The organism is Paenibacillus sp. DP01, assembly GCF_044784315.1.
Classification (GTDB): domain Bacteria; phylum Bacillota; class Bacilli; order Paenibacillales; family Paenibacillaceae; genus Paenibacillus; species Paenibacillus polymyxa.
The window spans coordinates 3,417,059-3,532,401 of sequence record NZ_CP173059.1 but is presented as its reverse complement, the minus strand read 5'-3'; the positions used below and the strand labels follow the sequence as shown (position 1 = coordinate 3,532,401).

General features: G+C 45.2%; 107 protein-coding genes, 1 pseudogene and 1 other annotated feature (2 of these 109 running past the window's edge). Of the genes and pseudogenes, 92 read left to right on the top strand and 16 right to left on the bottom strand.

Going from position 1 to position 115,343, the window contains the following annotated elements:
* The 19 genes from ACH59B_RS15605 to spoVM all read left to right on the top strand — a co-directional run.
* On the top strand, window positions 1–1,899 hold the 3' portion of the coding sequence (locus ACH59B_RS15605) for a calcium-translocating P-type ATPase, SERCA-type (RefSeq protein ID WP_404303976.1). Its footprint begins 900 nt before the window's first position; the window shows 1,899 of its 2,799 coding nt (coding positions 901–2,799); the start codon falls outside the window, past its left edge; it ends in the stop codon at window positions 1,897–1,899.
* A 109-nt stretch (window positions 1,900–2,008) separates the two neighbouring features.
* On the top strand, window positions 2,009–2,842 hold the full coding sequence (gene dapF, locus ACH59B_RS15600) for a diaminopimelate epimerase (protein ID WP_016822359.1): 834 nt from the start codon (window positions 2,009–2,011) through the stop codon (window positions 2,840–2,842).
* 207 nt (window positions 2,843–3,049) lie between these two features.
* Window positions 3,050–4,069: a hypothetical protein gene (locus tag ACH59B_RS15595; RefSeq protein ID WP_404302026.1), complete on the top strand. Its 1,020-nt coding sequence runs from the start codon at window positions 3,050–3,052 to the stop codon at window positions 4,067–4,069.
* A 156-nt stretch (window positions 4,070–4,225) separates the two neighbouring features.
* A complete protein-coding gene (locus tag ACH59B_RS15590) occupies window positions 4,226–6,112 on the top strand; it encodes a bifunctional homocysteine S-methyltransferase/methylenetetrahydrofolate reductase (protein ID WP_044785266.1) in 1,887 nt (628 codons plus the stop codon).
* 35 nt (window positions 6,113–6,147) lie between these two features.
* Window positions 6,148–7,035, top strand: a complete 888-nt coding sequence (locus ACH59B_RS15585; protein ID WP_404302023.1) for a YicC/YloC family endoribonuclease — start codon at window positions 6,148–6,150, stop codon at window positions 7,033–7,035.
* A 56-nt stretch (window positions 7,036–7,091) separates the two neighbouring features.
* Window positions 7,092–7,352 (top strand): extracellular matrix/biofilm regulator RemA, encoded by a 261-nt coding sequence (remA, locus tag ACH59B_RS15580; protein ID WP_005548256.1) that lies wholly within the window; start codon window positions 7,092–7,094, stop codon window positions 7,350–7,352.
* A gap of 14 nt (window positions 7,353–7,366) precedes the next feature.
* A complete protein-coding gene (gmk, locus tag ACH59B_RS15575; protein ID WP_019687949.1) occupies window positions 7,367–7,939 on the top strand; it encodes a guanylate kinase in 573 nt (190 codons plus the stop codon).
* Window positions 7,940–8,059: 120 nt separating this feature from the next.
* Window positions 8,060–8,263, top strand: a complete 204-nt coding sequence (gene rpoZ / locus ACH59B_RS15570; RefSeq protein WP_013371850.1) for a DNA-directed RNA polymerase subunit omega — start codon at window positions 8,060–8,062, stop codon at window positions 8,261–8,263.
* A 90-nt stretch (window positions 8,264–8,353) separates the two neighbouring features.
* Entirely contained in the window at window positions 8,354–9,658 is a 1,305-nt protein-coding gene (gene coaBC, locus ACH59B_RS15565; RefSeq protein ID WP_404302018.1) for a bifunctional phosphopantothenoylcysteine decarboxylase/phosphopantothenate--cysteine ligase CoaBC, read from the top strand.
* Entirely contained in the window at window positions 9,658–12,234 is a 2,577-nt protein-coding gene (gene priA, locus ACH59B_RS15560; protein WP_404302016.1) for a primosomal protein N', read from the top strand. Before coaBC ends, priA begins: the two co-directional genes overlap by 1 nt.
* 132 nt (window positions 12,235–12,366) lie before the next feature.
* On the top strand, window positions 12,367–12,864 hold the full coding sequence (gene def, locus ACH59B_RS15555; protein ID WP_404302014.1) for a peptide deformylase: 498 nt from the start codon (window positions 12,367–12,369) through the stop codon (window positions 12,862–12,864).
* A 6-nt stretch (window positions 12,865–12,870) separates the two neighbouring features.
* Window positions 12,871–13,830, top strand: coding sequence for a methionyl-tRNA formyltransferase (gene fmt, locus ACH59B_RS15550; protein WP_038978037.1), 960 nt, complete (start codon window positions 12,871–12,873; stop codon window positions 13,828–13,830).
* The gene (gene rsmB, locus ACH59B_RS15545) at window positions 13,827–15,242 is read left to right on the top strand and encodes a 16S rRNA (cytosine(967)-C(5))-methyltransferase RsmB (RefSeq protein ID WP_102999152.1); all 1,416 of its coding nucleotides are present in this window, start codon (window positions 13,827–13,829) and stop codon (window positions 15,240–15,242) included. The genes fmt and rsmB overlap by 4 nt, the downstream gene beginning before the upstream one ends.
* Window positions 15,243–15,428: 186 nt before the next feature.
* Window positions 15,429–16,469, top strand: a complete 1,041-nt coding sequence (rlmN, locus tag ACH59B_RS15540; protein ID WP_025365198.1) for a 23S rRNA (adenine(2503)-C(2))-methyltransferase RlmN — start codon at window positions 15,429–15,431, stop codon at window positions 16,467–16,469.
* Between the two features lie 6 nt (window positions 16,470–16,475).
* The gene (locus tag ACH59B_RS15535; RefSeq protein ID WP_016822348.1) at window positions 16,476–17,252 is read left to right on the top strand and encodes a Stp1/IreP family PP2C-type Ser/Thr phosphatase; all 777 of its coding nucleotides are present in this window, start codon (window positions 16,476–16,478) and stop codon (window positions 17,250–17,252) included.
* Window positions 17,249–19,504, top strand: coding sequence for a Stk1 family PASTA domain-containing Ser/Thr kinase (pknB, locus tag ACH59B_RS15530; RefSeq protein WP_102999151.1), 2,256 nt, complete (start codon window positions 17,249–17,251; stop codon window positions 19,502–19,504). The genes ACH59B_RS15535 and pknB overlap by 4 nt, the downstream gene beginning before the upstream one ends.
* Window positions 19,505–19,600: 96 nt before the next feature.
* A complete protein-coding gene (gene rsgA, locus ACH59B_RS15525; RefSeq protein ID WP_102999150.1) occupies window positions 19,601–20,518 on the top strand; it encodes a ribosome small subunit-dependent GTPase A in 918 nt (305 codons plus the stop codon).
* A gap of 4 nt (window positions 20,519–20,522) precedes the next feature.
* Window positions 20,523–21,191: a ribulose-phosphate 3-epimerase gene (gene rpe / locus ACH59B_RS15520; RefSeq protein ID WP_016822345.1), complete on the top strand. Its 669-nt coding sequence runs from the start codon at window positions 20,523–20,525 to the stop codon at window positions 21,189–21,191.
* Window positions 21,192–21,581: 390 nt separating this feature from the next.
* Window positions 21,582–21,662, top strand: a complete 81-nt coding sequence (gene spoVM, locus ACH59B_RS15515; protein WP_010345573.1) for a stage V sporulation protein SpoVM — start codon at window positions 21,582–21,584, stop codon at window positions 21,660–21,662.
* Between the two features lie 223 nt (window positions 21,663–21,885).
* Here the strand turns inward: spoVM and rpmB are convergent, their stop codons facing one another.
* Window positions 21,886–22,074 (bottom strand): 50S ribosomal protein L28, encoded by a 189-nt coding sequence (gene rpmB, locus ACH59B_RS15510; RefSeq protein WP_013310881.1) that lies wholly within the window; start codon window positions 22,072–22,074, stop codon window positions 21,886–21,888.
* A 498-nt stretch (window positions 22,075–22,572) separates the two neighbouring features.
* Here rpmB and ACH59B_RS15505 point away from each other — a divergent pair, with 498 nt between their 5' ends.
* The 4 genes from ACH59B_RS15505 to ACH59B_RS15490 all read left to right on the top strand — a co-directional run bounded on the left by ACH59B_RS15505 (window position 22,573) and on the right by ACH59B_RS15490 (window position 27,721).
* Entirely contained in the window at window positions 22,573–24,357 is a 1,785-nt protein-coding gene (locus ACH59B_RS15505) for a DAK2 domain-containing protein (protein ID WP_102999149.1), read from the top strand.
* 48 nt (window positions 24,358–24,405) lie between these two features.
* Window positions 24,406–25,272, top strand: a complete 867-nt coding sequence (locus ACH59B_RS15500; RefSeq protein WP_016822343.1) for a DegV family protein — start codon at window positions 24,406–24,408, stop codon at window positions 25,270–25,272.
* Window position 25,273: 1 nt separating this feature from the next.
* The gene (recG, locus tag ACH59B_RS15495; RefSeq protein ID WP_025365192.1) at window positions 25,274–27,322 is read left to right on the top strand and encodes an ATP-dependent DNA helicase RecG; all 2,049 of its coding nucleotides are present in this window, start codon (window positions 25,274–25,276) and stop codon (window positions 27,320–27,322) included.
* Window positions 27,323–27,433: 111 nt separating this feature from the next.
* Window positions 27,434–27,721: a stage VI sporulation protein F gene (locus tag ACH59B_RS15490; protein ID WP_016822341.1), complete on the top strand. Its 288-nt coding sequence runs from the start codon at window positions 27,434–27,436 to the stop codon at window positions 27,719–27,721.
* 315 nt (window positions 27,722–28,036) lie between these two features.
* Here the strand turns inward: ACH59B_RS15490 and ACH59B_RS15485 are convergent, their stop codons facing one another.
* Window positions 28,037–29,401, bottom strand: coding sequence for a glycoside-pentoside-hexuronide (GPH):cation symporter (locus tag ACH59B_RS15485; RefSeq protein WP_102999148.1), 1,365 nt, complete (start codon window positions 29,399–29,401; stop codon window positions 28,037–28,039).
* A 274-nt stretch (window positions 29,402–29,675) separates the two neighbouring features.
* On the opposite strand from ACH59B_RS15485, the gene ACH59B_RS15480 reads away from it, so the two are divergent.
* A complete protein-coding gene (locus ACH59B_RS15480; protein WP_016822338.1) occupies window positions 29,676–30,515 on the top strand; it encodes an AraC family transcriptional regulator in 840 nt (279 codons plus the stop codon).
* Between the two features lie 136 nt (window positions 30,516–30,651).
* On the top strand, window positions 30,652–31,509 hold the full coding sequence (locus ACH59B_RS15475; protein ID WP_404302007.1) for a GRP family sugar transporter: 858 nt from the start codon (window positions 30,652–30,654) through the stop codon (window positions 31,507–31,509).
* Window positions 31,510–32,161: 652 nt separating this feature from the next.
* Here the strand turns inward: ACH59B_RS15475 and ACH59B_RS15470 are convergent.
* A complete protein-coding gene (locus ACH59B_RS15470; protein WP_404302005.1) occupies window positions 32,162–32,824 on the bottom strand; it encodes a helix-turn-helix domain-containing protein in 663 nt (220 codons plus the stop codon).
* 572 nt (window positions 32,825–33,396) lie between these two features.
* Between ACH59B_RS15470 and ACH59B_RS15465 the strand changes: the two genes are divergently transcribed.
* From ACH59B_RS15465 to ACH59B_RS15455, 3 genes are all read left to right on the top strand, one after another.
* Window positions 33,397–33,714, top strand: coding sequence for a hypothetical protein (locus ACH59B_RS15465; RefSeq protein ID WP_404302003.1), 318 nt, complete (start codon window positions 33,397–33,399; stop codon window positions 33,712–33,714).
* A 319-nt stretch (window positions 33,715–34,033) separates the two neighbouring features.
* Entirely contained in the window at window positions 34,034–35,074 is a 1,041-nt protein-coding gene (locus tag ACH59B_RS15460) for an NAD(P)-dependent alcohol dehydrogenase (RefSeq protein WP_404302001.1), read from the top strand.
* A gap of 800 nt (window positions 35,075–35,874) precedes the next feature.
* Window positions 35,875–37,143: a DNA polymerase IV gene (locus tag ACH59B_RS15455; protein WP_016822332.1), complete on the top strand. Its 1,269-nt coding sequence runs from the start codon at window positions 35,875–35,877 to the stop codon at window positions 37,141–37,143.
* A 202-nt stretch (window positions 37,144–37,345) separates the two neighbouring features.
* On the opposite strand, the pseudogene polYB reads toward ACH59B_RS15455, so the two are convergent.
* Window positions 37,346–37,803, bottom strand: a pseudogene (gene polYB, locus ACH59B_RS15450) (DNA polymerase IV); the annotation flags it as partial.
* A 192-nt stretch (window positions 37,804–37,995) separates the two neighbouring features.
* Here polYB and ACH59B_RS15445 point away from each other — a divergent pair.
* Window positions 37,996–40,521: a transglycosylase domain-containing protein gene (locus ACH59B_RS15445; RefSeq protein ID WP_117288942.1), complete on the top strand. Its 2,526-nt coding sequence runs from the start codon at window positions 37,996–37,998 to the stop codon at window positions 40,519–40,521.
* A 480-nt stretch (window positions 40,522–41,001) separates the two neighbouring features.
* Here the strand turns inward: ACH59B_RS15445 and ACH59B_RS15440 are convergent, their stop codons facing one another.
* Window positions 41,002–41,415: a hypothetical protein gene (locus ACH59B_RS15440; RefSeq protein ID WP_117288940.1), complete on the bottom strand. Its 414-nt coding sequence runs from the start codon at window positions 41,413–41,415 to the stop codon at window positions 41,002–41,004.
* Between the two features lie 302 nt (window positions 41,416–41,717).
* Here ACH59B_RS15440 and ACH59B_RS15435 point away from each other — a divergent pair, with 302 nt between their 5' ends.
* Window positions 41,718–42,644 carry a DMT family transporter gene (locus ACH59B_RS15435; RefSeq protein ID WP_031461708.1) on the top strand — a complete coding sequence of 309 codons (927 nt, stop codon included), beginning with the start codon at window positions 41,718–41,720 and terminating at the stop codon, window positions 42,642–42,644.
* Between the two features lie 420 nt (window positions 42,645–43,064).
* Entirely contained in the window at window positions 43,065–43,769 is a 705-nt protein-coding gene (locus ACH59B_RS15430; RefSeq protein WP_044785253.1) for a YitT family protein, read from the top strand.
* Window positions 43,770–43,884: 115 nt separating this feature from the next.
* On the opposite strand, the gene ACH59B_RS15425 is transcribed toward ACH59B_RS15430, so the two are convergent.
* Entirely contained in the window at window positions 43,885–44,073 is a 189-nt protein-coding gene (locus ACH59B_RS15425; protein WP_404301997.1) for a hypothetical protein, read from the bottom strand.
* A gap of 152 nt (window positions 44,074–44,225) precedes the next feature.
* On the opposite strand from ACH59B_RS15425, the gene ACH59B_RS15420 reads away from it, so the two are divergent.
* A complete protein-coding gene (locus ACH59B_RS15420; protein WP_025365178.1) occupies window positions 44,226–45,029 on the top strand; it encodes a lipid II flippase Amj family protein in 804 nt (267 codons plus the stop codon).
* 93 nt (window positions 45,030–45,122) lie between these two features.
* Here the strand turns inward: ACH59B_RS15420 and msrA are convergent, their stop codons facing one another.
* Complete coding sequence (gene msrA / locus ACH59B_RS15415) at window positions 45,123–46,094, bottom strand: peptide-methionine (S)-S-oxide reductase MsrA (protein ID WP_016822326.1); 972 nt, start codon at window positions 46,092–46,094, stop codon at window positions 45,123–45,125.
* 181 nt (window positions 46,095–46,275) lie between these two features.
* A complete protein-coding gene (locus tag ACH59B_RS15410; RefSeq protein ID WP_017427475.1) occupies window positions 46,276–46,893 on the bottom strand; it encodes a TVP38/TMEM64 family protein in 618 nt (205 codons plus the stop codon).
* Window positions 46,894–47,248: 355 nt separating this feature from the next.
* Here ACH59B_RS15410 and ACH59B_RS15405 point away from each other — a divergent pair, with 355 nt between their 5' ends.
* The 5 genes from ACH59B_RS15405 (at window position 47,249) to ACH59B_RS15385 (ending at window position 51,605) form a co-directional block, all read left to right on the top strand.
* Window positions 47,249–47,938 carry a TerC family protein gene (locus ACH59B_RS15405; RefSeq protein WP_017427476.1) on the top strand — a complete coding sequence of 230 codons (690 nt, stop codon included), beginning with the start codon at window positions 47,249–47,251 and terminating at the stop codon, window positions 47,936–47,938.
* Between the two features lie 162 nt (window positions 47,939–48,100).
* The gene (locus tag ACH59B_RS15400) at window positions 48,101–49,045 is read left to right on the top strand and encodes a Gfo/Idh/MocA family protein (protein WP_404301994.1); all 945 of its coding nucleotides are present in this window, start codon (window positions 48,101–48,103) and stop codon (window positions 49,043–49,045) included.
* Window positions 49,046–49,100: 55 nt separating this feature from the next.
* Complete coding sequence (locus tag ACH59B_RS15395) at window positions 49,101–49,421, top strand: hypothetical protein (protein WP_044785250.1); 321 nt, start codon at window positions 49,101–49,103, stop codon at window positions 49,419–49,421.
* Between the two features lie 97 nt (window positions 49,422–49,518).
* Window positions 49,519–49,797, top strand: a complete 279-nt coding sequence (locus ACH59B_RS15390) for a hypothetical protein (RefSeq protein ID WP_016822321.1) — start codon at window positions 49,519–49,521, stop codon at window positions 49,795–49,797.
* Between the two features lie 323 nt (window positions 49,798–50,120).
* The gene (locus ACH59B_RS15385; protein WP_102999143.1) at window positions 50,121–51,605 is read left to right on the top strand and encodes an alpha-N-arabinofuranosidase; all 1,485 of its coding nucleotides are present in this window, start codon (window positions 50,121–50,123) and stop codon (window positions 51,603–51,605) included.
* 81 nt (window positions 51,606–51,686) lie between these two features.
* Here ACH59B_RS15385 and ACH59B_RS15380 read toward each other — a convergent pair whose 3' ends face one another.
* On the bottom strand, window positions 51,687–52,505 hold the full coding sequence (locus ACH59B_RS15380) for an AraC family transcriptional regulator (RefSeq protein ID WP_016822319.1): 819 nt from the start codon (window positions 52,503–52,505) through the stop codon (window positions 51,687–51,689).
* 139 nt (window positions 52,506–52,644) lie between these two features.
* Between ACH59B_RS15380 and ACH59B_RS15375 the strand changes: the two genes are divergently transcribed.
* From ACH59B_RS15375 to ACH59B_RS15345, 7 genes are all read left to right on the top strand, one after another.
* Window positions 52,645–52,944: a hypothetical protein gene (locus tag ACH59B_RS15375; protein WP_019687922.1), complete on the top strand. Its 300-nt coding sequence runs from the start codon at window positions 52,645–52,647 to the stop codon at window positions 52,942–52,944.
* A 47-nt stretch (window positions 52,945–52,991) separates the two neighbouring features.
* Window positions 52,992–53,759, top strand: coding sequence for a sugar phosphate isomerase/epimerase (locus ACH59B_RS15370; protein ID WP_019687921.1), 768 nt, complete (start codon window positions 52,992–52,994; stop codon window positions 53,757–53,759).
* Complete coding sequence (locus ACH59B_RS15365; RefSeq protein WP_016822317.1) at window positions 53,752–54,834, top strand: Gfo/Idh/MocA family protein; 1,083 nt, start codon at window positions 53,752–53,754, stop codon at window positions 54,832–54,834. The genes ACH59B_RS15370 and ACH59B_RS15365 overlap by 8 nt, the downstream gene beginning before the upstream one ends.
* 77 nt (window positions 54,835–54,911) lie before the next feature.
* Complete coding sequence (locus tag ACH59B_RS15360; protein WP_016822316.1) at window positions 54,912–55,880, top strand: sugar phosphate isomerase/epimerase; 969 nt, start codon at window positions 54,912–54,914, stop codon at window positions 55,878–55,880.
* Between the two features lie 19 nt (window positions 55,881–55,899).
* On the top strand, window positions 55,900–56,631 hold the full coding sequence (locus ACH59B_RS15355; RefSeq protein WP_117289665.1) for a ThuA domain-containing protein: 732 nt from the start codon (window positions 55,900–55,902) through the stop codon (window positions 56,629–56,631).
* A 243-nt stretch (window positions 56,632–56,874) separates the two neighbouring features.
* Complete coding sequence (locus ACH59B_RS15350; protein ID WP_013371810.1) at window positions 56,875–57,219, top strand: helix-turn-helix domain-containing protein; 345 nt, start codon at window positions 56,875–56,877, stop codon at window positions 57,217–57,219.
* A gap of 705 nt (window positions 57,220–57,924) precedes the next feature.
* On the top strand, window positions 57,925–58,692 hold the full coding sequence (locus ACH59B_RS15345; RefSeq protein ID WP_117289663.1) for a dioxygenase: 768 nt from the start codon (window positions 57,925–57,927) through the stop codon (window positions 58,690–58,692).
* 142 nt (window positions 58,693–58,834) lie between these two features.
* Here ACH59B_RS15345 and ACH59B_RS15340 read toward each other — a convergent pair whose 3' ends face one another.
* Window positions 58,835–59,551, bottom strand: a complete 717-nt coding sequence (locus ACH59B_RS15340) for a Crp/Fnr family transcriptional regulator (RefSeq protein WP_014599995.1) — start codon at window positions 59,549–59,551, stop codon at window positions 58,835–58,837.
* Between the two features lie 259 nt (window positions 59,552–59,810).
* On the opposite strand from ACH59B_RS15340, the gene adhE reads away from it, so the two are divergent.
* From adhE to ACH59B_RS15300, 8 genes are all read left to right on the top strand, one after another.
* The gene (gene adhE, locus ACH59B_RS15335) at window positions 59,811–62,423 is read left to right on the top strand and encodes a bifunctional acetaldehyde-CoA/alcohol dehydrogenase (RefSeq protein ID WP_126666153.1); all 2,613 of its coding nucleotides are present in this window, start codon (window positions 59,811–59,813) and stop codon (window positions 62,421–62,423) included.
* 327 nt (window positions 62,424–62,750) lie between these two features.
* Window positions 62,751–65,012 carry a formate C-acetyltransferase gene (gene pflB / locus ACH59B_RS15330; protein WP_016822312.1) on the top strand — a complete coding sequence of 754 codons (2,262 nt, stop codon included), beginning with the start codon at window positions 62,751–62,753 and terminating at the stop codon, window positions 65,010–65,012.
* A gap of 65 nt (window positions 65,013–65,077) precedes the next feature.
* Window positions 65,078–65,836 carry a pyruvate formate-lyase-activating protein gene (gene pflA / locus ACH59B_RS15325; protein ID WP_117289661.1) on the top strand — a complete coding sequence of 253 codons (759 nt, stop codon included), beginning with the start codon at window positions 65,078–65,080 and terminating at the stop codon, window positions 65,834–65,836.
* A gap of 218 nt (window positions 65,837–66,054) precedes the next feature.
* Window positions 66,055–68,274, top strand: coding sequence for a copper amine oxidase N-terminal domain-containing protein (locus ACH59B_RS15320; protein ID WP_174820876.1), 2,220 nt, complete (start codon window positions 66,055–66,057; stop codon window positions 68,272–68,274).
* A 255-nt stretch (window positions 68,275–68,529) separates the two neighbouring features.
* On the top strand, window positions 68,530–69,021 hold the full coding sequence (locus ACH59B_RS15315; protein ID WP_016822309.1) for a Fur family transcriptional regulator: 492 nt from the start codon (window positions 68,530–68,532) through the stop codon (window positions 69,019–69,021).
* 1 nt (window position 69,022) lies between these two features.
* The gene (gene yidD, locus ACH59B_RS15310) at window positions 69,023–69,313 is read left to right on the top strand and encodes a membrane protein insertion efficiency factor YidD (protein ID WP_103042512.1); all 291 of its coding nucleotides are present in this window, start codon (window positions 69,023–69,025) and stop codon (window positions 69,311–69,313) included.
* A 37-nt stretch (window positions 69,314–69,350) separates the two neighbouring features.
* Window positions 69,351–69,623, top strand: a binding site (T-box leader).
* A 105-nt stretch (window positions 69,624–69,728) separates the two neighbouring features.
* Complete coding sequence (gene metG, locus ACH59B_RS15305; RefSeq protein ID WP_404301987.1) at window positions 69,729–71,747, top strand: methionine--tRNA ligase; 2,019 nt, start codon at window positions 69,729–69,731, stop codon at window positions 71,745–71,747.
* 168 nt (window positions 71,748–71,915) lie between these two features.
* The gene (locus ACH59B_RS15300) at window positions 71,916–72,632 is read left to right on the top strand and encodes a cytochrome c biogenesis CcdA family protein (protein WP_186290463.1); all 717 of its coding nucleotides are present in this window, start codon (window positions 71,916–71,918) and stop codon (window positions 72,630–72,632) included.
* Here the strand turns inward: ACH59B_RS15300 and splB are convergent.
* A complete protein-coding gene (splB, locus tag ACH59B_RS15295) occupies window positions 72,625–73,689 on the bottom strand; it encodes a spore photoproduct lyase (protein WP_017427491.1) in 1,065 nt (354 codons plus the stop codon). The two genes, ACH59B_RS15300 and splB, sit on opposite strands and share 8 nt — an antisense overlap.
* A 252-nt stretch (window positions 73,690–73,941) precedes the next feature.
* On the opposite strand from splB, the gene mntR reads away from it, so the two are divergent.
* From mntR to ACH59B_RS15280, 3 genes are all read left to right on the top strand, one after another.
* Window positions 73,942–74,367, top strand: coding sequence for a transcriptional regulator MntR (gene mntR, locus ACH59B_RS15290; protein ID WP_007430946.1), 426 nt, complete (start codon window positions 73,942–73,944; stop codon window positions 74,365–74,367).
* Between the two features lie 137 nt (window positions 74,368–74,504).
* Complete coding sequence (locus ACH59B_RS15285) at window positions 74,505–76,247, top strand: family 10 glycosylhydrolase (protein ID WP_404301984.1); 1,743 nt, start codon at window positions 74,505–74,507, stop codon at window positions 76,245–76,247.
* A 95-nt stretch (window positions 76,248–76,342) separates the two neighbouring features.
* A complete protein-coding gene (locus ACH59B_RS15280; protein ID WP_016822303.1) occupies window positions 76,343–77,332 on the top strand; it encodes a patatin-like phospholipase family protein in 990 nt (329 codons plus the stop codon).
* 118 nt (window positions 77,333–77,450) lie between these two features.
* Here the strand turns inward: ACH59B_RS15280 and ACH59B_RS15275 are convergent, their stop codons facing one another.
* The 3 genes from ACH59B_RS15275 to ACH59B_RS15265 all read right to left on the bottom strand — a co-directional run bounded on the left by ACH59B_RS15275 (window position 77,451) and on the right by ACH59B_RS15265 (window position 80,041).
* On the bottom strand, window positions 77,451–77,771 hold the full coding sequence (locus tag ACH59B_RS15275) for a hypothetical protein (protein WP_017427493.1): 321 nt from the start codon (window positions 77,769–77,771) through the stop codon (window positions 77,451–77,453).
* 7 nt (window positions 77,772–77,778) lie between these two features.
* The gene (locus ACH59B_RS15270) at window positions 77,779–78,771 is read right to left on the bottom strand and encodes a DUF1385 domain-containing protein (protein WP_044785237.1); all 993 of its coding nucleotides are present in this window, start codon (window positions 78,769–78,771) and stop codon (window positions 77,779–77,781) included.
* 268 nt (window positions 78,772–79,039) lie between these two features.
* On the bottom strand, window positions 79,040–80,041 hold the full coding sequence (locus ACH59B_RS15265) for an ABC transporter substrate-binding protein (RefSeq protein ID WP_016822300.1): 1,002 nt from the start codon (window positions 80,039–80,041) through the stop codon (window positions 79,040–79,042).
* Window positions 80,042–80,306: 265 nt separating this feature from the next.
* Between ACH59B_RS15265 and ACH59B_RS15260 the strand changes: the two genes are divergently transcribed.
* The 33 genes from ACH59B_RS15260 (at window position 80,307) to ACH59B_RS15100 (ending at window position 110,298) form a co-directional block, all read left to right on the top strand.
* Window positions 80,307–80,897, top strand: a complete 591-nt coding sequence (locus ACH59B_RS15260; protein ID WP_123797348.1) for a YqhR family membrane protein — start codon at window positions 80,307–80,309, stop codon at window positions 80,895–80,897.
* A 74-nt stretch (window positions 80,898–80,971) separates the two neighbouring features.
* Window positions 80,972–82,045: a Xaa-Pro peptidase family protein gene (locus tag ACH59B_RS15255; RefSeq protein WP_123797378.1), complete on the top strand. Its 1,074-nt coding sequence runs from the start codon at window positions 80,972–80,974 to the stop codon at window positions 82,043–82,045.
* Between the two features lie 33 nt (window positions 82,046–82,078).
* Entirely contained in the window at window positions 82,079–82,636 is a 558-nt protein-coding gene (efp, locus tag ACH59B_RS15250) for an elongation factor P (protein ID WP_013371789.1), read from the top strand.
* Window positions 82,637–82,832: 196 nt separating this feature from the next.
* Window positions 82,833–84,086, top strand: coding sequence for an aspartate kinase (locus ACH59B_RS15245; protein ID WP_013371788.1), 1,254 nt, complete (start codon window positions 82,833–82,835; stop codon window positions 84,084–84,086).
* Window positions 84,087–84,476: 390 nt separating this feature from the next.
* A complete protein-coding gene (spoIIIAA, locus tag ACH59B_RS15240) occupies window positions 84,477–85,472 on the top strand; it encodes a stage III sporulation protein AA (protein ID WP_025365164.1) in 996 nt (331 codons plus the stop codon).
* Entirely contained in the window at window positions 85,465–85,983 is a 519-nt protein-coding gene (gene spoIIIAB, locus ACH59B_RS15235) for a stage III sporulation protein SpoIIIAB (RefSeq protein WP_013371786.1), read from the top strand. The genes spoIIIAA and spoIIIAB overlap by 8 nt, the downstream gene beginning before the upstream one ends.
* A gap of 12 nt (window positions 85,984–85,995) precedes the next feature.
* The gene (gene spoIIIAC, locus ACH59B_RS15230; RefSeq protein WP_010345636.1) at window positions 85,996–86,199 is read left to right on the top strand and encodes a stage III sporulation protein AC; all 204 of its coding nucleotides are present in this window, start codon (window positions 85,996–85,998) and stop codon (window positions 86,197–86,199) included.
* An 8-nt stretch (window positions 86,200–86,207) separates the two neighbouring features.
* Window positions 86,208–86,597 carry a stage III sporulation protein AD gene (gene spoIIIAD, locus ACH59B_RS15225; RefSeq protein WP_013371785.1) on the top strand — a complete coding sequence of 130 codons (390 nt, stop codon included), beginning with the start codon at window positions 86,208–86,210 and terminating at the stop codon, window positions 86,595–86,597.
* A 12-nt stretch (window positions 86,598–86,609) separates the two neighbouring features.
* Window positions 86,610–87,800: a stage III sporulation protein AE gene (gene spoIIIAE / locus ACH59B_RS15220; protein ID WP_016822295.1), complete on the top strand. Its 1,191-nt coding sequence runs from the start codon at window positions 86,610–86,612 to the stop codon at window positions 87,798–87,800.
* A 38-nt stretch (window positions 87,801–87,838) separates the two neighbouring features.
* Entirely contained in the window at window positions 87,839–88,606 is a 768-nt protein-coding gene (locus ACH59B_RS15215) for a stage III sporulation protein AF (RefSeq protein ID WP_016822294.1), read from the top strand.
* Between the two features lie 16 nt (window positions 88,607–88,622).
* Window positions 88,623–89,264: a stage III sporulation protein AG gene (spoIIIAG, locus tag ACH59B_RS15210; protein WP_016822293.1), complete on the top strand. Its 642-nt coding sequence runs from the start codon at window positions 88,623–88,625 to the stop codon at window positions 89,262–89,264.
* Window positions 89,265–89,326: 62 nt separating this feature from the next.
* A complete protein-coding gene (locus ACH59B_RS15205; RefSeq protein WP_045244447.1) occupies window positions 89,327–90,151 on the top strand; it encodes a SpoIIIAH-like family protein in 825 nt (274 codons plus the stop codon).
* Between the two features lie 138 nt (window positions 90,152–90,289).
* Window positions 90,290–90,781, top strand: coding sequence for an acetyl-CoA carboxylase biotin carboxyl carrier protein (gene accB / locus ACH59B_RS15200; protein ID WP_016822291.1), 492 nt, complete (start codon window positions 90,290–90,292; stop codon window positions 90,779–90,781).
* 60 nt (window positions 90,782–90,841) lie between these two features.
* A complete protein-coding gene (gene accC, locus ACH59B_RS15195; RefSeq protein WP_013371779.1) occupies window positions 90,842–92,185 on the top strand; it encodes an acetyl-CoA carboxylase biotin carboxylase subunit in 1,344 nt (447 codons plus the stop codon).
* A gap of 125 nt (window positions 92,186–92,310) precedes the next feature.
* Window positions 92,311–92,724: an Asp23/Gls24 family envelope stress response protein gene (locus ACH59B_RS15190; protein ID WP_013310820.1), complete on the top strand. Its 414-nt coding sequence runs from the start codon at window positions 92,311–92,313 to the stop codon at window positions 92,722–92,724.
* 73 nt (window positions 92,725–92,797) lie between these two features.
* A complete protein-coding gene (gene amaP, locus ACH59B_RS15185) occupies window positions 92,798–93,337 on the top strand; it encodes an alkaline shock response membrane anchor protein AmaP (protein ID WP_013371778.1) in 540 nt (179 codons plus the stop codon).
* A gap of 15 nt (window positions 93,338–93,352) precedes the next feature.
* On the top strand, window positions 93,353–93,586 hold the full coding sequence (locus tag ACH59B_RS15180) for a DUF2273 domain-containing protein (RefSeq protein WP_016822290.1): 234 nt from the start codon (window positions 93,353–93,355) through the stop codon (window positions 93,584–93,586).
* A gap of 136 nt (window positions 93,587–93,722) precedes the next feature.
* Window positions 93,723–94,172 (top strand): transcription antitermination factor NusB, encoded by a 450-nt coding sequence (gene nusB, locus ACH59B_RS15175; protein ID WP_019687905.1) that lies wholly within the window; start codon window positions 93,723–93,725, stop codon window positions 94,170–94,172.
* A gap of 37 nt (window positions 94,173–94,209) precedes the next feature.
* Window positions 94,210–95,067 (top strand): bifunctional methylenetetrahydrofolate dehydrogenase/methenyltetrahydrofolate cyclohydrolase FolD, encoded by an 858-nt coding sequence (gene folD, locus ACH59B_RS15170; RefSeq protein ID WP_016822287.1) that lies wholly within the window; start codon window positions 94,210–94,212, stop codon window positions 95,065–95,067.
* Window positions 95,068–95,133: 66 nt separating this feature from the next.
* The gene (xseA, locus tag ACH59B_RS15165) at window positions 95,134–96,447 is read left to right on the top strand and encodes an exodeoxyribonuclease VII large subunit (protein ID WP_044785404.1); all 1,314 of its coding nucleotides are present in this window, start codon (window positions 95,134–95,136) and stop codon (window positions 96,445–96,447) included.
* On the top strand, window positions 96,437–96,697 hold the full coding sequence (gene xseB, locus ACH59B_RS15160; RefSeq protein WP_013371773.1) for an exodeoxyribonuclease VII small subunit: 261 nt from the start codon (window positions 96,437–96,439) through the stop codon (window positions 96,695–96,697). Before xseA ends, xseB begins: the two co-directional genes overlap by 11 nt.
* Complete coding sequence (locus ACH59B_RS15155) at window positions 96,669–97,592, top strand: polyprenyl synthetase family protein (protein WP_017427502.1); 924 nt, start codon at window positions 96,669–96,671, stop codon at window positions 97,590–97,592. The genes xseB and ACH59B_RS15155 overlap by 29 nt, the downstream gene beginning before the upstream one ends.
* 107 nt (window positions 97,593–97,699) lie before the next feature.
* Window positions 97,700–99,598, top strand: coding sequence for a 1-deoxy-D-xylulose-5-phosphate synthase (gene dxs / locus ACH59B_RS15150; protein ID WP_038978033.1), 1,899 nt, complete (start codon window positions 97,700–97,702; stop codon window positions 99,596–99,598).
* Between the two features lie 75 nt (window positions 99,599–99,673).
* On the top strand, window positions 99,674–100,525 hold the full coding sequence (locus tag ACH59B_RS15145) for a TlyA family RNA methyltransferase (protein WP_016822283.1): 852 nt from the start codon (window positions 99,674–99,676) through the stop codon (window positions 100,523–100,525).
* Between the two features lie 154 nt (window positions 100,526–100,679).
* Window positions 100,680–101,156, top strand: coding sequence for a hypothetical protein (locus ACH59B_RS15140; RefSeq protein ID WP_016822282.1), 477 nt, complete (start codon window positions 100,680–100,682; stop codon window positions 101,154–101,156).
* Between the two features lie 16 nt (window positions 101,157–101,172).
* The gene (gene ahrC, locus ACH59B_RS15135; protein ID WP_013371768.1) at window positions 101,173–101,622 is read left to right on the top strand and encodes a transcriptional regulator AhrC/ArgR; all 450 of its coding nucleotides are present in this window, start codon (window positions 101,173–101,175) and stop codon (window positions 101,620–101,622) included.
* A 58-nt stretch (window positions 101,623–101,680) separates the two neighbouring features.
* Window positions 101,681–103,399, top strand: a complete 1,719-nt coding sequence (gene recN, locus ACH59B_RS15130; RefSeq protein ID WP_017427503.1) for a DNA repair protein RecN — start codon at window positions 101,681–101,683, stop codon at window positions 103,397–103,399.
* A gap of 123 nt (window positions 103,400–103,522) precedes the next feature.
* A complete protein-coding gene (gene spoIVB / locus ACH59B_RS15125; protein WP_016822280.1) occupies window positions 103,523–104,683 on the top strand; it encodes a SpoIVB peptidase in 1,161 nt (386 codons plus the stop codon).
* A gap of 217 nt (window positions 104,684–104,900) precedes the next feature.
* Complete coding sequence (spo0A, locus tag ACH59B_RS15120; protein ID WP_013371763.1) at window positions 104,901–105,704, top strand: sporulation transcription factor Spo0A; 804 nt, start codon at window positions 104,901–104,903, stop codon at window positions 105,702–105,704.
* A 458-nt stretch (window positions 105,705–106,162) separates the two neighbouring features.
* The gene (locus tag ACH59B_RS15115) at window positions 106,163–106,912 is read left to right on the top strand and encodes a class I SAM-dependent methyltransferase (RefSeq protein WP_017427504.1); all 750 of its coding nucleotides are present in this window, start codon (window positions 106,163–106,165) and stop codon (window positions 106,910–106,912) included.
* A 246-nt stretch (window positions 106,913–107,158) separates the two neighbouring features.
* On the top strand, window positions 107,159–108,859 hold the full coding sequence (locus ACH59B_RS15110; RefSeq protein ID WP_017427505.1) for a methyl-accepting chemotaxis protein: 1,701 nt from the start codon (window positions 107,159–107,161) through the stop codon (window positions 108,857–108,859).
* Between the two features lie 169 nt (window positions 108,860–109,028).
* A complete protein-coding gene (locus ACH59B_RS15105) occupies window positions 109,029–109,532 on the top strand; it encodes a hypothetical protein (RefSeq protein ID WP_026065458.1) in 504 nt (167 codons plus the stop codon).
* Between the two features lie 358 nt (window positions 109,533–109,890).
* Window positions 109,891–110,298: a hypothetical protein gene (locus tag ACH59B_RS15100; protein ID WP_017427507.1), complete on the top strand. Its 408-nt coding sequence runs from the start codon at window positions 109,891–109,893 to the stop codon at window positions 110,296–110,298.
* A gap of 113 nt (window positions 110,299–110,411) precedes the next feature.
* On the opposite strand, the gene ACH59B_RS15095 is transcribed toward ACH59B_RS15100, so the two are convergent.
* Together ACH59B_RS15095 and ACH59B_RS15090 are read right to left on the bottom strand one after the other, a co-directional pair.
* Window positions 110,412–111,188 (bottom strand): sporulation protein, encoded by a 777-nt coding sequence (locus tag ACH59B_RS15095; protein WP_017427508.1) that lies wholly within the window; start codon window positions 111,186–111,188, stop codon window positions 110,412–110,414.
* Between the two features lie 164 nt (window positions 111,189–111,352).
* Window positions 111,353–111,949, bottom strand: coding sequence for a thymidine kinase (locus ACH59B_RS15090; RefSeq protein WP_026065459.1), 597 nt, complete (start codon window positions 111,947–111,949; stop codon window positions 111,353–111,355).
* A 207-nt stretch (window positions 111,950–112,156) separates the two neighbouring features.
* On the opposite strand from ACH59B_RS15090, the gene ACH59B_RS15085 reads away from it, so the two are divergent.
* The 4 genes from ACH59B_RS15085 to ACH59B_RS15070 form a co-directional block, all read left to right on the top strand.
* The gene (locus ACH59B_RS15085; protein WP_017427510.1) at window positions 112,157–112,390 is read left to right on the top strand and encodes a hypothetical protein; all 234 of its coding nucleotides are present in this window, start codon (window positions 112,157–112,159) and stop codon (window positions 112,388–112,390) included.
* A gap of 121 nt (window positions 112,391–112,511) precedes the next feature.
* Window positions 112,512–113,933, top strand: a complete 1,422-nt coding sequence (gene lpdA / locus ACH59B_RS15080) for a dihydrolipoyl dehydrogenase (RefSeq protein WP_016822272.1) — start codon at window positions 112,512–112,514, stop codon at window positions 113,931–113,933.
* 140 nt (window positions 113,934–114,073) lie between these two features.
* Entirely contained in the window at window positions 114,074–115,102 is a 1,029-nt protein-coding gene (locus ACH59B_RS15075; RefSeq protein ID WP_013371751.1) for a thiamine pyrophosphate-dependent dehydrogenase E1 component subunit alpha, read from the top strand.
* Between the two features lie 2 nt (window positions 115,103–115,104).
* Window positions 115,105–115,343: the start of an alpha-ketoacid dehydrogenase subunit beta gene (locus ACH59B_RS15070; protein WP_016822271.1), read on the top strand. Its footprint extends 748 nt past the window's final position; only the first 239 of its 987 coding nucleotides appear in the window; its start codon is at window positions 115,105–115,107; its stop codon lies off the right edge, out of view.

Here is a 115,343-nt window from a genome sequence, read left to right as displayed (position 1 = left end):
GTACAGCGTATGATCAAACGCAAGGCCATTGTGCGCAAACTGCCTTCCGTTGAGACGCTCGGCTGTGCGTCTGTCATTTGCTCTGACAAAACGGGCACACTGACCCAAAATAAAATGACAGTCACCAAGCTGTGGCTGGATGGTCGTTTCTGGGGAGTTACCGGGGAAGGTTATGATCCACACGGTCATATTATGGACAGGGATCTTCCGGCCGACCTAAAAAACGGACAATCCTTGCGTAGATTGCTGCAAGCTAGTGTACTTTGTAATAATGCGGAGATTGTTCAAGCTGACATAGATGAGCTGCGTTCAAAAAAGAAAACCAAAGAGCCGACGCCTTCCGCTGTTTGGGAGCTGAAAGGTGATCCGACAGAAGGAGCGCTGGTCACGTTAGCTGCCAAAGGCGGAGTCACGCGACAAGGGCTATACGAACTGTACACACGGGAGCGAGAATTTCCTTTTGACTCAGATCGGAAGCGGATGTCGGTACTCGTACGCCACCAGGGAGGACATATTGTATTTGCCAAAGGAGCGCCAGACGTGCTACTGGGCCAGTGCTCTTACATTTTATGGGAAGGGAATGTCGTTCCGTTAACGGGTACGCTGCGCCAAAAGGTATTGGCAGCCAATGAAGGTATGGCATCGGAGGCGCTGCGTGTACTTGGCGTCGCTTACCGTGATATCCGCTCGCATGAGCGTGTCTCTACGGTTGAGGAGGCTGAAACACAGCTGATTTTTATCGGCCTGACCGGCATGATTGATCCGCCACGCCGCGAGGTTCGCGAGGCCATTGGCAAGTGCCGTCGTGCCGGCATTCGCACGGTGATGATTACGGGCGATCATGGTACAACTGCGGAGGCCATTGCACAGCAGCTGGGCATTCTCCAACGCGGCTCAAATGTATTGACAGGACAGCAACTGTCTCTCATGGATGATGCGGCGTTGGATAACGTTGTTGATACCGTCTCTGTGTATGCGCGGGTGTCGCCGGAACACAAGCTGAGAATTGTCAAGTCGCTGCAAAGACGCGGACATGTCGTAGCTATGACCGGAGATGGCGTCAATGACGCACCTGCGATCAAGGCATCGGATATCGGTATTGCCATGGGCATTACAGGAACAGATGTGACCAAAGAAGCAGCTGCACTTGTACTGAGTGACGATAATTTCTCAACTATTGTAGCGGCAATTGAGGAAGGACGAAATATTTACGAGAACATCCGTAAATTCATTCGTTATCTACTCGCCTCCAATGTTGGCGAAATTTTGACGATGTTCTTTGCCATGATGGCTGGGCTGCCGCTACCTTTGTTACCCATTCAGATTTTGTGGGTGAACCTGGTAACTGACGGTTTGCCAGCGATGGCTCTGGGTGTGGATCAGCCGGAAAAGGATCTTATGGAGCATAAGCCTCGTGGCGCAAAGGAAAATATTTTTGCACGTCGACTGGGCTGGAAAATTATTAGTCGCGGTCTGTTGATTGGCCTATGTACACTTGCGGCCTTTTGGTTGACATTACGGATTGCTCCGAATGATGCAGGGCAATTGATCAAAGCGCAGTCGGTTGCATTTGCTACGTTAGTGCTGGCGCAGTTAATTCATGTATTTGATTGCCGTAGCTCCCGCTCCGTTTTCCATCGTAATCCGTTTCAAAATAGTTATCTCGTGCTTGCCGTACTGTCCTCCATTGTACTGATGCTGGTTGTAATGTATGTGCCTGTGCTGCAACCTATTTTCAAAACGGTACCCCTTGGTTTACGTGAATGGGCACTATCTATTGTCGCAGCTGGAATTCCTACGTTCCTAATGGGAGCGGGAAGTGTATGGGGCGGTCGACGTAACCGTCGTCACGGCGGAAATACACGATTTTCAGCGGGACGTACAAAGTTCTCAGCCTAGAATTCGGGTCTTGCATATCGCATCGCTTTCACGCTTTTGCCCTGTATGATATTATGGGATCAAAGCTTCAAGAGGAGCATGACATCAGCAGCAACGGCGGGGGGAAGCTATGGAATTCACTAAAATGAATGGTCTGGGTAATGATTTTATCGTTTGGTACGGGCATCAGGAATTGCCGTCTGACGCCTCGGAATTAGCTGTTCGGCTATGTGATCGACATTTTGGTATTGGCGCCGATGGATTGGTATATATATTGCCGTCTGAAAAAGCAGATTTTCGCATGCGCATCATTAACTCAGACGGCTCGGAGGCCGAGCAATGCGGTAACGCTATTCGTTGTGCTGCCAAATATGTGTATGACCGTAAGCATATCAACCGTGAACAGATCACGATTGAGACGCTGGGTGCAGGTGTGCAACAGGTTGAACTGACTGTGGAAAACGGAACTGTACGAATGGTAAAGGTAGATATGGGAGAGCCGATTCTGGAAGGATTGAAAATTCCAACTACACTCGATTTGACTAACGTAATAGATGAGCCCATTGAAGCTGGAGGAAGTGGTTTTCGCTTTACGGCTGTTTCTATGGGAAATCCGCACTGTGTCATTTATGTTGAGGATGCGCCTAGCTTTGATCTGGAGGCCTGGGGGCCAAAGCTGGAGTGTCATCCATTGTTCCCTAAAAAAACAAATGTTGAGTTCGCCACGGTACGAAGTCGGAAGCATATAGATATGAGGGTATGGGAGAGGGGAGCTGGACCTACGCTAGCCTGTGGAACCGGAGCCTGTGCTACGCTTGTTGCTTCTGTACTAAATGGATACAGCGATCGCCGCGCCATGGTAAGCCTAAAGGGCGGCGATCTGGATATTGAATGGAGCGAGGATGATAACCACATTTATATGACAGGTCCGGCTGAGATTGTATTCGAAGGTCGTCTATTCTGAATTGATGTGAATGATAAGAATAGCCCGTAAAATACCTAAGAATATATAGAAGTGAAGGGGAAGAAGACCTGAGTAGGTCTTCTTTTTTTGTCCTTTTATGCCGCTGTTTACTGGGGAAATGGTGAACCAAGCGATATTCTGTCTTTTTTTGACGTCTGAACAATGTATAATATAGAAAATGAGAAAACGATAAGGAGGCCGTTCATAGTGCGGAAATTTCGTTGGATTTCAGCAGTTGCAGTCCTCATACTTGTAGCCACCGCGCTTCCGGTTCAAGCGGCGACTATTCCTGCTGCCACGGGAACGACGGACAAGCAGGTGGGCTCGCTAACTCCGACAGTCGTAAGCCGTTTAGAAAAAGCAGTACAAGAACTTATCGGTTCAAAAGCTGCATTTCAATTTGACGATGTAACGGATATGGGGAAAACCTGGATTGTCGAGGGTGAATTGGAAGACGGAACAGCTACGTTGCAGACAGAATATAATAAAGAGAAAAACAGAGTAGATTCTACAACTATACGATATAAAATAAGTAGTTTGGGAAAGGCGATGAACGCGCCACTCAAGGCAAAAGTATTAAACAGCGCCAAAGCGTTTGATAGCAAGCGTCCCTTACAATTTGAAGCATTCTGGCGGGTCAAATCCCCCTATCAGTCCAACAAGCCTTCGAATTACTGGGTATTCTGGGGGGCAGGAGAAAAAGCTTCTTCATTGTATGTTGATGTGGATCAAGGTAATGCTATTACTGTCAATGCGGACTATGCGATGAGACAGGTGGACCCAGTATTATTGAACCGTGCAATGAACACATTTAAGCGAGTGAGTGGACAGCGAATCACAGTGCAGCATGCCTCACGCTACAAGGATGAGAAGAATGGGCTTTCTTATTGGTCGTTCGAGGATGCAAGTGAGGCGAATGAGGTCAAAATTGGAGCGGTAACCGGAAAAGTGCTGGCTGTATCCACCACTGGGATGGACTGGAATGATGACGCAGATTTCAAAAAATCTTTTGCAAGTCCAAAATATACCGCCGCCGAAGCATTGAAGCTGGTCAAGCCTAAGGTTCAACTATTGTTCAATATCAATGTGTCCGGCTATAAAGTGAATGTTCAAGGAAATCAATATATGTTCTCCCAAAAGGGGACGGATTCTATTGTGGCTAAAGTAAATAAAAAAGGGACTTTTTACGAGTTTTCTCTCCATTCTTCTGATGGGAAAATGCTATGAAAATGTAGTGGTAAATAGAAAATGATCAATCAAGCTGCCTTACTCCTGGTATCATTTTGTCGGGACGTGAGGCGGCTTTTTTTGTTTTTGGCTTATGTTTGTAGTCTCTTTATGTTACATTAGTATGAAAATAAAGAGCGGGGTGGAGCAGAGGACATGAAACCGGATTTGCGTACTGTGCTGAATCGTGAAATTATTGTCGGAGACGGCGCTATGGGGACTTTTTTGTACCAGCTAGGATTTCCAGTAAATACGTCTTACGAAGAACTGAACATTACTTCGCCTGATGTTATATCAGACGTACATGGTCAGTATTTAAATGCAGGAGCACGATTGCTGGAGACGAATACATTCTCTGCAAATGATTATAAGTTAGCCCGCTTTGGACTGGAATCTAAGGTGGAAGAGATTAATCGTGCTGGTGTGCGAATTGCCAAGGCTGCTGCCGGACCTGAACATTATGTAGTAGGTGCGGTCGGTTCCATATGCGGAGGCAAACGTCTTAACATATCCAAGCTGGAGCTGTCAAGAAACTACGAGCAGCAGATCGATGCCCTTCTTTCCGAAGGGGTTGACGGCATTTTATGCGAAACGTTTTATTCACTGGACGAAATGCGCATTGCGCTTCACAGTGTACGTAAATACAGTGACATTCCGGTAATTTGTCAATTTGCGGTCGATCAGGTTGGTCGTACCCAAGATGGTTTTCTAGTGTCAGAAGCTTTTTCAACACTGCGTAGTGAAGGAGCTGACATCCTCGGGTTTAACTGTCACTCCGGTCCGCAGGGAATTATGAGTGTAATGGAGCAGCTGGATGGTCCTTTGTCTGTACCGCTGTCTGTATATCCAAATGCGGGGCTGGCAGATTATGTGGACGGTCACTATGTATACGGTGCATCACCTGAATATTTCGGAGAATGTGCCGCGTCCTTTGTAGATCTCGGGACCAGGCTGATTGGTGGTTGTTGCGGAACTACGCCAGACCATATTGCTGCTATTTCCAAAGCTTTAAAAAATTTGCAACCGCCCCCGTTGGCTCCAAAAGAAGCTTTGTCGACAGAGTCCATTCATGTGGTGGAGCAGACAGCAAATGAAGGGGGACGAGGCAATGGCAGACATGCCAGCGAACCCAACATTGTGGATCTGGTTAAGGAACGGCATACGGTCATTGTAGAACTGGATCCTCCGCGAGATCTGGACATTACCCGGTTTATGCAAGGTGCGCATGCCTTGAAGAAAGCCGGAGCCGATGCACTTACACTTGCTGACAATTCGCTCGCAGTCACTCGTATGAGCAACATGGCGCTTGGGCATCTGGTTAGTATTGAAACAGGCTTGCGTCCATTAATTCATATCGCATGTCGTGACCGTAATCTGATTGGTACTCAATCCCACATGATGGGTTTTGACGCACTGGGTATTGACCATGTACTGGCGGTTACTGGTGATCCGGCGCGGTTTGGTGATTTACCAGGCGCCAGTTCGGTGTATGATATGACATCTTTTGAAATCATACGCATGATCAAGCAGTTAAATGATGGTGTCGCATTTTCCGGTAAACCACTCAAGCAGAAAGCTAATTTTGTGGTGGGAGCTGCTTTTAATCCGAATGTTAAGCATTTGGGTAAAGCCGTACAGCGGTTGGAAAAGAAAATTGCCTCCGGGGCCGATTATATTATGACCCAGCCTGTTTACGATCCTGAGCTGATTATAGCCATTGCAGAAGAGACACGGCATTTGGAAATACCGATTTTTATCGGTATTATGCCGCTGGCTAGTGGCCGCAATGCAGAATACTTGCACAATGAAGTGCCAGGCATTCAGTTATCCGATAAGGTGCGTGCACGTATGTCGGGACTAGAGGGCCCGGAAGGACGAGCAATGGGCGTGTCTATTGCCAAGGAGCTGCTTGATACGGCCATGGAACATTTTAATGGGATCTATTTCATGACTCCTTTTATGTTCTATGAAATGACAGCTGAGCTGACTTCATATGTATGGGAAAAATCAGGCCGAGCACAGGCCCCCTTGTTTCGACTATAATAATCAATTACAATAGTATAATGGATGTGATGCCGATGTCATTGAGTATGACCGGATACGGTCAAGCCATCCTTTATCATGAGGGGTATAAAGTGCGCTTGGAATTGAAATCGGTCAATCACCGCTATTGCGAAGTGATGATGAGAATTCCACGTGAATGGACTCGTTATGAAGATGGCTTGAGAAGAACGGTTCAACAGCAGATTAAACGCGGTCGTATCGATGTTTTCATCCACAGGGAACGTGATGAAGAACAGATACCCGCCGCACGGTTGAATGACACTGTGGTGCAGGCTTACCTGCGTGCAGCGGAGCAGCTGGCGGATCGTTATGGCGTGAAAGGAACGTTAGGTATAAGTGATATCCTTGCTTTGCCTGATGTTCTGGGTGAGCCTGGAGAGGCTTGCAATGGAGACGAAGATGACTGGGAAGAGCAGCTACAGCGAGCTTTGAACGAAGCTTTGCAAGGTTTGCTGGAGATGAGAAGGCGAGAAGGCGGGCATTTGGTACAGGATGTGGAATCCCGCATTTTACGTTTGGAATCCTTTCATCATGAAATGGCGGTGTTGGCTCCTCATGTTGTGAGCGACTACCGTAACAGGCTGAAGCACAGGCTTAAAGAGCTTCAGGACGGTTCATTTACGCTTGATGAACATAAGTTCGGAATGGAGATTGCGTTATTCGCGGATCGCAGCAATATTGATGAGGAGCTTACCCGGCTTCAAAGTCATTTTGGACAGTGCAAAAGGTTGCTGCTGTCGGACGAGCCGGCCGGTCGCAAATTAGATTTTTTAATCCAGGAAATGAACAGGGAAGTCAACACGATCGGCTCTAAGGCTAATCATCTCACATTAGTTAACTTGGTCGTTGAGATGAAAGCAGAGCTCGAAAAAATTCGTGAGCAGGCTGCAAATATTGAGTAGCTACCTGGTAGCGGCACGGCTGCAATAGTCACATGTATAGGGGGAAAGACCTGAATATGGCAATCAAATTGATCAATATTGGCTTTGGCAATATCGTGTCGGCCAACCGAATAATCTCCATCGTCAGTCCGGAGTCTGCTCCGATCAAGCGGATTATACAGGAAGCCAGGGACCGTCATATGCTAATTGATGCTACCTATGGCCGCCGGACACGGGCTGTTATTATTACAGACAGTGATCATGTAATCCTGTCTGCGGTGCAGCCGGAGACGGTCGCTCATCGCCTATCCACTAAAGATGATGACAATGACGAATAAAAATGGAGTGTACTATGGCTAAGGGATTATTATTTGTAATATCCGGACCTTCGGGGGTCGGTAAAGGAACGGTAGGCAATGCATTGCGCGAAAAGCTACCTGAGATAACGTATTCTGTTTCTGCTACAACTCGAACACCTCGTTCGGGCGAGCAAGATGGAGTGACCTATTTTTTCAAAACGCGTGAAGAATTTTTAGGGATGATCGAACGGGATGAATTGCTGGAGTACGCAGAATATGTAGGTAACTACTATGGCACTCCACGTGATTTTGTAGACCAGACGCTTGCGCAGGGTAAAGATATCTTTCTGGAAATTGAAGTTCAGGGCGCGCTAAAGGTTAAAGAAAAATTTCCAGAAGGCATATTTATATTCTTGCTTCCACCTTCGCTGGATGAGTTGAAGGATAGAATTCGGGGACGTGGCACAGAAACTCAAGCAACCATTGATCACCGTATGTCGGTAGCTGTGGACGAGATGAACCTGTTGCGTCATTATGATTATGCGGTTGTCAATGATGAGATTGATCTCGCTTGTAAACGAATAGAATCCATTATTATCGCCGAACATTGTAAGGTTCGACCTTAAGCGAGGCTTTACATATGCCAAGCGTACCGAAAGTGAAATAATACTGTATAAGCTGAGCTTGAAGGTGTACACTGGAGTTCAGCTTATACAGCTTAAAACTACATGAAGAGGTGTCTATTCGTGCTGTATCCTTCCATTGATGAAATGATGAAAAAGGTAGATAGTAAATATTCGCTGGTTGTAGCGGCATCACGCCGTGCTAGACAGTTGCGTGAGGGTGAGAAGACGAGCTTGAAGAGTCCTAAATCTCACAAACAGGTTGGAGTAGCTCTGGAAGAGATCTATGCAGATCATCTTTTGCTTGAAAGCGGCGAAGAAGAATAAGAATTATAGACAATCATTATAACCAGGCGCAATGCCAATTCCTTTGACAACCGCAAGGTTGTTATTTTTTTCGGTCAGGGGGAGTTAACGATGTTGAAGGGGAAAGTTATTATTCTTGGTATAACCGGTGGAATTGCTGCTTATAAAGGGGCTGCGCTCTGCAGTAAGTTGACGCAAAAGGGAGCCGATGTTCATGTGATTATGACGGCTTCTGCCAAGGAGTTTATTACCGAACTTACACTGCAGTCACTCTCTCGCAATCCGGTGTACAGTGATACATTTGATGAAAGAGAGCCGTCCATCGTATCTCATATTCATCTGGCGGATGCGGCTGATCTGGTGCTAGTTGCTCCTGCAACGGCGAATATCATCGGAAAAATGGCACATGGTCTTGCTGATGATATGTTATCAACAACGTTGCTGGCTACGACAGCACCTATTATGGTGGCCCCTGCGATGAACGTACATATGTACACTCATCCGGCAGTCATGCAAAATATGGAGACACTGGTATCACGTGGTGTGAAGATGATTGAGCCTGGGGAAGGATTACTGGCTTGCGGTTACGTTGGCAAAGGACGTTTGGAAGAGCCAGAAACTATTGTGCAAACGATTGAACGCTTTTTTGATCAGCAGGCTCTGGAACCTGAAGCCGCAATCAAATCTGATTCACGGTGGTTTGGAGAAGAATCTACAGAGAATCAAGTAACTGAGCCACTTGTAAATAAGAATGAATTAGCGCTTTCAGGAAAAAAAGTCATTGTCACGGCTGGGGGCACGATTGAGCGAATTGATCCAGTCCGTTATATTACGAATGATTCATCCGGTAAAATGGGCTTTGCTATTGCGAAAGTGGCTCAGGAGATGGGGGCAGAGGTGCATTTGATTGCTGCCAATACCAGCGCGGAGCCGCCTTCAGGTATTTCGCTTGAAAGAGTCCAGTCAGCTGAAGATATGTACCAGGCTGTGCTAAAACAATGGGAAACGAGTGACATGGTCGTTATGGCTGCTGCTGTGGCAGATTATCGACCACGTGAGGTGGCACAGACCAAGATCAAGAAAAAAGATAGTGTATTTACATTGGAGTTAGTGAAGAACGTCGATATTTTGGAATCACTCGGACGCAGCAAGAAACATCAATTTTTAATTGGCTTTGCAGCAGAAACGGGAAATTTGGAGACGTATGCAATAGATAAATTAGAACGTAAAAATTGTGATTTGCTTGCGGCAAACGATGTAACTGTGGATGGTGCTGGTTTTGGCGTCGATACAAATGCTGTTCAAATATATGACCGAAGCGGGATGGTAGAGCATATTCCTGTACAGTCAAAGGAAGAAGTTGCGCGTAAATTGCTTACTCTAGCCGCGGGACGTATGGGTGGGGTGCTGCATTAATGGAGACAGGCAATTTAGTTGCCAAGGTCATTGTCGATGTACCTGCCAAGGATACAGATCGTACCTTCGATTATCTGATCCCAGATTCCATGAGACCTTGGATTGAGCCAGGTAGTCGGGTAGCTGTGCCATTTGGCAAACGGACGGTGCAGGCTTTTGTTATCTCGGTGGTTCCAGCTGAAGAGCCGCCGAAATATAGGATGAGGGCGATTCAGGAGTTGCTGGATCTGGTACCGCCCTTATCTCCCGATTTGGTTGAACTGGGCAAATGGATGAGCGAGCGTTATGCTTGTAATCAAATTATGGCACTGCAAGTGATGATTCCTACCGCGCTTAAGGGCAAGGCGGAACGTTATATCTCCATTGCCGAACAGCAAGAGTCTACGAATCCACAGCGATCTATGCTGTCTAATCAGGGGGATGAGATCGAATGGGCCCTTCTGACTGACGACGGTATGAGCGACCCGGCGGAGCGTCAGATTGTCAGCTTCATTCAGAATAAGGAGCAAGTCCCGTTGCAGCAACTTAGTAGACGTTTCCCCGAGGAGGCGGAGGTTATTAAATCGCTGTTACGCCGCGGAGTGCTTCAGGAAAGCCAGGTTATTAAAGACAAGCTTGGCAAAAAGACGATGAAAGCTGTTGATCTGGCTATCAGCATAGATGAAGCATCCATGGCACTGGAGCAATTTTCTGCCAAGGCGCAGCGTCAGCGGGAGGTACTTGCTTTTTTGCTGGAACGTAGCGAGTTTCTGCCTCTGCCGCTGAAGGAAGTTATGACCTCGTTAGGTGTATCAGCTGCGACGGTTAAGGCACTGGAAGATAAGGGCTATGTGTTACAGGAAGATGTTGAAGTGTTCCGCGATCCCTACCGGGGCAGAAACTTCAAGCCTACAGACCCACTCCCTCTTACGGCAGAGCAGCAGTCGGTGTATGAACGGATTGTTCGTCAGCTGGACATGCGTGAGCAAGGAGCTTATTTGCTGCATGGAGTCACAGGAAGCGGTAAGACGGAAATCTATCTACAGACCATTCAGCGCTGTATCGAGCAGAATCGCCAGGCGATTGTGCTCGTACCCGAAATATCATTAACTCCGCAAATGGTCGAACGTTTCAAAGGACGTTTTGGCGACCAGGTCGCAGTGATGCACAGTAGATTGTCCGGGGGAGAACGGTACGATGAGTGGCGCAAAATACGCGAAGGCCGTGTAAAAGTAGCGATTGGCGCTCGTTCAGCGGTATTTGCCCCTTTTCGTGAGCTAGGGCTCATTATTATGGATGAGGAGCACGAAACGTCCTATAAGCAGGAAGAGACACCCAAATACCATGCGCGTGATGTAGCCATTCGCAGAGCACACCAGCACGGGGCTGTCGTTATACTCGGTTCAGCTACACCGTCACTAGAAAGCTATTATGCTGCTCGCTCCCAAAGCAACGACGAGTTTGCGCCGCTACTGCTTGAAATGCCGACCCGCGCATTGGGGAACACGTTACCCGAAGTCCATATCATGGACATGCGTGAGGAGCTACGGGCCGGCAACCGCTCCATGTTCAGCCGCGCGTTGCATAATGGAATCGCAGAGCGATTAGAGCGTAAGGAGCAGACGGTATTACTGTTGAACCGGCGTGGTCACTCCACGTTCGTCATGTGCCGGAGCTGCGGCTATGTGGCGGGATGTCCGGATTGTGATATTTCGCTTACCTATCATCAGCGGTCGAACAATTTACGTTGTCATTATTGCGGCTATTCCGAGCCTGTACCTCAGACTTGCCCGGAATGCGGTAGTGAGCATATTCGTTACTTCGGTACAGGTACTCAGCGAGTGGAAGAAGAGTTGGCTAAGCTATTCCCTGGTATACGTGTTGTCCGAATGGATGTCGATACAACGACTGAAAAAAACGCTCATGAAAAGCTGCTTAAGCAATTTCGTGATAAAAAAGCAGACGTACTACTGGGTACTCAAATGGTAGCCAAAGGGCTGGACTTTCCCGATGTAACGCTGGTAGGTGTCATTACTGCGGATTCTGCTCTTAATTTACCGGATTTTCGGGCTGCGGAAAAGACCTTTCAGCTGTTAACACAAGTAGCCGGGCGTGCTGGAAGGCATCAATTGCCGGGGGAAGTATTCGTACAATCCTACACTCCAGAGCATTATTCGGTGGTTCATGCAAGCCGTCATGATTATTCATCTTTTGTGAGAGAAGAGTTGAAACACCGCCGTAATTTGCACTACCCGCCATATTGCCGACTTATTTTGGTGACCTTTTCTCATGAACAGCTTCCAGTGCTAGTCCGATTGGCTGAAAATTATTCAGCGACACTACAGGGACGAGCCAGACAACGGGGCTGGTTCGGGAATATGGACCGGCTTACATCGGATGTATTGGACATTTTGGGGCCAGTAGCTTCACCCATTTCGAGAATCAAGAATAGATACCGATTTCAATGTATGATAAAATGGCGTGGAAATATCGACGCGATTGGTTTGGCTCAGCAAGTGGCTGATGAAATGGCCGAATCTGCACAGGCACAAAAGTTGCTGATTAGTCTGGATGTTGATCCGCAGATGCTAATGTAGAGTGTTAACACTAAAGTTATTCGCACAATTGATGCGGACAAGCCGTCCGTACATAGGATAATGTAGCAGTCGCTTTTGTGATGAATACAGTAAAGCCTAAATGAAGGAAAAAGAGGAAGGTGTTCTGTTGTCATGTCAATTAGAATTATAGTGTTGGAGCCGGATGTCGTATTGCACAAAGTAGCGAAGGAAGTTACTAAAGTTACGCCTAATGTGCAAAAGCTGCTGGACGATATGGCAGATACGATGTATGAAGCGGAAGGAGTAGGTCTAGCTGCTCCGCAAGTAGGTATTTTGAAGCGGCTCATCGTCGTAGATGCTGGAGATGAGCATGGCTTGATAAAAATGATCAATCCAGAAATTGTGGCCGAAGAAGGAGAGCAACTGGGACCTGAAGGCTGCCTAAGTATTCCAGGGTTGAACGGGGATGTACGTCGTGCCGAGAAGGTTACAGTCAAGGGACTGGATCGCGAGGGCAAGGCTATTACCGTTACAGCGACAGGGTTGCTTTCTCGTGCTTTTCAGCATGAAATTGATCATCTAAATGGAGTATTGTTCACGGATATTGCAGAAAAAGTATATGAGGTTGCTCTGGAACAGCCAGGACCGAACCGTCAGACAGGGGAGTGAGGTTCGATGAGCCAAGACATTCGTATTATCTTTATGGGTACACCTGAATTTGCAGTCCCATCGCTGAACATGTTGCTGGACAACGGATATAACGTGGTCGGTGTAATTACTCAGCCAGATAAACCACAGGGACGAAAAAAAATATTGACGCCAACACCAGTCAAGGAAGCGGCTGAAAAGCGCGGATTACCTGTGCTGCAACCGACCCGCCTACGGCAGCCGGAAGCAGTGGCTCAGGTGGCAGAGTTGCGTCCCGACCTGATTGTAACCGCAGCTTATGGCCAAATTTTGCCTAAGTCCGTATTAGACCTGCCTCGTTTCGGCTGTCTGAATGTGCATGGTTCGTTACTTCCCCGATATCGGGGAGGTGCACCGATCCAGCGTGCGATTATTAACGGTGAAACTGTGACAGGTGTGACGCTAATGTATATGGCGGAAGGGCTGGACACCGGCGATATGATATCGCGGGTTGAGGTGGCTATAGAGCCGGAGGATACATCGGGCACAATTTTTGAAAAGCTAAGTGTAGCCGGAGCTAGACTTTTGCAGGACGAGCTGCCCAAGTTGCTGGCAGGGCAATCAGACCGTACGCCGCAAAATGAGGACGAGGCGACCTATGCCCCGAACCTGAACCGTGATGATGAGCGCATTACATGGAGTGATAATGCACAGCAAATATACAACCGGATTCGCGGTCTGGTTCCTTTTTCTGGCGCGTTTACACTTTGGGAGAACAATGTTTTTAAAATATGGGCTGCGGAGCAGCCTTCCATAAATAATGAAGCGAGTGGCTCAAATGCTCCAGCACCCGGCACGGTTCTTCAATTAACCGCCCGTGGCATTGAGGTGCAGACAGGCGAAGGCACTCTCTGGCTGACCCAGGTTCAACCGGCAGGCAAGAAGGTTATGGAAGCCGGAACCTTTGCACGCGGCGGACAGATGAAGCCCGGCACGGTGCTCGGATGAGCGGGCGACACTCCCGTCAGGGAGACCAACGCAAGGGAGTGGGGACCAGATCCGACAAAACTCGCAAACAGACGGCGCGGGAAGTTGCACTTGACGTGCTGACCGGTGTGGAGCAAGAGGGCGCGTATAGCAATCTTGAGCTCAATCGCCGGCTTCAGCAGGCAGGTTTATCTGCAAGTGATGTTGGTTTGACGACGGAACTTGTATACGGTACAGTGGCACGCCGAAATACACTGGATTATTTTTTGAATAAATTTGTTCAAAAAGGAACGGCCAAGCTTCAGCCTTGGGTACGTTCGTTGCTGCGGATGAGCGTATATCAGCTGGTGTATCTGGATCGAGTTCCGGATCATGCAGTTGTTAGTGAAGCAGTGACCATTGCCAAGCGGCGCGGGCATCAGGGGATTTCCGGTATGGTCAATGGCGTCCTTCGCAGCATGCTGCGTGAGTCGGACAAGCTGCGTATTCCTGACGGTTTGTCAGCAGAGGAACGGATTTCGTTAGAACATTCCCATCCACAGTGGCTAGTTAAGCGCTGGATCAAGCAATACGGTACCGATACAGCTGAGGCTATCTGCAAGGCTAATAACGAGCCCCCTGCAGTCAGCGTGCGAGTGAATACGACGATGACCAGTCGTGATCAGCTGCTGGACGAGATGATTGCAAAAGGGATTGATGCCGTTCCTTCGGCCGTTAGCCCCTATGGGATTGTTGTTCGTAGCGGCGGAAATATGGCGCTTACCTCGTGGTATACGGACGGATTGTTGTCTGTACAGGATGAAAGCTCCATGCTTGTTGCTGAAGCGGTCGCTCCTGAGCCTGGCATGGCAGTGCTGGACTGCTGCGCAGCTCCAGGCGGCAAAACAGCTCATATGGCTGAGTTGATGAAGGATCGCGGCCGGATCGTTGCAAACGATCTGCATGCCCATAAGCATCAACTAATCCGTGAGCAAGCGAATCGGCTTGGCCTGGATGCTGTTGAGACGGTTACTGGTGATGCGTTGGACTTGAAAGAACGATATGCTCCGGCTTCTTTTGACCGTATTTTGCTGGATGCGCCATGCTCGGGCTTTGGGGTGATTCGCCGTAAACCTGATCTGCGTTGGAGCAAAACTGTGCAGGATGTTCGCGACATTACTCAACTGCAGCACGAGTTGCTGGATAGTGTGGCCGGACTGTTGAAGCCGGGTGGTATTCTGGTATACAGCACTTGCACGATTGAGCCTGACGAAAATGAAGGACAATTGACCCGGTTTTTAAGCGAACATCCAGAGTATGAGTTGGCAAAGGATCATTCTTTTCCAGCGGTGAGTCATGAAATGGATGGTATACAGAAAGGCTCGGTACAGCTGTTACCGCAGCATTTTCACAGTGACGGATTTTATATTGCGCGTCTGCGCCGGGTAAAGTAGATCGGAAGAGAATTCCAGGTAGCTGCCCACCAGTATTTCCACAATCCGCCGGACACTTCCGGCGGTTTTTTGCATGAAGATGAAAAATTTTTACCCCCTCAGGGATTTGTGCTAAAATAGGAAGAATGAAAAACACTGTCTGCGATTAAACAGAACTTAATGAAGAAGGAACGGGTGCAAATATTGATGAAACCTTTTATATATGATTTAACACTGGAAGAGCTTCAGGACTGGGCCAAAAACAACGGTGAGCCTGCCTTTCGGGGAGGACAAATTTTTGACTGGCTGTATGTAAAGCGGGTCAATAATTTCAGTGAGATGACGAATTTGTCCAAGGGGCTGAGAGAAAAGCTGGAGGAGCAATTCAGTTTTGTGACGCTTCACGAAATTACAAAGTTGGAATCGAAAGATGGGACTGTTAAATTTCTGTTTGGTTTACACGATGACCATGCTATTGAGACGGTTATCATGAGACATAATTACGGAAACAGTATTTGTGTAACGACTCAAGTGGGTTGCCGGATTGGCTGTACCTTTTGTGCCTCGACGCTTGGGGGTCTCAAAAGAAACCTGACGGCTGGCGAAATTACGGCACAGGTGGTGCAGGCTCAGAAAATTCTGGATAAAACGAATGAACGAGTGAGCAGTATTGTGATTATGGGCTCGGGTGAGCCTTTTGAGAACTATGAAGCGACAATGACGTTTTTGCGTACAATGATTCATGAAAAGGGCCTGAATATTGGTCAACGTCATATTACTGTGTCAACCAGTGGCATTGTGCCCAATATTTATAAATTTGCTGACGAGGATACACAGATTAATCTGGCAATATCCATCCATGCGCCCAATGATGCGTTGCGTTCGAAGCTGATGCCTGTAAATCGCCGTTATCCTTTTAAGGATGTTATGGATTCTCTTCGTTATTATCTTGCTAAGACGGGGCGGAGAATTTCGTTCGAATATGCCTTGATCGGTGGAGTAAACGACCAGGCAGAACATGCTGAAGAGCTTGCGGATGTGTTGAAGGACATGCTGTGTCACGTCAATTTGATTCCAGTCAACCATGTGCCTGAGCGCAAGTATGTGCGCACATCGCGCAGCGATATTTTTAATTTTCAACGTATTCTTGCCGAAAAAGGCGTCAATGTGACGATCCGGCGTGAACAGGGTCACGATATTGCCGCTGCCTGCGGTCAGTTGCGTGCAAAGCATATGGAGTTGGGGTGAAACCATTTGATCAAAACAGTTCATGTCAGCCATGTCGGACGTGTGCGTTCGGTAAATGAGGATTCTGCCTGGATCAGGCACTTGGAGCAAGGCTATATTCTTGGAATTGTTGCCGATGGTATGGGAGGGCATCTGGCCGGTGATACGGCCAGCCGCCTTGCGGTAGAGACACTTGCCGCTGATTTGGCGACGCTGGAGAGCGGATTATCCGCACATTCTTTGACGGCGGCGCTCAGCGACGCTATTTTGCATGCCAATGAAGTCATCTTCCAAACGGCTGCGCGCGATGACCAGTATCATAATATGGGAACGACGGTTGTTGCCGTGTTGCTCAATGATGCATCTGGAATTATCGGACATATTGGTGACAGTCGCGCCTATGTCATATCCAAAGGAACGGTACGTCAGCTTACAGAAGACCATACTTTGGTTAATGAGTTGTTCAAAAACGGTCAGATCAGTAAGGAAGAGCGGGAGAACCATCCCCGTCGCAATGTGCTGACACGGGCATTGGGCACTGATTCCGAGGTGAAGGTGGACATTGACACCATTACGCTGGAAAAAGGCGATGTACTATTATTATGCAGTGACGGATTAAGCAATTTGGTAACAGAAGAACAGATCAGTAAGGTAGTAGGTGCCGCAGAAAATCCTTTGGAGGAACGTGCGGATCGTCTGCTACATCTGGCGCTGCTTGCCGGTGGAGACGATAACATTACTGTAGCTTTGTTTGAATTGCCCGACAACACGGTTTCATTGAGTGAAAAGGGGTGTGAAGCATGATCGGGCACCTGCTTGGGGGAAGGTACGAAATTATTGAGCGCATCGGTGGCGGCGGTATGGCGCTGGTGTATAAGGCTCAAGACATTTTGCTGAATCGCAATGTCGCGGTAAAAGTGTTGCGTCAGCAATTTGTTCATGATGAGGAATTTATTCGCCGGTTTCGGCGTGAGGCACAGTCAGCGGCCTCGCTTTCTCATTCGAACGTGGTCAGTATTTATGATGTCGGCCAAGAGGATGAAATTCATTATATTGTAATGGAGTGCGTTGAAGGCAAAAATCTGAATGAGATTATTAAAGAACGTGCGCCATTACAAGTGGATGAAGCAGTGCGGATTGCTTCCCAGATTTGTGATGCGCTGGAACATGCCCACCAAAATCAGATTATTCACCGGGACATTAAGCCTCATAATATCTTAATTGGACGTAATGGACGGGTTAAGGTAACCGATTTTGGGATTGCTCGAGCTGTTACGTCAACGACAATTACTCAGACAGGTTCTGTTGTGGGTTCTGTTCATTATTTTTCACCTGAGCATGCAAAGGGTGTCATTACCGGCGAAAAATCGGACTTATATTCTTTAGGTATTGTCTTATATCAAATGCTAACGGCACAGCTTCCTTTTCTGGGAGAAAGCCCAATTAGTGTGGCACTCAAACATTTGCAAGAGGAATTTGAGGAACCGCGTAAAATTAATCCGTTGATTCCGCAAAGTGTAGAAAATGTCATTCTGAAATCGATGCGTAAAAATCCGGAGGAACGTTACCAATCAGCAGACGAAATGCTAAGGGATTTAGAGACTTGTCTGCTACCGGGGCGGCGCAATGAATCCAAGCTGGAGTTTACACATTTGGATGATGAGGACCAAACGCGGGTTATCCCAGCTATTAAGCCTCAACAATTAGGTGTATCTTCCAGTGGTGACGATGTGCCTGTCCAACCTCGGGAGTCTGAACAGCTTCCGAACAAGCAAACGTCCAAGAAAAATAGAAAAAAAACGATCTTCTGGGTAACACTAGTGTTGGTACTACTTTTGTGCATGGGCGGCGTAGTGTACTATGTGCAAAGTGTGCTTGTCGTACCTGAGGTGAAAGTACCGAGTGTACTGACACAAACAGAAGACCAAGCGAAGGTCACTCTAAGTAAAGCAGGACTAGTCATTGATGATCCAATCCAGCATGAATATAAAGAGGGGATTGCACCGGGAGTTGTTTTTTATCAAAGCTACCCTGAAGGTTCTTTAGTCAAGGAAGGAACGGAGATTAGTCTCAAAGTCGGGATTGCCAAGCCGCTCACCCCGATGCCAGATGTCAAAGGACAAAGCTACGAGAATGCTGTCAAGCTACTGACCGCCCAGCAGATTAAGGAAACGCAGATTCAGCAAAATGAGCAGTTCAGTGATCAGGCTGAAGGAACCGTCATTAGTCAAACACCTGCTGCAAATGAGCCATTTGATAAGGATTCGGTTCAGGTAGTGCTCACCGTCAGCAAAGGCGCTGCCACTGTTAAAATGCCGAATCTGGTAGGGATGACGCAGAGCCAGGCGGAAAATGAGGTCAAAAAGGCGGGGCTGAAGGTTGGCTCAATTAAAGAGGAATTTAGCTATGAGCAGGATAAAGGAAAAGTAACCAAACAATGGCCGTCAGAGGCGGGCAGTGATCTGCCCCCAAATACGGAAATTACGTTTTATGTAAGTACGGGTTACCCGCCAGAAGCGATTACGTTACCGTTTAATGTACCTGTGGCGCCGAAGGAAGAGGGCAAAAACAGTAAAATTCGTATCACTTATACAGATGCACGTGGAGAAAATCAGGAGTGGGGCAGCCGTACGATTAATACAACACAGGTGTTTACGATCAACCTGCTGATGGCCCCTAACAAAGACAGTGTCGTCTCCGTATTTAGAGATGGTGCTTTTGTTGACACGTATCCTGTTTCTTATATTGATGCAAAAAATGGAACGGTGACGATGCCTCAAATTGCTCCACCTGCAGGAACATCACCGACTGATACATCTGGTGGTACTTCCTCACCGAATGGAAGTGGAAACGGTGAGGAAGGAAACAGCGGGGAATCTTCTAACGATAGTGGTAATGGTGGAGGAGACTCTAACAACCAGGAGGGGACAGAAGGCGATGGTGATCCTTCTGCTTTTGCCCCAGGAACCGATTCCGCAGGAGTTACGCGCAGTGAGTTGGCGGTTAGCAAAAAAAACAACCCCGGTCACGGTTCCCGCAAAAAGAAGGAAAAGTGATCGAGGCTGTGCAGCATCAGTAAACTTACTAGAGAAAGAAGCTTAACCTGTTCCACACAATGAAACTTGAACATTATGAAGGAGGACATCTTACACATGCCTGAAGGTCTGATCGTCAAGGCGCTTAGCGGATATTATTATGTCTCCAGCCTGGATCAGGATGGGCGTCCGGTATCCGGCGAAGCTACGGTACAATGCAGAGCACGTGGCCTTTTCAAGAAAAAAGAGATTACGCCCCTTGTTGGTGATCGGGTCGTTTACGAACTAACTGAAAACGGGGAAGGTATGGTCAAGGAGATTAGAAAGCGTACGACGGAGCTAATTCGCCCTCCAGTAGCTAATACCACGCTGGCCGTGCTGCTATTTTCCCTGCGTGAGCCGGATTTAAACCTGCCTTTACTGGACAAATTTTTAGTCCATATTGAGCACGCCGGGCTGGATACGATTATCTGTCTGACCAAGCGCGATTTGTATGAAGGCAGTCATTCAGAGGATGATAAGGTGCTGATGGTTCAGGAAATGTATCGGAAGATCGGTTACGAGGTGCTGGTAACCAGCGCCCGTACTGGAGTGGGTACGGCTGAGCTCAAGAAGCTGTTGGCCGGCCAAATAAGCGTGTTTTCCGGTCAGTCAGGTGTAGGGAAGTCCTCCATGCTTAATGCTTTGGAGCCTGGCTTAACGCTGGAGACGAGCGCCATAAGCAATAAGCTGGGACGAGGAAGACATACGACTCGCCATGTGGAGCTAATTCCTTTAGACAACGGCGGGTTTGTAGCAGATACACCGGGGTTTAGCCAACTGGATTTTTTAGAGCTGGGTGTGGATGAGTTATCGCCTTGTTTTCGAGAATTCCAACAATATGCGGAAGGATGCAAATTTCGGGGTTGTACGCATATTCACGAACCTGGCTGTAAAGTAAGAGAGGCCTTGGAAGAGGGACATATTTCAAAGGGACGCTATGATAGCTATCTGCAGTTTTATCAGGAATTAAAAGAAAAAAAACGGAGGTATTGAGCATATGTTAAAAATAGCACCGTCGATTTTATCCGCTGATTTTGCTCGTTTGGGCAGTGAAGTCGCGGAAGTCCAAGCAGCGGGGGCAGACTGGATTCATGTGGATGTTATGGATGGTCATTTTGTATCCAATATTACACTGGGCCCCCCTATCGTTCAGGCTATTCGGCCGCATACAACTCTCCCACTGGACGTTCATCTGATGATTGAGCAGCCTGAACGTTATATTAGTGATTTTGTAAAGGCAGGAGCTAATATCATCACGGTCCATGCGGAGGCCTGTGTTCATTTGCATGGTGTCCTTCACATGATCAAGCAGCAAGGCGCTCTGGCGGGAGTGGCTCTCAATCCGGGGACTTCACCATACGCGATCAAGGAAGTGCTGCCCAATGTAGATATGATTCTTGTGATGACGGTTAACCCTGGTTTTGGGGGCCAGTCCTTCATTCCAGAGACGTTGAATAAAATCAGACAAATCCGTGCTTGGTTGAACGAATTGGGTCGTCCAGACGTACATATCGAGGTGGACGGAGGTATTGCGGAGGAGACGGCACCAGCCGTATTTGAAGCGGGTGCTAACGTGTTAGTGGCAGGCAGTGCAGTGTACGGCAGAGCAGACCGTGCAGCGGCTATTGCTGCTATTCGGGATAGTGTCGCTCATTTGTCCAAGTGAAGCTAACTGAAGCACTGTGGATGACCTTAGCGAGCATGCTGACCGGTTTGACCCTCAGTTGTTTCTCGCTAGTGAAGACGCCTTGGAATGCTATACTTTCACTTTTGGCTGTTCTTATTGTCCTGTTTTATTTTCGTAAAAATGAACGGCGTGGTTTGCGTATCGGTTTTGTGGTGAGCAGTGTGCTTTATTATATCCTGTTTATCTTTATACTCTCAGCATATCTCTATGTTCGTGGACTTGTCTGATGGTATAGCCTGGGATGGTTGTGCATAAATATGGTTACATGAGCGGGATTCTCATGTAGCCTTTTTTTGTGGGGCAACAACCCTTGACAGGTTGCATAAACTACAGAGAACGGATGCAGGAGGATGATGGGGAGGGTGAGGCATGAAGTTTTACACAATCAAGCTGCCAAAATTTCTGGGTGGATTCGTCAAAGCCATTTTGAATACATTCCAGAAGAACTGAAATCAAAGTAACGTTGACACAGGATGTAGGATGAAGGCGAAAGGTACACAGGAGGCACGCTTCCCGGGCACAGCAGATTGATAGCTCGGCAATAAAAGACAAGAATGCGCGGGAAGTTGCCTGACATTTTGTCCTCCTGAATCAGTGGGATATTATTCGAATAATCAAAAAAGCACCCGTTTAAAACGAGGTGCCTTTTGTTTATAACGATATTTTTTTACGACTACACGCGAGTCACTTTACCGGCTTTCAATGCACGAGTGCTGACATAAACGCGTTTCGGTTTACCGTTAACGAGAATGCGAACTTTTTGTACGTTGACGCCCCAAGTACGGCGATTACGGTTGTTAGCGTGAGATACGTGGTTACCGCTGCCAGGCTTTTTGCCTGTTACAGAACATTTACGAGACATGATTCCACCTCCTATTCTGAAAATAACCAAACTCCATATGGAATGGGTCGCTCTTCAGGCCGACTGGGTCAGCCGGACTTTATAAGTCACTAACCTGAACAAAACAATACTTAAATATAATATCATAGTCAAAAAAGCTCCGTCAACTGATTCAAAAACTTTATTTATTTCTCTTTCGCATTATAGTACAATATGGGATAGCTATTGTTGCGACTATTTTGTTTTTTAATGGAATGTGAATTCTTATTCCAGTCATGCCGGGCAGTTCAGAGGCGGGACCATAATCATCATTCCGGCCAATGATTTTTTGTTGGGCAGTTGACTGGTTTTTCATATTATATGAGCTGTGGAAAGAAACCAGAGGATGGTTACGGAAGCTTACGAAAGGGTGACATTCGTATTCGTCGTCTGGCTTTAGTATAATTCAATTGAACCTTGAACATGTGTTGTGAAGATGGATTGTAAAACAATTGTATTAAGCTAGGAAGGGGAATTCTCTTGAGTAATCGTTCTTTGAATGGAACAGACTTTACCGCGATGGTTTTAGCCGGGGCGGAACAATTACAGCAGCATGCGGAGCATGTCAATTCACTAAATGTATTCCCGGTGCCAGATGGTGATACGGGAACCAATATGAATCTGACGATGAGCGCGGGCGTAACGGAATTGAAGAGGGGAGATTCTTCCTCCATCGGTGTCATGTCCGGCATCTTATCCAAAGGCTTGCTGATGGGGGCCCGCGGCAATTCAGGGGTTATCCTGTCTCAGTTGTTCCGTGGCTTCAGCCGTTACGCTGCCCCATACGAGGAATTGAATACCCTTCAGTTCGCATCGGCATTGCAGAGCGGGGTGGATGCGGCCTACAAGGCGGTGGTTAAGCCGGTGGAGGGTACAATTCTTACCGTGGCGAAGGAAGCGGCCAGACATGCTGTGTTTTTCTCGCGCCGGACGAACGACATCACAGAACTGATGGAAGAAGTGCTTGCCAAAGCAAAGGAAACGCTTGCCATGACGCAGGACATGCTCCCTGTACTGAAGCAAGTAGGGGTTGTAGACTCGGGTGGACAAGGACTTGTGTATATTTATGAAGGATTTATGCAGCATCTTGGAAGCGGATTGGTGACATCTCCAACTTCAAAAGGCGATAGTGTACGCCCGGTTTTTGCTCCTTATGTATCGGAGAGACCTACAGCTGCGCCTGTTGCTCCTTCCCCAGATGCGCCGATTTCTGCGCAGGCGAAGCTCGAAACGGAGAATATTGAATTTTTGTATGATATGGAGTTTTTTATTAATCGACAATTGGGCGAAGCGCAAGGTACAAATTTTGATGAGGAAGCTTTCCGGAAAGCGTTGTCAGTAGATGGTGATTCGATTATCGTTATTTCGGATGATGATGTCATCAAGGTTCATGTGCATTCGAAGGCTCCAGGTGAAGTCTTGAATCTTGCGCTGCGTTACGGGGAAATTACACAGATTCGAATTTTGAATATGCGCGAGCAGCATCGTGATTTGCTGTCAGCAGGTATGGATGGTGCTCCTGAACCTGAATGGTTTGCAGAAATACCAACAGAGCCTGCACGTGAGGAGGAGCCATCTGAGCCTCCAGCTCATGAGCTAGCACCTTTTGGCTTTATAGCTGTGGCTTCTGGTGAAGGGATTGCTGATATTTTCAGAAGCTTGGGTGTTGATGTTGTCCTTTCGGGTGGTCAGACGATGAATCCGAGCACAGAAGACTTCGTGAATGCGGCTCGCTCGATTGCGGCTCAACATATTTTTATTCTGCCGAATAATTCCAATATAATCTTGGCTGCTGAACAAGCGCGTGAATTGCTAGAGGTGGAACGTTTGGTGTCGGTGATTCCAAGTAAAACAATTCCTCAGGGCATTGCAGCAGCATTTGCTTACCAAGAGGAAGAAGCCTTTGAGGTAAACCAAGATAATATGCGGGACGCAGTTACCCGTGTGAAGTCTGGACAAGTGACCTATGCGGTTCGGGATACGACACTTGATGATCTGCATATTACAGCGGGCCACTACATTGGTATTCAGGATTCTAAGATTGTGGCGACTGAGGAGCAATTAATGGCAACATCCCGTCTTTTGCTGGCGAAAATGCTGGTGAATGGCGATGAAATTGTTACGATTCTTACAGGTTCGGACGCAAAACAAGAAGAGACAAATCAGCTTGTTGCGTGGCTTGAAGAAAATTATTCGGATGTTGAAGTGGAAGTTCATGAAGGTGGTCAGCCGATTTATCCTTATCTGTTCTCAGTGGAAACCTGATGTGCTTTGGCACACCCATGGTAGTCCACTACAAAGGAGGTCTGACTGATGAGAACTATCATTTTGACAGATAGCACGGCTGATATTCCACAGGAAATAGCAGATCGTCTCGGCATAGTCATTGTACCATTGACGGTGATGTTCGGCAGCACAGCTTACCTGGACGGTATTGAGATGTCAGCTGCACAGTTTTACAGCGAACTGGTACGGGCTGATGAACTACCTACAACGTCACAGCCATCACCAGCCCGTTTTTTGGAGACGTACACGGAACTGTTGGAGCAATACCCCGAGAGCCAGGTTATCTCTATCCATTTATCCTCTGGTGTGAGCGGAACGTACCAGTCCGCTCTGCTGGGTAAATCCATGTTGGAGAAGCATGAAGATAGAGTGACCGTTATGGATTCCAAGTCGGCCTCGTACGGATACGGTATGCTCGTGGTTTACGCCGCAGAGCTGGCAGCTGCCGGGCAATCCCCGGCTGAAATTATTCAGGGTGTGGAACGTCTTGGAGAACGTCGTTGTTTGTATTTCCTGGTGGATACACTGGAATACTTGCAAAAAGGCGGACGAATTGGCAAGGCAGCGGCTATGGTTGGTACGTTGCTTAACATTAAGCCAATTCTTTCGATTGACAAAGAAGGTATTATTTATTCGGCTGATAAGGCGAGAGGGCATAAAAAAGCGACAGCACGAATTATTGAACTGCTGGAGCGGGATTTAAAAGGCCAAAAAATTAATATTGCTGTGGGTCATACGGCAGATCGCTCGGCGGCAGAAGCGTTTGTGGCTCAGCTGGCAGAGCATTTTGAACTGGGAGATCAAATATATACTGAACTTGGCGCTGTGATCGGAACACATGTGGGACCAGGAACGATTGGTATTTTTGCATGGCCGGCCGGAGATGAGAGGTAATATGCTGCAATTGGATCAAATACCATTAAAACAAATACACGGCGTGAGTGCTCTCAAAGAAGGGGAGCTTCACGCTTTTGGCATTTCTAACGTGCAAGATATGCTGGAATATTATCCGTTTCGGTATGAAGATTACCGACTGCGCTCGTTAAGCGAAGTGAAGGACGGAGATAAGATTACAGTACAGGCAAAAATTATGGGCATTCCGGTGCTTCAGCGTTACGGACGCAAATCAAGGTTGACTTGTAAATTGATGGCTGAGGATTGGATGTTTACTGCAACATGGTTTAATCGGCATTTCTTGAAGGATCAGCTAACCTCAGGTCGTGAAATTGTGGTGACTGGGAAATGGGATCTTAAGCGAATGCAGATGACTGTTGCAGATTCTGAGTTCCCTGACAAAGGAGTGGCCCGTTCGGGGACACTTCAACCGGTGTATTCTATAGGTGGCAAGATTACGCAGAGCTGGATGCGAAAAATAATGAATCAGACGCTCCAGCAGTTTGGTGAAATGATTCCCGAGATATTGCCAGATCTGCTGGTACGCAAGTATAGTATGATGCCGCGCAAGCAGGCCATTGCAGGTATACACCAACCTCAGGACAATCGAGAGGGACAAGAGGCTCGGCGACGGATGGTGTATGAGGAACTCTTTTTATTCCAGCTGAAAATGCAGGCATTCCGAGCGTTAAATCGTGGTCGAGCGGACGGGGTGGTGCATACGGTGGATAACGCCACGATCCGTGAATTTGTGAGGGCTTTGCCTTTTGAATTAACGGATGCACAGAAGAAGGTTGAGCTTGAAATACTGTATGATCTACGCTCACCTTATTGTATGAACCGTCTGCTCCAAGGGGATGTTGGGTCGGGGAAAACTGTGGTTGCCGCCATCGGTTTATTCGCAACAGTACGTTCCGGTTTTCAGGGAGCACTGATGGTGCCAACCGAAATATTGGCCGAGCAGCATATGCGGTCGCTTCACAAGCTGTTTGAACCCTTTGGAATCAGCGTGGGGTTACTGACAGGAAGTACAACTGGGAAGAAGCGTAAGGAGTTGCTTGCCGCTCTTCAAATGGGTCTGCTGGATATTGTGGTGGGCACGCATGCCCTTATTCAGGAGGATGTGTATTTCCGCCAGCTTGGACTAGTTGTAACGGATGAGCAGCACAGGTTCGGAGTCAACCAGCGTAGTGTACTGCGCCGCAAGGGCTACAACCCCGATGTGCTGACCATGACCGCCACACCGATCCCGCGTACGCTGGCGATTACTGCTTTTGGTGATATGGATGTTTCAACGATATCAGAGCGGCCCAAAGGACGTATTCCAATTTCTACGTATTGGGTGAAGCACGAACTGATGGATCGAGTGCTCGGTTTTATTTCTCGTGAGGTAGATCAGGGACGGCAGGCTTATCTAATCTGCCCGTTGATTGAAGAGTCAGAGAAGCTGGATGTACAGAATGCCATCGATCTGCATATCCAAATGCAGCAGGCTTTTCCACATTATCGCGTTGGGCTGTTGCACGGACGAATGACTCCTGCAGAAAAGGAAGAAGTTATGCGTTCCTTCTATGCAAATGAGGTTCAGCTACTCGTTTCAACCACGGTTGTAGAGGTGGGGGTAGATGTGCCCAATGCGACGCTAATGATTATTATGGATGCAGATCGCTTTGGATTGTCCCAGCTACATCAGTTACGTGGACGTGTTGGAAGGGGCGCACATGCCTCATACTGTGTACTGATCGCGGATCCTAAGTCGGAGGTTGGTCAAGAGCGGATGAAGGTAATGACCGATACGGACGATGGTTTTGAGGTTGCTAGACGCGATCTGGATTTGAGAGGGCCGGGGGATTTCTTTGGCACCAAGCAGAGCGGGTTGCCCGAGTTTCGGTTAGCAGATATGGTAGCGGACTTTGAGGTGCTGGAAAAGGCACGTGAGGATGCAACTGATCTAATCAAGGACTCCTCTTTTTGGACATCTCCGCAGTATGAAGCACTTCGCGGTTATTTGCAAAAAGAGCAGATTTTCCAAGGGGATCTTATCGACTGACCCACCATGAATGATGAGGATGTTCTAAACGTTTCTAACAGATAGGTACAATGGACAGGCTGACCGTCATATATTTGGGAATGACCGAATGATATGGGAGGTGTGGCAACATTGAGCTATCAGCAATATGGAATTAGTCCGCAATTGGTGGAGCGGATTAAGTTAAAAATGAAAAATCGTGCGCTCAAGGAGCGGGTCAAGCAGCAGATCGAGGGCGTGACCAAAGCAGATCTGCAAAACAAAGCTAAGGTGCGTCATCTTGTGAAGACCACTTCTGCTATTTTAAACGAGCGATTGACGGCTACACAGGAGGAGCAACTGACTGCCTTCGTATTGGCACAAAAAATTGATCCGTCTAATACGTTCCATCTGATCAAGCTATGGGGAATGTTCCGTTGATGCTGTTCGAACGGGTGCTTCAAAGCACTTTCCATGTTTTATGTGAAGCATAGATAAAAAAAGGATTGCCTGATGTTAGGCGATCCTTTTTGGATTTATTTAAGGCTTTTGTATTTCATTCCCCGGGCAATAGGCAGTAGTCTTTTAGTGTGAAATTCTATTCGTAATAACCACCAATCTTGATAGACCGTTCCATGGCCTGTACACCTGGACGTACCGTTGTTCGGTGCAGAGAACGCCACCGTCCCAGAAAATTGTATAGGCTAGCACGGTGACTGCTCCAGTAAGCGCATCACGCGAAGGACCAGAATCCGGTTACTGTGCGGATGGTTCACCTTGTTCCCGTCTTGCCCGAACCTCCTGGACAATTTTTCTGTTCATTGTTTCCGTCAGCTCATAATTCTTCATTGGAAATACGGAGAGAAATGTCAGAACCCCCGGAATAATTGTAAATAGTAGTGTGAGCCAAATAAGGGTTGTATTTGTTTGGACGATATTAGGCTGATAACCCGCCAACGCCAGTGCATAACCACCCACGGCGCTGCCGATTGCGGCCGCCAATTTGGCCCGAAAAACGTTAGCTGAGAAAACCATCCCCTCTGATCTGTTTCCTGTTTTCCACTCTCCATAATCGACGCAATCTGCTAGCATTGTGGACATGACAACATAGTTCAGCCCCACACCGAAAGAAATGATACAGCTGAGAATAAAGACAAGTACAATAGAGTTGCCGCAGAAGAAAAGAGCTATCATGGATATGGAGGTGATTAGCACCCCTGCTATGCTAGTGCCTTTTTTGCCGATCCACTTGGCAATGAACGGAACTGCGACGTTACCTGCGATTTGAAATCCCACGGTTAGTCCCATAAACAGTGGAATGAATGCTTCGGCACCTAGGTTGTATTTGAAATAATACAAAGTAAAGGCATTACGAATGTTGGCAGTCATTTCGATAATAAAAAACGAGATGATCAACAGCCGCAAAGGTCGGTTTTCAATGAAGAATAGGCGGAGTACTCCTTTTAACGTTTGTTTTTCATGGCGAGGCACTACGTGTTTTTCTTTTACGCCAAACACCGTAAACATCATGCAGACGAAGAACAGGCCACAAAGTACAGCAACCGCTCCAGCCCAGCCGTTGAAGAAATGGACGAGGGGAAGCGCTACGACATTGACCGTCCACAAGCCGGCACTTGCAACCGTACGAGGAACAGTCACGACCTTGGTTCGTTCTGCAGCATCTTTGGTTATAGCGGCGGACAGTGACCAATACGGAATATCCAATATGGAATAGCTAATGCTCCAAGCGATATAGGTAACATAGGCATAAACCAGCTTCCCGGCGGAAGAAAGGTCCGGACTGAGGAAGAGTGCGAAGGTGGTGAGTGTTACCAAGAAAGCCCCGATGAACATGTAAGGCCTAAACTTCCCCCAACGCGTATTGGTGTTGTCGACTGCAATGCCGATAAAGATATCAACTACCGCGTCAATCACCCGTGCCACCATCAGTAATGTCCCGACTGCAAGCGCATTCAATCCAAAGCTGTCAGTATAGAAGAACATAAGATAAACGGCGGTTAAATTGTAAATAACATTCATCCCATAACTACTCAGTGAGTAAGAGATCAGTGTTTTTAAACTGACTTTGTCATTATTTTTTACAGATGCAGAAGTAAGCATGTTTTAACCCCTTTCAAAAATTGACGATCATAACTGTAATGATACGTTTAACGAAAACTTGTAAGCGTTATCTTGAGATACAGAATAACAAAAGCTGCAGGAGGAGTACATGATTTTTCTAAAGCAGATGATAGCAAAAACAAAGATTGTCGCAAATATTCGCAGGTTGAGGCTTCTTTTTAGCTCTTATAACATAATTCTTAATTTATGCTATATTTGTTACGGGAACACCGCCCTTGGTTAACTTTTAAATTCTGAAACGTGGAGGTTAGGAATGAGTGAGAATATGATTCAATTTGTAGATACACGTACCAGTTCAAAACATAAAAATATTACAGATTTAATCCTATATAATTGTGGTTCCGAGCCTTGTTCTCCCAACCAGGACTTTGGGCCTATCGCCAGGGATTTCAATCTTATCCACTTTGTATTAAAGGGGAGAGGCAAACTGGTATTAGATAAGGAAACATATAACATAGAGAAAGGACAGGCTTTTTTAATCCCTGCCAATAAGGCCGCTTATTATCAAGCTGATGAGTACGAGCCATGGGAGTACAGCTGGGTGGGGTTTATGGGGATCAAATCCGAAATGTACTTGCAGAACATCTCTCTTGTTCAGGATAATCCGTATGTGGTAAGTATCGGAGACATCACTTTTTTTCATTCGACCATTCTTGAAATGCTTCGTATAGGGAATAATACGCTTTCTTCATCCTTGGCTATTCAGGGGTATTTGTGCCATATTCTCGCCAAGCTGGTGCATGAATCGGGTGAAACGATGCCTGTGAAACAAGAGCTTCCCTATTCAGTTCAAGCTATCAACTATATGGAGAAAAACTACAACGGCGGCATTCAAATCAATGAGGTGGCAGAGTATCTCGGCCTTCACCCAAATTACTTAACCTCTGTTTTTAAGCAGGAAATAGGCGAAACACCAAAGCAATATTTAATGAACATTCGGATTAAAAAGGCATGCGAGCTGTTACAGGATACCAGTTACTCTATTCAAGTAATCTCCAATTCGGTCGGTTACTCGGATCAACTGACCTTTTCACGGGCGTTTAAAAAAATGATGGGCATTTCTCCCAGCGCTTATCGTGAAAATATTCTTTGATTTTGCTATATAAATCTTCTAAAAATACTGGTGATTAAGGTGGGTGTATTTTGATATCGTAAAGCTGTTGGTTTTTCCTGCATGGTATTTTAAAGGATTGCACGGAAGAACTCACTTTACGAGAGGGGAACTGCATGTGGATACACTCATTGCCTTTATTCCAGCCATAGGCTGGGGATTCATGCCCATACTGGCGCAAATGACAAAAGCCAGTCCTCGCGAGCAACTGACGGGGACGGTCATCGGTGCCGTATTGTTCGCACTGTGCCTGTATTCGTACTCACCTGTTAACTTTCAAATCACACCATTTATTGTGAGCTTTGTCTCAGGTGTGTTTTGGTCCGTAGGACAGTTGATTCAATTTCAAGCTTTCCAGAAAGTAAGCGTTTCAATGGCCATTCCCATTATTTGTGGGCTACAACTTATGGGAACGACGCTTTTTGCAGCACTAATCTTGGGCGAATGGACGACTGGGTACCAACTTGGTATTGGATTAGCAGCGCTTATATTTATTTTGTCTGGCATCTTGCTGACGAGCTATCAGGGCAAATCAAGTGGTTTGTCCAAGCCTTTACCCCTTCAAATTCTTGTCATGTTGGTTTGTTCAGGTATAGCCTTAACCTTGTATGTTATTATTAATCAAATCTTTCATGTCTCCGGTCTGTCGGTCATCTTACCGCAATCACTTGGCATGCTGTGTTCTGCGCTTTTAATGAACTGTAAGGGAGGGCAGAAGCTTCATCTGGTTCAGGTGCTGCGCAATTTGTCTACGGGTTTGTCGTGGAGCGTGGCAAATTTGGCGCTATTCATTTCGAATGGGCTTATTGGAGTCGCTGCCAGTTTTCCGATCTCTCAGGCGAGTATCGCCATCTCCTGCGTTGGCAGTATTCTGATTTTCAGGGAAAAGAAGAGTCCCGGGGAATGGCTTCGTCTACTGGCCGGCATTACGGTAATCATGGTCGGAGTGGGATTGATTAGCCTGGTCAAGCTCTGAGATTTAGCAATTGAATATTAGCGGAATGCGCTGATTACAAACCCGTACCTTTTGAGATAGCTTGTAGCGTACCCGTTCTCGTCCAGCGCTGCAAGCTACAGATTGCGGCTGACCGAGGCGGAAATGTTGAGAAATATTAAAAATATTAGCTTTCGCAAGTAAACGGATAATGAGAAAACTCTATGTGAATGGTTTAACCATTTGCATAGAGTTTTTTTGGGATTTTGTGTTTAACAGCGGTCATAGGACGCGCAATCACTGTCAAAGGAAGTAGTTTTCAGGTGAGTAGCTTTTGAGATTGAAATAACATCTCCCGCTGTAAAAGCAGTTTTATGATAGGTCATCGGTTTACTGTACTTTACTACAGTCATAAATGTGGTGCATTAATATATGTGACAGACAGCTTTGTACATGGCAGAAATTTCGTTGCGCATACTTCCTGATTACAGGTGTTTAAGATAGGTGTGTTATTCGGACAAGCTTATTTAGTTGTATTTTATAATAATTAATAAATGCAATGATGTTTTACAGTTTTGAGAGGCTCAAAAAGTGTCAATATAATGTTTTTATTCTATTTCGATGGATAGGATGAACATTAGGAAAAAGGCTTGTCTCAAAATAAACATAGAGACAAACCCTTTTTTAATTTTATTCATACCAAATGCTGTCTTCTGAAATCCATTGGACTCAAACCTAAGTGCGTTTTTATAAATTTTGTGAAGCTAGAAGGCTGTTCAAATCCAAGCTTCTCAGCAATTTGATGAATAGGCTCTTTAGTCGTTAAAAGCAAGTTTTCTGCAAGTTCCAGCACCCTGGATTTGATAAAATCCTGAGCTGTTCTACCGGTTTCTTTTTTTAGCATGTCCGAAAGATAATTAGGTGAATACCCCATTGCTTGAGCCAGGCCTTTTACACTTGGTGTACCTGATCTTTCAATAATATCCACTGTACACAGTTCATTTAAAAGCTCTTCGAACTTGGTGACGGCGTCTTTATAAACCACTGCTCTAGTGATAAATTGCCTGCCATAAAAGCGTTTAGCGTAATTTAAGAGTAATTCTAAATTGGACACAACGAGTTCTTTCGTGTAAAGGTCTATATTTTTACTGTATTCATCCTCAATGTTCTTCACTATACGTTCAATCGTCTCTCTCTCTTGTTCAGAGAGCTGCAAGGCTTCATTTGCTTCGTATTCAAAAAACATGGTTTCCGATGGATTAGCATTTTCAAAATTCATCGCAGTAATTAATGGATGTTTAGGTTTATTGTATCCGAGTAATTCATGTAAGTCAGATATTGATTCAACCGTTAACATGATTTGCCCTCCTTATGAACAAAACAATTCCTCGCAAATAGAAAGCTCTTCTTATCATATCCTTTGAATTTCAAGTAAGACATAGTCTAATCCACGATAAACTTGTTTGAATTACAGAACTATTTATCAGTAATCTGGACAATATCATCAGTAACCTGGATATGTACCTAATCGAATGGGTTGCAGTATAAATATATTACTTAAATGAAAAGGAGAATTACGATGATTACAAAAATCATCCTTATTACTGGAGCTACTGATGGAATCGGAAAAGTTGCGGCGAAAACCATGGCAAAGTAGGGACACACTGTGATCATTCATGGACGGAATCAAAACAAAGCACAGAGACCCTTAATGTATTTTCACCATTGCTCTTAACAGAGTTATTATTAGATGTTCTTTCAAAAAGCCCCTCAGCAAGGATCATTAATACCTCTTCCGCAACACATAGGATTGCCAAAAAACCAGATTTCAGCGATTTACAGTTGGAAAAGGACTACACCTCGTCCGGTGCGTATGCATCCTCCAAATTGTATACGATTTGAATCACAAGACACTGGTCAGCTGAACTAATGAGAAGGGGACTGAAAAATATAACTGCGAACGTGTTACATCCTGGTGCTGTTGCGACTAGATTTGGACAAGACAACGATAAAGGTTTTATTAATAATATAGTGTTTAAGTTGGCACTTCCATTCATGAATACGCCAGAAAAAGGAGCTGCTACAACCGTATATTTGGCCACATCACAAGAAGTAGAAAAGGTTAATGGGAAATTCTTTGGTAACATGAAGGAGGAAAAACCACGGGATCGATATTATTCTGTAGAAAACGAAATAAAAGTTTGGGATTACTGCCAAAAGGTTATTAGCCCTTATATGAATAAATAAGTACGGAGCAATAATAAGGTTTACGATGGCCCCTCTGCTTTCCTGAAGTTGAGGGGCTTTTTGTATTCATTTTCTTTCCTAATAATCAGTAATAGGGACAACTTTGTCTGTAATCAGGCTATGTTAACCATAGATCTGGAGTTTTAAACTATAAGTATCCATTAAGACAACCTTAGATGCGTTATCACGCTGTACCTAAGTGTAGGCTGGAAATAGTGTATGAAGGGGGATGAGATAGGGATACGAATACAATTCAAATACAACAATTTAGCTAATATCTGAAATATATAATATGAAAAATGAAAGGGGTATAACAAGTATGTGTAAAGTTCATGCATTGAGTGTTCTCAGTGCGAATGCGCCATTTGAACGGACGATGATTGAACGGAGGGAACTGCGCCCAGATGATGTTCTAATCGATATTAAGTATAGTGGTGTATGCCACACCGATGTTCATATGGTCCATAATGATGGAGGTTACTCTCAATTCCCAATGGTTCCCGGTCATGAAATGACAGGAATTGTAGAAGCGGTTGGAACGGAAGTAACTAAGTTTGTAGTGGGTGACCAGGTTGGAGTAGGGCCTCTCGTGAACTCTTGTGGAGAGTGCGAGAATTGCCTACGTGGTGAGAATATGTTCTGTAAAAAGGGCATGGTCATGATGTATAATTCCGTAGACTACGATGGAAATATTACTTACGGTAGTTACAGTCAAAAAATTGTAGTGAAGCAAAATTACGTACTTCAGATCCCAGATAGTTTGGGCTTAGATGTTGCCAGTCCACTACTCTGTGCAGGAGCTACGGCTTACTATCCTTTGAAACATTGGGGAGTAGGTCCAGGCAAAAAAGTCGCTATCGTCGGTATTGGAGGTATCGGCCACCTAGCTATCAAATATGCCCATGCATTAGGAGCTGAAGTTACGGCCTTGAGTCAGACAATGGATAAGAAAAGCGATGCGCTAAGTTTTGGCGCCGATCATTACTATGCAACGAACGATCCTGACACATTCTCGACGCTAGCTAGTCAATTTGATGTGATTTTCAACACGACCTCTGCAAGTCTTAATTTAGATGCTTACGTATCCATGCTTAATATAAATGGTACGTTTGTTATCATTGGTGATTCCGGTAAGCCGAACCAATTTAATACGCTCAGTTTGCTTATGGGTCGTCGCAGAATTGCAGCAACGCCTGGAGGCGATCTTCTTGAAACCCAAGAAATGCTTGATTTCTCCGCAGAGCATGGTATTGTCCCTGAAATTGAGGTAATTCACACCAATCAAATCAACGAAGCTTTTGAGCGACTTATCCGAAATGATGTACGATATCGATTTGTTATTGATACATCTACCTTTTAAGTCGTATTTTCGAGGATAACTCAATAGACACAAACATCATCAAAAGCACTTATCTGAAAGACAGGACTTACAATAGAGCGGACGAATTGCTGCTCGTCCGCTTTTCTAATTTATAAATACGCTAGTAAATTAGCTCATAAGAATTTAAAAAGAGAAGAAGTGAATTTGCATTGATAACATTGGTCATAGTTGGAGCAGATCCCGGATTGGACTTTTCACTGGCTAAGACGTTTGGTAAACACGGATTTCGTATTGCTATGATTTCAAGAACATAAGAGAAACTAGACAGTATACTGAGCAATTAACTAAATTGAGGCTCAAGGTTTTGCTGCGGATATTACTAACAAAGCACAGCTTACTAGAGCTTTTTTAAGAAATTAAAAGTACATTGGGAACTATAAATGTCATGGAATTCAGTTCATACAGCGGAAATGTACCTACGACATCGTTGAAGAAAACCTTTTTTTAATGGAATTCAAATGTGTATACCAAGTTTCCGCTTTTTCAAGACAAGATAAAATGTTATACATTGGTTCTTTATTTTTGTTGACATTTAAAAGATGAAGCCCAGCCAACCAGAATTCCGTTCCGATCCTCATCCCCCACGAGCACATTAAGCTTTCTTGGCCTTTATGATCACAGAAATAATGTGATGATTCACGCTCGTACCAGATACCCAATCATTGATGATTAATTTACATAATCCTATAAATTACCTGAATACAGAACTAATGTTTGGCTTTATAATAAATAAGAATACATGTTCGTATGTATATGATCGTTTTTTTGGAGGGTGCAGCATGACTAAAACAACTGAGCGGACAATTCTTTTGGCGGATTGCCAGAGTTTTTATGCGAGTGTAGAAAAAGCTTCCTACCCAGAGTATAAAAATAAACCGCTTGCGGTAGCAGGCGATCCTGCACGCAGGTCTGGAATTATTTTAGCAGCATGTCCTATGGCCAAAAGTTTCGGGGTGTCTACAGCAGAACGGCTCGGTGAAGCCCTCAAGAAGTGTCCTGAGCTTGTGATCGTCCGTCCCCGTATGAAACACTATATCGATGTCTCTTTAGCAATTACGGATATATACAAGGAATACACTGACCTGGTAGAGGTGTTTAGTATCGATGAGCAGTTTCTGGACATTTCGGGTAGTTTTAAAATTTTTGGAGATTCTTTAACCGTTGCAAGAGAAATTCAAAAGAAGGTTCTTTTACAAACCGGGGTTTGGGTACGAATAGGAATCAGTTCCAATAAGGTTCTTGCCAAAAGCGCAACCGATATTTGGGCTAAAAAAATTAAAAGCGGTATATTCACGTTGCCCAAGACAGAATTAGAGCAGCTGCTCTGGCCACAGCCAGTTAATAAAATGTTTGGGGTAGGTTCGCGGATGTCGTCCCATTTTGAGCGGCTTGGTATGACAACCATTGGAGATATCGCTAGAACCTCTCTACCAGATCTTAAGTCTAAATTTCGCGCTCGTTTTGGAAAACAGTCGGATATACAGGCGGAGGTCATGTGGAAAACAGCCAATGGTCTAGATGAGAGTCCTGTAGCTCCGTATACCTTCAGTTCTCCACAAAAGTCGGTAAGCCATATGATGACCCTACCCCAAGATTATCTGGAACCAAATGAAGTAGAGACCATCCTGCTTGAACTCTCGGAAGAAGTTTGTCGAGACAGTCGTCGTAAGGGGTGCATGGGCTCTGTCGTGACCGTTAGTTGTATATGTAGCCCATATGAGGCTCCCACCGGATTTTCCAGGCAAATGAAGCTTACAGATCCGACTAACAATACGAATAAAGTGTACAACGCAGCAAAAAAAATATTTTATAATTTTTGGAACGGTATGCCGATACGACGCTTAGGTGTCACTTTAAGTGGGTTGGTTGACGACCAAACTTATCAACTTTCCTTCTTTGAGGATCATGAGCGTATCCGCTCCTTGGAAGAAGCAACAGATAAAATTAAAGAACGCTATGGTAGCGCAGCTATCGTAAGAGCGTCCTCTTTGACCCAAGCTGGTCAGGCACTGGAGAGATCCCTAAAAATCGGGGGGCATTATAAATAAATGAAGGGATATACTGATGTAATTTAGAATTACTAGAGCAAGGTCAGATCCCACTACATATTGGTCTGAAGGGTTCTTGGGAAACAGGTAAAACTAAAAAACTGTTAATCTTTGAATTAAAGTCTAGAAAATTATTGCTGGACTTTGTTAATACTACAATGCTATTTGGTATTTTAGCTGTGTTTTATACTTTTCCTTCGGTTCGAGTCCATACTCCTGTTTGTCCCAGCACTTTCCGCTGAATTTCACTTGCAATACTCAACGGATCTCCGAACAGGGAGAGACTTCCGCTCATATCCAGAAATTGTTCATCAATGCTGAAAACCTCAACCAAATCCGTATACTCATTATAGATTTCTGTTATTTTTAATGAGACATCGATATAATGCTGCATGCGCAGGCGTACAATGATAAGGTCAGGACATTTTTTACAGCTTCCCCCAGACGTTCTGCAGTGGATATACCATGTTTTTTGGCCAGCGGACACGTGGCTAAAATAACGCCTGAACGAAGTGCAGGGTCACCGGCCACAACGAGCGACTTATGTTGGTATGCGGGATTATCCGTTTTTTCGACGCTGGTGTAAAAGCTTTGGCAGTCCGCTAGAAATATGGTTCTACTTCCACGCTCCTTCACAATGTTGATCTCCTCTCCTGGCATGTGATTAATCATATTCCAGAATATTCTTGAACATATACCCTTATAGTAGTATTATATATAGAACAAGTGTTCCTAATACAAATGTATTTTTTGGAACATTACAGTTTACGGGAAACCTAGCATGGCGTATCATATTATCTTGAACAAAAACAAGTGGAAATGAATGAATATTGAGGGGAGAAAACCATTTTTATGAACCCAAAACGTCGACCATCATCTCAAAAACGCAGTAGGTGGCGCATTTTTGGCAGAGTTTTGCTGATTAATATCAAGTGGTTCTCGCTTGCGGGTGTACTTGGAGTGCTGTTTGCCGGAGGTCTTATATCCGGTTATGTGGCGGCACTGGTTCATGATGAACCTGTACGATCACGTCAATTGATATATGAAAAGGTAAATGAGAATGCTCTGACCAGTTTTGTATTTTTTAATGATCAGGTAACTCCGGTTGGAAGAATGCGCATGGAAGAGGACCGACAGCTCGTTGACCTGAAGGATGTCCCTCAGTCCATTGTGGATGCCCTCATTTCAACAGAAGATAGCCAATTTTATGAGCACCATGGTGTAGATTTAAAGGGGACGGCTCGTGCTGTCAAACAGAAACTTTTGAATGAAAACCGCCAAACTGGCGGCAGTACACTGACGCAGCAGGTAGCCCGAAGAGTTTTCCTCAGTCTGGATAAAACGGACAGCCGAAAGGTGAAGGAAATGCTGCTGGCACTACGTATGGAGCGTTTTATGGGCAAAGACAAAATATTAACGGCTTACTTAAATAAAATGCCTTTTGGTAATGGTTCCGCTGGTTACAATTTGTATGGAATCAAGTCTGCTTCGTTAGGAATTTTTAATGTAAGTGATCTACATAAGCTTCATATTGCTCAAGCGGCTTATTTGGCAGGTCTTCCACAGCTGCCATCTGTTTATTCCGCTTTTGATGGTAAAGGGAATTTTGATGAAGAAGGTTTCAACAAAGCGATGGAGCGCCAACGTGTTGTGTTGGGAAGAATGCTGGAAACAGGCAAGCTCACACTGTCCGAATATAATGATGCGCTTCAATTTGATGTGAGAGCGACTCTTGCACCCCATCGCGAAAAAAGCTATAACACATTCCCTTATTTGATGCTGGAAACAGAGCGGGAGGCCGCACAGCTGTTAGCACTCCAGCAAAATCCGAATCTCACAGCAGCCGAGATTTCTAAGCCTGAGCATGCTGAACTTCTTCAAAATACGCGAGAAGAGTTGCAACGGTCCGGCTATCGAATTTATACAACGATAAACAAAAAAATTTATAGCAATATGCGACAGATTGCAGCTAATCCACAAAATTTTTCTCCATACAGTAAGAAGAAGGGACTAGAACAGATTGCGGCAATCATGATTGATCATAAAACAGGGGCTATCCTCGGTATGATCGAGGGCCGGGATTTTAATACCGAGCAAATGAACTATGCAACTCAAATGACACGTCAGCCCGGTTCTGCCATGAAGCCTATTGCTGCTTACTTACCTGCTTTGGAGAAGGGCTACACTCAGCCCGCCGGTCTTATTGATGATTCACAAATCATATTGAAAGACGGACGAAAGGGTTATCATATTCCTAAAAATTATAACAGAAGGTATGAGGGGCTTATGACAGCCCGTGAAGCACTCAATCGGTCAATTAACATCCCTGCACTGAGGCTGTTTTTATATGAAGTTAAAATTCCAAACGCTTGGAATTTTGTGCGTTCTCTTGGAATTACGACGATTCAGCCGCAGGATGAACATGCTCAAACAGGAGTTCTAGGTGGACTTAGTAAGGGGGTATCCGTCGAGGAACTGACCGCAGCATATGGGACAATTCCCAATATGGGCGTGTATAATGCACCTCACTTGATCAGTAAAATTACAGATGCCAACGGTAAGATTGTATATGAATTTAAACCACAGACGAAACGTGTATATTCGCAGCAAACCGCATTTTTGATGACGGATATGCTCAGAACCGTTATATCAGACCCGAGAGGAACTGGCAAACGTCTGCAAAAAGCTTTTAAGAGCTACGGTACCATTGATATTGCGGGTAAAACGGGTACGACACAGAACTTTGGTGATGTGTGGTTTATGGGATACACACCTGACGTTACGCTAGGCGTATGGGCTGGTTATCGTCAACAGGTTAATACATTATCTCAAGAAGGTCACACCAGAGCACAGTCGGTGTGGGCGTTGATCATGAATGAGGCGGTCAAGGACCAGCCTGAGCTTTTTAAGAATAAGCATTTTATACAGCCGGAAGGCGTTGTGAAAGTTACGGTATCTAGTCTTACAGGTAAGCTGCCAGGGCGCTATTCCCGCCAATCAGGTCACCTCGTGACTGACTGGTTTAACCAAAAGTACGTGCCGACCGAAGTCGGAAGAGAACAGCTTCCACGTTCTGCTAGACCAGTAGTTCCGTCCAAACCAGATATCAAGAAAGAAGATGTCCCTGAGATCAAGGTACCAGCAACAGATCAAGAGGAGGTTCCACCAGAGGAAACAGTTCCTTCTGTTCCTGACACAGACGCAGAGATCGAACCGCCTGATGAGAATAACGATGTGCCATCAACAGATACTTCGCAACCTTCTATTGAAAACGTGCCGGAGACACCTTCTGAATCAGAGAACCAGAGTGGTGCTCCAAAAACTCAGCCTGATGAGGTTATCGATCCTAAACCAACGACTGATCAATCCAACAACTAAGCAACATGGACGATCTAGTTTAGAACACCGTTTCCAACAATATTGACAGTGACCTGCGGATGAAAACGGACATGGGGATACTCCTCATTCCAACGCTATTCCATTACAATGGCTACCTTGAATGGGAAGTTGGATAGTCAGGCTCCGGTACATCTGTCGGACAGAATTCTCGGTGCCTGAATAAACTTCATTGGTACTTTACCTTCATTGGTTTGAGATTCATCTACAACTTCTAGTGTTTGCTGGAGTAGGCCCTTAGGAGTAAGATCATAAATCGATGCATTTGCCAATCTGGCATCCTTTAAGCTGTCCTGATCCCAGCAGCCTGTTGTAATTATGAGTAGAGCCAGCATTTTATGCGGCTCTGCTCTTTTTTCATATTTTAGATTTCTCCTTTTTGAAAATACGAGCCAAATTATTTGCATGTAACCAATGGGCTTTAAAATTTTCTCTTTGTTCAGGCAAGTAGGCAAGGCGAGATTATAAGGGGGCATAGTCTTGGGTCAGATCAATTCCCAGGTAGTATCCGAGTTTACGCCGAACCTCACTGCGGGCAAAGGATGAAAGCATGAAAAATCGTCTTTGGTAACCTCGGCATACATACAAAACCTCTACGCCTTCATGATTTCGGATTTCGCTGTATATTTTCACTCCCTGTCTTTTCATTCGTGCTTTTGTTTCTGCTAATTGAACAGTTATGCGCTGTTGTACTCCAGTCAGGCTACGAATATACAAATCGGGCATTTTTAGAGGAGAGATATTCATAATGCGAATGTCTCGTTCCAGCACATCCAGTACAAGTGTTAGAAGTACACACATCTTGATCAGTCCTGCGTCTTCTTCAGAAGGCAAAGGAGCTTTATGCTTGTTAGCAAGTACCTTTTTGTTTGTCATAAATATCTCCTTTACGCGGAGTGAAAGTACAATATACAATAAGCATATAGAACGTATGTTCTGAATATACTTCATCATAGGAATTTTTCTGTTGCCAAAGCAATCATCAATTATTGGAAAAGTGCGGGGAGCGCTACTTCCATGTGCCATTGTGTAAAGATTCTTGCGTATAGGGCCGATGACAGTCAAACAGAGTTTATGTTAAGCTAATGGATAAAAAACTTACATAGAAGGGGATAGCGTTCTGATAGCGACGGTTTTTACTATTTAACATAAGAGAGTCAAGAAAGAAGGTTTACATATTGTCACGTTCGTTATATGCAGCTTTATTATTGTTGAGCCTTATTTGGGGCGGTTCTTTTATGTTTATTAAGGTGTTATTGCTACATCAAGTAGGACCGTGGACCATTGTATTTCTGCGATCCAGTTTTGGTCTTATTTTTATCATCTTATTAATGCTTCTTATACGCAAGCCGTTTAAAATCAAAAGCATTCCGTGGAAATCGGTTATTCTGGTAGCATGTGTCAACATGGTTTTACCATGGACATTGATTGGTTTTAGTGAGACCAGAATAGCTAGCAGCATGGCTTCTGTATTGAATGCCACCACACCAATATGGACTATGTTGGTGGGTCTTGTCTTCTTCGGAGCTATATTTCATCGCCTGCAGTGGTTAGGAATGGGGCTCGCTTTTATAGGAATTATTATTTTATTGGGTATTAATCCTGCCTCTATTATTTCTGTTGATCCGGTAGGTTTTGGATGTATGCTGCTTGCGACTCTCTGCTACGGATTTGGAACACAGCTCTCCAAACGTTTTCTCTCCAATCTTTCCATGTATCAGGCTACCTTTGCGACACTGTTTGGTGCGGCAGCAGGGGGTGGTATTATGATGGTAATTGTAGAGAGACCAGATTTGTCGATCGTTTCTGTTCCAGGAGTATTAGGTTCCCTAATAGGACTAGGAGTTTTGGGTTCAGGGGTAGCATATATCTTGTTCAACTATATGATTTTGCGGGGGAGTGCGGAATTCGCTTCTTCGGTAACGTATTTTGTACCAGTGAGTGCCATCGTATGGGGCTTTTTACTTCTGAATGAGCATATCGGCTGGAACGTGCTGACCGGTCTGGTTCTTATACTCGGGGGCGTATTTATGGCCAATCAGCGCAGAACAGCCAAACTAAGGGTAATAACTCCAAGTGAAAATAAAACACACTCAGGTCATTGAGTGTGTACTCGCCAAACCTTTGGTATAATGCGTCAACTCGCACATACAATAAAGCATGCTCACACATAAAATAAAATATGGTGCAGCAAAAAAGCAAGCTGTTTAGCAGGTGACAAGGTGTGGTATAATAAATTATAGAATTATATGCACCACAGAAATGTCGGAGTTTTATTCCACAAAAGAAAGGATCAGGATACCATGTGTCCCCGAAGGATACTTCCCCAAAGGACGATTTGGAAACGATTTGATCTGTCTTATACTTAGCTTTTCCGCGGAGTAACGTCAAGTTGCGAAAGCCAACTCTGCGGAAGAGGGGATTGTACATGCGAAGGACCAAGTCCTCCAGGCACATCTTACCAGGTTGCTTCCGTAAGAGTGGGTTCATCCACATCAAACTTACGAGAAACCGAGGGAGCCTGTATGAGGAAAACTTACGAATCTATCGTGAACAATGGAGCACTGAGACAGATTGCTGTCATGTTGCTCGGAACATGCATTTTAGCTTTTACGTACTATCACATTAATGCCCAGAATCATTTGTCAGAGGGCGGATTTGCAGGCTTAGCTCTGCTGGGGCATTATGCGTTTGGCATATCTCCAGCATGGAGTATGCTGATGCTTGATGTTCCTGTCATATTGCTGGCATGGGTACTGAAGGGCAAAAGATTTATGATGCTAGCATTAATCGGAGCCGTCGCCTTTTCACTGTTTTATGCAGGATTTGAGAAATACTCGACTCTGGTTATAGACCTGCATGGAAATCTGCTGATAGCAGCTCTACTTTGTGGGGTGCTCACAGGTTTAGGAGCCGGAATCGTACTGCGATTCGGTGGAGCAACCGGGGGCGATGATATTTTGTCTCTGCTGGTGAGCGAGTGGCGCGGATGGAAAATCGGCAACGTGTTTATTGTCAGTGACATCATCGTGCTAGGATTATCGCTGTTGTATCTGCCTGTAAAGGAAACAATGTTTACAATACTGGCTGTGTGGCTTGCCGGAAAAATAATTACATGGACGACCACGTTCCAATTGCACCGACCTGTGAAAAAGGTACTGCCAGCGGCTATTCCCGCTAAAAAGGTAGTTACCAAAACAGTGCCGGTCGTCCACAGCCTTCGTCAATAAGGAAAGGGTGTTACGTCAGGAGAGAAATCTTCTTACGTAACACCCTTTCGCTGTATGGGAAGAGGCAAGTGTTGATCATACTAGTGCTGCTTGAATGCTGCTTTTTATATTTTTTCTACTTCTTATCTTGTTCGGCTGGATGATTATCGTTCCATTCCTCAGCTTGAGCAGTGGCAATCGCAATAGCACGCCCTTCTTCATAGCCCTCGCGGAGTAGAGCGTTAGCGATATCAACGGCTTTTTCTCGCACCCGGGGTTCCAGATTTTTCATGGATGGCGGGTAATCATGTTTGTTCCAAGGCATTGTTGCACACTCCTTTTTAGCAGGTGTTGTATTATGTATTACCCGTTGTTGGCTTAGACAAACAAAAATTAAAGTAATGAATGTATTGTAAAATATATCTTGAGAAAAGGCGTATAATGGTGTGCAGAATACCAGAAAAAGGAGTGGAACATTTGCTTGCCTGGGGTTTCGTTTTTTTACTAACCATCATCATTCATACTACCGATAGCTTGTCTTATGCTCTTCGGCTTGGTGGTTTGCGAGCACGTCGGATTGGATTGGCCTTAACCGTGGCCGGAATGCTGCTGTTGGTTTCACGCACCTCCAATATGGCGCAGGGGCCTTTACTTGGAGGGATGGTCGATCAGGCTAAAGAGTCAGCCCAATTGGGCGGAACGGATACGAGACTGGAACTGTATATGCACGGGGTACTGCTGGCCGCCACCGTTGGAACTATGTTTGCTATATTACTGTATCCAACAGTGGTGCGCATGTCAGCCAGATGGATTGTGCATTTGGAGCATACTGGATCTATTCCAGCTTTAATACGTCATTTAATGAGTCGAAATCGCTGGAAGCATGCAGGCTACTACATAAAGCGCCCTAGCTGGTCCATGCTTACCTCCCTGATCAGTGGAGTGATCCCCAAGCGTCTAATTATTTTAAATGTTACCGTTACCGCAATTTATACAACTGGAGTGGTATCTGCCTTGTATGCGTCATTCTTATGGCCCGCTCAAGGTACGGCAATGTCAATGTCGTCAGGCTTAATCAATGGCGTCGCAACGGTATTGTTGACCTTGTTAATTGATCCAAGATTGGCGGTGTTGTCAGAAAAAACGCTACGAGGGGAGCTACCCCTAATTCGGATGAATAGTGTGTACGGTTGGATGATCATCTCGCGTTTGGCAGGAACTTTATTAGCTCAGCTATTGCTGGTACCGCTAGCCATTTGGCTTGGGTGGGTGATGAGCTAGATCAGTAAAGATGTGCTGTCATATTCAAAAAAGGCTGACCCGTGACCTCTAATAAAGATGATTCCGGGTCAGCCTTAATGATTTTACGGCTGCTTACTTTTCAAATAATGACTTATATGCTCCATATCCTTCACGCTCCAAGTCTTCCTGAGGCACAAAGCGGAGCGCGGCAGAATTGATACAATAACGCAAACCCTCTGGACCTGGACCATCATCGAATACGTGCCCTAAATGGGAGTCTGCTTCGCGACTTCGCACCTCGGTACGAATCATGAAATGGCTGAGATCGGTCTTTTCTTTGACATTGTAACTGCGCAACGGACGGGTAAAGCTAGGCCAGCCGCAACCCGCATCATATTTGTCCAGTGAACTAAACAAAGGCTCTCCTGATACGATATCCACGTAAATGCCTTCAGCTTCATGATCCCAAAACTCATTTTGAAATGGGCGCTCGGTCGCGTTTTTTTGTGTTACTTCGTATTGAATAGGCGTCAGCCGATCTTTGAGCCCGGACTTATCAATCTTGGCAGCCCAATTTTGCTCAATAAAATCTTCACGTCCCGACCCTTTGCGGTAGCGTTTGTAGTGAGCGGGGTTTTTCTTATGATAGTCCTGATGATATTCTTCTGCTTCATAAAAAGTTGCGGCAGGCAGAATAGATGTTGCAATGGGCTTGTCAAAACGGCCACTTTGAGCGAGAGCTTCTTTGGAAGCCTCTGCCTTGATGCGTTGTTCATCATTATGATAGAAAATAGCCGTTTGGTAGGATGAACCTCTATCGTGAAATTGTCCACCTTCATCCGTTGGATCAATCTGTTGCCAAAATAACTCCAACAGTTTTTCATACGGGAACACTTGGGGGTCGAATGTAATCTGCACGGCTTCCACATGTCCCGTTGTTTCAGAGCATACCTCTTCATAGGTAGGATTTTCGGTATGTCCCCCTGTATATCCAGATCTAACCTTCAAAATACCGGGCATTTCCTCAAAAGGGGAGACCATGCACCAGAAGCAGCCGCCCGCAAAAGTTGCCTTTTCTACCGTGTTTGGATTGTTGGTGCTCATATTTTATCACTCCAATCTGAGAATGTTTAATTAGTTGTTATTTAAATAGCTTACAATTAAATTATATACGGGATTTTTGCAAAATCCAACGAAACATCAGAAAGTACTCAGTTGCGTAGCTGTAGTGTGTCCCAAAAACTGCAATGAAACATTCTACAGAAGTGGCACAAACTCATTGGTGTTATGTTTTGTTGACGCGCCTAACTCTTTTTCTGTAAAGTACAAACCCTCCACCTACCAGTGCAGTATATAGCAGCAAAATAAGCAAACCCGTGATTGGATGTTCCGCAAAGGTACCGCCTGCATAAGCATACACTGCAATTGCGGGAAGTTTGCCGATCGCTGTACCTAGCATAAAGCTCCAAAATGGAAACCCTGCTACTCCGGCATATACATTTACAGCTGCCTGAGGAATGACTGGAATCAGGCGAGCCAGTAGCACAGCAGTAAAAGGATCTTTCTCCATGACCTGATTGAAGCGCTCCAGTGCGGGAACACGCTCCAAATATGCACGTCCTTTGTCACGGAACAGGGTACGTACAGCACTGTAAACGACCAACGCAGCGAGAGTAGTGCCAAGCCAGCAAATCAAAGCACCTTGCCAGGCTCCTGCTGCATAAGCAATGGAAGCGATAATCAGCTTGTAAGGGATAAACGGAATTAACGCAAATAAAAATGCGAGCAGTAGCAGAACCGGAAAGGAGGTTTGTTTGTCCGCCCATGCTAGCCAATCATATCTGTAGATAAACGCAATGCAGAGCAGCGAAACATAAGCCGCGGGGAGTAACCATTTTTTCATTTATATACCTCTTTCAATATCCCTGTTCGGCTTTTTGCTTATACAGAAAAAAATAGGGTTCACATTCCCAAAAATGTATGCTATACTGCCACTAACAGAATAGTTCCCAAAGGGGAGTAGCTCAGCGAGTAAAGTCGTCATTACGGGATTCTTAATCCCCGGCTTTATTGGCAACGTAATGTTGTAAGCGAGACCTTTGCCAGGATTTTAGGAATCCGGGTAAATGGTCTTTTTTTGATGCCAAAATGGGGTCAAGCGCCGTTTCCGGATTCCGCGAAATGGCGCTTTTTTTTTTAGTATAAAGCGCTGAACTATGTACAGTATAACAAATAAACAAAGAAGGTGGGAGAAACGTATGGATTTTTTGTCAATTGAGTTTTTAACCGCATTATTGTCCATTATTATCATTGATCTGGTGCTAGCTGGTGACAATGCGATCGTAATTGGCTTGGCAGCGCGGAATGTTGATAAGGCCAATCAAAAGAAGGTCATTATCTGGGGAACGGTCGGAGCAGTCGTCATTCGTGTGATTGCTACAGTGCTGGTCACATACTTACTGCAAATATATGGATTGCGGTTGGTTGGGGGGCTGGCCCTTATCTATATCGCCTATAAGTTGTTGGTCGAAGAGAAAAAACATGAAATTTCAGCTACAAATCAGATGTGGGCAGCGATTCGCACCATTATTATTGCGGATACCATGATGGGACTCGATAATGTGCTTGCTGTTGCGGGAGCCGCTCATGGAAATATGCTACTGGTTATTCTAGGTCTGGCAATCTCCGTTCCGATCATGGTGTGGGGAAGCACGATTATTCTGAAACTGACAGAACGTTACCCAGTAGTGATCACGATTGGAGCCGCAGTATTAGCGTATACCGCTGCTAAAATGGTGGTGGCCGAGCCATTAATTGCACACTGGTTCGCAAATGGAGTCGTTAAATACGGTTTTGAAGTCTTGATTGTAGTTCTGGTTGTAGCCATCGGGATGCGTGTTAAAAAAGTTAAAAGTGAGAAAACAAAAAAAGAAGCGTTGCACGCATAAGCTAACTTATATTGAAGTAATCTGGCTGAAGCTGGATACTCAAGTCTTAGAGGCTGTTCCTCAGATCCATCTGGGTCAGGAGCAGTCTCTTTTCTTTGCTTGTCAGCGGACTTCCATGTAAACTAGACAACAGATGAAATGAGTGATTAGAGGTGGAACGATATGGACAAGCCAATCAAGACAAGAATAGCTATTGCAGGATTAGGTGGAATCGCTCGTAAAGTGTATCTGCCGTTACTGGCTGCACACCAAGGCGTAGACATTGTAGGAGTGATGAACCGTTCACAGGAGCCGGTCAGTTCTACTATGGAGCAGTATAGACTACCAAGAGGAACGACGGACGTGAAGGAAATGCTGGCATGGGAGCCGGAAGCTGTATTTATACATGCGGCCACCGAAGCTCATTTTGACCTAGTTATGGCGTGTATTGAAAAAGGGATAGCGGTGTACGTGGATAAACCATTGTCCTATGATGTTCGTCAGAATCTGGAAATGACTGCTTTCGCGGAGGCACAGGCTGTACTGCTGGCGGTAGGTTTTAATCGACGTTTTGCTCCGCACTATGTGGCTGCAAAAGCTTGGCTAGAGGAAGTGGGCGGTTTCAGTCAATGTGCGGCGATTAAACACCGAACTGGATATGATCGTAGACCGGCGGCACAGACGGTTTATGATGATTTAATTCATATGCTTGATTTGCTACTGTGGCTGGGTGGCGATAATTATGAGCTACTGCATAGTAGTCTGGATACAACGAGTGAAGGATATATGGACGCTACGTTCGGGACTTTGCGCTTGGGAAATGCCACTGGTACATACAGTATGAGCAGACAGGCAGGGGCTGACATAGAGAAGCTGGAGCTTCACGGGGCAGGACGGTCTGTTGAAGTAACGAATATGGAACAGGCTGTTTTCATGCGAAAAAATAATTTATCACAAACTCAAACTTTTGGAAGTTGGGATACAATATTAGAAAGACGGGGATTTACCGGGGTGGTGAATCATTTTCTGGAGCATATTCATCGTCCGGAGGAGTGTGCGATACAAGCTGGAAAAGTGTTGGAAAGCCATATGCTGGCGGAAGAACTGATTAATCGTTTGAGTGATTAATATCGAACTATGACGGTCCAGACATCAAGAATTAGGTTGAAGGAGAAATGTATCAATGGAAGAAGACAACCGCGGTAAACAGCTAGAAGAAGCCATCATTGAAAATTATAAGCAAGAAGAGGATATGATGATCCTTGTGTTTGCTCAATGGTGCATTAATAACGGCTTGGAGCCAGAGGAACTATATCGTAAAGCCTATCCACAGCAGGATAGCAACGAGCGTCTGCTACGAATACGCAAACTGACTGTATCGCGAGAAGAAGCAGGTGATATTCCGCTGGATACGGTATTAGGCGTCCTGTCCATGTTCGGAAATGAGGACTTGGCGATGGTCGTATCTGAGGCGTCTGCCCAGCTCCCGTCGGAACGGAAATAAGTCCAGCTAAAATAAAGTATCTGGCAAAGTCAGTCGTGGCATGTGGAAATAAACTATTTTTACTGAGGATATTGTTGATCAGGAGGGTAAGCTGACGATGGAAGATATACCTGTGCCAAGCACTTGTAAAGGCTGTGAAAGAGATATCGCTTTATCGGAAGAGCAAATTACCAGAATTCTAAACAATATGAGACCCAAAATGGAATGTGTAAACGATGAAGTGTACGAAGCCAGACTGTTAGCCTGCGCACAATGCAATGAGTTAATGTCCGGGCACACATGTGGCATTAGTGGAAGTATTGTTCGTATACGTGCCCTGGCAGCAGCTCAAAATTGTCCCAGCTACCATGGTTCACGTTGGCAGGGAACAGCTTGAAAAATACAATTCCAGCCCCAGTTTAACCTAATATTTACAGGATAAAGTAGCCATACCTTGGTCTGCCTAAATGGCAGACCTTTTTAGTTTGTTTGGACTTTGTTGTTAGCAATTGACAAATTGTAGACAATAAAATATATTAAACACGTAAAATGTTTTTATTTAATTATTAATATTTATATTAATCAACAGGTTTTTAGGCATGACAACGTGTAACATTAGAGTCCAAAAAGTAACGGTAGTGAGAGTGTAATTTATACCGTTATGAAAGCGTAATCATTATGTGGTATTCCAACAATCTTAATGTTTTGGGAGGGTTTGTTGTGAAGGGTTCTGTTATTGTAAATACCGATTGGGAACAGGGCATAATTAATAAAAATATTTATGGGCAATTTGCTGAGCATCTTGGACGATGCATTTATGAAGGCTTATGGGTGGGACAGGACTCTCCAATCCCTAACACTGACGGAATTCGAAATGATGTGGTGGAAGCGCTGAAACAGCTGAACATTCCTGTGCTGCGCTGGCCTGGGGGCTGTTTTGCGGATGAATATCATTGGAAAGATGGGATTGGACCGAAAGAAAACCGCAAAAGAATGGTAAATACGCACTGGGGCGGTGTGGTTGAAAATAACCATTTTGGTACACATGAGTTTTTCCAGCTGTGTGAGCTATTGAATGCAGAGCCGTATATTTGTGGGAATGTAGGCAGTGGTACAGTGCAGGAAATGTCGGAGTGGGTAGAGTACATGACCTTTGACGGGGAGTCCCCTATGGCTGCATGGCGTCAGGAAAACGGTCGTGAAAAACCTTGGAAGCTCAAATATTTTGGAGTAGGTAACGAAAACTGGGGCTGTGGCGGTAACATGCGCCCTGAATATTATGCCGACTTGTATCGCCGCTATCAGACATATGTCCGTAACTATGGAGAGAATCGCATTTATCGAATAGCTGGTGGGGCGAATGTGGATGATTACCGTTGGACCGAAGTGCTGATGCGCGAAGCCGGGCATCTGATGGACGGTTTGAGTCTACACAACTACACAATTCCGGGGAGTTGGGAAGGGAAACGACACGCAGTTGGTTTTGATGAAGCAGAATGGTTTGAGACGATGAAAAAATCATTGCATATGGATGAACTGATTACTCGTCACTCTGCCATTATGGACCAATATGATCCTGACAAACGGGTCGGGCTGATCGTCGATGAATGGGGAACTTGGTTCCTGACCGAACCAGGTACCAATCCTGGCTTCCTGTATCAGCAAAATACGATGCGGGATGCGCTGGTAGCCGGACTACACCTGCACATATTCCATAATCATCATGATCGTGTGCAGATGACGAATATTGCTCAAATGGTCAACGTTTTGCAAGCGATGGTTCTAACTGAAGGCCCTGCTATGCTGTTGACCCCGACATACCATGTATTTGAAATGTTCAAAGTGCATCAGGATGCACAAGCACTGGCTATTCGTGCGAAGGTAGACAATTATGAGTATGATGGAGACTCCATCCCACAAGTAAGTGTGTCCGCCTCTAAGGCACAAGATGGCTTTATTCATATAAGCTTATGCAATGTCCATCCGGACGAATCGGCAAATTTGAGCCTTGAGCTAAGAGGGCTCGAAGAGGTTAAGAAGATCAATGGTGTTGTCTTAGCCAGTGACGATATGCAGGCACATAATACATTTGATCAGCCAGAGCGTGTGAAAAAGGAAACTTTTACATCTTATCAGCTGCAAGGTCAGCATTTGGATGTTACACTGCCACCGATGTCAGTTGTGATGCTGACGATTGCTCCGTAAAAACAGATTGTGTATGTAAGTAGTACCCGTTATATCATCCGTTAGGAAAAAGAGAGCGTTCCCCTGAACGCTCTCTTTTTCCTACAATTGCTCGCGGTGTATCATTCTGAACTCCTTGGGCGACATACCAAAGCGGGAACGAAATACACGGTGAAAGTATGTGTAGTTTGCAAATCCTGACGATTCGGCGGCTTGTTCCAGTGACATGGGACTGAAAATGATACGCTCCCTTGCCATGTTGAGCCTGACGTCCAGTGTGTACTGCATAATGCTCGTATCGAACGTTTCCTTAAACAGGTGTACCGCTCGGGATACGCTGATCCCGACGTGTGAAGACACGTCATCCAGCTTAAAATTAGATGATGCATTTTCTTCAATATAATTTTTTATCTGATAAGCAAGATAGTTATGATGAGTAGCAGTGGGCTGCTCAGATAGTATACGGTCAAACTCCAAACATAAAATGCGTATGTAATAGCTTGATATTTCCGGGTAAGGATTAGAAATACGTCGCTGCTCCAACACGAGCTGACGAAATAGACCAAGCAGGGCTTCTGTGAGTTGAACCTTAATTCGGTTGGGACGTTTGTGATGATTCCACCACTCATCTACCCACGGACCACCGAAAAAAATGTGATAATCCCCACTTTCAACAACCTGTTCTCCCATGGGATTCAACTCACTGTGAATATCCAGTTCATAAGGCTCGGTTGGATTGAACAGCAGCAGATCACCTGCCTCAATCCGTGTCATTTTCCCGTCAATGCGTGCTTGACAGCGTCCATCTGTTTGCAGACGGAATAAATAATTTTTGATTCCATCAGGCTGGTTCGAATAAAAGGGCTTACGGTGGAAGGAATAGCCTGCGGTAAGAACCTGGCAAGGCTCAATGATAGACATGATGATGACTCCTTTGGGCATATGGCTGTTTCAAATATTGACCAGATTGTTCATGTTTTAATCATATTATTCATTTTAAACGAAAGCAAAATAGAATACCATGTGAACTGTAAAGCTTACATGTTAGATGAGAAAGTACATGTTAGAGGCCAAGGAGTGTGAAGACGTAAAACGAATCAAGGCCGGGATTATCAGCTGTGGTAACACTAGCTCGGTATATCTTAAAATTCTCCAAACCAACCCGCCCTTTGAAGTAGTGACCTTTGGTGATCTATTGAATGGAAGGGCCAAGGAGAGGGTCGATAAATTGAGTGTTGAAAACGTATACAAAGTGGAAGGATCGATGCTTCGGCTTGAGATGGAGCTTGCATTTATCTGCCGGTACCTGGCTGCCAGGCACTGCAGATGTGCGATACCAGAGGCGGGCAAGCAGGTGTAATGGAACAGATATAACGGAAATTCATCCTGACAAAGAGGTGAAGGAGAATGACTAAAGTAGGATTGCAATTATACACAGTTAGGGAAGAGATTGAACAGGATTTTGAAGGTACATTGCGCAAGGTAGCTGAGCTGGGCTACAAAGGGGTTGAGTTTCATAACTTTTTCGGACGTAGTGCCAAGGATGTCAGAGCGCTTTTGGATGAGCTGAATCTGGAGGTTGTCGGAACCCATATACAATACAGCCGCTTGCTGCATCATTTGGATGAGGAAATTGCATATCACAAAGAATTGGGCAATAAATACCTCATTGTTCCTTATTTAACCGAAGAAGAGCGGGAGTGGGATGACCTTTTTGTTAATCTGAATCATATTGGTGAAAAAGTAAAGGAGCATGGGTTGATACTCGCCTATCACAATCATGATTTTGAACTAACAGAGAAAATCAATGATCGCCCGGTATTCGATGCTCTATATGATGCGGTTCCCGATGATTTGTTACAGGTCGAAATGGATACTTGTTGGGTATACTATGGAGGCTATGATCCAGTGGAATACATCGGACGATATCGTGGACGCCTACCTATCATTCACTTAAAGGATATGGCACGTGACGAGCAGCAGAAAGCAATTACTGTAGAGTTAGGCAAAGGAGAAGTGCAGCTTCAGGCTATTACAGACGCCGCTATTGAAGCAGGTGTGGATTGGGTTGTCGTGGAACAGGATTTCAGCTCAAATCCTCCAATCGAAAGCATTGAAACCAGTATGAAGTGGCTCCAACAATACGCAGCTCAAGGAGGAAATATTCATGTCTAAAACACTCAAGATCGGGATTATCGGTTGTGGGGGCATTGCCAACGGCAAACACTTGCCGAGTCTTGCCAAGCAAAAGAGAGCAGAAATCATTGCTTTCTGTGACATTATACCAGAACGTGCTGAAGAGGCTGCTGAAAAGTATGGTGCAGAAGGATCGCAAGTTTATAGCGATTACCGTCAGTTGCTAGAAAATAAAGACATTGAAGTTGTACATGTATGTACCCCTAACGACTCGCACTCAGAAATTACAGTAGCGGCGCTGGAGGCAGGTAAGCATGTGCTATGTGAAAAGCCGATGGCTAAAACTGCTGAGCAGGCACGGGAAATGCTTGATGCGGCCAACCGTACAGGCAAAAAGCTGTCCATTGCTTATCAAAATCGTTATCGTGATGACAGTCTGTATCTGAAGCAATTGGTCGAGCAAGGAGAGCTTGGTGAGATTTATCTGGGTAAAGCCATTGCTCTACGCCGCCGTGCGGTTCCAACCTGGGGAGTGTTCTTGGATGAAGAGAAACAGGGGGGTGGCCCGCTTATTGATATCGGCACACACGCACTCGACCTGACACTTTGGCTGATGGATAATTACAAGCCTAAAAGCGTACTAGGTTCAACCTTCCATAAGCTGGGAGACCGAAAAAATGCAGCAAACGCTTTTGGACCGTGGAATCCTGATGAATTTAAAGTAGAGGACTCAGCTTTTGGATTCATCACCATGCAAAATGGAGCTACAATTGTATTGGAATCCAGCTGGGCATTAAATGTTGTAGAGTTTGGTGAAGCCAAGACGTTGTTATGCGGTACCGAAGGCGGAGCAGATATGCAGGATGGATTGCGCATTAACGGAGAAAAAAATAGCCGTTTGTTTGATACAAAAATAGATCTGAATGCAGGAGGAGTTGCCTTTTACTCCGGTGAAACGGAAAATGAAGCAGACCGTGAAGCCCGTCTGTGGATCGAATCTATTCTGGACGACAAAGAACTTCTTGTGAAGCCGGAGCAGGCACTGGTTGTTACTGAAATTTTGGAAGCCATCTATGAATCGGCCCGCACGGGAAAAGCAGTTTACTTTGACTAAGCCTGTAATTATCCCGAATAGACAATCACTATAATGAAAGCAGCTTTTTTCACATATGATACAGGGAGGGATTTCTTTTGAAACTTGGAGTATTTATGGTGCTGTTTGGTGGACGTTCGCTAGAGGAGGCGCTGGATTATGTGGCTTCTCAGGGATTGGATGCTGTAGAAATTGGAACAGGTGGCAACCCGGGAGATAAGCATTGCAAGCCTGATGAGCTGCTGGAGAACGATACGGCGCTCAAAAATTTTAAAAAGGCAGTAGAATCTCGCGGACTAACGATTAGCGCGCTTAGCTGTCATGGCAATCCGCTTCACCCGCAAAAGCATTTGGCACAGGCTGATCATGATGCATTTTTGAAAACCGTCCGCTTGGCGGAAAAGCTGGAAGTTCCTGTTGTGAACACTTTCTCAGGCTGTCCGGGGGATCACGAGGACGCGAAGTATCCAAACTGGCCCGTGGCTCCGTGGCCTAATGATTTTCAAGAAGTATTGAAGTGGCAATGGGAAAATAAAATTATTCCTTACTGGACCGAGACAGGTAAATTTGCAGCAGATCACCATGTTAAAATAGGGCTGGAGTTACACGGGGGCTTCTCCGTGCATACACCAGCAACCTTACTTCGTTTGCGTGAAGCGGCAGGAGAGGTCATTGGTGCTAATTTGGACCCGAGCCATATGTGGTGGCAGGGAATTGATCCCGTACAGGCGGTTCAAATTTTGGGCCGAGAGGGAGCCATCCACCATTTCCATGCCAAGGATACGACGATTGATCCGATCAATGTTAATAAATACGGACTTACTGATATGCAGGAGTATACGAATATGTTAGATCGAGCATGGCAGTTCCGTACTGTGGGCTATGGTCATGATGTGAAAACCTGGGCAGATATTATCAGTGCTCTGCGTTTGGTGGGATACGATTATGTAGTAAGTATTGAGCATGAAGACGGTCTGATGTCTGTAGAAGAAGGCTTTACTAAGGCTGTCCATAATCTTCGCCAGGTCCTGATTGAAGAACCGCTGAGCGAGATGTGGTGGGTCTAACCTAATAGGGGGAACTGTGATGATTAACGTCACCATTTGGAATGAATTTCTGAACGAGAAGTTAAATGAAGAAGCCAAACGGATTTATCCTAACGGCATACACCAAGCATTGGCTGACGGCTTGGCAGATGAAGGTTTTGCCACTCGAACAGCTACTCTGCGTGATAATGCCGAGCATGGTTTGGGAGAAGAAATCCTCAATTCCACAGATGTGCTGCTGTGGTGGGGACATAAAGCCCACGACCAGGTGAGCGATGAAGTTACAGCGCGTGTCGTCAAGCGTGTGCAGGAAGGGATGGGCCTCATCGTACTGCACTCAGGCCATTTTTCTAAGCCATTTAAAGCTCTGATGGGCACCAGTTGTGATTTAAAATGGAGAGTTGCAGGCGAGCAGGAGATTATCTGGTCAGTAAATCCGTCACATCCCATTGCAGAAGGGATAGACGCCAAAATTCTCTTAGAGCAGGAAGAGATGTATGGAGAGTTCTTTGATATTCCTGCGCCGGATGAACTGGTCTTTATCAGTAACTTTGAAGGCGGCGAAGTATTTAGAACTGGATGCACCTTCCATCGAGGCAGTGGTAAAATATTTTATTTCAGACCAGGGCATGAAACCTATCCAACTTATTACCAACCTGATATTTTGAAGGTCATTGCTAACAGCATCCGTTGGGCTTCTCCGACAAGTAATAAAAAACCAATATATGGTAGGAGTGAACCAGTAAGGCCTCTTGGTGGAGTGTTGGTATAGTTACAATTATCACATTATGATAAATTCTATAAAGAACAGATTTACAGGCGGAACCTCTGGGATTCCGCCTTTTTGTATTTAACGAATTAGACATATACCTGCCGCATTGGTTTGTTGTATAATCAGTTTTGGTCATGGCAACTTTATCATCACAGGTAATTAAATTTAAGAAAGTGTTTTCTTTCGGGATAAAGTATGCTAAAATGATATATACTAACAAAAGGAAAGCTTTATCAAACCGAAATGCAAAAGAAGGTGAAAAATTTGGAGAGTCAACCGCAATTTACAAAAATGTGTCCGCGTTTTGAAACCGCCTTTTCATGTCTGGGTAAGCGCTGGAATGGATTGATTATTCAATCCATGATGAGCGGTCCCAAGCGGTTTAAGGATATTTCCAATCTGATTCCCACAATGAGTGACAAAATGTTATCAGAGCGGATGAAGGATCTGGAAAATGAAGGGATTCTTACACGCCATGTATATCCGGAAACTCCTGTCCGCATTGAATATGAGCTGACCACCAAAGGTCGTGCACTTCAGCCGGTTATGGAGCAGATTCAATTTTGGGCTGAGGAATGGATTAGATGATCACCAAACTCATTAAGTGTTTTTCATAGCAAAACAGCCTTTTCCTAGGAAAAAGGCTGTTTTTTTATTTTGTGATAGGCAGTACGGCTTAATAGCTTTTAGCACGGCCTGCTACTGAGAATACTCCGGCTGTTGTACGGCGGGGGACACGGGATTGAATATCCAGTGCGGCTGTACGAAATGTGCCTAAGCACGAGTGGCAAAGTCTTCCTGCATAAATGGGAGAACGGCAGGACTCGCAAGGATAATCAAGCTGACTGTATGTGGAGGGAAATTTGCCTGCTCTTACCCAATCTGTGAGCAAATCCATAGGTGTGCCAGTCACATCACTGAGTTGGCGGGTATGAGTAGAAGGATGCCTCCATAGATAGTTAGAACAGCGGTCAAAGAATATATTTTCTTCTTGAATACAAGTGTTACACAGGTTTCTAAGATTTTGACGGAAAATGGAACCGCATTTTGGGCAATTCGAAGTATGTATCTCCATAGAAACCAGTCCTTTGTATCGAAATATAGTAGTATTTTAAAATTTATTAGTTACATATTACTATGACTTTATACCTATATCAATCTTTATTTAAAGAAATTGCTGATCTTTGAGTATATGCTGGCATCGAGATTGACATTACTCTATTACTTATGTATTATAACTTACATAAAGTTACTATATGAATAAAATAAACTGTATACGATAAGGAGATTTTAATGATGCCATCTTTATTTTTAGCCCACGGATCACCTATGCTTGCTATTGAACAGACGGACTATACTGCATTTTTAGATCAGTTGGGGAAAAGCATTCATCCTAAGGCGATTGTTATCTTTACAGCTCACTGGGAGACACAAATGTTAACGATTAGTTCAATGGATGACATATACGATACAATTTATGATTTTGGAGGTTTCCCACCGGAACTGTACGAAGTGAAATATCCAGCACATGGTTCTGTTGAACTAGCTAATAAGTTGAAAAAGTTATATGAACAAAACGGCATCGAGGTACAAACTGATCATGTGAGAGGACTGGATCATGGTTCCTGGACATTGTTGCATCGTATGTATCCTGAGGCAGACATTCCGGTAGTTCAGATTTCCGTAAATCCGTACCTCTCGCCCAAAGCACAATTTGCCATTGGTGAAGTGCTGCGTGAGTTGGGAGAACAAGATATTCTGGTCATTGGCAGTGGCGTGACTGTCCATAATCTGCGTATTGTCAAATGGGGAGAAACGAAAACGGAACGTTGGGCAATTGATTTTGATGACTGGATTATCGAAAAAGTGCAAAGCGGAGATATAGAAGCTTTAGATCACTATGAAAGCGAAGCGCCGTATGCTCGTCAGGCTGTACCTAGAGCAGAACACTTTGTACCGTTGTTTATTGCAATGGGTAGTGGCGACCCTGCAAACAAAGCTAAGGTCATCCATAGAAGCTATGAGATGGGAAATTTAAGTTATCTATGTTTGCAGTTTTAAAGTGGGTAGGCAGAAGAAGGTCGAGTTATGTGCTTTGTTACTGTCCCGTCCGTTCTCTAAAAAATGGGGAGTGGAATAAAATTAGGGAGTGTTATAAGCTAATAATGGCTTACAGCACTCCCTTTTACATTAAAAAAATTTATTATATCCGGCAAATCTCACGTGGGCACAATTCACAATGACATACACCTTGCAGCATTTCCAAATCCTTGACAACAATCATACCATTATCGTATTCGACTGCATTTTTCTTACGCAGATCACTGAGCATCCGATTTACACTTTCCCGGGTAGCACCGATCATATTTGATAAGTCAGTATGAGTAATCTTTTTATGAATCAGAATATAGTCGCCGTGAGGCTCACCATAGGTGTTGCATAGTCGGATGAGTGTGGAACATAGAGCGCCAGGCTTGCCGTACATCATCAAATCGCGGAACTTGGTCTGAGTAATGCGGTGATGCGATCCCATCCATTTCATAAAGTCAATCGCAAAATCACAATGCTGGCAAATAAGCAACTCCAAATCTGTATGATCGATTACGCCAATATCACTGTCCTCTAGAACCTCAGCAGAAAAGGAATGCTTAGTGCCGAAGAAAGGATCAGCTTGACCAACAAGATCGCCGCTTTGATACATATATAGAATAAGTTCCTTACCCTCATCCGTTGTTTTGGTCACTTTTACGCGTCCGCGCTTAATATAAAACAGCTTATCCGCTGTATCTCCTTCCCAGAACAGATGCGAACTTTCTGGCATAACTCGATCTTTCATCATCACTTGCAGCCGGTTGAAGCTGGCCTCCGAGAAGCAACAGGTGTTGCCGCGGGCTTCCATTACATTTGTAGGGTTTCTCATCGTCCATTTCCCCTTTGTATCCTATGTTATTTTATCTGCAACTTGATCAATTCAAATTCATTATATACCTGTGCAATGCGTTTTTGGGGCAAGATGAGGGGGTAAAAGTGGCAGAATTCCAAACTTTGTGATTTAATTCACTTCATAAAATAAAATTTTAAATAGATTGTGAAAAAAATCACAAAATATCTTAGAAAGCTGTGTTACGATCAGTGCGTGAACAAGAGATAGTACACGAGATAACAGGAGGATGAGGGAAATGGCTGTTAAAAACGAGGTTATCCAAAAAGAGCAAAGCGCAGAGCAGTATATTCAAACGCTGATTGACCGGGCGAACCGGGCACAGCAAGCTTTCATGAGTATGAATCAGGAGCAGATTGACGAAATCGTACAAGCTATGGCACTCGCAGGGATGGATAAGCACATGCACCTCGCGAAGTTGGCTGTTGAAGAAACAGGACGTGGTGTGTACGAGGATAAAATCACCAAAAACATGTTTGCAACAGAATATGTCTACCATAGCATCAAAAATGAGAAAACCGTCGGTGTCATTGAAGACAATGACTTTGATAGTTTTCAAAAGATAGCTGAACCAGTCGGCATTATCATGGGGATTACTCCAGTAACAAACCCAACTTCGACTACGATGTTCAAAGCGTTAATTGCCATTAAAACACGTAACCCAATCATTTTCGGTTTCCATCCATCTGCTCAATCGTGTAGTGCGGAAGCAGCCCGCGTCTTGCTTGAAGCAGCTGTTAAACATGGTGCTCCAGCGGATTGTATTCAATGGATTGAAGCACCTTCGATGGATAAAACAAATGTACTGATGAACCACTCTGATGTAGCGTTGATTTTGGCAACTGGTGGATCAGGCATGGTTAAGGCAGCTTATAGCTGTGGTAAACCTGCACTTGGCGTAGGTCCTGGTAACGTACCTTGCTTTATTGAGAAAACAGCCGATATCAAACAGGCCGTGAACGACCTTATCCTTTCTAAATCTTTTGATAACGGTATGATTTGTGCTTCGGAACAAGCTGTAATTATTGAAGAGCCTATCTTCGAGCAAGTGAAGAAATTAATGATTGCTAATGGTTGCTACTTTGTAAATAAAGAAGAGGCAGCTAAGCTCACTCAAGGAGCTATGAATGTAGAAAAATGTGCAGTGAACCCGGCCATTGTCGGCCAGTCTGCTGTAAAAATCGCTGAAATGAGCGGTATTACAGTACCGGCAGGAACCAAAATTTTGGTCGCTGAAATTGAAGGAGTAGGAACCAAATTCCCATTATCTGCGGAAAAATTGAGTCCGGTATTGGCTTGCTACAAAGTAAAAAATGCAGAGCAAGGTATACAACGTGCTGCTGAAGTCGTAGAGTTCGGCGGTATGGGTCACTCGTCAGCAATCCATTCGCAAGATGAGGATGTTATTGCTCGCTTCGCAGATCGTTTGCAAACAGGACGTATCATTGTAAATGCACCTTCCACACATGGCGCAATCGGTGATATTTACAACACCAACCTTCCTTCGTTGACACTTGGTTGCGGTTCGTACGGTCGTAACTCGACTTCGTCGAACGTATCTGCAGTTAACTTGATTAATGTGAAAAGGGTGGCGAAACGGACGGTGAATATGCAATGGTTCAAAGTACCTTCCAAAATCTATTTTGAAAAAAATTCGACACAGTATCTTGCTAAAATGCCTGATATCACACGTGTAGCCATTATCACTGACCCTATGATGGTGAAACTCGGATATGTGGACCGTGTCATCCATTATTTGCACCAGCGTCAAACACCGGTTGCTATTGAAGTGTTCTCCGAAGTAGAGCCAGATCCATCGACAGTTACGGTAAAGCGCGGTACTGAAATGATGAGACGTTTCCAACCGGATTGCATCATCGCACTCGGCGGCGGTTCGCCAATGGATGCTGCTAAAGGCATGTGGATGTTCTATGAATATCCGGATACTGATTTCAATAACTTGAAACAAAAATTCATGGATATCCGTAAACGGATTTACAAGTACCCACGTCTGGGTCAAAAAGCACAATTTGTGGCTATCCCTACAACTTCGGGTACAGGTTCGGAAGTTACATCGTTTGCAGTTATTACGGACAAAAACCTGGGCAACACGAAGTACCCGCTGGCTGACTATGAGTTGACTCCTGATGTGGCAATTATTGACCCTGTGTTTGTATATTCGCTGCCTAAAACTGCTGTAGCAGATACAGGTATGGACGTTCTGACGCATGCTATCGAGGCTTACGTGTCTGTAATGGCCAATGATTACACAGATGGTCTGGCAATTAAAGCCATTCAACTGGTATTCCAATACCTGGAGCAATCGGCTCTGACTGGTGATAAGCTGGCTCGCGAAAAAATGCATAATGCTTCTACACTTGCAGGTATGGCGTTTGCTAATGCATTCTTGGGTATTAACCATAGTCTTGCACATAAATGGGGCGGACAATACCATACAGCGCATGGCCGCACGAATGCTATCTTGCTGCCGCACGTTATTCGCTACAATGCGAAAAAACCGACAAAATTTGCATCGTTCCCTAAATATTCGCACTTTGTTGCGGATGAGCGTTATGCAGAAATCGCACGCATACTGGGACTGCCTGCACGTACCACTGAAGAAGGGGTTAACAGCTTAATTGACGCGATCCGTAAGTTGAACAAAACACTCGGTATCGAGGAATCGTTCCAACAACTTGGTTTCGATCCAAAAGACTTTGAATCACGTGTAGATTATTTGGCTGACCGCGCTTTTGAGGATCAATGTACAACTGCAAATCCAAAGCTGCCGCTGGTTACTGAATTGGCTGATGTATACCGTAATGCCTTCTACGGACGCTTTGATCAATAATATAATAGTATGAAGAGGCTTGTAACTAAGCATTTTCCTATACAATACCAATGCAGGCTCTCTATATAGAGGGCCTCTTGGTTTGGGAAGGGAGGTGAACGGCAAGGCTAGAGGTATACGCGTGAAGCTAGGGAAAATAAAGTGACAAAAATCACTCATATTGTGATTTTTGTCACATACTACACTCTATCATTATTCTACAATAAGAGTGTAAGAAAGGTCCCGACACTGAGCGTAAGGCATCGGTGAAAAGGCCGGGCTCAAGAAATAGTTTAAACGTGAAAAAAATCACAAGTCCGGAAGACCAAACAATTTGGAGGGATTTACATGTCGGTGATTGAGAGAGAATTACAAGAGCAACAATCTGGCTGGAGAGGTTTTAAAAAAGGAAAATGGACTAAAGAAGTTAACGTCAACGATTTTATTGAAACAAATATCTCACCTTATGTTGGCAATGAAGAATTTTTGGTTGGTCCTACCGCCAATACAACTGCATTGTGGGAAATTGTATCTGATCTTACTAAAAAAGAGTTGGCAAACGGCGGCGTTCTTGATGTAGACGTAAATACGCCATCCACCATTATTTCACATAAACCAGGCTATTTGGACAAGGACAAAGAACAAGTTGTCGGCGTACAAACAGATGCTCCATTCAAACGTTCTTTGCAGCCGTTTGGTGGAATTCGAATGATGATCGATGCTTGTAAAGCCTATGGTTTTGAAGTGCCACAAAGCATTGTTGACATTTTCACTCATATTCGTAAAACACACAACCAAGGTGTATTTGATGCTTATACAGATGAAATGAGAGCAGCTCGTAAAGCTGGGATCATTACTGGTCTGCCAGATGCATACGGTCGTGGTCGTATAATCGGTGACTATCGTCGCGTAGCTCTGTATGGTGCAGACTTCTTGATCCAAGATAAAAAACTTCAATTGAAAAGCCTTGAAGTTGATTCCATGGAAGAAGACGTAATCCGTCTGCGTGAAGAAATTTCTGAACAAATTCGTGCTTTGAATGAATTGAAACAAATGGCTGCTGAGCACGGTTTTGATATTTCTAAACCAGCTAACAATGCAAAAGAAGCTTTCCAATGGGTATATTTTGGATACCTTGCAGCGATTAAAGAACAAAATGGTGCAGCAATGTCCTTGGGACGTGTATCTTCATTCCTTGACATTTATACTCAACGTGATCTTGAGGAAGGTGCGATGAACGAAGAACAAGCTCAGGAACTGGTCGATCATTTTGTTATGAAACTGCGTATTGTTAAGTTCCTGCGTACACCTGACTACAACGAACTGTTCAGTGGTGACCCAACTTGGGTAACAGAATCCATTGGTGGTATGTCTGTCACTGGAGAAACTCGTGTTACCAAAAACAGCTTCCGCTTCTTGCACACACTGTACAACTTAGGACCTGCTCCAGAACCTAACTTGACTGTACTGTGGTCAGAAAAACTGCCTGAGGGCTTTAAAAAATATTGTGCAAAAGTTTCTATTGAAACTAGCTCCATTCAATATGAAAATGACGATTTGATGCGTCCAATCTACGGCGATGATTATGGTATTGCTTGTTGTGTATCCGCTATGAGAATCGGTAAACAAATGCAATTCTTTGGCGCTCGTGCCAACTTGGCAAAAGCTCTGCTGTATGCCATTAACGGCGGTAAGGATGAAAAATCCGGCGTTCAAGTAGGACCTGAGTTCCCAGCTATTACAAGTGAAGTGCTGGATTACGAAGAAGTGTTAAGCCGTTTCAAACCTATGATGGAATGGCTGGCAAAACTGTACATGAACACTTTGAATGTTATTCACTATATGCATGATAAATATAGCTACGAACGCATTGAAATGGCGTTGCATGACCGTGATATTCTTCGTACCATGGCTTGTGGTATTGCGGGTCTGTCAGTTGCTACCGACTCCTTGAGCGCCATTAAATATGCAAAAGTTAAACCAATTCGCAACGAAAAAGGAATTGCTGTTGACTTTGAAATCGAAGGCGAATATCCTTGCTACGGTAACAATGATGACCGCGTAGATACTATCGCTGTAGAACTGGTAGAAAGCTTCATGAGCATGATCCGCAAACATAAAGCTTATCGTAATGCGGTTCCTACTCAATCTGTACTGACCATTACTTCCAACGTGGTATACGGTAAGAAAACAGGTACAACACCTGATGGACGTAAAGCAGGCGAACCGTTCGCACCAGGTGCAAACCCAATGCATGGTCGTGATAAAAAAGGCGCTCTGGCATCTCTGAGTTCCGTAGCCAAATTGCCTTATGAACACAGCTTAGATGGTATCTCGAATACCTTCTCCATCGTGCCTAAAGCACTGGGTAAAGAAGAAGAAACACGCAAAACAAACCTTGTTTCGATGATGGATGGCTACTTTGGAAGCCACGCACATCATCTGAATGTCAATGTGTTTGCTCGTGAACAACTGTTGGATGCAATGGAACACCCAGAAAACTATCCACAACTTACGATTCGTGTTTCCGGTTATGCTGTTAACTTTATCAAGCTGACTCGTGAGCAACAATTGGATGTTATTAACCGTACTTTCCACGGTACAATGTAAATAAGTTTTACGTATCATATAATACACTGACGCACGCATAGCGGATGCGGGAAGGATGATGCAACATGTTGAAAGGTCACATACACTCATTGGAAACCTTCGGGACCGTAGATGGTCCCGGCATCCGCTTCGTGCTCTTTATGCAAGGATGCTTGTTGAAATGTCAATATTGCCATAATCCGGACACTTGGGCCTTAAATGAAGGTAATCCGATGACGTTAGAAGAAGTATTGGCTGAGATTGAACCATATTTAGCCTATTACCGTTCTTCGGGAGGCGGATTAACAGTTTCCGGTGGAGAACCGACATTACAAGCTCATTTTGTAGCAGAGTTGTTCAAAGAAGTGAAACGTCGCTGGAATTTGCACACGACATTGGACAGTAACGGCTTTAATGATGCAGGTCGTATCCATGATCTACTGGACGTAACGGATTTGGTACTACTTGATATTAAGCACATCGATAACGACAAGCATATTAAGCTTACAGGCAAATCCAACGATCGTATGCTAAGTACGGCCCGCTGGTTGTCTGAGCAAGGGCGCAAAATGTGGATTAGACACGTATTTGTACCGGGTATCCATGACGACGAGCAAGATCTACTCAATTTGGGACGGTTCATTGGAACGTTGAACGGAGTCGAGAAATTCGAAATTTTACCTTACCATCAAATGGGTGTTTACAAATGGGAAATGCTCGGTAAGGCGTATCCGCTGGAGGGAGTTCCGTCTCCTACAGATGAAGAAGTTCAACGTGCTTACCGGCTCATTGAAGAGGGTCGTCTGGAGACTGCAGGAACGGATACTGCTTGTCGTCCATCATAATGTAAATGGATCAGAACTACTTTCAGGTTATAAAGCCGCCGTCACATCAGATCAGATGGACGGCGGTTTTTTTGTTGTTGAATTTTTGCAGTCACAGGAGAAAGTTACCTTTTTTTCATGATCGTCAAAATTTCCAGAAACTTTTTGACAACTGTCGCGTCTAATAGTATGACTTTTCACGGGAATGATAATAATTTGGGGATAGAAGGAGACAGACAATGAATTTCAAGAAATGGACCATGCTCACCGCCTTGGCGGTAGCTCAGGTGGCTGCAGTAGCCCCTGTAGGAGCAGAAGCAGCATCAACAAGCGTTCAATCCACCGATTCGGTTAGCGCCCAGCAGACGACCAATGTTGCTGATTCCGGCGTTCAGAATAGTATCGGAGATCAAAATGGAACAAGCACACCAGCTAATACGGTAACACCTGATAACACGGGTGTATCCAATGATCCATTGACTGGGCTGCCTACAGATACCACTAACGGATCGAACGTAACCAATGATGTATACGGTGGAGACGGAACGATCACCAATCCTGGTGGAGCTCCAACATCCATGAATGCGAATCAACTGATTTTGTATTTGAACAGTGCTAAAATGGAACAAAATGGACAGGTATATACGGCAACTCAGCCGATGACAGTCAAAGACGGAGTTTCCTATGTAGCTATCCGTTCTCTTGTCAGCCGTGTCGGATTGCAGTTTAGTTATGACACTGCCACCAAAGAAACCGTAATCACCCAAGGAACAAATGTCCTACGCTTCAAAACAGACAGCAAAGTTTATACGGTTAACGGTGAAGCTAGACAAATGAAGGGACCGGCTTTCCAACAAAAGAACGTATTTATGGTACCGTTGACCTCGATTACGCAGGCCTTAAATATTCCTTATACTGTGAATAATACAACTAAACAAGTTATCATGGATTTGAATCAGAAGCCAAAAGCTTCTTTCACGGTTCAACAAAAAGATATCTATGCGGGTGAAACTCAAGTTACGTATTTGACCAAGGAATCTTCTCCTACAGGTCTTCCGATTGTGAACCAACGTTGGGAAGGTAAGCAGGACGTATTTCAGGAGCCGGGTACATATGTAGTTACCTATTCCGTTCTTGACTCTGCTGGGAACTGGAGTGATCCTTACTCTGTAACAATTACAGTAAGACCGCCAAATCAGCCGCCGGTAGCTCTGTTTACAACGGATAAAAAAGAGTACAAGATGGGTGAAAAAATTACCATTACCGACCTGAGTACTGACGATGAGAATGCGATCACTAAGCGTGATTGGGAGAACAAGAAACTTGCCTTCTTCCAGCCAGGTGATGTAACCATTACACTGACCGTGACTGATAAGCATGGCGCAACAGGTACCAAAAGTGAAACAATTAAAATTACGAATGAACTGCTATACAACGAAGATGATTTCAATAAAATTTTCACGCCATATGGCGATAAATACAGTGTAGATGGCAGTCAGGTGCCTACAATGCCTACCATTCCTTTGACTAGTACATCTTCACCACGTCTTCTGATTCGTGCCAACAGCCCGGAACGTGTGTTCCAGGATGGTATCGTATATCAGGAAACCGGATCAGGCAGTACCCGTATTCTTGTCCATCATGTGAATGAAACGGGTAGAGATGTAAAGATGTATGTGATTGCGACCAACAACAATATCACGCCTACCAATATTAATGTCGAAAATTCAGGTTTTGCTGGACCATCTGAATTTGCTACAGCTGCGGGAAAAGTTTCAATTCAAAAATATTTTCAGTCTATGATAGATGGAAGCAAACGTTCTAGTACGGTTCTGAATCCAGGCGAAAGCCGTATTATTTTGCAGGATTTGAATGAGAAAAAAATGAAACAAAAACAAGTCATTTCTCTCTTGTCCGATCTATACACGGATCAGCCAATCCAATATACGGTCATTATGGTGGATGCAAATGCAGATCCAATGACTGTACTGCCTACACTGGCAAAACTGCCTAAGGACGGTATTCATAACCGTGGAACGTACGCGAATTCGGATATCTCGCTCAATTATACCGAAGAAGTTGGTAAAACAGCTCAACGTATCGTTCTTGGTGATAATAAGGTAGACCCGAACCTGATTGGTACCGACGGCCTGGACGGCTCTTCTGCTTCCAATGCTGGTAACTTTGGTGTTGTATATAAGGTTAAGTTGGACCATGTAGCGCCGTATTCACTGATTGCGTTCAACCCGCGTGGAGGCGAATATTCCGGCTATGCGATGGTGAACAATCAGGTTGTGGGCATACCGACAAATGGTGCTGTATGGGCTCCGAATGAAATGAGTGTGCTGTATCGCACAGGTCATATCGAAGAAAGTGTAGAGATGTATTTCACTGCAGCTGCTGGTAGTAATCTGCCGGTTTCCGTAGTAGTTATGCCTTTACCAGCTATTAAAAATTAATTTTAAATAACCGGTGCTGTTTACCGGCTTAGACCACTTGAGTCTCATCATTCACCGTTTTAAAAGTCGATGTCACTTGCAGGATATAGGCGTTCTCCCGTTGCGAACTTGGTTGCAGCACTGGAGAACGTCTTTTTCTTATGAGTAGAGCGAATATCTCTTATAATATTGACTTTAATCGTGGTATAATGAATAGATGCAAGCCTAAGCCTGCATCAGAAAACCTGAAACTATAGACAGGGGAGGGTGAAACGCATGCTGACAAAGGATGAGATTATCGCAACGATGTCCGCTCAGGGGCTGCGTATTACAGATCAACGCAAGACGTTGGCCACGTTATTTTCCGAGAATGAAGGGTATCTGTCCCCTAAAGACGTTTATGAATATATGGGTAAGAAGTACAGCGGACTTAGCTTTGATACAGTATATCGCAATCTGCGTGTAATGCAGGAATTGGGTGTACTGGAGCAGGTATCTTTTGAGGATGGGATGAAGTTCAAGGTGAGCTGTAATGAACATCATCACCACCACCATATGATTTGCTTGAGCTGTCAGAAAACATTGCCGATTTCTTTTTGTCCAATGCAAATGACAGATACAACAGATCAATTCCAAATCGTCGAGCATAAGTTTGAAATTTTTGGTTATTGCAAAGACTGTCAGCAGAAGAATGGGCATACTGAGAGTAATTCGGATGGGGGTTTCAAACAGACGAGCAGTCACACTCACAGCCACGGGGGCTACTGAAATGAAAATCACCACACGCAGAGTGGTACAGGCTCCGATTCAGTTTTATCGTGCTTACATTTCACCATTAAAGCAGGCTACCTGCAGGTTCTATCCGACGTGTTCGGCGTATGCGCTGGAAGCGGTAGAAGTGCATGGTGCGCTCAGAGGCTCATGGCTAGCTGCAAAGCGTATAGCTAAATGCCATCCATTTCATCCCGGCGGTGTAGATTTGGTCCCTCCTGCAAAAAAGGGGTTAGATCAGTCTGACAAAGATCGTTTGGCTACCCATACTGAGAAGGGTCTGACTTGACAGCGCCATGCCGATTTGGTTATATTTTGGTTAATATTGTTTTCCTGTGAAGGGATGAGTAAGGTAAGTCGTCCAGTACAGAGAGCCGGAGTTAGCTGAAAACCGGTCTGGAGTGAAGCCTGAATATGGTCCTGGAGGAACCTTTTTCGAGCGTATTTGCCACAGTGAAGAAGCTATGTTCAAGAGGCAATCGTAAGGAGGAGGCGTGATCCAGCGTTAATGGGCGGTCAGATGTGACCGGTGAAGCCTGTATTCTGCGAGGGTACAGGGAATTTGGGTGGTAACGCGTGAGGTGACTCTCGTCCCATAGGGACGGGGGTCTTTTTTGTGCCCAATTTGTGTCGAATTCATGAATTGGAGTACCTATCATGGTAGCAAATCTTTTGCTGTCGTGAACAAAACAGGAGGAACATACATGTCTAGTGAGAACACATTTTACATTACAACACCGATCTATTATCCCAGTGACAAGCTCCATATAGGCCATGCCTACACGACGGTAGCGGGTGATGCGATGGCTCGCTACAAGAGGCTACGGGGCTATGAGGTTCGTTATTTGACAGGAACGGATGAGCATGGCCAGAAGATTGAGCAAAAGGCAAGTGCAGCTGGCAAAACGCCGCAACGTTTCGTAGATGACATTGTGGCAGGTATTCAAGACCTGTGGCGGAAGCTCGACATTTCCAATGACGATTTTATCCGTACTACGGAGGAACGCCATAAGGCTGTCGTACAGGAAATCTTTGATCGTTTATTAAAACAAGGCGATATTTATAAGGGAGAATACGAAGGTTGGTACAGCATTCCTGACGAGACTTACTACACAGAAACTCAGCTCGTTGACGTCGTGAAGAACGCTGAAGGTAATGTAACTGGAGGTAAGAGCCCGGATAGTGGACACCCTGTAGAACTGGTCAAGGAAGAGAGTTACTTTTTCCGCATGAGCAAGTATGCTGATCGGTTGCTGCAATTTTATGAAGAGAACCCGCAGTTTATCCAACCGGAATCCCGGAAAAAAGAAATGATTAACAACTTCATCAAGCCGGGGTTAGAAGATCTGGCTGTTTCCCGTACAACTTTTGACTGGGGTGTTAAGGTCAAGGGGGACCCGAAGCATGTCGTATACGTGTGGATTGACGCACTTTCTAACTACATCACTGCCTTGGGGTATGGCTCTTCTAATACTGAGCTGTACGATAAATTTTGGCCAGCAAATGTGCATATCGTAGGTAAAGAGATTGTACGATTCCACACGATATATTGGCCAATCATGCTGATGGCACTGGACCTTCCGTTGCCTAAAAAAGTATTTGCACATGGTTGGTTACTCATGAAAGATGGCAAAATGTCGAAATCTAAAGGCAATGTGGTAGACCCGGTAACGTTGATTGACCGTTATGGTCTGGATCAACTTCGATACTACTTGCTGCGCGAGGTGCCATTTGGAGCGGATGGAACATTCACACCTGAAAGTTTTGTAGATCGTGTAAATTCGGATTTAGCCAATGATCTGGGCAACTTGTTGAATCGTACGGTAGCGATGGTAGACAAATATTTTGACGGCAAAGTTCCCGCTTATGAAGCCAATGTAACCTCATTCGACGCAGCTTTGGTAGATATGGCAACATCGACTTATAGTAAAGTTGAAGAAGCCATGGAAAACATGGAATTTTCCGTGGCTTTAACGGCGATTAGCCAATTTATTAGCCGTAGCAACAAGTATATTGACGAGACGCAACCTTGGAATCTGGCTAAGGATGAGGCAAAACGTCGCGAATTGGCATCTGTTATGGTGCATTTGGTAGAAAGCTTACGTATTGCTTCCATTTTACTTCAGCCTTTCTTGACGCGTGCACCTCATCAAATTTGGGAACAACTCGGTATTCGTCAAGGGGAGCTGACTACATGGGATAGCGGCAAGCAATTTGGACGTATTCCAGAAGGAACGCAGTTGGTCAAAGGTAATCCGATCTTCCCCCGTCTGGACTCTGAGCAAGAGGTTGCTTTTATCGTAGAAGCAATGACTGGAGGTAAGAAACCGGAGGAAGCTGCGACACAAGCTCAACCGCTGAATGCATCTGAGGCGAGCCAGGAAGCACCAGAGCCGAAAGAAGAGATTGGCATTGAGGATTTTGCCAAGGTAGAACTGCGCGTTGCCCAGGTTGTTGCCTGTGAGCCTGTGAAGAAGGCCGATAAACTATTGAAGCTTCAGCTCGATCTTGGTTATGAGCAGCGACAGGTGGTATCAGGAATTGCGAAGTTTTATACACCTGAGGATATCATTGGGCGTAAGGTGATCTGTGTGACCAATCTTAAGCCAGTAAAACTTCGGGGTGAGCTGTCGCAGGGTATGATTTTGGCAGCATCACATGGGGATCAGCTTACATTGGCCACTGTACCGGATGGTATGCCAAATGGTGCGATTGTAAAATAAGAGGCTATATAAAATAAAAGAACGTAAAAAGCGTATGCTTGGATATTATTCTCCCAGGCATACGCTTTTTGGCTTGCATCATATTTTTCTCTGTCTATACGTATGTTTTAGTAGGTAGGGCTTGCATTTGCTCTGCGTGTTCACTAAGACAGGTGGGAGGAAATGATGATGTCAGATGTCAACGCCGGGTTGACCATCGTTGCTGGACTGGTTTCTTTTTTTTCACCGTGCTGCTTGCCACTATATCCATCCTATTTATCGTATATAACAGGAATGTCGGCACGTGAACTGGCTGAAGGACGGCACAGGGCAGAGGTTCGCTATCGTACGATGGGACACACGCTTGCTTTTGTATTAGGCTTTTCGGTTGTTTTTTATTCACTGGGGGCAAGTGTCGGGTTGCTTGGAGAATGGTTTGCCAATTATGGGGATACGCTAAGAGTCGTAGCGGGGCTACTTATTATACTCATGGGTCTGGTATCTCTTGGTTTCGTGCGTCCATTATTTCTAATGAGAGAGCATAAGCTGCGCTGGACATGGAAGCCTGCCGGTTACGCCGGTTCCTTTGTAATCGGAATTGGGTTTGCGGCAGGCTGGTCACCCTGTATCGGTCCTATGCTAACAGCTATTATCGCTTTGGCGGCAGTAGAGCATCACATTTGGTTCAAGCTGATTACTGGCTACGCACTTGGTTTTGCGATTCCGTTTTTTGTATTGGCTTTGCTGGCAGGCTCTGTTAAGTTATCGTCCCGTTATACTTCCATCCTTATCCAAATAGGTGGCATGCTGCTTGTGATCACTGGCGGTCTGCTGGTAACGGATCATATGACAGATGTTACGCTTTTTTTACAACGGATTACCCCGGATTGGATGCTGGTTATGTGAAATATTCGATACGACTTAAAGGAAAATGTTCAAAAATGCGTTCTGTGATAAACTCCCGTAGTGCATTTTGCTGTTCATCGGGATAAACATATTTATTCTGGCCCCAGCGGCCCCATTTTTTCTTACGTTTTTCTATGTCCATTTCCAGTTTGGTTTTCGGGTAACGTTTCTCGATAACAGCTTTGGATGTTTTGGTAAAGCGATGCTGAATTAATTCGAATGTCAGATCCTTCGTAGCATGCTGGGGCAAGGTTTCTCCCAATCTACGCAGCAGCTCTCCGTATCCTTCTTCCCAGCCGTCATACCAAATGATGGGTGCGATGATGAACCCCAGCGGATAACCGGCCCGTGCGATTTTGCCCGCTGCTTCAATACGTTCCTCAAAGCGCGAAGTTGCAGGTTCAAACTGTTTAATAACATAATCGGAATTAATGCTAAAGCGGATGCGAGTATGGCCATTATGTTTAATATCCAGCAATGGATCAACATGATGATATTTTGTAACAAAACGAAGTCGGCCAAATTCCTCATCTGCCATGAAACGAATCAAGTCTCCAAGTGATCCAGTGATATGCTCCAAACCAACCGGATCAGAGGTACAAGCTGCTTCAAAACGAGTAATTTCAGGCGCCCGCTCCTCGATATAGGCTTTAGCTGCTGATATGATATCGTCAGTATTGACATAGATCCGAATATACGGCTTTGCTCCTAAGGTTGTTTGTAAATAACAGTAGTGACAGTGCCCCATGCAACCAGTCGAAATAGGGATGGCATATTCGGCAGAGGGCTTGGATTGGTCAAAAGTTAATGTTTTACGGATGCCGACAACCAGTGTCTTTTTTGCCATTCGGTATTTTTCAACTTCAGTTTCACCTGGTAAATTGGTAATTCGGTTGTGAGAGGTCGTCATACGATACGGAATATCCTTGGCTTTGACCCAATCCATAATACGCTGGCCTTTGGGATAATTTAGTGCGTCTGGTTCAAAAAACACCAGATCAGGCATGAATGGCTTGGTTCCTCTGATTTGGACAGGAGTACGCTCAAGCGTAGACATGGCTAACGCTCCTTTCGAAATAAATCCTCTGTGCTCTGGTGTCCAACTCTAAAGCATCTCCGCAGAAAGTAACGATACAGGGGCGACAACATTAGTGTACCCTGCTTAAATTGAACAAATCGTGGCAATAGATGTGAGTGGAGGGACGAGACTTGCCAATGAGCGATGATAACATGTATCATTACATAGTAGGTTTAATGCAGGAAATGAAGGCGGTAAGCGCCCGTTCAATAACAGAAAAGAGGGAAACAAGTGCCAACGCCAAGCATGGAAGATTATTTGGAGCGCATTTACCAACTGATCGATGAGAAGGGATATGCTCGTGTCTCGGATATCGCAGAGGGTTTGGAGGTGCATCCTTCGTCCGTCACCAAGATGATTCAGAAGTTGGATAAGGACGATTATCTTGTATATGAGAAGTATCGGGGACTGATTTTGACACCGAAAGGGAAAAAGGTCGGCAAACGGTTGGTTGACCGCCACCAGTTACTAGAGCAATTTCTGGATATGATTGGGGTTGACAAGGACCTAATATATAAAGATGTGGAAGGTATTGAACACCATTTGAGCTGGGATTCCATCACACGTATCGAGACATTGGTTGAATATTTCCGCCGAGATGAAGATCGCTTGCGCCAGCTTCATGACATACACAAGGAATTGAGTGGGGATTCCTAAAAGCATCTGTCCTTACGGACAATGCTTTTTTTTATTTTCCTGACCGCAACAAATATCTGGTTATTAGCGTCTATCCATTATATAGCAGGACAAGATAGGGGTTAAAATTAACAGGGGTAGCGGAGGATTATAAAGATATGAATCGGAAGAAAATAGGGCTCATGGTTGCGGGTCTACTCTTAGCAGTACAGACTGCCATCGTGCCTGGAGTTCAAGCGGCATCAACTGGTGAGATTGAGATTATATTGGACGGACAGTCCCTGCAAAGTGATGCGTCACCGTACATTGTACAGGGCGCGAATGTCACGATGGTTCCTTTGCGAGTGATTAGTGAGGGATTAGGCGCACAGGTCAACTGGTCGGCATCGTCTGGTACGGTAACGATTACAGCACAGAACAAAAATATATCTATGGATAATGGTGCACAAAGCGCTACTGTGAATGGCAAGTCGGTTCGATTGGACGCATCTGCGCGTATGTCAAGTGGGAGAGTCATGGTACCACTGCGTTTTGTTGGGGAAGAGTTGGGGTTAAAAGTAGACTGGCAAGCCTCAGAGCGGGTCATTACGTTAAGCAGTGGTAAAGAAGGTACCTCTACTGCTGGGAGTACTTCTGTGGGAAACAGCAGCTCAACATCAAATAACTCAGCATCTGGCAATCAGGAGAGTGTTAGTACCGATCAGGGAGCCAAGGAGGATGGACAGGACGCTGTTACCTCACCGTCAACCTCTACTAATGAGGAAGGTTCAGGTTCCTCACAGGGAAATGTGGCTCAGGTGAAGGCTACAACCTCTATGCGTGGAGCATGGATTTCCACCATTAATGGAGACTGGCCTTCTTCATCTGCACGAAGCAGTTCCGAGAAGCAGAAGCAGGAGTTTACAAAAATGCTCGATGATTTGCAGGGTATGGGCATTAACGCGGTATTTGTTCAGGTTCGTGCCAGCGGGGATGCGCTTTATCCGTCTGATCTTGTGCCATGGAGCAAGTATTTAACGAATACCCAGGGTAAAAATCCAGGCTATGATCCGTTGAAATTTATGATTAGTGAATCACATAAGCGGGGGATGGAATTCCATGCCTGGTTTAATCCGTTCCGTGCTAATTCTACAGGAACAACTAGCGGTTTGGCAGCAAACCATGTGGCTAATCAACATCCGGATTGGATTGTTAAGAATGGTAGCCAGTTGTACATCAATCCTGGAATTCCAGCTGCACGTCAGCATGTCATTGCTGCGATTATGGAGGTCGTAAACGGATACGATATTGACGGTGTCCATTTGGATGATTATTTTTATCCTTACAGCGGGACTTTTGATGATGATGCGACATTCAAAGCATATAACGCCAACAAAATCTCTAACAAAGGTGACTGGCGGAGAGATAATGTAAATAGTTTTGTTCGCGATTTGGGTAAAAGCATTCATGCCAGCAAGTCGAAAGTTCAATTCGGGATTAGTCCTTTTGGCGTGTGGCGCAACAAGTCTCAGGACTTAACGGGTTCAGACACCAAGGCAGGCGTTACTGCGTATGACACGACATTTGCAGATGTAAGAACCTGGATTAACAAAGAATGGATTGATTATGTAGCTCCACAAATTTACTGGAGTATCGGTTTCCCAGCAGCTGGATATGACAAGCTTGTCGCATGGTGGTCCAATGAGGTCAAAAATTCAGATGTTAAGCTGTATATTGGCCATTCCCCTTATAAAATCGGCACCCCTGAAAAAGGATGGCAATCCGCTCAAGAGTTAATTAAGCAGCTTGAACTGAACGAGAATTATAAGCAGGTCAAAGGGGATATTTATTTTAGTGCACAGCATTTGCGGAAAAATCCATACGGACTCATTCAACTTCTTCAAAATTATTATCAATTATGATATAAATTGGATCATTTAGGTTCTATATGGACCTCCGTTCTCATACATAAGCAGTAGAACTGCTTACTCCCAAGAGAACGGAGGTTTTTTGATCTATGCTGATCAATGCTGTGTTCCAGGGTGGAGGGGTTAAGGGAATATCGCTGGCGGGTGCAGTTAAGGCTGCGGAGGAGCATGATATTGTATTCAATCGTTTGGCTGGTACATCATCAGGTGCTATTGTAGCTGCTTTATTGGCTGCAGGATATACGGCGGATGAAATGAAAGCCGTAATTGAGAAAACTCCCTTGGTCAAGTTGTTAAGACGTTCTCCAGTGTTCAATATTAAGTGGGTTGGGCCAGCAGCACGTATCTTTCTTAAAAAAGGGCTCTACTCAGGGGAGGCACTAGAGCATTGGGTACGCGAGCTGTTACTAGCTAAAGGAGTGCGTACATTCGCGGATCTACCTCCTGGCAAGCTGCGCATTATTGCATCAGATATTACGAATGGACGCATTTTGGTGCTTCCTGAGGATATCAAACGTTTTGGTATAAACCCCTCTTCACTAGAGGTAGCCAAGGCCATTCGGATGAGCACGAGTATCCCTTATTTTTTTGATCCTGTTATGTTAAGACTTGATTCTGCACTTGCCAAGGGAAAAACCTTTTCCCAGCAATTTGTATTTGTTGTTGATGGAGCCTTACTCAGCAATCTGCCTCTATGGCTTTTTGATGAGCCTGTCAATGAACGTGAGGCCAAAACGATTCCAACGGTAGGATTTCAAATGGTGGGCAAAACAGGGACGGAGACCAAGGTTTCTTATATACGAGGCCCATTGACCATGCTGCAGGCTATTTTTGATACCATGCTATCGGCACATGATGAACGGTATATTGAGCAGGAGAATCGGTATCGGACCATTAAAATTCCAACTTTGGGTATCCGCACTGCCCAATTCAGCATTTCACCAGAGCAAAGTGATTTGTTGTATGCTTCCGGTGTGCAGGCAGGAGAAGCTTTTTTCCACAAATGGAGCATCACTTCTTACCAGCAGCAGTATAGTAAGTATCAATTGATGAAAGATACCATGTACGCCATGAAATAAACACACTTACTGGCAGTTGAAGTATTTTCAAAGGAAGTAAAAAAGGAGCCTCTTCCCGGTCATATTGCAAAACACGGGTGATGGCTCCTTTGTGCTACATTTTAAAGGTTGATAATGATTAATGATATTTAGGTTGTTCCTCTTCATTTTTGCCCTTGGAACCCTCAATGACATGAAAAGGATATGCTTTGCGTTTGCTTGTAGTCTGCTGTTTACGTGCACTGGCTGTTTTGGTCATGGTGCGCACAGAGGGCTTAACTTTGGGAGTTCGCTTGCGTTGTCCTGGCTGGTATTTGTACAGCAGAAATATAACTGCAAAAATAAAGATGGGGATTAGTAAACTAATGAGAAAGCCCCAGCTACCTTTCCATAGCATATCTACAATTCCATATGCGCCCAAAGCAAGGGTAAGCCAGAAAATAACGGCATGTCTGTACATCATTCACTCATCCTTTCACAGGATCAAGGACCGGACTGTTGAGAGTCTCCTTTACAGGTACATTTTCTAACTCAGCATCCAATTCAAGCATACGCTTAAATGAGGCAATCGATACCTCCACTTGATCATCGGTCGGTTCTTTGGTGGTAAGCAACTGCAGCCATAGGCCGGGGTAACCTAGATAACGAAGCACTGGAATTTCCCGAAGTGCATTGGTCAGCTTGAGAAATTCAAAAGAAAGACCCAATACGATCGGAAGCAGTAAAAGACGTTGCCCCATGCGCTCCCACAGATTATCGTAGGTAAACAGGGAGTAGACGAGTACCCCGATAATCACGGTGAGCATAATAAAGCTGCTACCGCAGCGATAATGCAGTCGGCTATATTTTTGTACGTTGGCTGGAGTCAGTTCTTCCCCAGCTTCAAATGCAGTAATCACTTTATGCTCCGCGCCGTGATATTGAAACAGTCGCTTAATTAACGGAGTTTGGGAAATACCCCATAAATAAGCGAGCAGCAAAATCAGCTTAATAGCTCCTTCAGCGAGATTATGCAAAATCTGGTTGTGAAACAAGCCGCCAAACAGGAAACTCTCCATAACAACCGGAACCAGGGTTAATACAATTTTGCCAAAGAGGAAGGACAATATACCGACCGCAGCCACGCCGATCATCATGCTCAGGCTCCAACGGGATTCCTCTTTTTTCTTTTGTTCAGCGCGTTCTTCCGGATCTACTTCATCATCAGCATACGCATCGGCTGAATAGTTCAAATGCTTGGTGCCCTTGGCACTGGAGTCGATGATGCTGACAATCCCCCGCAATAACGGAATTCTGCGGAATTTGGACACCCAGGATTGCTCCTTACGTGGTACTTCCAAATATGTGATTTCGCCAGATTTGCGGCGAACTGCCGTGACATTGACACGCTTGCCGCCGAACATGACACCTTCAATGACTGCCTGACCGCCGTAGCTCACAGGCTTGGATGCTTGTGACAACCGTCTCACCTCTCTTAATACATACTTTTTTGTATATTGTATCGAATTTGGAAGGGAATATCTAGTTAGACGAAAATGGGATGTAGTGACCTGCTAATTTTATCATTCGAAAAGGAAATTTAATCATAACGGAGAAGATGGAAATCCTTGTAGTGTGGGGAGATATCATGCCATAGGTTTAAAAAAGCATTTATGAGAGCGGTCAGACTGCCCCCATAAATGCTTATTATCGCCAGTTATAAAATCAGACGGAATCGCCAGATCAAATTCATTGCGTAATTGCCCCGACAGTCTCATCCACCAGTCCCTTTGACGAGACCGGGCCGCCAAACGTCCATGTTGTACTGGCCAACGGATAAGTACGTTTTTCTTTGACGAATTTCAAACCGTTCCAAACAGAATTGTTTTTCATAGATGAGCCGAAAACATTATCGTCTGGCTGCACAATATAGATAAAGTTGCTGTCCTGAACGGCTGACAGAGCTTCAATGCCAACCGTTGAAAAGCCATACGATTCAACCTTGCTCGGTTTCCAATCGTTAACCAAACCGATCTTCGCCAGTGTTCCTACAACGACTGAATTATCTGAAAACATACGCAGACTGGCTGCATTTTGCGAAGTAAAAGCCTGTGTCAGTATAAAATGGAAATCCGATTTGTTTGCAGCGGCGAGCTTTTGTTTGGCTTCGGCATAATGCTGATCCAGATCGGCAAGCACCTGCTTAGCTTTATCCTCTTTTCCAAGAGCGACTGCAATACTATTAAAAATCTTCACCATCTTATCATAGTCGTAGCCGTTACCATCGTTCAGATTATATTCAATCGTCGGTGCGATGGCCTTGAGTTGCTCATAGATTGCTTCATTCCCATCAAAATTGGATATGATGAGATCCGGCTTTAATGAAGCAATCGCCTCCAAATTAGGCTCGTTGCGTGTACCGACATCGACCACGTTACTGTCCAGAGCCGCCTCTGGAGTCACATACACCTTATAGTTGGCATTGTCCGCATTACCAACTGGCTGAACGCCCAATGCAATCAAATCCTCCGTAAATGTCCATTCAAGCACCACGACACGCTGCGCGGGCTTGTCAAGCGTGAGTTCACCACGATTATGCTTTACTGTCACAGGACCGGTCGCTGCTTCAGTGGGTTTGCTGCCCGACGTAGTTGTCTGACCTTTATCTGCTGCATTGTCAGTTGCTCCACAACCTGCCAGTGTGAGCATAAAAGTCAGTAACAATAAGAATCCGATAAATCCCTTTTTCATAGATTGCGTTCTCCTGTATAAACGTATTATAAAATGATAATGATTATCATTTTCATCAATATATTATGAAACAGGATTGAAATTTTGTCAATGCAAAGATTATTAAATCCACTCTTCGACTTCATTGTTAAACTGCTCCCCATTGGAGCATACTACCTCTCAAAATGGATAGGCACGAATTTGGTGGAAGTACACATGCTTTTCCTTATAACAATGAGTCCTTACCATGAGAAAATTTATTCATTTTGAAAGGAGATCCAACCACATGAGTGAAACTTACTCTATACCGAAAATAGGTCGTGATCAGGAACAGTCCCGTGAATCTCAAAATCAACGTAATCATAATGACAACAGTAACAGAGGCAGACAACAGTCAGGCAAATTACATACACCGCTCATTCCCTTTGCACTTGAGCTGGGTTTTTTTGCGGGTTTGCTCTGGGGGTTGCTGCGCTGGCTGTTTTATACGCTGCACTTTACAGTAGTGGCGCCTGGCTTTCTGGCAGAGCCGTTTTTCAAGCATTCGTTCATGAACACCATGGCAGGGCATTTGGTGGGGTTGCTGTTTTTTATTGCATTGTCCGTGGTAGTGTCATTGGTGTACACCCTGATTTTGCGTAGGTTTAATGGCCCTATACCCGGTATTATATACGGTCTGATTTGGTGGGTTATTTTATTTGTGTTAACAGGCCCTAAGTTAGGGATGATGAACCCTCCTTATCGATTAACATGGAATTCCATATATACAGAAGTTTGCGTATTTATACTGTGGGGACTATTTATCGGATATACCGTTGCTGTCGAGTATACGGATGAAAGAATGCGCGAGCCTGAGAAGGCTGGGGACAGAACGTAACAAAAACTTCTCAAGCGCCTATCCCCTGTGTTAAAATAGCATTTGGTTATTTGACAGAGGGGAGCGGAATGAAGATGAAGAATGACCGGGTGCTAAAGTTGCGGCAGGCGCTGGGCGAGCATAACCTGCGGGCTATGCTGATTACCAGCCCTGTCAATCGTCGATATTTGACAGGCTTCACAGGTTCAGCGGGCTATGTGCTGATTACAGAATCCCATAGCTATTTGCTGACTGACTTTCGTTATATGACACAAGCGACCGAACAAGCCCAAGGCTTTACGGTAGTGCAGCACGCTGCGCAGGTCATGGAAACAGTAAGAGAATTGCTGTCTTCCCATCAGATTAGCGAAACAGGCTTTGAGCAGGATGATGTAACTGTTGCGACACATAAAGCTTATAGCGAAGATCTGTCACCTATTAAGCTGGTTCCGGTATCGGGCATTGTGGAAAAGCTGCGGGTGCACAAGGATGCGGGAGAGCTCGAAGTGATGCAACGGGCAGCGGATTTGGCAGATGCTACATTTGCACACATTTTACCTTACATCAAACCAGGAGTCAGCGAGCGTGAGCTGGATCTGGAAATGGAATTCTTCATGCGCAAGCAGGGAGCTACTTCTTCTTCATTTGACACGATTGTGGCATCCGGAGTTCGTTCGGCATTGCCTCATGGAGTAGCTAGTGCAAAGTTAGTACAAGCAGGTGAGCTGATTACGTTTGATTTTGGTGCGTTGCTGGATGGCTACTGCTCCGATTTGACCCGTACAGTGGCTACACAAGGGGATTTGGCGCCTCAGTTGCGCGAGATCTACGATATTGTACTTAAGGCGCAGCTTCACGCACTCGAACATATTAAGCCGGGCATGACAGGCCGTGAAGCGGATGCGCTGACCCGGGATATTATTGCTAGCCATGGGTATGGAGACAATTTCGGACACAGTACAGGTCATGGTCTGGGTCTTGAAGTGCATGAATCTACACGTCTGTCGAAGGCAAGTGATGATATTCTGGAGCCGGGCATGGTTGTAACGGTCGAACCAGGTATCTATGTGCCTGGATTGGGCGGTGTACGGATCGAGGATGATATCGTTATTACAGATAACGGCATCAAAGTATTAACGCATTCGAGCAAAGAATTTACAGTCGTTTAATAACGATAACAGTCCTGTAGGAGGGGTATTTTAGTGATTAACGTTAATGATTTTAAAACAGGTTTGACCGTCGAGGTAGACGGAGATATTTTTACAGTTCTGGATTTTCAACACGTAAAACCAGGTAAAGGTGCAGCATTCGTACGCTCCAAGTTGAAAAACCTGCGTAATGGTAATACGGTTGAACGTACATTCCGTGCGGGTGAAACAATCGGCCGGGCGCAAATCGAAAATCGTGGTGTATCTTATCTGTATGCTAGTGCAGACGATCATACATTCATGGACAACGAAACATATGATCAATTTACATTGTCCAGCGATCAGCTGAAATGGGAGCTTAACTTCCTGAAAGAAAACATGAATGTAAATATCATAAGCTACAACGGAGAAATCCTGGGTATCAACCTGCCTACCAGCGTGGAACTCAAAGTAATTGAAACAGAACCAGGTATTAAAGGGAATACAGCTACAGGTGCAACCAAAAATGCTAAACTGGAAACAGGCTTGAATGTTCAAGTTCCTCTGTTTATTAACCAAGATGACGTATTGTTAATTGATACTCGTGACGGCAAATACATGTCTCGCGCATAGAATTTACATTTTCAGGTATCCTCTGTCCTTATTAAGGGCAGAGGATATTTTTATATGTACGAATATTAAAAAACATTGGCTCCACACAGCACTTTCGTATTATACTGTACTAAAGTTATGCCGCAGGATGTCACGTTCAAATCGTTTGGTGCCATCTCAAGGTTACATACTGTTGAGTCTGAGGGAGTGAATATCGTTGTCTTTGTATGTCATGAAATTCGGAGGCAGTTCCGTCGGTGACACGGAGCGCATGAAACGCGTGGCAAAACGCGTCGTTGAGAAACAGAGTGAAGGGCATCAATGTGTAGTGGTCGTTTCCGCAATGGGAGACACAACAGACGAATTGATTGACCAGGCCAAATTATTAAATGAGCAGTTGCCTGCACGTGAGTTGGATATGTTGATGACGACAGGCGAGCAAATTTCAATCGCATTGTTGTCGATGGCTATTCAGCAACTGGGTCATGAAGCGGTATCGTTTACGGGATGGCAGGCAGGCTTCCGTACTGAATCTGACTTTGGTCGGGCACGGATTACGGATATTCAACCTCAGCGTGTGCTGGATGCACTGAGTAGCAACAAGATTGTTGTTGTAGCAGGTTTCCAGGGGATGTCTGCAGATGGAGATATTACGACGCTGGGACGTGGTGGTTCTGATACGACGGCCGTTGCGCTGGCGGCGGCAATTCAAGCGGATGCCTGTGAAATTTACACGGATGTGGACGGCATATATTCAACAGATCCACGGATCGTGAAGGTGGCACGTAAGCTAAAAGAAATTTCTTATGATGAAATGTTGGAATTAGCCAATTTAGGTGCGGCTGTTTTACATCCCCGTGCGGTAGAGTATGCCAAACATAACCGGGTACCGTTGATTGTACGGTCTAGTTTTAACCATAATGAAGGAACAGTCGTAAAGGAGGATGCAGTAATGGAGCAAGGCGTTGTAGTCAGTGGAATTGCATATGATAAAAATGTAGCAAGAATCAGTATTTTGGGCGTTGCAGATATCCCTGGTGTACTGGCAAAAGTTTTCGGAACACTGGCAGCAGCCAAAATTGATGTAGACATTATTGTACAGAGCGGGGTTGAGGCAGGAAAAGCAGATTTCTCCTTTACAGTAGCTCTAACGGATCGTGAAGCTGCACTTAAGACGCTGGAAGGTATTCGCGGGGAGCTTCCATACCGTGAAGTAACGTCTGAGGAAAATTTGGTGAAGGTCTCCATTGTAGGTGCAGGAATGGTTAGCCACCCGGGTGTTGCAGCACAAATGTTTGCCGTGCTGGCCGAGCAAGGCGTTAGCATTAAAATGGTAAGCACATCCGAAATCAAGGTATCGTGTGTAATTGAAGCTGGAAAGCTTCATGAGGTTATCCAAGCGTTGCATACAGCTTATAATCTGGATACCGAGGAGCAAGCGTTTGTAGGCGGCCCTAAAGACCGTCGTTAATAACATCAATTGATATAGAGAAATGCTATGACGGGGAAAGGTCGATAAATTATACGTTCCCTATTTATAGATTGATAAATCATAGAATACAGCAGTAGGTTAAGAGGTTGTTCCATCAGTAAGAGACAGACTGTGGAACAGCCTCTTTTTGCTGTAAATCTAGCTTTTTTATTTAAGGGTATCCCTTAGCCACCAAGGCATCGAGGGAGCCTTTTTTTATTATACAAAGCAGGGAAAGGTGCTTGAATGAGCGGGGAAAGGTCTGCTGAGCATGGATAGGAGTGATCAAAAGTTCGACTGGATTTTCAATATATTTTCGGCATAAAAAGCGAGAGTCAGCCATAGACTTGTCTTAAAGAAAAAGGACAACTGTGAGGAGGCGGCATTGGTATGGAATGGCTGGAGTTATTTCCGGAACCGTTGCACGGTATACTCGGAAGGCTTCCAGAAACGGTATTTAAGCAACTGGAAGAAATTCGGGTCCGGGAAGGAAGGCCGCTGGAAGTTAATGCGAATGGTGATCATCATTTTGTAACGACTGCTGGTCGGCTGACTTTGAATCCTGTTGAAGCCTATAAGCCTAACCGCGAGGATGCCCACCGATTGCTGGATTTTATCAGTAATCATTCCCTCTACACCATGGAAGAGGAGCTTCGCAAAGGGTTTATTACCATCCCTGGCGGTCATCGTGTTGGCTTGGCAGGGAGAACTGTGCTTAACCGAGGGCGAGTAGAGCATTTGAGGGATATAAGCAGCTTTAATGTACGAATTGCTCGGGCCATTCCTGGCATAGCTGATCGGATATTACCTTATGTAGCGGATCAAAAATCCGGGACGATACGGCATACGCTCATCTTGTCACCGCCTCAGCATGGCAAGACGACGTTGCTTAGGGACTTGGCTCGACAACTGAGTTACGGAGGGATGCAAAGCAACGGAGGGCGACGAAATGGACTTAAGGTGGGCATTATAGATGAACGTTCTGAGATCGCCGGTAGTCACAAGGGCATCCCCGGCTTTGATGTCGGACCTCGCACCGATGTATTGGACGGATGTCCGAAAGCGGAGGGCATGATGATGATGATTCGCTCGATGTCACCAGATGTCCTGATTGTGGATGAAATCGGGCGGCCAGAAGATGCGGAAGCGGTACGTGAAGCGCTTCATGCAGGCATCGCAGTCATTGCTTCCGCACATGGTCGTGATGTGGCTGAAATGGCAAGCCGATCTGCCTTTGCCGGATTAGCTACAGGACAGGAGCTGTTCCAGCTCTATGTCATGCTGGAGCGGACGAGCCGGGGCGTCTCTTTTCGGCTGGCAGATGCCAAGCAGCGCAGGCTGACACTGCCTGGGGAAGGGCAGAACGGGGGCATCTCCTATGCTTAAGCTGCTGGGAGCTGTCTTGGTTATACTAGCCACCACACTGGCAGGCTGGCAGCGGGCAAGACAATTTGCCATGAGGCCGCGGCAAATCAGAGAGTTAATTCTCGCACTGCAAAGACTGACCACCGAGGTTTCTTACGGGGTGTCTCCGTTACCAGATGCATTCGCCAAGACTGGAGAGCCCTTGCGAGAGCCGCTGCGCTCTCTGTTTCAGCAAGCCTCACGCTGGATGCACCCCTCTTTTGGCCTGACCGCCAGAGAAAGCTTGCATAAAGCGATTGAAGTCTCGTGGAGCCGTTCCTCTATGAAGCAGGCCGAGAAGGAAGCGATGCGTCAGCTTGCTTACAGCCTTGGAACCAGCGACCGTGAAGACCAGATCAAGCACATTGCGCTGACCATCCAGCAGTTATCCCATGAAGAAGCGCAGGCGCAGGCAGATCAGGTGAGATACGAGCGTATGAGCAGAAGCCTGGGACTGCTGATCGGAGCATTGATCGTCATTTTGATCTATTAGCGGGGTGCTCGAATGAATTTAGAAGTGAACGCAATTTTCCAGATTGCCGGAATTGGCATTATTATCGCTATGATTCATACCGTACTAAAGCAAATGGGCAAGGAAGACATGGCACACTGGGTGACGGTCATCGGTTTCGTTGTCGTGCTGTTCATGGTGGTACGAATGCTGGATAACCTTCTGCAAGAGATCAAATCTATTTTTCTTTTTCAGTAGGTGAACACATGGAAATCATACAAGTGGTGGGCTTCGCCCTCGTTGCCACAGTCCTCATCTTAGTTATCAAGGAACAGAAGCCGATGTTTGCCTTTTTGATTGCAACAGCTGCGGGAATCGTCATTTTTTTGCTGCTGATTGGCAAGATCGGATCTGTGGTTGCCGTGCTGGAGCGACTGGCCAGGTCTTCAGGGATGGACATGATTTATTTTAAAACCGTATTAAAAATAATCGGTATCGCTTATATTGCTGAATTTGGAGCACAGATCGTACGGGATGCGGGACAAGACGGCATAGCTTCCAAAATAGAGCTTACTGGAAAGGTACTCATCATGGTACTCGCAATCCCGATTATCAGCATTATTATTGATACCATTCTGAAGCTGATGCCCGCCTGAGGGGGTGATGCCATGAAAAGGCTGGGGGGCATGCCGAATCTCAAAGTTATTGTGATTTTGCTGCTATGTCTCTGGTGCGCCTCGGCTGCGGTCCTCTTCGCAGATACACCTACAAACGAATGGATCAGACAACAGGCGGAGCAAATGCCCAAAGATGATGTTGAACATTATTGGGACGGACTCATGAAGCAATACGGCAGATTTTTCCCTGACCAGAAAACGCCTTCTTTCATGGACATGCTGCTTCCGGGTGGTGAAGGATTCAGTATAAAAGGTGTGTTGATGGCCATAGCTGATTTTTTCATCCATGAAATCCGGGTGAATGCCAAGCTGCTCGTCACCATCGTCATGCTCAGCATTATGAGTATGGTGCTGGAAACGCTGCAAAGCGCTTTTGAAAGCAAGCAGGTCAGCAAAGTTGCCTACGCTATCGTGTACATGGTCATTATCATTTTGGCGATTAATAGCTTTAGTGTAGCGATTGGTTATGCCAAAGAAGCAATTGACAGCATGATTCATTTCATGATGGCGATGTTGCCCTTGCTGTTTACCATGTTGGCCTCGATGGGTAACGTTGTCACCGTTTCGGTGACCCACCCGCTGATTGTATTTATGATCAACACGGTCGGAACAGTTATTCATACGCTTGTTTTCCCGCTGCTGTTCTTCTCGGCTGTGCTGTACTTGGTCAACTCGCTCACGGGCAAATACAAGCTGACCCAGTTAGCTGATCTACTGCGGAACGCGGGTGTTGCCGTGCTGGGAGTGCTTCTGACTATTTTTCTAGGAGTCATTTCGGTACAGGGATTAACCTCTTCGGTTACTGACGGATTAACAATCCGTACAGCTAAATATATTACAGGTAGCTTTGTTCCGGTGGTAGGCAAGGCGCTGGCAGATGCGACGGATACGGTCATTTCGGCATCACTGCTCGTTAAAAATGCCATCGGCCTTGTGGGAGTCATCATTATTTTGTTCCTGTGTGCTTTTCCTGCTCTCAAAATTCTGACACTAGCCCTCATTTATAAAGTGACCGCAGCAATCATGCAGCCTTTGGGAGATACGCCTATTGTGGAATGTTTGGATGCCATCGGCAAGAGTATGATTTATGTTTTTGCGGCACTGGCGGCAGTGGGATTAATGTCCTTCCTTGCGATTACCGTCATGCTCGCAGCAGGCAACATGACAGTCATGATGAGGTGAATACATGCACATAATCCAACGAGAGGGAGGCGAGTGACGTGACCTGGCTGGGAGGCTGGCTCAAGGAACTAGTGCTAATCGTGCTGCTGGCTTCTTTTGTCGATATGATCTTACCGAGCCGATCTATGGAAAGGTATGTCAAACTCGTACTCAGCCTGCTTGTTTTGCTGACATTGCTGTCTCCGATTGTGCGCTTGCTGAGCAGTAGTCCCTCAGAGGTTCTGGGGCGAGCATTGGATCTGCAACGCCAGGCAGAGACAGGTAATAGGGAACCGACATTGGAAGAGATCTTAGCCAAAGGCAACAAGCTAAAGCAACAGCAGGAACAAAGCTCCATGCAATGGGCAGGCAAAGAGGTAGCTAAGGAAATGAAAGGGCAATTGGAGCAGTACACTGGGTTAGCAATTCAGTCGGTCCAGGTGACCCTTGCGCAGATTCAGCAGAAAGAATCGGGGCTAGAGGCAGGAACGGGTGTTCAGTCAGTAGTGGTTAAATTGGCGGAGCAGAAGGCAGAAAAAGAAGAAAACACAAACATCCCGCTGGGTACAGATGTCAAGCCGATTATGGTGGAGCCTGTAGCTGAAAAGACAGTGAATATTCGTGTGGAGCCGACACAGTCAAAACCCTCTAATCATAATGAAGGAACGCGAGAAGATGATCGTAGTCCTGACGAAACCACAGAGAATGGCAAATCTGCGGATCAGAAAGCTTTTGGTTTAATCACAGGAATTCTACGTGAAAAATGGGGGATCGACAGCACACATGTTCAGGTGATTAATTCGCAGGATGGAACACATGAATGGTAACAGGAGGTGAACCGAAATGGGCAAATGGAGGAAAAAGCTGGAGCAATGGATGGGTGGAGGGGGGGACGGAGCGAAAAGGTTCAATTCATTTCGTTGGCTACTTATTCTTGGCCTTATCGGTGTAGCGATTATGCTCTTTAATTCATTCGTTAATGTGAAAAAAGTCGACCCGGAAAACGTAGGGAGAGAACCGCCTGGCGTAATGAAAAATGAGCCTGCGTTAGAAACAACGGTAGGTGAGGACAGTTCCTTTGCCGGAATCGAGAAGGCTTTTGAGGACAATATGAAACAGATGCTGGAGCAGATTGTTGGCGTAGGAACCGTCGATGTCATGGTTACGGTAGATTCTACCGAAGAAGTGATCGTTCAACGGAATGTGAAAGACATGCAGGAAGAAAATAACGAGTCGGACGCCAATGGTGGACAAAGGCACACTACTCAATATACACGCGATGGTGAGATTGTCACCTATGAATCATCGGGCGGTCAGCACACCCCGATTGTTACCAAAAAAGTAAAACCACAGGTAAGGGGAGTGCTTGTTGTGGCTATGGGGGCAGAAAACCCTACGGTGAAGCAGCTCATTGTGGATGCTGTGCAGAAGGGACTAAACGTACCTTCATACAAAATATCAGTCGTTCCGCGTAAGCAGGGATAATATGGAATTGGGGAACAAAGAAGTTAATATTGCAAACCACTTATGAATATGGAGGACAGAACATGAATAATAAAAGACAAACCGTTTGGCTGGTGTCCATGCTGAGTTTAATGGTGGTACTGTCTGCATATTATTTGTTTACGGAGGACTCAAGTCCGGCGAATCCGCCAGTAGCGGACAGCGAGCAGGTGAGCAAGGTTAAACAGGATGCTGCACAGGAAGCAACGACAAAGGCAGAAGAACAAATGAACGAACTGAAAGTAAATGAAGTAGTAACCAATGGAGAAGTAACTGACGGAACGGCAGAGACTTCCACAAAGGACACAGCTTCTACAACTGATCCAGCAACAGAACCATCAAAAGGTGATAAAGACACAGCCGCCGCCCCCCCTGCTACTGAATCGACTGCATCCAATCAAAACACAACTACAGCTAAGACAGGCACGACAGCTAAAAGTGATGACAAAGCAGCTTCTAGCGCCAAAACCGACAAGCAGGTACTTGATCAAGTAGCAAACGAACAAGCAGCCCAACCAACAGCGGCAGCTGTGATTGACAACTATTTACTGGAGCGGGATGTGGAAAATCAAAAGAAAAATGACGAGCTGACTACGGCAATGAATGATAGTACACCGCAGAAAGCTGCAGAGGCACAAAAGGAATTGCATGTACTTGAAGATAAACAGGCCAAAATTACCGGTATCGAAGAAGAACTGCAGCAGCAATTCGCCAATGCAGTCGTCCGCGAGGAAGATGCTGATAAATACAAAGTAGTGGTTCTGAGTGAAAAGTTGGATGCTAAGCAAGCGGTAACGATTGTCGATAAAGTCATGAAGGAATTAAACGTAACGCAGGACAAGATCAGTGTCCAGTATGTTACACAATAAGACAAAAAACGCGAAAAAGCCCGGATTTCTGCACAATCCCGGGCTCTTTCTATTTTTAATGATTGTGATATAATACATAAAGCTGTTTCAAAAATGTTATCAGCAACCGGCAAAATGCTGAAGGAGTGATTAATAGAGATGTTTAAATTAAGCGAGATTAAGGAATTGATCAAGCTGGTGGATGAAACGTCTGTGCATGAGCTTGAAATTGAAAATGAAGGAACTCGCCTCATGATCCGTAAACCGGGTAAAAGCGAGATCGTTACGGTACAGGCTCCTGTAACAGCACCTGCTTATACAGTGGCGCCACAAGCTGCAATTCCGAATCCACAAGTACAGTCCGATGTTGGACATGCAACTGCTGGGGAACCGAAGGAATATGCAAGCAATCTACATAAAATCGTATCTCCGATGGTAGGCACTTTCTATAGTTCTTCATCCCCGGATACGGCTCCGTATGTGAGTATCGGCAGTAAAGTAGGCGATAAAACAACGGTATGTATCATTGAAGCGATGAAGTTGATGAACGAGTTGGAAGCTGAAGTGAAGGGCGAAATTGTGGAAATTTTGGCCGAAAACGGACAGTTGGTTGAGTATGGCCAGCCATTGTTCCTTGTGAAACCGGAGTAAAAAGCTTGTTTGACCCCTTTTTGAGGGTTCGGCAAGACTGCTCCCAGGGAGGATAAAGTCATGACATTTCAAAAAGTATTAATCGCGAACCGTGGAGAAATTGCAGTTCGTATCATTCGCGCTTGCCGCGAAATGAATATTTCGACAGTTGCCGTCTATTCGGAAGCTGACAAGGATTCGTTACATGTGCGTCTCGCAGATGAGGCTTACTGTATCGGACCGACGTTGTCTAAGGACAGCTATCTTAATTTTACGAACCTGATGAGTGTTGCTACATTGACTGAATGTGATGCCATTCATCCAGGTTACGGATTTTTGGCGGAAAATGCAGACTTCGCTGAAATTTGCGAATCATGCAATATTACGTTTATTGGACCTTCTCCTGAAGCAATTAACAAAATGGGAGATAAGGCTGTAGCCAAGCAGACCATGAAGGATGCCGGGGTTCCGGTTATTCCAGGTTCAGACGGACTGGTTGAGGATGTACAGGATGCAATCAGTATCGCACGTGATATCGGATATCCGGTCATTATCAAGGCCACAGCAGGTGGTGGTGGTAAAGGTATTCGTATCGCTGAAGATGAGGATAATCTTATCCAGCAAATCACGACTGCTCAGCAGGAAGCGCAGAAGGCCTTTGGTAATGCGGGCGTGTATCTGGAAAAATATCTGACTGGTATGAAACACGTGGAAATACAGATCATAGCGGACAAGCATGGTAATGTTGCCTACTTGGGTGAACGGGACTGCTCTGTTCAGCGTCGTCGTCAGAAGTTGTTGGAGGAAGCACCATGTCCAGTACTTTCGCAGGATGTTCGTGAAGAAATGGGACAGGCAGCTGTTCGTGCAGCTTTGGCCGTTCAATACTCTGGCGCAGGTACGCTTGAATTTTTGCTTGGTCCGGACAATAAATTCTATTTCATGGAAATGAACACACGTATTCAGGTGGAACATCCAGTAACAGAAATGATTACCGGTGTAGACCTGATTAAAGAAATGATTTCGGTCGCTGAAGGGCATCCGCTTTCCTTTACGCAGGAAGAAGTCACGATTAATGGCTGGGCAATCGAATGCCGCATTAACGCTGAGGACCCGGATCGTAATTTTATGCCTGCACCGGGTAAAATCGGATTTTATCTGCCTCCAGGCGGTCCTGGAGTGCGGGTAGACAGCGCTGCTTATCCAGGTTATAGCATTCCTCCTTATTATGACTCTATGATTGCCAAGCTGATTGTATGGGCGCCTACACGGCAGGAGGCGATTGCCAAAATGAAGCGGGCTTTAGCTGAGTTTGCTATTGAGGGCATACCCACAACGATTTCTTTTCACCAGCGCTTGCTAGAGCATCCGACCTTTATTGAAGGCGATTTTGATATTAAATTTTTGGAGGAAAACGAAGTTTAATCGGTATATTTCCTCAGTTTGTCATAATGAACGCCAAATGATATAGTATGGATAATAAGTGAGCATGTCTGCTTTGATATCCAAAGCTGGAATGAAACTTATTTTGACCGAAAGGTGTTGAAGGTATGAGCACAGTGCCAACCGAATTCGAACGTACAGAAATTGGGGAGATTCAAATTGCCCCAGAAGTTATTGAAGTCATTGCCGGACTGGCTACCGTTGAGGTACCGGGCGTTGCGGGAATGAGTGGCGGATTTGCTGGCGGATTTGCCGAACTGCTAGGCCGCAAAAATTTATCTAAAGGTGTAAAAGTGGAAGTCGGACAGCGTGAAGCTGCTGTAGACGTCTCCGTCATTATTGAGTATGGTAACCGTCTGCCTGAGGTGGCTGCTGCTATTCAGCATAATGTTAAGCGTTCCATTGAAAACATGACAGGTCTTAACGTGGTTGAAGTGAACGTGCAAATTCACGATGTTCAATTCAAAAATGCTGAAAAAGTAGAAGAGCCGGAAGTGCTGGGCGCCGGACGGGTTAAATAGAGCGATACTTTGTACAAACCCCCGACCCTTATGGGTCGAGGGTTTACTCTAATTTAAGGAGGCTGTGCGTTTCGTGGCTAAAGTTATGGACAGACTTCTGCTGTTTTTGTACAGCTTAAGTATCGGAATTATCTCCATTCTCGCCATCCTCCTCCTGAGCGGGGCCATTCCGTATGTTTTAAGTATTGAGGATGAGCGAGTGGTGTGGTTTACCAGCTTGATTATTGCAGGAGTTCTGTTGTTATTGAGTCTTCGGGTTTTTTATATCTCTATTCGACGGAACCAAACCGTACAGCATTCTATTGATCAGCGAACCGAATACGGTGATATTCAGATTTCGGTGGATACCATCGAAAACCTGTGCCTCAAAGCGGCTTCCCGATTTCGCGGGATGCAGGATCTGAAAGCACGCGTTCGTGTGTTGGAATCGGGACTTGATATTACGATTCGGGCGATTGTTGACGGGGAAAGCTCCATTCCGGTGTTAACCTCAGAGGTACAAAAGGGGGTACACGACCATGTGGAAGAGATTACAGGAATTCCAGTATCCAATGTGTCGGTGTACATCGCTAATGTTTCTCAGTCACCAAGCTTTAAGAGTCGTGTGGAATAGAGGTGATTTTCCCTGATGCCCTGGAAAGAAATATGGGGAAGTTACAAGGGCCGGATCATGGGGATCACGGCTGGTATTTTTTTCGGTTTTATTTACTTGTGGGCAGGCTTTTGGAATATGTTGTTCTTTGCATTGATGGTGTTCATCGGATATACGCTAGGAAGACGTAGCGATTCAGCGCTTGGTCCATTCTTCCCTTGGAAAGAATGGAGCGAATGGTTGTCGCAGCGTTGGCGTCCTTTTAAATGAACCCTGTGATACGTGTTCTCCAAAATACAGCTGTAGCTTATTTGCGCCCAACGGTTTTGGAGGATGCGTTCACAGGTTTTTTTGTGGAAATTGGTTAAAATGAAAAATAGATATAGGCAAGCGTAGGAGGCAGGGCATGAAAAGACGTCTGGCGAGGGAATTAGCGGTACAGAGTATGTACCATATGGAAATGAATGAAGTGGAAGCGGCGGCAGCTGTGGACATGCTGCTTCAGGAAGCGGCCGAGGAAAACGAAGCCGAAGTCGTAATTAAAAACGCGGCAGTGTTAAGAGCGTATGTTTTGGAGCATGTGCGTGGCACATGGGAGCACAAGGAAGCGATTGACGGGCTGTTGGCGGATTACCTGAAAGGCTGGCAGATCAGCCGACTTTCGCGTGTAGATCGTCAAATTTTGAGGCTTGCGGTATATGAAATGATTTTCCGCGAGGATGTTCCAGCCAAGGTAGCAGTCAATGAAGCAATTGAGTTGTCGAAGCACTTTGGTACCGAGGAATCGGGTAAATTTGTTAATGGTGTGCTGGGACGAGTGATACAAGAGCTGGAGCAATTGAAAGCACGTTTTTAATTAGAGACTACTGAATCAGGTTGGGGAGTGGTTAAACATGTCAGCACCGATCATTGATGGTAAACAAATCTCTCAGGATATTCGGGCAAGCATTCAGCAAGAGGTCATTCGTTTGAAAGAACACAGCTTTCAACCCGGACTGGCTGTTGTACTGGTAGGCGAAGATCCTGCTTCTCAGGTGTATGTTAAAAATAAGGAAAAGGCGTGTCATGATCTCGGCTATTACTCTGAGGTTCATCGATTGGCGGCAGATACTTCGCAAGAAGCATTACTGAAACTGGTGGATAAGCTGAATCATCAAAGTAATATCCATGGGATTTTGGTGCAACTGCCATTACCAAAGCATATTCAGGAAAAAGCTGTCATTGACGCGATTGCAGTGGAGAAAGATGTTGACGGATTTCATCCGGTAAACGTAGGGAATCTGGTCATCGGCGATGATAGCCTATTGCCTTGCACTCCCGCTGGAGTCATTGAGTTAATCAAACGCGCTGGAGTAGAAATAGCTGGTAAACATGCAGTTGTTATTGGTCGCAGTAATATCGTGGGCAAGCCGGTATCATTATTGCTGCAGCGTGAAAATGCTACGGTTACGATGTGTCACTCTCGTACAGCGAATATTGCCGAGCTCAGTAAACAAGCGGATATTTTGGTCGTTGCCATCGGCAAAGCCAATTTCATCGATGCTTCGTATGTAAAGCCGGGTGCAGTAGTTATCGATGTGGGAATGAATCGTCTGGAGAACGGAAAGCTGGCGGGTGACGTTGATTTTGAGAGCGTAAAGCAAGTGTCCGGTCCGATTACGCCTGTTCCCGGCGGAGTAGGCCCAATGACGATTACAATGCTGATGCAAAATACGCTCGTAGCGGCCAAGCGGTCGCACGGTTTGGCATAAAGGCAGCTGCCTGTGGCTGAACAACAACGTATTTATTCTATACAGGACCTGAATCGCTATATCCGGATGAAACTGGAATCCGATCAGGTGCTGTCTGATGTATGGATACGCGGGGAAATTTCTAACTTTACGCATCATTCGAGTGGTCACATGTATTTTACGCTCAAGGATGAGGGGAGCCGCATACGTTCGATTATGTTTGCAACTCATAATAGACGGCTCCCTTTCGTACCGAAAGAAGGTACGCGTGTTATCGCCCGGGGAAACGTATCCGTGTATGAACGGGATGGTCAATATCAATTTTATGCGACTCAAATGCAGCCTGACGGTATAGGCAGCCTTTATCTGGCATATGAACAACTCAAACAAAAGCTTGATGCAGAAGGGCTGTTTGATACCACTCGCAAACGGAATCTCCCTGCTCACCCTGCAACCATTGGCGTAATTACGTCACCGACCGGAGCGGCTGTGCGTGATATTATCACTACACTTCAACGGCGATACCCGCAGGCTGGAATCGTGTTGTATCCAGTTCTTGTGCAAGGAAAAGGTGCTGCCCCCTCGATCGTTAAGGCAATTGAAGCCATGAATCGTATGCAGGAGGTTCAGGTGATGATCGTCGGACGGGGTGGTGGCTCCTTAGAAGAACTGTGGGCGTTTAATGAGGAAGCGGTTGCGCGTGCCATTTACGCATCGGTCATTCCTGTGATTTCGGCCGTTGGACACGAAACGGATTTTACCATTGCCGATTTTGTGGCTGACTTACGCGCAGCGACGCCGACCGCAGCAGCTGAGCTGGCTGTGCCTCATCAGGGAGAGCTTCGGGATCAGCTGCTTCAGCGGGAGCAGCGGTTGCGTAATGCCCTTAGGCAGCGGTTGGAAGCCAGTCGTGAACGCTTGATTAGGCTTCGGCGTTCGCCAGTGCTGCTGCATCCGCGCCGCTACATGCTCCAGCATGCAGAGCGGATGGACATGCTGCATCAGCGTCTGATCCGCGCAGCGGCTAACCGTTCACGCTTAAACGCAGAGAAAAACGCGCGTATGCGTCAGGTACTAGAGCGGTTTAATCCGCGTGAACAAATTCGTTCGGCGCGCAAGCAGACGGATATGGCACAACGTCAGCTGGAGTCTGCGATGCGTGCGATTACAAAAACGGGGCGGCAGCAGCTGCATACCGGAATTCGTCAGCTGGACGCGCTGAGTCCGCTCAAAGTCATGGCCCGAGGCTACAGCTTGGTATACGATGAACAGGAGAAACGGCTAATCAAGTCGCTCAAAGATGTACAACCGGGAGATTCTATCAAGATAAAAGTGAGTGACGGACAGTTAGACTGTCAAGTATGGGGAATGAAGGAGGACGCGAAGCACGGTGGCGAATGAAGCGGAATTGAATTTTGAAGCGGCCATGGCCGCTCTTGAAGAAATTGTCGGACAACTGGAGCATGGAGACGTTCCTCTGGAGCAAGCCATTGATTTGTTCCAGCGGGGGATGAAGCTGTCTCAGCTTTGCAGTCAGAAGCTGGAACAGGTCGAACGTAAAATTGAAATGATCGTGGAAGAGGATGGAGATTTGCGCAAGAAGCCTTTCGGCGGTGGATTGGATGAAAACGGCGGTGAAGGGCTTGAATAGACTGTCGTTCAAGGAATATTTGACTGTGACGGCGGATGCAGTTTCGTCTGCATTGACCGAGCAGTTTCCGGCGCATTGGGACATTCCAGATGTTCTTCGAGAATCTATGAACTATTCACTGACCGCAGGCGGTAAACGGCTGCGGCCTCTGCTTGTGATCGCCGCTGCGGAAGCATTTGGTGGAAGCAGGGAAACGGCGTTGCCAGTAGCATGTGCGGTAGAAATGGTACATACGTATTCCCTCATTCACGATGACTTGCCGGCGATGGATGATGATGATTATCGGCGAGGAAAGCTGACGAATCATAAGGTATACGGCGAGGCGGTTGCTGTTCTTGCGGGCGATGCTTTGCTGACCCATGCATTTTATAGCATCGTGCAGGCGGGTCGTCGTCACGGGGTTTCTTCCGACGCGCTATTGTCCATAGTTGAGGATTTATCCGAAATGAGCGGTGCCAGAGGCATGGTAGGTGGACAGGTCGCAGATATGTCGGGCGAGCAGGGAATGACGGGGATCGAGGAACTAGAATATATCCACCTTCACAAAACGGCTGATTTGATCATTTTCTCACTCTTGGCAGGTGGACGGATTGGTGGGGCAGACAAGAGTCAACTAGAGGCACTTCGCCGCTTTGGACGAGATCTGGGCTTGGCCTTTCAAATTCAGGACGATATATTGGATCTCATAGGCGATGAAAGCAAAATGGGGAAAAAAACGCAGAGTGATGTTGAACAGGAGAAGGTTACCTATCCGTATTTCATTGGTATGGACGCATCTCTACGACAAGTGGAGGAACTCACAGCATCTGCCAAAAAAGTGATTGCAGAAGGTGGTATTCCCGATTATTCACGCTTGCTGGAGATAGCGGATTACCTGATGAAGCGTGATCATTAGTAGCGTTAGAACTGGTTTGACTTGTCTGCGTTTAAGCACAGTCCAAAAGTGTGATATAATACTTGTTAACTTTACACACAAACTTGAAGGAAAGCGGGGAGATATGCGTGCTGCTTCCACACATAAAGCAACCAGGCGATCTGAAATCACTGTCGGTTGAGGAGTTGGCTTCTCTAGCCGAGGAAATCAGGAGCTTTTTGATTGAGAAGCTGTCCGTGACTGGGGGGCATCTGGCATCGAATCTGGGAGTGGTTGAGCTCACGATCGCCCTGCATTATTGCTATAACAGTCCAAAGGACAAGATGATTTATGACGTTGGGCACCAAGCCTACGTGCACAAAATATTGACAGGGCGAATGGATCGTTTTGATACACTTCGTCAGCGTGATGGACTTTGTGGTTTTGTAAAAAGAAGCGAGAGCGAGCATGATGTTTGGGAAGCTGGACATAGCAGCACTTCCCTTTCGGCTGCAATGGGGATGGCCTTGGCACGTGATTTGAAGGGCGAGGACAATAAAGTTATTGCAATGATCGGAGACGGCGCGTTGACTGGGGGCATGGCCTTCGAAGCATTAAACCATATTGGTCATGAACGTAAAAATTTAATGGTCATTCTGAATGATAATGAAATGTCCATCGCCCCGAATGTAGGAGCCATGCATAATTATTTGAGCAAAATTCGCTCGGACCGTCACTATTTGCGGGCAAAGGATGAGCTGGAAGTTTTGCTAAAAAAAATACCCGCTATAGGCGGTAAACTTGCCAAATCGGCTGGCCGCGTCAAGGACAGTCTTAAATATATGATGGTTCCAGGTGTGCTGTTTGAAGAGCTGGGATTTACGTATCTTGGTCCGGTGGACGGACATGATTTGTCCAAGCTAATTGAGACTTTTCAGCAGGCTGATAACGTGACCGGCCCTGTATTAGTGCATGTCGTAACCACCAAGGGTAAAGGCTATAAGCCTGCGGAGGCCGATTCACACAAGTGGCACGGCATCAGTCCATACAAAATTGAATCAGGTCAGGTACTCAAAGCTGTAGGCAATCCGATGTATACGGAAATTTTCGGTAGAACGCTGATTGAGCTGGCTGAACAGGATGAGCGCATCATTGCGGTCACCCCTGCAATGCCTGGTGGATCAGGACTAGTACCTTTTAGTAAAGAGTTTCCTACACGTATGATCGACGTCGGCATTGCTGAGCAGCATGCTGCAACCATGTGTGCAGCGTTAGCAATGGAAGGGATGAAGCCGATATTTGCGGTGTATTCCACTTTTATGCAGCGTGCATATGACCAAATTGTGCACGATATTTGTCGTCATAATGCCAACGTGATGTTCGCGATTGATCGTGCTGGTTTTGTTGGTGCTGACGGTGAAACTCATCATGGCGTGTTTGATGTAGCATTTTTGCGTCATATCCCGAATCTTGTGCTTATGATGCCAAAGGATGAAAATGAGCTCCGCCATATGATGAAAACAGCACTTGACTACGAAGACGGTCCAATTGCTTATCGTTACCCACGTGTTAATGTGGTTGGCGTGCCGTTGGATAAAGAATTGCGGGTTATTCCTATCGGCAGTTGGGAGCTTCTGCGTAAAGGTGAGGGCTTCGCTGTAATCGCTTCAGGACCGATGCTCCAAGTGGCGACAGAGGCTGCGGAGGCGATGAAACGTGAGGGTATGCAAGTGGGCGTTGTAAATGCTCGCTTCCTCAAGCCTTTGGATGAGGAGATGTTGCGTGAGCTGGCCCGCCAGCATACGAAGCTGATCGTATTGGAAGAAGCTTCTGAAGCAGGAAGTTTGGGTAGTGCTGTACTGGAATTTTACGCCAAAGAAGAAATACAAGATGCACAGGTGCGGTTAATGGGGATTCCCGATCTGTTTGTGGAGCACGGCTCCATCAAAGAGCAACGCGCTGAAGTGGGACTTACCGTTGAAGCTGTGTGCTTAAAGCTGCGTAAGTGGTCCGCTGAGCCAGCATATGGCATGGGGCAATCTGTATAGGATAACTTAAAGTAAACAACATGATTTTATAAAAAGTATGACAAGAGCAGCCTGGCTGCCTAAAGGGAGATTAACATGTCTGTTCCGAAGGAACGCATTGATGTATTGCTTGTAGAACAAGGTTTTTTTGAAAGCCGCGAAAAAGCTAAAGCCGCGATCATGGCAGGTTTAGTGTTGGCGGACAGTGAACGGATCGAGAAAGCGGGAATGAAGGTACCACGTTCCAGTGAGCTTAAAGTTAAAGGTTCGGTGCATCCGTATGTAAGCCGTGGAGGGTTGAAGCTCGAAAAGGCCATCCGTCAATTCGAGCTGGATATGAAGGGCAGGACGATGCTAGATATCGGTTCATCAACCGGAGGTTTTACGGATTGTGCGCTTCAACATGGAGCTCAGTACGTGTATGCCATTGACGTGGGGTATAATCAGCTGGATTGGTCACTTCGTAATGATGAGCGTGTATGCGTTATGGAGAAAACGAATTTCAGATATATGACACCTGCGGATTTGAGTGGTCCTGTGCCTAATTTCGCAAGTATTGATGTTTCTTTTATTTCGTTACGAATTATTTTGCCGCCATTGCTTGCATTGCTGCATCAACCTGCTGATATTGTAGCTCTAATCAAGCCTCAATTCGAAGCTGGTCGCGAAAAGGTTGGGAAATCTGGCGTGGTTCGAGAACCTGCTACGCATAAAGAAGTGTTGCAGACCATCTTGATGTTTGCACATGAGCTTGGACTTACGTTGCAAGGCTTGGCCTTTTCCCCGATTACAGGCGGCGAAGGAAATATTGAATTTTTAGCGCATTGGCGTTTGGATGGGCTCCCGGCCGCAGAATCGCAGCTGGAGAAGATGGATTACAGTCCACTGATTGAACGAACTGTTCAGGAAGCAGGTCAGACTTTTAATAATGGCCCATCGCGTAAGTGACATTCAGGGGTTCTCCATGAGTTCTGTGAACTTAAGAGAACCTCTTTTTGGTGTGAGGGATTGCTTGTAGAACTCACGTTCGCCTATAATGGATGTACAGATGAAAAGGAATTTTGCGTCATGTCCTAGAATATGTCCATGAGGTGATCGGTTCATGGACACGCGATACGATACGGTTATCATCACTGTGATCGGGGTGATATTAGGGATATGGGCTTTTTATAGCCTGCGTGCCTGGTTAAAGGAGCCGGGACCGCTTGTGCTAAAAACGATACCGATTAATGAGGATTTGAACGAAGGACCTGCTGTGGACCAACTGGAGGAAGCAGGATATGAGGTGGTGGGCGGGAAAATGAAAATACCGCTTGCTTTTAAAGTGAATGGACATACCGTGTATAGCCGTTTGTTTATTGACTACGTAGCTGTACGTAACGGTTCGACATATATGGTCAAAACGTCACGCCGCAAGAAACCTATGGAGTGGAACGGTCCTGATTTACGGGACAGGCTTATGCCTTATTTGCTGCTCTATCCGGGTTGTGCGGGGGTATTGTACGTTGATACGGACGAGAAAAGTATTCGCCTTATTACATTAGTGGAAGACCTCGAAGAAGAGGAATATGAAGGTTAATCCATAGGAGGATTATATGAAGGGTCAACGACATATTAAAATCAGGGAAATTATTTCACAACATGAGATTGAAACGCAGGATGATCTAGTTGAAGCATTGCGTGAGGCTGGTTTTCAGGTCACCCAGGCCACTGTATCCCGGGATATCAAAGAACTGCTGCTCATAAAGGTCCCAATGGACGACGGCAGATATAAATATTCGATGCCTTCAGATCAGCGTTACAATCCGACGCAGAAACTGAAACGTACATTGGTTGACAACTTTTTGCATATTGACTACACAACCAATCTGATTGTGATGAAGTGCCTGCCAGGAACAGCTAACTCGATTGCTGCTTTATTAGATAATATTGAATGGTCTGAAGTCATGGGTACGATTAGCGGGGATGACACCATTTTGATTATTTGCCGATCGGAAGAAAACAGTGAAACTATCGTGAATCGTCTTATGGGCTACATTTCCTAATTATAAAGGCTACGCATATTAGGCGTTTTAATTTGTACATCATAGAGGTGAAAGAACGATGCTGGTCACTTTGTCTATACGGAATTTGGCAGTCGTAGAGGCTGTCGATGTTCATTTTTATAAAGGATTTCATGTATTGAGCGGGGAAACTGGTGCTGGTAAATCCATTATTATTGACGCACTTGGGCTGATTGCGGGCGGCAGGGGCTCTGCTGATCTTGTGCGTTACGGTTGTGATAAAGCAGAAATGGAGGCCTTGTTTGAACTGCCGGTCAAACATCCCGTTTGGAGTACGTTGGAGGAACAAGGGATTAAGGCTAACCCAGAAGAGCATTTACTGATTCGTCGAGAACTTACGGTTCAAGGGAAAAGTTCATCTCGAATTAACGGTCAGATGGTTAATTTAACGATGTTGCGTGAGGTAGGTGAGCAACTCGTTAATATTCATGGGCAGCATGAGCATCAAAGCTTGCTGCGTGCAGATCGACATCTGGCGCTGCTGGATACGTTCGGTGATTCAGTCATCGGTCCAGTCAAAGCGCTTTACAGGGAGCGCTACAATGCTTTTGTCAAAGCGGAAAAAGAAGTAAGGGAATTGCAAAGCTCCAGTCAAAAGGCTTATCAGCTATTGGACATGTATCGTTTCCAATTGGAAGAGATCGCTGCGGCAGAATTAAAATTGGGTGAAGATGAATTATTGGCAGAGGAACGGGTCAAGCTATCCCATAGTGAGAAAATGATGGATGGAATATCAGGAGCATATGAGCTGTTAAGTGGCAGAGGCGGGCTGGATACGGTCAATAACGTGTTGTCCAGATTAAATGATGTTCAGAGCTATGATAGTAAAAGTCTTCAGCCCATTGCGGAGCAGATTCAGTCTGCTTTCTATCAGTTGGAGGATGCAGCGTTTCAATTACGTTCTTATCGTGAGGATATTGAATTTAATCCGGGCAAGCTGCATGAGGTGGAGCAACGTTTGAATCAAATTACCGGACTACAGCGAAAATATGGTGATAGTATAGAACAGATTTTGGAATACTATAGCCGTATTGAGCAGGAAACCGATCTGTTGGAAAATAAAGATGAGCGGCTGGAGCAGCTCATTGCAAAGCGGGATGAGTTGCTTTCGGATTTGCTGGAGATTGCTGAAGAGCTTACAGAAGCGCGTGAAATTTGTGCCGAAGAGCTTGCAGAGCAAGTAGAGCAGGAATTAAAAGATCTTCAAATGGAAAGAACGTCACTCAAGGTACGCATTGATCCAATTGAAGATCCACGGGGATATGAATATAAGGGTCTAAAGGTACGACCTACCAAGCAAGGGATAGATAATGCGGAATTTCTGATTTCGCCCAATCCAGGTGAGCCACTTCGCCCACTCGGTAAAATCGCTTCTGGTGGTGAGTTATCACGTATTATGTTGGCAATGAAAAGTATTTTTGCGCGTCATGATCAAATACCGGTGCTCATTTTTGACGAGGTGGATACCGGGGTAAGTGGTCGTGCAGCTCAGTCTATAGCCGAGAAGCTGTATCGTTTGTCTTCCGTTTGTCAGGTGTTTTCCATTACTCATTTGCCGCAGGTGGCGTGTATGGCAGATCATCAGTACCTGATTGAAAAAAATGTGCATGACGGACGAACCATGACTCAAATTGAGGGACTAACGGAGGAAGGTCGGGTCAAGGAATTGGCACGGATGCTGGGCGGCGTAGAAATTACCGAAAAAACATTGCATCACGCACAGGAAATGCTGAATTTGGCGGAAGGAAAGAAAGCCTGAAAAGAGCGGCTGGCGTAATGATTAACAGTTATAAAAGCCTGGGGGCAAGGTTACCTTATAGGTACGCAATTGGCGACCACCTTTACTCGTCAAGCGAAAGAAGCAAAGGGAGCGTGACAGCCATTGAATTTTTTCTCCAGGATCAAATTGCTCGGTCTTTTGCTTGTTTTTCTTATGTGTTCTCTCGGTAACGCTCAGCATGTGCAAGCAGCGCTGCCTCTACAAGCTTCTTTGGATTTGTTCGGCTCTAAAAGCATGAAAACAACCCAGGAAAGCGTGGTTCCCGATTTGAAAGTATACCCAGGGGGCCAGACGATCGGGGTCAAAGTAAAATCTTCAGGAGTGCTTGTCGTTGGTCACCATATCATTCAGGAAAGCAATGATCGTAAGGTGTCACCTGGTGAGACAGCTGGTATTCGTCTAGGGGACCGTATTACACACATGAACGGCAAACCCCTCAATAGTCTCGCCAGGGTAGCGGAAGCCGTGGACGAGGCAGGTAAAAACAAAAAGCCGCTTGACATCACGCTTTGTCGAGGCGAACAGACGATCTCCACTAAGTTAACCCCAGCATATGATCAAGAGGATAAAGCGTGGCGGCTCGGGTTATATATTAGAGACTCGGCTGCAGGCGTAGGTACATTAACGTTTTATGCACCGGATCAGGGGGTTTACGGGGCCTTGGGTCATGTAATTACTGATATGAATACTCAAACTCCCATTGTCGTGGGCAGCGGAGAGATTGTGCAATCCAATGTGACGTCAATTGCGAAAAGCCAGAGTGGGGAACCCGGAGAGAAACGTGCTCATTTTCTCAAGGATCATCGGATCTTAGGAAATATTGAACGAAATACGAGCTTTGGAATATTTGGGAAAATGTCAGATGAGCCGCAAAATGGATTGTATTCGACGCCCATTCCGGTGGGACTTGCGAATGAAGTAAAAGAAGGACCAGCAGAAATTTTGACTGTACTGGAAGGTCAACAAATTCAGCGTTTTCAGGCAGAAATTGTACACATTTCTCAGCAGGATAAACCAGCAACCAAAGGGCTTGTGATTCGGGTTGTAGATCCAAAGCTATTAGATAAGACCGGCGGAATCGTGCAAGGAATGAGTGGTAGTCCGATTATCCAAAATGGTAAGCTGATCGGAGCTGTAACGCATGTATTTGTTAATGATCCTAAATCAGGTTACGGATGTTTTATCGAATGGATGTTGCGTGACGCAGGAATCATGCATAATAAATTGAGCTTGAAGTCATCCTCTAATCTTAAGGCGAGCTAGTGGCCTTAAGATTTTTTTTGTCGAAAAGGAGAGGAATAACTCAGATTTGCAAGATAAAAATTCAATTATAATTGAATTTATAAAAAAAATAAATAAAAATAATTTTCGACAGAAGGAATTCATAATTCGATGTCGAAATCATATACTCCGACAAGAAATATTTATTTAATGCAAACAGATGTCCCAATGGAATAACACTCACTAAGGAGGAAGTACATTGCAAAAAATTGAGGTATTGTTGGCTGACGACAACCGGGAATTTACGAATTTGCTTGCTGAATATATTTCCGATCAGGAGGATATGGAAGTTACAGGAATCGCCTTCAATGGTGAAGAAGTACTCCAACGCATCGCAGAATCCCGCAACATACCTGATGTACTTATTTTAGATATTATTATGCCTCATCTGGATGGTCTCGGTGTATTGGAGCGTTTGAGAGAAATGAACCTGACTCCACAACCGAAAATCATTATGCTGACTGCATTCGGTCAAGAAAATATTACACAAAGGGCCGTTCAACTCGGGGCATCTTATTATATTTTGAAGCCGTTTGATATGGAAGTGCTTGCTAACCGTATACGCCAATTGGTAGGACCGCAATTAGTCAGCAACAGCCCGGTAACCGTTTCATCTATGCGGTCCAACGTTGTGCCTATGGGTAAGACGAAAAACCTGGATGCCAGCATCACGGCTATCATCCATGAGATTGGTGTACCAGCTCACATCAAGGGCTATCAATATCTACGCGAAGCCATTACGATGGTGTACAATAATATCGAAATTTTGGGAGCCATCACCAAAACCCTATATCCGGCAATTGCCGAAAAGTTCAAAACGACGGCATCCCGCGTAGAACGCGCCATTCGTCATGCTATTGAGGTAGCATGGACCCGTGGAAATATCGACAGCATCTCTCACCTGTTCGGCTACACTATTAATATCAGCAAGTCCAAACCAACGAACTCAGAATTTATAGCGATGGTCGCAGACAAATTGCGGATTGAGAATAAGGTGTCCTGAAAGGATCAGGATGATTAATGGATACCGCTTATTTATTGGTTCATCCATGACCGATAAATAAGCGGTATTTTTTACGAACAATTTTAAATTTTAACCTAACAATCTTTTGCCTCTACATGTGCTGCTGTCTGCTACCCTTAAACTAAGTCTCTAACACTAAGGAGGGCTTTAATTCTAGTGGATATACGCTACTCCATATAGGAGAAGGGGGCAAAGAAGTTTAGCGACGAATCATTCTTGATTGGTATGCCTGATTAGAAATATAATTAAAGCAAACTTTCAAATGAGGTGAATCGGATGTCTTTCCATATTGTTCGAAGTATTTAGTTTCCGGGCTGGAAAAAAACGCGTGCCAGCTGTTAAGGGGGAAGTCTACCCTGTTGACTACAAAACTAAAATTTTGAATAAATTCGGTTTGCCATTCTGTAGTTTATTATCTTATTTGAAGGTGGATAAAAATGAAATCAATTGAATATAAAGAGTTTTATGATAAGGTTGGAAAAACCAACGGATGGGATTTCAGTAATGTGAAATATATCTCTGAAGGAGTAAAATGGGACTTCTACAATGAAGTATCAAAGACGTGTGAGAAGTCGGACATATTGCTTGATATCGGCACGGGTGGTGGGGAAGCTATTTTAGCAATGGCGAATTCTGCATTACTTTTAGTCGGGATTGACCAATCTACTGGAATGATTGAAACGGCAACAAAGAACTCTATCAAATCTGATATAGCGAATGTTCGTTTTCTACAGATGGATGCTGAAAATCTGAATTTTCCCAGGGAATTCTTTAATGTAGTCTCTTCTCGACATTCGTGCTTCTGTGCAAAAGAAATAGTTAAGGTGTTAGTTAAGGGTGGTATATTTTTAACACAGCAAGTAAGCGAAAATGACAAATTAAACATTAAAGAAGCGTTTGGAAGAGGGCAGGCATTGGGTAATAAGAAAGATTCGTTGAAAACTCAATGTATTACAGAACTAAATGAAGCGGGCTTTAACGACATTCAGTCATTCGAATTTAATGCAACCGAATATTATCAGACTCCTGCAGACTTAGTTTTCCTTTTAAAACACACTCCCATTATTCCTGACTTTGGACAAAAACAAATGGATTTTGAAATACTCCAACAATTCATTCTGGACAACCAAACTCCAAAAGGAATTAGGACAAATGCAGAACGATTTATGATTATAGCTAGGAAGTAAAACATAAAGGGATACCCGCTTTGGGATATCTCTTTTTTGCTTGCAATGCTTTAACGGATGAATTGGATGGACGAAAAATAATACTCTCACGCGGTTTATAAAATAAGCGTCAATCATTATATAACGATCACGAAGAGAAATTTTCCTTTTGTAAACAGTTCTGAAATTCTCTTTAATTTTGATATAAACAATGTGTCGATTCTTGTCGATATAATATCTATTATAAAGAGAACAAGGAGCGAATATATGAAATTTAACATTCGAACAAAATTGTTATTGGGTTTCCTTGCGGTAATAATCCTGTTGGTTGTGATTAGTACAGTATCGATCTCGCGAATGAAAAAGTTAGGCGATACTTCAATGGAAATTGATAGCCATTGGATGCCAAGTGTGACCATCCTCGGAACACTAAATGGTGATATATCTGATGTAGAGCGGCTCTCATTAAACATTATTGTAGAACGTGACACGGAGGAAATGGAGAAGGTTCAGGCCGAATATGATAAGGTTTTAAAGAAAGTTGAAGAAGGCCGAAAAACATACGAAAAATTAATTGCTACTCCTAAGGAACGTGAAATGTATGAACAATTCTCCAAAACTTATACGGAGTATTTGACTAAGTTACCAGAAATGATTGCAGCAGGGAGAGCTAATGATTACACTCAATCAAGCATCCTTCACCAAGAATCCTATAAGTTATGGTATAGTTCAAACGATATGATCAGTCAGCTCATTAAGTTGAATGCAGATGGATCAAAACTGATTACGAAAGAAGCTGTTGACAACTTTATTTCAGGCAGACAATTAGTTATCGTTTTGAGTATTGCAGCCGTTATCCTAGCATTGATCATGGCGATCATTATAGCCCAAATTATTTCTAAGCCCATTTTGCGCATCAGTCGTGCTGCTGAAAGCATTGCGTCCGGTGATCTTACTGGGGAAGCCATTGTCGTGAAAGGCAAGGATGAGATTAGTATTTTGGCTCATTCTTTTAATACGATGGTTGCAAATCTTCGTCAACTGATTCAGTCTGTAAGTAGTACGACCGAGCTGGTAATCACTTCCTCGGAGGAATTGACGGCCAGCGCAGAGCAAAATAGCCAAGCAACTGCGCAAATCACCGAAACAGTGCAAGAAGTTGCTACAGGGACAGGTGACCAGGTGGATATGGTGACCAAATCGTCCCAGGCTATTGAGGAAATGTCCATCGGTGTAGAACAAATTGCAATCCGTGCGCAAAATGTTTTTGCATCAGCTCAGGATGCGGCTCACAAATCAGCTGAAGGTAATCAGATGATCCAGCAGGCTGTTGTCCAAATGAATAGTGTGAATGACTCTATGAATAGCTTGGCTGATCTTATGGCTGGATTGGGAGAGCGTTCAGATGAAATCGGGAAGATTATTGATGTCATCACCAATATTTCCAGTCAGACCAATCTTCTTGCCCTGAACGCGGCCATTGAAGCAGCCCGCGCAGGAGATCACGGTAGCGGATTTGCTGTAGTTGCAGGTGAAGTGCGTAAGTTGGCTGAACAATCGGCTCATTCTGCTCAACAAATTACGGAGCTGGTGGGATTGATACAAAAGGATACCTCGCATGCTATTGAGGCGGTAGCGTCCAATGGGCGAGATGTCATGACAGGTCGGGAAGTCGTACAAAATGCGGGTGCATCTTTTGAGCTTATTCAGGAAACCGTTAATAAAGTGGCCAGTGAAATTGAAGAGGTCTCTGCTGGATCGGAGCAAATGTCTGCAAGTACCGATGAGATTGTTGGCTTTGTTAGACAAATTTCAGCCATTGCTGAAGAGGCTGCAGCTGGGACGCAACACGTATCTGCTGCGACTCAAGAACAACTGGCATCGATGGAGGAAATTGCTTCCTCTGCAAGAAACCTGTCCAAAATGGCAGAAGACCTACAAGGACAAATTGGTAAATTTAAAGTATAAATCGTATACCGGTTCTATATTTCAGGGGAAAAGCCGCTCTACTGTGAGCGGCTTTTTCTATTCATTTTTTAATAAATATATTTGCGATTAAAAGATGGAGATATGCGGAGCCTGTAATTGGAAAGATATGATACAATGGTGGGAAATTCTTTTGGGTTGGAGTGATATCATGGACAATAAAACTGAACTTAAAGCAAGCGACCTGCGTCAGTTAGCGATAGACAAAATCATAGCTACACCATTTTTGAATGATTTTAAATATCTGAAAAGCAGAAAAGTTTTGAAAAAAGAAAACAAGGAATTTATATTTGAAATTTGTTTCGGCGCGACCCAATATAGTGCATTAAAAGTTTACATTACTGTGGAATCCAAAAGTATAAAAAAGAAGTATAGTACAGGGGCTTGTTTTCACAGTGAGTTGATCGCTCTAACCAAGAAATATACGGGCAACAGGGATTACCTTGTGTCCACAGAAGCAGAAAGAGAACGAGTGATCCAAGAGATTATGGCAGATATCTACATTTTCGCGTTGCCCTTTTTCAAGCGATTTGAACATGTAGAAACACTAGCAGAACAAGTACATAAGTCAGGCTTTTTACCACATCATAAACGTTTTGATAAATTTAATCCGTTGACGAAAAGATTCATTGATTTTTATTATCAAGGGGAGTAATTTAGCCATCTGAGACATTTTTGTGCTCATCATCGGGAAGTACATAAGCATTATGATAAGGAGCACGATGTTCATAGAGTGGATATTATCGTTTTTCAAAAGGATGATGTACAATTTGTAAAAAGGCTCAAACTACTCCTCGGCATAACATGTTTTACCTAACATGATCAATGTCTCGTTAAGAGGCGAGTCGGATGTTTCACTGGAGGGTAGATTTTTACATGGGTAGCAATCGAATGACCAACATAGAGGCTGTATACACGGATATATACAATCATATGTTATAGGCTAAGTCATCGTATTGAACGGGCTAGTGGTATGGATGCAAAAGATTCTAAAGCAAAGAGGGGATGAGAGCATGTGGAATAGTCTGACTTGGGTGATCGTCGGCGTGTTGTTGGTGGTGTTGGGTTGGATTGTTATGGCATGGCGTGGACGTAGCGGCAATCAACAACAATCGGATGAACATCGGGGCAGTAATGTTGTTGAATTTCGCCCTCGTAAGCCCGCCCGACAATCCCGCACTGGCAATGAAATGAAGTCTAAAGTGTCTTCGGGTACACGCGCGAATACAAAAGCGGCAGATATTCAGGCCCAAGCTGGATTTGGACTGTCTGACTCCATTCAGAGCACGAGTAAACAAAAATGCTCCTTTTGTAAAAAAGAAGAAAAATTAACCTTTTATGCCGATGATAATGGTTCGCTGTATGGGGTATGTAAAGAGTGTAAGCATAAGGCGGAAAGACAGGATATGCTGCCACTTTAGTCTATACAGACTATGGAGAACCATCATCAAATAATTCTTATAATTAATAAAAACTCCCAACCGTATGTAAGTAAATTGGTTAGGAGTTTTTTTGTTAGTGTTTTACTACATTGTTAGCGAATTTGCCTGTCAATCAATTCCTCTAGCGCATCAGCTATATGATCTGGTCCATAGGATAGTTCTTCCCGGCTTAAGCTTAACCAGGCATGACGCTCATCCATATCAAAGGCATTTTCCAGCCAACCGGACAAGCCTCTGCCTCTACGATCTACTTCTACAAGCACATGGACACCCTCGGGTTCCAACTGCATAATCAGCTCTAGCTCCTCGATATCCCGTGCATACTCCGAGCCAGGCGTAAACTCAAACTCCTGCACGAATGGAACACCGCGTCCAAGCTTGGGGTGACGTTCACAGGTGGAGGAACGGAATCGAAAGCCTAACAGATGAACCGCCTCAAACACCGTACTCATATAAGGATGTGGCTCGATTTTGAGTGAATCACGATCGGTCGGGTCCAAAGCCATGCCAATGTCCAATGCTGTTTCCAGCCAGACAGGCTGTTTGGCATGAGTAACAGGAGTTTCCAAAGGCAACCTAAAGGAAAAAGGAGTTTCAAGCTCCTGTCCTTGCTTTAGATGAAAGCCATCAGATACCTTGATCCGCGCAATGCAGCAGGTGGTGACGGTTTTTTTATCATCGTGCTCTACGATATATTCAGTCTTGAGTTCAATATCAATTTTGCCGATTTCCTGATCAATTTTACCGCCCTTGATACGTATGATGCCACTAAGTTCTTCTCCAGGCACATATACAGTCTGATCCACCAACGTATCGACTTTGGCTGAACCGATTCCTGCACTTGCTAAGATCTTGTTAAAGAAACTCATCATTCCGTCCCCCCGATAATCTTATAGTTATTATGCACAAAAAAATAAAAACTTGTACAGCTTAACGGATATACGGGGAAATAGTTTGAACCGTTCCAAAAAAATGCAAGAAAAAAGTAATGGAAAACAAGTAGGCGCATGGAGTTTGCTGCCCATGTAGCTTACTAATCGCAGTTCACTTTATGGGGAGGTATAAAACATTTACGACAACGAGGCTCATAAGCCTCAGAGTCACCGATCATCACGATAGGTCCTACAGTGGAAGGTTTTCCATTGACCATACGCTGTGTAAATACTGCTTCCGAACTGCCGCATACAGCGCAGAAGGAAGTCAGCTTTTCGATGTCATCCGCCATAGCGAGCAGACCACCGACATAGCCAAACTCCTTGCCTCGGTAATCCAGATTCAGCCCATCGGCAATGACATGCTTTCCGCAATAAGCTAACTCTTGTATGAGCGACATAATATGTCGACTGAAAAACTGGACTTCGTCAAAGGCAACCACATCGGCATCTTTCGTTTCTTGCAAAATATGCTGAACGAGCTCATCCGTAAGTTTTCTTGGAATAGAGATAGCGGGTAGCCGATATCCGATCCGACTTACAATTTCGTCCTCGGCATAACGGTTATCTTCAGCTGGTTTGTAAGCGACCACCTTGCGATGCCCGTATTGGATTAGTTTCTGACAACGGCGAATTAATTCGCCGGATTTTTCACTGAACATGGGGCCTGTAATTATCGTAATTCGTCCTGTAGGCAAAGCGAATTCCCCTCTCTTAACATGTACATTATGCTGTAAATCTTCATCTCCGAAAGAAAACGCCATTATAGATTACCATAACGAGCCACATACAGACTAGAGAAAATATATTGTTTTTCGACATGTTTTTGTATGTCTATTCTTAAAACGTAAATGTGGTCGTCATTGCTCTGCCGCCGCGGGCATGATATGGTGAAGCGTAGTGGAATGAAGGGAAGAGTGGAAGGCATGGATGAAAAAAACACGGATTATAGTGCCAAAAGAAGAGCATTACTGGAACAAGGACTGATTAGCCCGCAAGCTCTGGAGCTAATCATTGAGCTGGAGACAGAGCTAGATCTTCTGAACAAGCAAAATGAATCGTTCCGCAAGGCGTTACGAGCCAAATCAGCACAAAGTCCAAGAATGTCTACCAAATTACGAGATGCGCTGTATGAATGATATGGAGAGATATCTAGATTAGGTAGATGATTTGCAGCCTATGCCTAAACGCCATATTTTGTACAGTGAAATAAAGAGAGTACAATAAGCTATATATAATCAATGTTAATGGAGGAGAAACATGACTATACATTGTGATGTCGCTATTTTGGGTGGAGGAACCGGAGGGTATGTAGCAGCAATTCGCGCAGCTCAGCTCGGCAAGGAAGTGGTTATCATCGAAAAGGACAAGCTTGGCGGAACCTGTCTGCACCGAGGTTGTATACCAAGCAAGGCTTTGCTGCGCAGTGCGGAAGTATATGCAACGATTAAAGAAAGTGCGCAATATGGTATCGAGACATCGGGAGCACAGCTTGTATTTCCCAAGGTTCAGGAACGTAAGGAAGCCGTTGTGGAGCAGCTACACCAGGGCGTTCAATTTTTGATGCGTAAAAATAAAATTACGGTGCTGAGCGGTAAGGGACGCGTGATTGGACCGTCTATATTTTCTCCTAAAAGCGGAGCAGTGGCTGTGGAGCTAGAAGATGGTGAGATGGAGACGATTGTTCCTGCACATCTCATTATTGCAACAGGATCACGTCCGCGTGTGCTGCCTGGATTAGAGCCAGATGGCGAATTTATTCTGAGCAGTGACGAAGCATTGACTATGGAGAAGCTGCCAGCATCTCTGATTATCGTAGGTGGTGGTGTCATTGGCGTGGAATGGGCTTCCATGCTGAATGATTTTGGCGTGGAGGTTACAGTGGTTGAGGCCGCAAATCGACTTATTCCTACGGAGGACGAGGACGTTTCGCGTGAAATGCAGCGCTTGTTAACCAAGCGTGGTGTCAAGGTGCTGACGGGGGCACAAGTGTTGGCCGAAACCTATGGCAAGGATGAGGAAGGCGTACAGATTGACGTGCAAAAAGGAGAAGAAACCGAAACTCTCAGTGCTTCCAAACTGCTCATTTCTGTAGGTCGTCAGGCGAATGTGGAAAATATTGGGCTGGAAAATACAGATATCCGCGTGGAGCGTGGGTTTATCTCGGTTAATGAGCATTTGCAGACAAATGAGCCACATATCTACGCCATCGGGGATTGCATCGGCGGCTTACAACTGGCCCATGCAGCAAGTCATGAAGGTTTGCAGGCAGTTCATCATTTGGCGGGCGAAGAGTTTCACAGCGTACCCAACTATATGATTCCGCGGTGTATTTACACACGTCCTGAAGCCGCAAGCGTCGGCTTGACGGAGCAAGAAGCCCGTGAACGTGGACACCAGGTGAAAACAGGGAAGTTCCCTTTCCAAGCGATCGGGAAATCGCTAGTATACGGTAGTCGGGACGGCTTCGTTAAAGTGGTGGCGGACCAGACAACTAATGATATTCTCGGTGTACATATGATCGGTACGCATGTAACGGATCTGATCAGCGAGGCCGCTCTTGCGCAATTGCTGGATGCTACGCCGTGGGAAGTCGGACAGCTTATTCATCCGCATCCAACGTTGTCGGAGATTTTGGGAGAAGCGATGCTGGCCGTTGATGGACAAGCGATAGGCATATAAACGTTTCAAATAAATCGGTACTTTTCTTTTTGGGGCGAAAAGGATTATAATGGGGTTAGTCAGAGTTTAGTACCAGGTTTTAAGACAAGATGGTACTAGGTGCTGAAAGTAGGATGTTTGACATTTAAGGAGGTGCCTCAATGAGTTCTAAAGGCGCTGTAGACGCTGGCTTCAGACATGAACAGCTGGGACTTACTCACGGACAAGTAATTGATATGTACAGATATATGTTGCTCGCAAGAAGATTTGACGAGCGCAACATGCTCCTGCAACGGGCAGGAAAAATTAACTTCCACGTTTCCGGTATTGGGCAGGAGGCGGCACAAGTAGGTGCAGCTTTCGCTTTAGATCGGGAAAAGGACTATTTCCTTCCCTATTACCGGGATTACGGATTCGTGCTTGCAGTCGGCATGACACCGCGCGAATTGATGTTGTCGGCATTTGCCAAGGCAGATGACCCTAATAGCGGCGGTCGCCAGATGCCGGGGCATTTTGGTAGTAAACGACTGCGTATTGTGACAGGCTCCAGCCCAGTGACCACACAGGTTCCACATGCAGTCGGTGTAGCGCTGGCCGCCAAGATGCAGAAAAAGGATTTTGTATCGTTTGTTACGTTTGGGGAAGGCTCCAGCAATCAGGGGGATTTTCACGAAGGCTGTAACTTTGCGGGTGTACAGAAGCTGCCAGTCATCATTATGTGCGAGAACAATCAATATGCGATATCGGTTCCGATTCATAAGCAGTTGGCAGGCAAGGTAAGTGACCGAGCATTGGGTTACGGATTCCCTGGTATTCGTGTCGATGGTAATGATGCGCTAGCCGTATATGCCGCGGTGAAGGAAGCACGTGAACGTGCTGTCCGCGGTGAAGGTCCTACGCTAATCGAAGCCATGATGTACCGTCTGTCCCCTCACTCCACTTCGGATAATGATCTGGCTTACCGGACCAAGGAGGAAGTGGATGAGAACTGGGCCAAGGATGGCGTAGCCCGCATGAAGAGTTACTTGATCGAATGCGGCATTTGGGATGAGGCCAAAGATGCAGATCTGTCGGCCGAACTGCTGCTTGAAGTCAAGGAAGCCATTGAATATGCAGATAATGCGCCTTTTCCTAAGCCCGAAGATACGCTACTGCATGTGTATGCTGATAGCGATGGGGAGGGTCGGTAATTATGGCGATGATGGAATATATTGATGCGATACGTCTTGCTATGAAGGAAGAAATGGAGCAGGATGAAACGGTTTTTGTATTAGGTGAGGACGTCGGCGTAAAAGGCGGTGTTTTTACAACGACTAAGGGGCTCATGGACCAATTCGGTGAGCAACGTGTCATGGATACACCATTGGCAGAGTCGGCGATTGCAGGGGTTGCAATTGGTGCGGCAATGTACGGAATGAAGCCGATTGCCGA

Bases quoted from the DNA above. Each gene is read 5' to 3' on its own strand.
- ACH59B_RS15105 (WP_026065458.1), top strand. From the start codon at position 109,029: ATGGACAATAAAACTGAACTTAAAGCAAGCGACCTGCGTCAGTTAGCG.
- ACH59B_RS15265 (WP_016822300.1), bottom strand. From the start codon at position 80,041: ATGAAAAAGGGATTTATCGGATTCTTATTGTTACTGACTTTTATGCTC.
- ACH59B_RS15430 (WP_044785253.1), top strand. From the start codon at position 43,065: ATGAGGAAAACTTACGAATCTATCGTGAACAATGGAGCACTGAGACAG.
- rsmB (WP_102999152.1), top strand. From the start codon at position 13,827: ATGAGCGGGCGACACTCCCGTCAGGGAGACCAACGCAAGGGAGTGGGG.
- ACH59B_RS15465 (WP_404302003.1), top strand. From the start codon at position 33,397: ATGAGAAGGGGACTGAAAAATATAACTGCGAACGTGTTACATCCTGGT.
- ACH59B_RS15400 (WP_404301994.1), top strand. From the start codon at position 48,101: ATGGACAAGCCAATCAAGACAAGAATAGCTATTGCAGGATTAGGTGGA.
- ACH59B_RS15345 (WP_117289663.1), top strand. From the start codon at position 57,925: ATGATGCCATCTTTATTTTTAGCCCACGGATCACCTATGCTTGCTATT.
- ACH59B_RS15405 (WP_017427476.1), top strand. From the start codon at position 47,249: ATGGATTTTTTGTCAATTGAGTTTTTAACCGCATTATTGTCCATTATT.
- lpdA (WP_016822272.1), top strand. From the start codon at position 112,512: ATGACTATACATTGTGATGTCGCTATTTTGGGTGGAGGAACCGGAGGG.
- ACH59B_RS15340 (WP_014599995.1), bottom strand. From the start codon at position 59,551: ATGAGAAACCCTACAAATGTAATGGAAGCCCGCGGCAACACCTGTTGC.
- ACH59B_RS15255 (WP_123797378.1), top strand. From the start codon at position 80,972: ATGAAGAATGACCGGGTGCTAAAGTTGCGGCAGGCGCTGGGCGAGCAT.
- ACH59B_RS15480 (WP_016822338.1), top strand. From the start codon at position 29,676: ATGAGTGAGAATATGATTCAATTTGTAGATACACGTACCAGTTCAAAA.
- ACH59B_RS15370 (WP_019687921.1), top strand. From the start codon at position 52,992: ATGACTAAAGTAGGATTGCAATTATACACAGTTAGGGAAGAGATTGAA.
- accC (WP_013371779.1), top strand. From the start codon at position 90,842: ATGACATTTCAAAAAGTATTAATCGCGAACCGTGGAGAAATTGCAGTT.
- ACH59B_RS15355 (WP_117289665.1), top strand. From the start codon at position 55,900: ATGATTAACGTCACCATTTGGAATGAATTTCTGAACGAGAAGTTAAAT.
- gmk (WP_019687949.1), top strand. From the start codon at position 7,367: ATGGCTAAGGGATTATTATTTGTAATATCCGGACCTTCGGGGGTCGGT.
- rlmN (WP_025365198.1), top strand. From the start codon at position 15,429: ATGAAACCTTTTATATATGATTTAACACTGGAAGAGCTTCAGGACTGG.
- ACH59B_RS15315 (WP_016822309.1), top strand. From the start codon at position 68,530: ATGCTGACAAAGGATGAGATTATCGCAACGATGTCCGCTCAGGGGCTG.
- ACH59B_RS15485 (WP_102999148.1), bottom strand. From the start codon at position 29,401: ATGCTTACTTCTGCATCTGTAAAAAATAATGACAAAGTCAGTTTAAAA.
- spoIIIAB (WP_013371786.1), top strand. From the start codon at position 85,465: ATGCTTAAGCTGCTGGGAGCTGTCTTGGTTATACTAGCCACCACACTG.
- accB (WP_016822291.1), top strand. From the start codon at position 90,290: ATGTTTAAATTAAGCGAGATTAAGGAATTGATCAAGCTGGTGGATGAA.
- recN (WP_017427503.1), top strand. From the start codon at position 101,681: ATGCTGGTCACTTTGTCTATACGGAATTTGGCAGTCGTAGAGGCTGTC.
- ACH59B_RS15445 (WP_117288942.1), top strand. From the start codon at position 37,996: ATGAACCCAAAACGTCGACCATCATCTCAAAAACGCAGTAGGTGGCGC.
- ACH59B_RS15470 (WP_404302005.1), bottom strand. From the start codon at position 32,824: ATGTTAACGGTTGAATCAATATCTGACTTACATGAATTACTCGGATAC.
- ACH59B_RS15365 (WP_016822317.1), top strand. From the start codon at position 53,752: ATGTCTAAAACACTCAAGATCGGGATTATCGGTTGTGGGGGCATTGCC.
- folD (WP_016822287.1), top strand. From the start codon at position 94,210: ATGTCAGCACCGATCATTGATGGTAAACAAATCTCTCAGGATATTCGG.
- ACH59B_RS15285 (WP_404301984.1), top strand. From the start codon at position 74,505: ATGAATCGGAAGAAAATAGGGCTCATGGTTGCGGGTCTACTCTTAGCA.
- ACH59B_RS15110 (WP_017427505.1), top strand. From the start codon at position 107,159: ATGAAATTTAACATTCGAACAAAATTGTTATTGGGTTTCCTTGCGGTA.
- pflA (WP_117289661.1), top strand. From the start codon at position 65,078: ATGTTGAAAGGTCACATACACTCATTGGAAACCTTCGGGACCGTAGAT.
- splB (WP_017427491.1), bottom strand. From the start codon at position 73,689: ATGTCTACGCTTGAGCGTACTCCTGTCCAAATCAGAGGAACCAAGCCA.
- yidD (WP_103042512.1), top strand. From the start codon at position 69,023: ATGAAAATCACCACACGCAGAGTGGTACAGGCTCCGATTCAGTTTTAT.
- xseA (WP_044785404.1), top strand. From the start codon at position 95,134: ATGAAACTGGAATCCGATCAGGTGCTGTCTGATGTATGGATACGCGGG.
- pknB (WP_102999151.1), top strand. From the start codon at position 17,249: ATGATCGGGCACCTGCTTGGGGGAAGGTACGAAATTATTGAGCGCATC.
- pflB (WP_016822312.1), top strand. From the start codon at position 62,751: ATGTCGGTGATTGAGAGAGAATTACAAGAGCAACAATCTGGCTGGAGA.
- ACH59B_RS15145 (WP_016822283.1), top strand. From the start codon at position 99,674: ATGTCTGTTCCGAAGGAACGCATTGATGTATTGCTTGTAGAACAAGGT.
- spoIIIAC (WP_010345636.1), top strand. From the start codon at position 85,996: ATGAATTTAGAAGTGAACGCAATTTTCCAGATTGCCGGAATTGGCATT.
- ACH59B_RS15425 (WP_404301997.1), bottom strand. From the start codon at position 44,073: ATGCCTTGGAACAAACATGATTACCCGCCATCCATGAAAAATCTGGAA.
- ahrC (WP_013371768.1), top strand. From the start codon at position 101,173: ATGAAGGGTCAACGACATATTAAAATCAGGGAAATTATTTCACAACAT.
- ACH59B_RS15280 (WP_016822303.1), top strand. From the start codon at position 76,343: ATGCTGATCAATGCTGTGTTCCAGGGTGGAGGGGTTAAGGGAATATCG.
- ACH59B_RS15380 (WP_016822319.1), bottom strand. From the start codon at position 52,505: ATGTCTATCATTGAGCCTTGCCAGGTTCTTACCGCAGGCTATTCCTTC.
- ACH59B_RS15100 (WP_017427507.1), top strand. From the start codon at position 109,891: ATGTGGAATAGTCTGACTTGGGTGATCGTCGGCGTGTTGTTGGTGGTG.
- ACH59B_RS15460 (WP_404302001.1), top strand. From the start codon at position 34,034: ATGTGTAAAGTTCATGCATTGAGTGTTCTCAGTGCGAATGCGCCATTT.
- fmt (WP_038978037.1), top strand. From the start codon at position 12,871: ATGAGCCAAGACATTCGTATTATCTTTATGGGTACACCTGAATTTGCA.
- ACH59B_RS15500 (WP_016822343.1), top strand. From the start codon at position 24,406: ATGAGAACTATCATTTTGACAGATAGCACGGCTGATATTCCACAGGAA.
- adhE (WP_126666153.1), top strand. From the start codon at position 59,811: ATGGCTGTTAAAAACGAGGTTATCCAAAAAGAGCAAAGCGCAGAGCAG.
- ACH59B_RS15155 (WP_017427502.1), top strand. From the start codon at position 96,669: ATGAAAACGGCGGTGAAGGGCTTGAATAGACTGTCGTTCAAGGAATAT.
- metG (WP_404301987.1), top strand. From the start codon at position 69,729: ATGTCTAGTGAGAACACATTTTACATTACAACACCGATCTATTATCCC.
- spoIIIAD (WP_013371785.1), top strand. From the start codon at position 86,208: ATGGAAATCATACAAGTGGTGGGCTTCGCCCTCGTTGCCACAGTCCTC.
- ACH59B_RS15440 (WP_117288940.1), bottom strand. From the start codon at position 41,415: ATGACAAACAAAAAGGTACTTGCTAACAAGCATAAAGCTCCTTTGCCT.
- def (WP_404302014.1), top strand. From the start codon at position 12,367: ATGTCAATTAGAATTATAGTGTTGGAGCCGGATGTCGTATTGCACAAA.
- ACH59B_RS15300 (WP_186290463.1), top strand. From the start codon at position 71,916: ATGTCAGATGTCAACGCCGGGTTGACCATCGTTGCTGGACTGGTTTCT.
- remA (WP_005548256.1), top strand. From the start codon at position 7,092: ATGGCAATCAAATTGATCAATATTGGCTTTGGCAATATCGTGTCGGCC.
- ACH59B_RS15075 (WP_013371751.1), top strand. From the start codon at position 114,074: ATGAGTTCTAAAGGCGCTGTAGACGCTGGCTTCAGACATGAACAGCTG.
- spoIIIAA (WP_025365164.1), top strand. From the start codon at position 84,477: ATGGAATGGCTGGAGTTATTTCCGGAACCGTTGCACGGTATACTCGGA.
- ACH59B_RS15260 (WP_123797348.1), top strand. From the start codon at position 80,307: ATGAGTGAAACTTACTCTATACCGAAAATAGGTCGTGATCAGGAACAG.
- coaBC (WP_404302018.1), top strand. From the start codon at position 8,354: ATGTTGAAGGGGAAAGTTATTATTCTTGGTATAACCGGTGGAATTGCT.
- ACH59B_RS15590 (WP_044785266.1), top strand. From the start codon at position 4,226: ATGAAACCGGATTTGCGTACTGTGCTGAATCGTGAAATTATTGTCGGA.
- priA (WP_404302016.1), top strand. From the start codon at position 9,658: ATGGAGACAGGCAATTTAGTTGCCAAGGTCATTGTCGATGTACCTGCC.
- nusB (WP_019687905.1), top strand. From the start codon at position 93,723: ATGAAAAGACGTCTGGCGAGGGAATTAGCGGTACAGAGTATGTACCAT.
- ACH59B_RS15140 (WP_016822282.1), top strand. From the start codon at position 100,680: ATGGACACGCGATACGATACGGTTATCATCACTGTGATCGGGGTGATA.
- rsgA (WP_102999150.1), top strand. From the start codon at position 19,601: ATGCCTGAAGGTCTGATCGTCAAGGCGCTTAGCGGATATTATTATGTC.
- ACH59B_RS15275 (WP_017427493.1), bottom strand. From the start codon at position 77,771: ATGTACAGACATGCCGTTATTTTCTGGCTTACCCTTGCTTTGGGCGCA.
- ACH59B_RS15350 (WP_013371810.1), top strand. From the start codon at position 56,875: ATGCAAAAGAAGGTGAAAAATTTGGAGAGTCAACCGCAATTTACAAAA.
- ACH59B_RS15205 (WP_045244447.1), top strand. From the start codon at position 89,327: ATGAATAATAAAAGACAAACCGTTTGGCTGGTGTCCATGCTGAGTTTA.
- msrA (WP_016822326.1), bottom strand. From the start codon at position 46,094: ATGAGCACCAACAATCCAAACACGGTAGAAAAGGCAACTTTTGCGGGC.
- ACH59B_RS15585 (WP_404302023.1), top strand. From the start codon at position 6,148: ATGTCATTGAGTATGACCGGATACGGTCAAGCCATCCTTTATCATGAG.
- ACH59B_RS15395 (WP_044785250.1), top strand. From the start codon at position 49,101: ATGGAAGAAGACAACCGCGGTAAACAGCTAGAAGAAGCCATCATTGAA.
- rpe (WP_016822345.1), top strand. From the start codon at position 20,523: ATGTTAAAAATAGCACCGTCGATTTTATCCGCTGATTTTGCTCGTTTG.
- ACH59B_RS15375 (WP_019687922.1), top strand. From the start codon at position 52,645: ATGTTAGAGGCCAAGGAGTGTGAAGACGTAAAACGAATCAAGGCCGGG.
- spoVM (WP_010345573.1), top strand. From the start codon at position 21,582: ATGAAGTTTTACACAATCAAGCTGCCAAAATTTCTGGGTGGATTCGTC.
- ACH59B_RS15455 (WP_016822332.1), top strand. From the start codon at position 35,875: ATGACTAAAACAACTGAGCGGACAATTCTTTTGGCGGATTGCCAGAGT.
- ACH59B_RS15320 (WP_174820876.1), top strand. From the start codon at position 66,055: ATGAATTTCAAGAAATGGACCATGCTCACCGCCTTGGCGGTAGCTCAG.
- spoIIIAG (WP_016822293.1), top strand. From the start codon at position 88,623: ATGGGCAAATGGAGGAAAAAGCTGGAGCAATGGATGGGTGGAGGGGGG.
- ACH59B_RS15190 (WP_013310820.1), top strand. From the start codon at position 92,311: ATGAGCACAGTGCCAACCGAATTCGAACGTACAGAAATTGGGGAGATT.
- dapF (WP_016822359.1), top strand. From the start codon at position 2,009: ATGGAATTCACTAAAATGAATGGTCTGGGTAATGATTTTATCGTTTGG.
- recG (WP_025365192.1), top strand. From the start codon at position 25,274: ATGCTGCAATTGGATCAAATACCATTAAAACAAATACACGGCGTGAGT.
- rpmB (WP_013310881.1), bottom strand. From the start codon at position 22,074: ATGTCTCGTAAATGTTCTGTAACAGGCAAAAAGCCTGGCAGCGGTAAC.
- ACH59B_RS15410 (WP_017427475.1), bottom strand. From the start codon at position 46,893: ATGAAAAAATGGTTACTCCCCGCGGCTTATGTTTCGCTGCTCTGCATT.
- ACH59B_RS15180 (WP_016822290.1), top strand. From the start codon at position 93,353: ATGCCCTGGAAAGAAATATGGGGAAGTTACAAGGGCCGGATCATGGGG.
- spoIIIAE (WP_016822295.1), top strand. From the start codon at position 86,610: ATGAAAAGGCTGGGGGGCATGCCGAATCTCAAAGTTATTGTGATTTTG.
- ACH59B_RS15085 (WP_017427510.1), top strand. From the start codon at position 112,157: ATGAAGGGAAGAGTGGAAGGCATGGATGAAAAAAACACGGATTATAGT.
- ACH59B_RS15095 (WP_017427508.1), bottom strand. From the start codon at position 111,188: ATGAGTTTCTTTAACAAGATCTTAGCAAGTGCAGGAATCGGTTCAGCC.
- ACH59B_RS15115 (WP_017427504.1), top strand. From the start codon at position 106,163: ATGAAATCAATTGAATATAAAGAGTTTTATGATAAGGTTGGAAAAACC.
- ACH59B_RS15390 (WP_016822321.1), top strand. From the start codon at position 49,519: ATGGAAGATATACCTGTGCCAAGCACTTGTAAAGGCTGTGAAAGAGAT.